Annotated in this window: 107 protein-coding genes (2 of these 107 running past the window's edge); 52 read left to right on the top strand and 55 right to left on the bottom strand. The window is 67.2% G+C overall.

Annotated features, from left to right (window positions below):
* The 4 genes from GV161_RS01975 to GV161_RS01960 all read right to left on the bottom strand — a co-directional run.
* A protein-coding gene (locus GV161_RS01975; RefSeq protein WP_152012092.1) for an NADPH-dependent oxidoreductase crosses the window boundary here: on the bottom strand, window positions 1-322 show its beginning. It extends 557 nt beyond the left edge of the window; only the first 322 of its 879 coding nucleotides appear in the window; its start codon is at window positions 320-322; its stop codon lies beyond the left edge, outside the window.
* 50 nt (window positions 323-372) lie between these two features.
* On the bottom strand, window positions 373-1,242 hold the full coding sequence (locus GV161_RS01970; protein ID WP_152012093.1) for an ABC transporter permease subunit: 870 nt from the start codon (window positions 1,240-1,242) through the stop codon (window positions 373-375).
* Complete coding sequence (locus tag GV161_RS01965; RefSeq protein ID WP_244623871.1) at window positions 1,239-2,027, bottom strand: ABC transporter ATP-binding protein; 789 nt, start codon at window positions 2,025-2,027, stop codon at window positions 1,239-1,241. The genes GV161_RS01970 and GV161_RS01965 overlap by 4 nt, the downstream gene beginning before the upstream one ends.
* 105 nt (window positions 2,028-2,132) lie before the next feature.
* Window positions 2,133-3,161: an ABC transporter substrate-binding protein gene (locus GV161_RS01960; RefSeq protein ID WP_152012095.1), complete on the bottom strand. Its 1,029-nt coding sequence runs from the start codon at window positions 3,159-3,161 to the stop codon at window positions 2,133-2,135.
* 644 nt (window positions 3,162-3,805) lie between these two features.
* Between GV161_RS01960 and GV161_RS01955 the strand changes: the two genes are divergently transcribed.
* The 4 genes from GV161_RS01955 (at window position 3,806) to GV161_RS01940 (ending at window position 8,534) form a co-directional block, all read left to right on the top strand.
* Window positions 3,806-4,840, top strand: a complete 1,035-nt coding sequence (locus tag GV161_RS01955; protein ID WP_152012096.1) for an amino acid ABC transporter substrate-binding protein — start codon at window positions 3,806-3,808, stop codon at window positions 4,838-4,840.
* 16 nt (window positions 4,841-4,856) lie between these two features.
* Window positions 4,857-6,062 (top strand): ABC transporter permease subunit, encoded by a 1,206-nt coding sequence (locus GV161_RS01950; RefSeq protein ID WP_152012097.1) that lies wholly within the window; start codon window positions 4,857-4,859, stop codon window positions 6,060-6,062.
* On the top strand, window positions 6,059-7,141 hold the full coding sequence (locus GV161_RS01945; protein WP_152012098.1) for an amino acid ABC transporter permease: 1,083 nt from the start codon (window positions 6,059-6,061) through the stop codon (window positions 7,139-7,141). Before GV161_RS01950 ends, GV161_RS01945 begins: the two co-directional genes overlap by 4 nt.
* Before the next feature lie 115 nt (window positions 7,142-7,256).
* Window positions 7,257-8,534, top strand: a complete 1,278-nt coding sequence (locus GV161_RS01940) for an MFS transporter (RefSeq protein WP_244623873.1) — start codon at window positions 7,257-7,259, stop codon at window positions 8,532-8,534.
* A 10-nt stretch (window positions 8,535-8,544) separates the two neighbouring features.
* Here the strand turns inward: GV161_RS01940 and GV161_RS01935 are convergent, their stop codons facing one another.
* On the bottom strand, window positions 8,545-9,639 hold the full coding sequence (locus tag GV161_RS01935; RefSeq protein ID WP_152012099.1) for a putative sulfate exporter family transporter: 1,095 nt from the start codon (window positions 9,637-9,639) through the stop codon (window positions 8,545-8,547).
* Between the two features lie 174 nt (window positions 9,640-9,813).
* On the opposite strand from GV161_RS01935, the gene GV161_RS01930 reads away from it, so the two are divergent.
* Window positions 9,814-10,701, top strand: coding sequence for a LysR family transcriptional regulator (locus GV161_RS01930; RefSeq protein ID WP_152012100.1), 888 nt, complete (start codon window positions 9,814-9,816; stop codon window positions 10,699-10,701).
* 41 nt (window positions 10,702-10,742) lie between these two features.
* Here the strand turns inward: GV161_RS01930 and GV161_RS01925 are convergent, their stop codons facing one another.
* On the bottom strand, window positions 10,743-11,660 hold the full coding sequence (locus GV161_RS01925; RefSeq protein ID WP_159650099.1) for a LysR family transcriptional regulator: 918 nt from the start codon (window positions 11,658-11,660) through the stop codon (window positions 10,743-10,745).
* 148 nt (window positions 11,661-11,808) lie between these two features.
* Between GV161_RS01925 and GV161_RS01920 the strand changes: the two genes are divergently transcribed.
* The 5 genes from GV161_RS01920 (at window position 11,809) to GV161_RS01900 (ending at window position 16,764) form a co-directional block, all read left to right on the top strand.
* On the top strand, window positions 11,809-13,386 hold the full coding sequence (locus GV161_RS01920) for an ABC transporter substrate-binding protein (protein ID WP_159650098.1): 1,578 nt from the start codon (window positions 11,809-11,811) through the stop codon (window positions 13,384-13,386).
* A 66-nt stretch (window positions 13,387-13,452) separates the two neighbouring features.
* Window positions 13,453-14,406 (top strand): ABC transporter permease, encoded by a 954-nt coding sequence (locus GV161_RS01915; protein WP_152012103.1) that lies wholly within the window; start codon window positions 13,453-13,455, stop codon window positions 14,404-14,406.
* Window positions 14,403-15,257: an ABC transporter permease gene (locus GV161_RS01910; RefSeq protein ID WP_152012104.1), complete on the top strand. Its 855-nt coding sequence runs from the start codon at window positions 14,403-14,405 to the stop codon at window positions 15,255-15,257. Before GV161_RS01915 ends, GV161_RS01910 begins: the two co-directional genes overlap by 4 nt.
* A 64-nt stretch (window positions 15,258-15,321) precedes the next feature.
* Window positions 15,322-15,993, top strand: coding sequence for a GDSL-type esterase/lipase family protein (locus GV161_RS01905; protein ID WP_159650097.1), 672 nt, complete (start codon window positions 15,322-15,324; stop codon window positions 15,991-15,993).
* Between the two features lie 111 nt (window positions 15,994-16,104).
* On the top strand, window positions 16,105-16,764 hold the full coding sequence (locus GV161_RS01900) for an alpha/beta family hydrolase (protein ID WP_193219473.1): 660 nt from the start codon (window positions 16,105-16,107) through the stop codon (window positions 16,762-16,764).
* A 12-nt stretch (window positions 16,765-16,776) separates the two neighbouring features.
* Here the strand turns inward: GV161_RS01900 and GV161_RS01895 are convergent, their stop codons facing one another.
* Entirely contained in the window at window positions 16,777-17,316 is a 540-nt protein-coding gene (locus tag GV161_RS01895) for a hypothetical protein (RefSeq protein ID WP_244623874.1), read from the bottom strand.
* Window positions 17,317-17,333: 17 nt separating this feature from the next.
* Window positions 17,334-18,266, bottom strand: a complete 933-nt coding sequence (locus GV161_RS01890) for a helix-turn-helix domain-containing protein (protein ID WP_152012107.1) — start codon at window positions 18,264-18,266, stop codon at window positions 17,334-17,336.
* A 154-nt stretch (window positions 18,267-18,420) separates the two neighbouring features.
* On the opposite strand from GV161_RS01890, the gene glcF reads away from it, so the two are divergent.
* The 3 genes from glcF to GV161_RS01875 are packed head-to-tail and all read left to right on the top strand — an operon-like array spanning window position 18,421 to window position 22,553.
* Window positions 18,421-19,800 (top strand): glycolate oxidase subunit GlcF, encoded by a 1,380-nt coding sequence (glcF, locus tag GV161_RS01885; RefSeq protein WP_152012108.1) that lies wholly within the window; start codon window positions 18,421-18,423, stop codon window positions 19,798-19,800.
* 38 nt (window positions 19,801-19,838) lie between these two features.
* Complete coding sequence (locus GV161_RS01880) at window positions 19,839-21,347, top strand: FAD-binding oxidoreductase (RefSeq protein WP_152012109.1); 1,509 nt, start codon at window positions 19,839-19,841, stop codon at window positions 21,345-21,347.
* A gap of 27 nt (window positions 21,348-21,374) precedes the next feature.
* Window positions 21,375-22,553: an ABC transporter substrate-binding protein gene (locus GV161_RS01875; protein WP_152012110.1), complete on the top strand. Its 1,179-nt coding sequence runs from the start codon at window positions 21,375-21,377 to the stop codon at window positions 22,551-22,553.
* Window positions 22,554-22,565: 12 nt separating this feature from the next.
* Here the strand turns inward: GV161_RS01875 and GV161_RS01870 are convergent, their stop codons facing one another.
* The 6 genes from GV161_RS01870 to pcaD are packed head-to-tail and all read right to left on the bottom strand — an operon-like array spanning window position 22,566 to window position 26,810.
* Window positions 22,566-23,396: a shikimate dehydrogenase gene (locus tag GV161_RS01870; RefSeq protein WP_152012111.1), complete on the bottom strand. Its 831-nt coding sequence runs from the start codon at window positions 23,394-23,396 to the stop codon at window positions 22,566-22,568.
* A gap of 40 nt (window positions 23,397-23,436) precedes the next feature.
* Window positions 23,437-24,285, bottom strand: coding sequence for a 3-keto-5-aminohexanoate cleavage protein (locus tag GV161_RS01865; RefSeq protein ID WP_152012112.1), 849 nt, complete (start codon window positions 24,283-24,285; stop codon window positions 23,437-23,439).
* A 3-nt stretch (window positions 24,286-24,288) separates the two neighbouring features.
* The gene (gene pcaG, locus GV161_RS01860; RefSeq protein ID WP_152012113.1) at window positions 24,289-24,900 is read right to left on the bottom strand and encodes a protocatechuate 3,4-dioxygenase subunit alpha; all 612 of its coding nucleotides are present in this window, start codon (window positions 24,898-24,900) and stop codon (window positions 24,289-24,291) included.
* Window positions 24,901-24,902: 2 nt separating this feature from the next.
* Window positions 24,903-25,625 (bottom strand): protocatechuate 3,4-dioxygenase subunit beta, encoded by a 723-nt coding sequence (pcaH, locus tag GV161_RS01855; RefSeq protein WP_152012114.1) that lies wholly within the window; start codon window positions 25,623-25,625, stop codon window positions 24,903-24,905.
* A 20-nt stretch (window positions 25,626-25,645) separates the two neighbouring features.
* A complete protein-coding gene (gene pcaC, locus GV161_RS01850) occupies window positions 25,646-26,032 on the bottom strand; it encodes a 4-carboxymuconolactone decarboxylase (RefSeq protein ID WP_152012115.1) in 387 nt (128 codons plus the stop codon).
* Window positions 26,025-26,810 (bottom strand): 3-oxoadipate enol-lactonase, encoded by a 786-nt coding sequence (gene pcaD, locus GV161_RS01845; RefSeq protein WP_152012116.1) that lies wholly within the window; start codon window positions 26,808-26,810, stop codon window positions 26,025-26,027. The genes pcaC and pcaD overlap by 8 nt, the downstream gene beginning before the upstream one ends.
* A 77-nt stretch (window positions 26,811-26,887) precedes the next feature.
* Here pcaD and GV161_RS01840 point away from each other — a divergent pair, with 77 nt between their 5' ends.
* Entirely contained in the window at window positions 26,888-27,796 is a 909-nt protein-coding gene (locus GV161_RS01840; RefSeq protein WP_152012117.1) for a LysR substrate-binding domain-containing protein, read from the top strand.
* On the opposite strand, the gene GV161_RS01835 is transcribed toward GV161_RS01840, so the two are convergent.
* Entirely contained in the window at window positions 27,793-29,670 is a 1,878-nt protein-coding gene (locus GV161_RS01835; protein WP_152012118.1) for a sugar phosphate isomerase/epimerase and 4-hydroxyphenylpyruvate domain-containing protein, read from the bottom strand. The genes GV161_RS01840 and GV161_RS01835 overlap by 4 nt on opposite strands.
* A 651-nt stretch (window positions 29,671-30,321) precedes the next feature.
* Here GV161_RS01835 and GV161_RS01830 point away from each other — a divergent pair.
* Both GV161_RS01830 and GV161_RS01825 read left to right on the top strand, forming a co-directional pair.
* Complete coding sequence (locus tag GV161_RS01830) at window positions 30,322-31,716, top strand: MFS transporter (protein WP_152012119.1); 1,395 nt, start codon at window positions 30,322-30,324, stop codon at window positions 31,714-31,716.
* A gap of 404 nt (window positions 31,717-32,120) precedes the next feature.
* Window positions 32,121-33,500, top strand: coding sequence for an FAD/NAD(P)-binding protein (locus tag GV161_RS01825; protein ID WP_244623875.1), 1,380 nt, complete (start codon window positions 32,121-32,123; stop codon window positions 33,498-33,500).
* Between the two features lie 20 nt (window positions 33,501-33,520).
* Here the strand turns inward: GV161_RS01825 and GV161_RS01820 are convergent, their stop codons facing one another.
* Window positions 33,521-34,912, bottom strand: a complete 1,392-nt coding sequence (locus GV161_RS01820) for an SLC13 family permease (RefSeq protein WP_152012120.1) — start codon at window positions 34,910-34,912, stop codon at window positions 33,521-33,523.
* A 71-nt stretch (window positions 34,913-34,983) separates the two neighbouring features.
* On the opposite strand from GV161_RS01820, the gene GV161_RS01815 reads away from it, so the two are divergent.
* On the top strand, window positions 34,984-35,538 hold the full coding sequence (locus GV161_RS01815) for an XRE family transcriptional regulator (RefSeq protein ID WP_152012121.1): 555 nt from the start codon (window positions 34,984-34,986) through the stop codon (window positions 35,536-35,538).
* 54 nt (window positions 35,539-35,592) lie between these two features.
* Here the strand turns inward: GV161_RS01815 and GV161_RS01810 are convergent, their stop codons facing one another.
* Complete coding sequence (locus tag GV161_RS01810; protein ID WP_152012122.1) at window positions 35,593-36,459, bottom strand: LysR substrate-binding domain-containing protein; 867 nt, start codon at window positions 36,457-36,459, stop codon at window positions 35,593-35,595.
* 105 nt (window positions 36,460-36,564) lie between these two features.
* Here GV161_RS01810 and GV161_RS01805 point away from each other — a divergent pair, with 105 nt between their 5' ends.
* The 7 genes from GV161_RS01805 to GV161_RS01775 all read left to right on the top strand — a co-directional run bounded on the left by GV161_RS01805 (window position 36,565) and on the right by GV161_RS01775 (window position 46,089).
* The gene (locus GV161_RS01805) at window positions 36,565-37,710 is read left to right on the top strand and encodes a 2-aminoethylphosphonate--pyruvate transaminase (protein WP_152012123.1); all 1,146 of its coding nucleotides are present in this window, start codon (window positions 36,565-36,567) and stop codon (window positions 37,708-37,710) included.
* A 10-nt stretch (window positions 37,711-37,720) separates the two neighbouring features.
* Complete coding sequence (gene phnA, locus GV161_RS01800; RefSeq protein ID WP_152012124.1) at window positions 37,721-38,974, top strand: phosphonoacetate hydrolase; 1,254 nt, start codon at window positions 37,721-37,723, stop codon at window positions 38,972-38,974.
* 2 nt (window positions 38,975-38,976) lie between these two features.
* Window positions 38,977-40,428 (top strand): phosphonoacetaldehyde dehydrogenase, encoded by a 1,452-nt coding sequence (phnY, locus tag GV161_RS01795; RefSeq protein ID WP_152012125.1) that lies wholly within the window; start codon window positions 38,977-38,979, stop codon window positions 40,426-40,428.
* A 105-nt stretch (window positions 40,429-40,533) separates the two neighbouring features.
* On the top strand, window positions 40,534-41,553 hold the full coding sequence (locus GV161_RS01790; RefSeq protein ID WP_244623876.1) for a putative 2-aminoethylphosphonate ABC transporter substrate-binding protein: 1,020 nt from the start codon (window positions 40,534-40,536) through the stop codon (window positions 41,551-41,553).
* Between the two features lie 48 nt (window positions 41,554-41,601).
* Window positions 41,602-42,693, top strand: coding sequence for a putative 2-aminoethylphosphonate ABC transporter ATP-binding protein (locus GV161_RS01785; RefSeq protein WP_152012126.1), 1,092 nt, complete (start codon window positions 41,602-41,604; stop codon window positions 42,691-42,693).
* On the top strand, window positions 42,690-44,405 hold the full coding sequence (locus GV161_RS01780; RefSeq protein WP_201302970.1) for a putative 2-aminoethylphosphonate ABC transporter permease subunit: 1,716 nt from the start codon (window positions 42,690-42,692) through the stop codon (window positions 44,403-44,405). The genes GV161_RS01785 and GV161_RS01780 overlap by 4 nt, the downstream gene beginning before the upstream one ends.
* A 19-nt stretch (window positions 44,406-44,424) precedes the next feature.
* Window positions 44,425-46,089 (top strand): Na/Pi cotransporter family protein, encoded by a 1,665-nt coding sequence (locus GV161_RS01775; protein WP_152012127.1) that lies wholly within the window; start codon window positions 44,425-44,427, stop codon window positions 46,087-46,089.
* A gap of 10 nt (window positions 46,090-46,099) precedes the next feature.
* Here the strand turns inward: GV161_RS01775 and GV161_RS01770 are convergent, their stop codons facing one another.
* Window positions 46,100-46,993 (bottom strand): LysR substrate-binding domain-containing protein, encoded by an 894-nt coding sequence (locus GV161_RS01770; protein WP_152012473.1) that lies wholly within the window; start codon window positions 46,991-46,993, stop codon window positions 46,100-46,102.
* Between the two features lie 144 nt (window positions 46,994-47,137).
* Here GV161_RS01770 and GV161_RS01765 point away from each other — a divergent pair, with 144 nt between their 5' ends.
* On the top strand, window positions 47,138-48,499 hold the full coding sequence (locus tag GV161_RS01765) for an aspartate aminotransferase family protein (protein WP_152012128.1): 1,362 nt from the start codon (window positions 47,138-47,140) through the stop codon (window positions 48,497-48,499).
* A 10-nt stretch (window positions 48,500-48,509) separates the two neighbouring features.
* On the top strand, window positions 48,510-49,520 hold the full coding sequence (locus GV161_RS01760) for an NAD(P)-dependent oxidoreductase (protein WP_152012129.1): 1,011 nt from the start codon (window positions 48,510-48,512) through the stop codon (window positions 49,518-49,520).
* Between the two features lie 8 nt (window positions 49,521-49,528).
* On the opposite strand, the gene GV161_RS01755 is transcribed toward GV161_RS01760, so the two are convergent.
* The 6 genes from GV161_RS01755 to GV161_RS01730 all read right to left on the bottom strand — a co-directional run bounded on the left by GV161_RS01755 (window position 49,529) and on the right by GV161_RS01730 (window position 57,658).
* Window positions 49,529-50,446, bottom strand: a complete 918-nt coding sequence (locus GV161_RS01755) for a tetrahydrofolate dehydrogenase/cyclohydrolase catalytic domain-containing protein (RefSeq protein WP_152012130.1) — start codon at window positions 50,444-50,446, stop codon at window positions 49,529-49,531.
* 42 nt (window positions 50,447-50,488) lie between these two features.
* A complete protein-coding gene (gene purU, locus GV161_RS01750) occupies window positions 50,489-51,394 on the bottom strand; it encodes a formyltetrahydrofolate deformylase (RefSeq protein WP_152012131.1) in 906 nt (301 codons plus the stop codon).
* 3 nt (window positions 51,395-51,397) lie between these two features.
* The gene (locus GV161_RS01745; protein WP_152012132.1) at window positions 51,398-53,827 is read right to left on the bottom strand and encodes an FAD-dependent oxidoreductase; all 2,430 of its coding nucleotides are present in this window, start codon (window positions 53,825-53,827) and stop codon (window positions 51,398-51,400) included.
* 74 nt (window positions 53,828-53,901) lie between these two features.
* Entirely contained in the window at window positions 53,902-54,672 is a 771-nt protein-coding gene (locus tag GV161_RS01740) for a DeoR/GlpR family DNA-binding transcription regulator (protein WP_280179015.1), read from the bottom strand.
* Between the two features lie 216 nt (window positions 54,673-54,888).
* Window positions 54,889-56,820 carry an FAD-binding monooxygenase gene (locus tag GV161_RS01735; RefSeq protein WP_152012134.1) on the bottom strand — a complete coding sequence of 644 codons (1,932 nt, stop codon included), beginning with the start codon at window positions 56,818-56,820 and terminating at the stop codon, window positions 54,889-54,891.
* A 55-nt stretch (window positions 56,821-56,875) separates the two neighbouring features.
* Window positions 56,876-57,658: a class II aldolase/adducin family protein gene (locus GV161_RS01730; RefSeq protein WP_152012135.1), complete on the bottom strand. Its 783-nt coding sequence runs from the start codon at window positions 57,656-57,658 to the stop codon at window positions 56,876-56,878.
* 500 nt (window positions 57,659-58,158) lie between these two features.
* Between GV161_RS01730 and GV161_RS01725 the strand changes: the two genes are divergently transcribed.
* The 12 genes from GV161_RS01725 (at window position 58,159) to GV161_RS01670 (ending at window position 69,196) form a co-directional block, all read left to right on the top strand.
* Window positions 58,159-58,725: a biotin transporter BioY gene (locus tag GV161_RS01725; RefSeq protein WP_244623877.1), complete on the top strand. Its 567-nt coding sequence runs from the start codon at window positions 58,159-58,161 to the stop codon at window positions 58,723-58,725.
* A gap of 62 nt (window positions 58,726-58,787) precedes the next feature.
* The gene (gene bioB, locus GV161_RS01720; protein WP_244623908.1) at window positions 58,788-59,792 is read left to right on the top strand and encodes a biotin synthase BioB; all 1,005 of its coding nucleotides are present in this window, start codon (window positions 58,788-58,790) and stop codon (window positions 59,790-59,792) included.
* Window positions 59,789-60,424: a dethiobiotin synthase gene (gene bioD, locus GV161_RS01715; protein ID WP_152012137.1), complete on the top strand. Its 636-nt coding sequence runs from the start codon at window positions 59,789-59,791 to the stop codon at window positions 60,422-60,424. The genes bioB and bioD overlap by 4 nt, the downstream gene beginning before the upstream one ends.
* A 250-nt stretch (window positions 60,425-60,674) precedes the next feature.
* A complete protein-coding gene (locus GV161_RS01710) occupies window positions 60,675-61,157 on the top strand; it encodes a MarR family transcriptional regulator (protein WP_152012138.1) in 483 nt (160 codons plus the stop codon).
* 276 nt (window positions 61,158-61,433) lie between these two features.
* Entirely contained in the window at window positions 61,434-62,393 is a 960-nt protein-coding gene (locus GV161_RS01705; RefSeq protein ID WP_152012139.1) for a tripartite tricarboxylate transporter substrate binding protein, read from the top strand.
* Window positions 62,394-62,546: 153 nt separating this feature from the next.
* Window positions 62,547-63,470: a helix-turn-helix domain-containing protein gene (locus GV161_RS01700; protein ID WP_152012140.1), complete on the top strand. Its 924-nt coding sequence runs from the start codon at window positions 62,547-62,549 to the stop codon at window positions 63,468-63,470.
* Between the two features lie 292 nt (window positions 63,471-63,762).
* The gene (locus tag GV161_RS01695; RefSeq protein WP_244623878.1) at window positions 63,763-65,010 is read left to right on the top strand and encodes an MFS transporter; all 1,248 of its coding nucleotides are present in this window, start codon (window positions 63,763-63,765) and stop codon (window positions 65,008-65,010) included.
* 16 nt (window positions 65,011-65,026) lie between these two features.
* On the top strand, window positions 65,027-65,908 hold the full coding sequence (locus GV161_RS01690; protein ID WP_244623879.1) for a dihydroorotate dehydrogenase electron transfer subunit: 882 nt from the start codon (window positions 65,027-65,029) through the stop codon (window positions 65,906-65,908).
* Window positions 65,905-66,867: a dihydroorotate dehydrogenase gene (locus tag GV161_RS01685; RefSeq protein ID WP_152012141.1), complete on the top strand. Its 963-nt coding sequence runs from the start codon at window positions 65,905-65,907 to the stop codon at window positions 66,865-66,867. Before GV161_RS01690 ends, GV161_RS01685 begins: the two co-directional genes overlap by 4 nt.
* Window positions 66,864-68,159, top strand: coding sequence for a Zn-dependent hydrolase (locus GV161_RS01680; protein WP_244623880.1), 1,296 nt, complete (start codon window positions 66,864-66,866; stop codon window positions 68,157-68,159). The genes GV161_RS01685 and GV161_RS01680 overlap by 4 nt, the downstream gene beginning before the upstream one ends.
* The gene (locus GV161_RS01675) at window positions 68,156-68,836 is read left to right on the top strand and encodes an orotate phosphoribosyltransferase (RefSeq protein WP_152012142.1); all 681 of its coding nucleotides are present in this window, start codon (window positions 68,156-68,158) and stop codon (window positions 68,834-68,836) included. The genes GV161_RS01680 and GV161_RS01675 overlap by 4 nt, the downstream gene beginning before the upstream one ends.
* A gap of 54 nt (window positions 68,837-68,890) precedes the next feature.
* Window positions 68,891-69,196: a hypothetical protein gene (locus GV161_RS01670; protein WP_152012143.1), complete on the top strand. Its 306-nt coding sequence runs from the start codon at window positions 68,891-68,893 to the stop codon at window positions 69,194-69,196.
* A 19-nt stretch (window positions 69,197-69,215) separates the two neighbouring features.
* On the opposite strand, the gene GV161_RS01665 is transcribed toward GV161_RS01670, so the two are convergent.
* The 13 genes from GV161_RS01665 to cyoA form a co-directional block, all read right to left on the bottom strand.
* A complete protein-coding gene (locus GV161_RS01665; protein ID WP_152012144.1) occupies window positions 69,216-70,208 on the bottom strand; it encodes an oligopeptide/dipeptide ABC transporter ATP-binding protein in 993 nt (330 codons plus the stop codon).
* Window positions 70,205-71,251, bottom strand: coding sequence for an ABC transporter ATP-binding protein (locus GV161_RS01660; protein ID WP_152012145.1), 1,047 nt, complete (start codon window positions 71,249-71,251; stop codon window positions 70,205-70,207). The genes GV161_RS01665 and GV161_RS01660 overlap by 4 nt, the downstream gene beginning before the upstream one ends.
* Window positions 71,252-71,253: 2 nt before the next feature.
* Window positions 71,254-72,114 (bottom strand): ABC transporter permease, encoded by an 861-nt coding sequence (locus GV161_RS01655; protein ID WP_152012146.1) that lies wholly within the window; start codon window positions 72,112-72,114, stop codon window positions 71,254-71,256.
* Window positions 72,114-73,055 (bottom strand): ABC transporter permease, encoded by a 942-nt coding sequence (locus GV161_RS01650; protein ID WP_193219474.1) that lies wholly within the window; start codon window positions 73,053-73,055, stop codon window positions 72,114-72,116. Before GV161_RS01650 ends, GV161_RS01655 begins: the two co-directional genes overlap by 1 nt.
* A gap of 227 nt (window positions 73,056-73,282) precedes the next feature.
* Complete coding sequence (locus GV161_RS01645; protein ID WP_152012147.1) at window positions 73,283-74,812, bottom strand: ABC transporter substrate-binding protein; 1,530 nt, start codon at window positions 74,810-74,812, stop codon at window positions 73,283-73,285.
* 56 nt (window positions 74,813-74,868) lie between these two features.
* Entirely contained in the window at window positions 74,869-75,627 is a 759-nt protein-coding gene (locus GV161_RS01640; RefSeq protein WP_152012148.1) for a creatininase family protein, read from the bottom strand.
* Window positions 75,628-75,644: 17 nt separating this feature from the next.
* Complete coding sequence (locus GV161_RS01635; protein ID WP_152012149.1) at window positions 75,645-76,793, bottom strand: enolase C-terminal domain-like protein; 1,149 nt, start codon at window positions 76,791-76,793, stop codon at window positions 75,645-75,647.
* A 297-nt stretch (window positions 76,794-77,090) separates the two neighbouring features.
* The gene (locus GV161_RS01630) at window positions 77,091-77,975 is read right to left on the bottom strand and encodes a MurR/RpiR family transcriptional regulator (protein WP_152012150.1); all 885 of its coding nucleotides are present in this window, start codon (window positions 77,973-77,975) and stop codon (window positions 77,091-77,093) included.
* A gap of 128 nt (window positions 77,976-78,103) precedes the next feature.
* A complete protein-coding gene (locus tag GV161_RS01625; RefSeq protein WP_152012151.1) occupies window positions 78,104-78,847 on the bottom strand; it encodes an SURF1 family protein in 744 nt (247 codons plus the stop codon).
* 11 nt (window positions 78,848-78,858) lie between these two features.
* Window positions 78,859-79,254, bottom strand: coding sequence for a cytochrome o ubiquinol oxidase subunit IV (cyoD, locus tag GV161_RS01620; RefSeq protein ID WP_152012152.1), 396 nt, complete (start codon window positions 79,252-79,254; stop codon window positions 78,859-78,861).
* Window positions 79,251-79,880, bottom strand: a complete 630-nt coding sequence (cyoC, locus tag GV161_RS01615; protein WP_152012153.1) for a cytochrome o ubiquinol oxidase subunit III — start codon at window positions 79,878-79,880, stop codon at window positions 79,251-79,253. The genes cyoD and cyoC overlap by 4 nt, the downstream gene beginning before the upstream one ends.
* A 10-nt stretch (window positions 79,881-79,890) precedes the next feature.
* A complete protein-coding gene (cyoB, locus tag GV161_RS01610; protein WP_152012154.1) occupies window positions 79,891-81,891 on the bottom strand; it encodes a cytochrome o ubiquinol oxidase subunit I in 2,001 nt (666 codons plus the stop codon).
* Between the two features lie 30 nt (window positions 81,892-81,921).
* Window positions 81,922-83,004, bottom strand: coding sequence for a ubiquinol oxidase subunit II (cyoA, locus tag GV161_RS01605; RefSeq protein ID WP_152012155.1), 1,083 nt, complete (start codon window positions 83,002-83,004; stop codon window positions 81,922-81,924).
* A gap of 184 nt (window positions 83,005-83,188) precedes the next feature.
* On the opposite strand from cyoA, the gene GV161_RS01600 reads away from it, so the two are divergent.
* Window positions 83,189-84,514: an MFS transporter gene (locus GV161_RS01600; RefSeq protein ID WP_152012156.1), complete on the top strand. Its 1,326-nt coding sequence runs from the start codon at window positions 83,189-83,191 to the stop codon at window positions 84,512-84,514.
* A gap of 48 nt (window positions 84,515-84,562) precedes the next feature.
* On the opposite strand, the gene gcvA is transcribed toward GV161_RS01600, so the two are convergent.
* Window positions 84,563-85,480: a transcriptional regulator GcvA gene (gcvA, locus tag GV161_RS01595; protein WP_152012157.1), complete on the bottom strand. Its 918-nt coding sequence runs from the start codon at window positions 85,478-85,480 to the stop codon at window positions 84,563-84,565.
* Between the two features lie 121 nt (window positions 85,481-85,601).
* Between gcvA and GV161_RS01590 the strand changes: the two genes are divergently transcribed.
* Window positions 85,602-86,516 carry an EamA family transporter gene (locus tag GV161_RS01590; RefSeq protein ID WP_244623881.1) on the top strand — a complete coding sequence of 305 codons (915 nt, stop codon included), beginning with the start codon at window positions 85,602-85,604 and terminating at the stop codon, window positions 86,514-86,516.
* Here the strand turns inward: GV161_RS01590 and GV161_RS01585 are convergent.
* From GV161_RS01585 to GV161_RS01550, 8 genes are all read right to left on the bottom strand, one after another.
* Entirely contained in the window at window positions 86,513-87,190 is a 678-nt protein-coding gene (locus GV161_RS01585) for a protocatechuate 3,4-dioxygenase subunit beta (protein WP_201302968.1), read from the bottom strand. The genes GV161_RS01590 and GV161_RS01585 overlap by 4 nt on opposite strands.
* Before the next feature lie 14 nt (window positions 87,191-87,204).
* Window positions 87,205-87,834: a protocatechuate 3,4-dioxygenase subunit alpha gene (gene pcaG, locus GV161_RS01580; protein ID WP_152012158.1), complete on the bottom strand. Its 630-nt coding sequence runs from the start codon at window positions 87,832-87,834 to the stop codon at window positions 87,205-87,207.
* Window positions 87,835-87,943: 109 nt separating this feature from the next.
* Window positions 87,944-89,053: an FAD-binding oxidoreductase gene (locus GV161_RS01575; RefSeq protein ID WP_152012159.1), complete on the bottom strand. Its 1,110-nt coding sequence runs from the start codon at window positions 89,051-89,053 to the stop codon at window positions 87,944-87,946.
* The gene (locus GV161_RS01570) at window positions 89,050-90,468 is read right to left on the bottom strand and encodes an FAD-dependent oxidoreductase (protein WP_152012160.1); all 1,419 of its coding nucleotides are present in this window, start codon (window positions 90,466-90,468) and stop codon (window positions 89,050-89,052) included. The genes GV161_RS01575 and GV161_RS01570 overlap by 4 nt, the downstream gene beginning before the upstream one ends.
* The gene (locus GV161_RS01565) at window positions 90,465-90,743 is read right to left on the bottom strand and encodes a (2Fe-2S)-binding protein (RefSeq protein ID WP_152012161.1); all 279 of its coding nucleotides are present in this window, start codon (window positions 90,741-90,743) and stop codon (window positions 90,465-90,467) included. The genes GV161_RS01570 and GV161_RS01565 overlap by 4 nt, the downstream gene beginning before the upstream one ends.
* Before the next feature lies 1 nt (window position 90,744).
* Complete coding sequence (locus GV161_RS01560; RefSeq protein WP_244623882.1) at window positions 90,745-91,656, bottom strand: dihydrodipicolinate synthase family protein; 912 nt, start codon at window positions 91,654-91,656, stop codon at window positions 90,745-90,747.
* Window positions 91,653-92,579, bottom strand: a complete 927-nt coding sequence (locus GV161_RS01555) for an SMP-30/gluconolactonase/LRE family protein (RefSeq protein ID WP_152012162.1) — start codon at window positions 92,577-92,579, stop codon at window positions 91,653-91,655. Before GV161_RS01555 ends, GV161_RS01560 begins: the two co-directional genes overlap by 4 nt.
* The gene (locus tag GV161_RS01550; protein WP_244623883.1) at window positions 92,576-93,769 is read right to left on the bottom strand and encodes a CoA transferase; all 1,194 of its coding nucleotides are present in this window, start codon (window positions 93,767-93,769) and stop codon (window positions 92,576-92,578) included. The genes GV161_RS01555 and GV161_RS01550 overlap by 4 nt, the downstream gene beginning before the upstream one ends.
* Before the next feature lie 96 nt (window positions 93,770-93,865).
* Here GV161_RS01550 and GV161_RS01545 point away from each other — a divergent pair, with 96 nt between their 5' ends.
* Both GV161_RS01545 and GV161_RS01540 read left to right on the top strand, forming a co-directional pair.
* Window positions 93,866-95,239 carry an aspartate aminotransferase family protein gene (locus GV161_RS01545; RefSeq protein ID WP_152012164.1) on the top strand — a complete coding sequence of 458 codons (1,374 nt, stop codon included), beginning with the start codon at window positions 93,866-93,868 and terminating at the stop codon, window positions 95,237-95,239.
* A gap of 12 nt (window positions 95,240-95,251) precedes the next feature.
* Window positions 95,252-96,124, top strand: coding sequence for a 3-keto-5-aminohexanoate cleavage protein (locus tag GV161_RS01540; protein ID WP_152012165.1), 873 nt, complete (start codon window positions 95,252-95,254; stop codon window positions 96,122-96,124).
* Here the strand turns inward: GV161_RS01540 and GV161_RS01535 are convergent.
* The 5 genes from GV161_RS01535 to GV161_RS01515 all read right to left on the bottom strand — a co-directional run bounded on the left by GV161_RS01535 (window position 96,121) and on the right by GV161_RS01515 (window position 101,442).
* Window positions 96,121-96,915, bottom strand: coding sequence for an IclR family transcriptional regulator (locus GV161_RS01535; protein ID WP_152012166.1), 795 nt, complete (start codon window positions 96,913-96,915; stop codon window positions 96,121-96,123). The two genes, GV161_RS01540 and GV161_RS01535, sit on opposite strands and share 4 nt — an antisense overlap.
* A gap of 249 nt (window positions 96,916-97,164) precedes the next feature.
* Window positions 97,165-98,577, bottom strand: coding sequence for an FAD-linked oxidase C-terminal domain-containing protein (locus GV161_RS01530; RefSeq protein ID WP_152012167.1), 1,413 nt, complete (start codon window positions 98,575-98,577; stop codon window positions 97,165-97,167).
* 120 nt (window positions 98,578-98,697) lie between these two features.
* Window positions 98,698-99,576, bottom strand: a complete 879-nt coding sequence (gene rfbA / locus GV161_RS01525; RefSeq protein WP_152012168.1) for a glucose-1-phosphate thymidylyltransferase RfbA — start codon at window positions 99,574-99,576, stop codon at window positions 98,698-98,700.
* Window positions 99,577-99,587: 11 nt separating this feature from the next.
* On the bottom strand, window positions 99,588-100,481 hold the full coding sequence (rfbD, locus tag GV161_RS01520; protein WP_152012169.1) for a dTDP-4-dehydrorhamnose reductase: 894 nt from the start codon (window positions 100,479-100,481) through the stop codon (window positions 99,588-99,590).
* Between the two features lie 55 nt (window positions 100,482-100,536).
* Window positions 100,537-101,442, bottom strand: a complete 906-nt coding sequence (locus GV161_RS01515; protein ID WP_152012170.1) for a LysR family transcriptional regulator — start codon at window positions 101,440-101,442, stop codon at window positions 100,537-100,539.
* Window positions 101,443-101,536: 94 nt separating this feature from the next.
* Between GV161_RS01515 and argH the strand changes: the two genes are divergently transcribed.
* The 10 genes from argH (at window position 101,537) to GV161_RS01465 (ending at window position 110,118) form a co-directional block, all read left to right on the top strand.
* Window positions 101,537-102,952, top strand: a complete 1,416-nt coding sequence (gene argH / locus GV161_RS01510) for an argininosuccinate lyase (protein WP_152012171.1) — start codon at window positions 101,537-101,539, stop codon at window positions 102,950-102,952.
* Window positions 102,949-103,842, top strand: coding sequence for an amino acid ABC transporter permease (locus tag GV161_RS01505; RefSeq protein ID WP_152012172.1), 894 nt, complete (start codon window positions 102,949-102,951; stop codon window positions 103,840-103,842). Before argH ends, GV161_RS01505 begins: the two co-directional genes overlap by 4 nt.
* 5 nt (window positions 103,843-103,847) lie before the next feature.
* Complete coding sequence (locus tag GV161_RS01500; RefSeq protein WP_152012482.1) at window positions 103,848-104,612, top strand: amino acid ABC transporter ATP-binding protein; 765 nt, start codon at window positions 103,848-103,850, stop codon at window positions 104,610-104,612.
* Window positions 104,613-104,656: 44 nt separating this feature from the next.
* Complete coding sequence (locus GV161_RS01495) at window positions 104,657-105,487, top strand: ABC transporter substrate-binding protein (RefSeq protein WP_126115913.1); 831 nt, start codon at window positions 104,657-104,659, stop codon at window positions 105,485-105,487.
* Between the two features lie 169 nt (window positions 105,488-105,656).
* Window positions 105,657-105,881: an AbrB/MazE/SpoVT family DNA-binding domain-containing protein gene (locus tag GV161_RS01490; RefSeq protein WP_152012483.1), complete on the top strand. Its 225-nt coding sequence runs from the start codon at window positions 105,657-105,659 to the stop codon at window positions 105,879-105,881.
* The gene (locus tag GV161_RS01485; protein WP_152012173.1) at window positions 105,878-106,273 is read left to right on the top strand and encodes a type II toxin-antitoxin system death-on-curing family toxin; all 396 of its coding nucleotides are present in this window, start codon (window positions 105,878-105,880) and stop codon (window positions 106,271-106,273) included. The genes GV161_RS01490 and GV161_RS01485 overlap by 4 nt, the downstream gene beginning before the upstream one ends.
* Window positions 106,270-107,166, top strand: coding sequence for a 3-keto-5-aminohexanoate cleavage protein (locus GV161_RS01480; protein ID WP_152012174.1), 897 nt, complete (start codon window positions 106,270-106,272; stop codon window positions 107,164-107,166). Before GV161_RS01485 ends, GV161_RS01480 begins: the two co-directional genes overlap by 4 nt.
* A gap of 74 nt (window positions 107,167-107,240) precedes the next feature.
* A complete protein-coding gene (locus GV161_RS01475; RefSeq protein ID WP_152012175.1) occupies window positions 107,241-108,605 on the top strand; it encodes an AarF/UbiB family protein in 1,365 nt (454 codons plus the stop codon).
* Window positions 108,606-108,843: 238 nt separating this feature from the next.
* The gene (locus GV161_RS01470) at window positions 108,844-109,128 is read left to right on the top strand and encodes an aa3-type cytochrome c oxidase subunit IV (RefSeq protein ID WP_152012176.1); all 285 of its coding nucleotides are present in this window, start codon (window positions 108,844-108,846) and stop codon (window positions 109,126-109,128) included.
* A 135-nt stretch (window positions 109,129-109,263) separates the two neighbouring features.
* Window positions 109,264-110,118 carry an alpha/beta fold hydrolase gene (locus GV161_RS01465; RefSeq protein ID WP_152012177.1) on the top strand — a complete coding sequence of 285 codons (855 nt, stop codon included), beginning with the start codon at window positions 109,264-109,266 and terminating at the stop codon, window positions 110,116-110,118.
* Window positions 110,119-110,129: 11 nt separating this feature from the next.
* On the opposite strand, the gene GV161_RS01460 is transcribed toward GV161_RS01465, so the two are convergent.
* From GV161_RS01460 to purE, 4 genes are all read right to left on the bottom strand, one after another.
* Window positions 110,130-110,975, bottom strand: a complete 846-nt coding sequence (locus GV161_RS01460) for a tetratricopeptide repeat protein (RefSeq protein WP_244623884.1) — start codon at window positions 110,973-110,975, stop codon at window positions 110,130-110,132.
* A 193-nt stretch (window positions 110,976-111,168) separates the two neighbouring features.
* On the bottom strand, window positions 111,169-111,426 hold the full coding sequence (gene rpsU / locus GV161_RS01455) for a 30S ribosomal protein S21 (protein ID WP_091838783.1): 258 nt from the start codon (window positions 111,424-111,426) through the stop codon (window positions 111,169-111,171).
* A gap of 169 nt (window positions 111,427-111,595) precedes the next feature.
* Window positions 111,596-112,702, bottom strand: coding sequence for a 5-(carboxyamino)imidazole ribonucleotide synthase (locus GV161_RS01450; protein ID WP_152012179.1), 1,107 nt, complete (start codon window positions 112,700-112,702; stop codon window positions 111,596-111,598).
* Window positions 112,699-112,903, bottom strand: partial view of a 5-(carboxyamino)imidazole ribonucleotide mutase gene (purE, locus tag GV161_RS01445; protein WP_152012180.1) — the 3' end only. Its footprint extends 305 nt past the window's final position; 205 of the gene's 510 nt are visible here — the last part of the coding sequence; the start codon falls outside the window, past its right edge — the gene reads right to left on this strand; its stop codon occupies window positions 112,699-112,701. Before purE ends, GV161_RS01450 begins: the two co-directional genes overlap by 4 nt.

Genomic DNA, 112,903 nt, shown 5'->3' with positions numbered 1-112,903 from the left:
TGCCGGTGACCTCGGCGAGCCGCGCCTTGCGGGCGGGATCGGAAACGGCGACCACGCTCCAGGCCTGCAGATTGGAGGAGCTGGCGGCGGACTGCCCTGCTGCGACCAGCGTCTCGATCGTGCCGTCCGGCAGCGGATCGGGCTTGTAGGAGCGCACTGAGCGATGCGCCAGGATCTGGCCGATGACCTCGTTCCAATGCGCAGGCTCTGGCTGACCCTCGGCGCGATAGCGCGCCCGCAACAAGGCCTTCGAATCGTCTCCGGCGGAGGCCTCGGAGATTGCGGAGCGAGGAGTGTCGGCGAAGTGCAGGGCAGCGGTCATGGATGGAGATCCGTGCAGGAAGGCGTGGGTCAAAGCGAGCGACAGCGGCATCAGCGGGCCATGCCCCAGCGCCGGATCGTCGCCTTCTCGATTGCGGCGAAGACGAGATTCTCGACGACAAGGCCGATCAGGATCACCAGCAGCAGGCCGGCGAAGACCTTGTCGGTGTAGAGCTCGTTGCGGTTCTGGAAGATGTACCAGCCGAGGCCGCCGCGGCCCGAGGAGGCGCCGAAGACCAGCTCGGCGGCGATCAGAGTGCGCCAGGCGAAGGCCCAGCCGATCTTGAGGCCGGACAGGATCGCGGGCAGCGCCGCCGGCACCAGGATGCCGAAGACGTAGCGCAGGCCATTGAGCCCGTAATTGCGGCCGGCCATGCGCAGCGTGTCCGGCACGCCCTGGAAGCCGGCGAAGGTATTGAGCGCAACCGGCCAGAGCACCGAATGGATCAGCACGAAGATCAGGCTGCCCGAGCCCAGGCCGAACCAGAGCAATGCCAAGGGCAGCAAGGCGATCGCCGGCAGCGGGTTGAACATCGCGGTCAGGGTCGAGAGCAGGTCGCGGCCAACTTGAGTCGAGATGGCGAGTGTCGTCAGCAGGAAGGCGAGCGTCAGCCCGGCAGCATAGCCCTGCGCCAGCACGATCAGCGAGAGCCGGGCGCGCTCGATCAATTCGCCGCTCGCCAGCCCTTCGACCAGCGCCTGCACCGTGGCGAGGAAAGTCGGGAGCAGGAGCTCGTTGTCCTGCCAGCGCGCCAGCGCCTCCCAGAGCAGGGCGAGCACGACGAGGATCAGGCCCTTGCGCAGCCAGCCCTGCCCGGCGAGGCGCTCGAGCAATGGGCGTGGGCGTTCGACTATGGTTGCGATGAAGGGCGGCAGCGGTTGGTCATATTCCGGCCGGATCGGCGGCTGGGCGAGGCTCATGGCTTCGCCTCTTCTGCACCGGCGTGTTCATGCTCGAAGAGCCGCTCATGCAGGCGCCGGACGGCGGCCTGGAATGGTGCGCCGCCGATGCTCGCGAGATCGAATTCGTGGCTGTTGAACTCGGCCCGCAGCCGGCCGGGATGCGGTGACAGCACCGCGACGCGGTTGCCGACGATCAGCGCCTCCTCGATCGAATGGGTGACGAAGAGCAGGGTGAAGCGGACCTCGTCCCAGAGCGCCAGCAACTCCTCCTGCATCCGGCGCCTGGTCAGCGCGTCGAGCGCGGCGAAGGGCTCATCCATCAGGAGGATGCTGGGCTGCATGGCGAGTGCGCGGGCGATGGCGACGCGCTGCTTCATGCCGCCGGAGAGCTGGTGCGGATAGCTGTCGGCGAATTTGGCGAGCCCGACCTTCTCGACATAGTGCCGCGCACGCTCCAGCGCCTCGCGGCGCGGAAGCGTGCGCGAGGCCGTCAGCGGGAAGGCGACGTTCTGGAGCACGGTCTTCCAGGGCGGGAGCTGGTCGAACTCCTGGAAGACGACGATGCGGTCGGGCCCCGGCCCGCTGACCGGCCGGCCTCCGAGCCTGATCTCGCCCTCGACCGGGGCGATGAAGCCGGCGACCGCCTTGAGCAGGGTCGACTTGCCGCAGCCGGACGGGCCGAGCAGCACGAAGCGGTCGGCCTCGTAGACGTCGAAGCCGACCCGGTGGGTGGCGCGCACGATCGTCTCGGCCGTGCGGTATTCGAGGCTGACGCCGTCGACCTGGAGGAGCGGAGCTAGCAAGACAGGCGAAGCCTGTCCTTCGCCGGCTGGAGCAGCCGCGCGAGCGGGCAGGGGCAGCGGACCGCCCTGCGGTCGTCTCTCGGCGACGAGCGTCATGGCCGGGGCTCAGCTGCCCGCAGCGATGCGCGGATCGGTGAAGAAATAGTCCGACAGCGCCTTGGGCTCGTTCTTGATCGCGCCGACGCGATGCAGGAACTGGCCGAGGCCGAGCGTGTTCTGCGGCTCGACCTTGAAGGTCACCTCGGGATTCCTGATGACCTGGAGCAGCAGCTTGCGGTCGCCCTTGCCGCCATTGGCCTTGAGATAGATGTCGGCCGCCTGCTCGGGATTGTTGGTGATGAACTTCGCGGCTTCGTCTAGCGCGTCGAGGAAGGCGCGATAGGTCTTCGGCGCCTCCTTGTAGAACTTCTCGGTGCCGTAGAGCACGGTCGAGGAGGCCGGCCCGCCCTGGACGTCATAGGATTTGAGCACGATGTGGGCGTTCGGGTTCTCGGCCAGTTCCTGTTCCTGGAAGGGCGGATTGCCGAAATGGCCGGTGATCTCGGTGCCGCCCTTGATGATCGCGGCGGCGGCCTCGGGATGGGGCAGGGCGACGCTGATCTTGTCGAGCTTCGCAAATTCCTTGTCGCCCCAGAGCTTGGCCGAGGCCCATTGCAGGATGCGCGACTGCACGGAGACGCCGACCGCGGGCAGGGCGATCCTGTCCTTGTCGGTGAAGTCGGCGATCGTCTTCACATTCGGATTGTTGCTGACGAGGTAGTAGGGGAAGTTGCCGAGCGAGGCGACGCCCCTGACGTTCTGCTTGCCCTCGGTGCGGTCCCACAGCGTGAAGAGCGGGCCGACACCGGCGCTGGCGATCTCGATCGAGTTCGAGAGCAGCGCGTCGTTCACCGCGGCTCCGCCGGAGAGCTGGGTGAACTCGACCTTGATGTCGACGCCGGTCGCCTTGCCGTGCTTCTCGATCAGCTTCTGTTCGGCGGCGACATCGAGGAGCAGGTAGACGACGCCGAACTGCTTGGCGATGCGCAATTGGCCCTCGGCGGCGGAGGCCGCACCGGAGAGGCTGAAGAACAGTGCCGTGCCGACCATCAAGGTCGCCGCCTGCCGGCGCGACAGCTTCTTCCAAATCGCCATGTCGAACTCCTGAAAACACTGCGCTGACCTGTGCTCAAGACCGCGCTGATCCATGGCTGAGCTTGCGATCCGATGGGCCAAGCGTCAACGAGAATGTTCTTTTTGAAGAACAATCTGAGACAGGTTGTTTATTGCCGCTAGGGCCCTGGATAAAGCAAATTCGTCTTAATCAGGTTAAATTGGCACCATCTTGCCGAATTGAGGCGCGGCTCCCGGCCGCGATTTGTAAGGTGTCGTTCTTTCTGAGAAACGCTTCTTCGGATTACGGCGATTCCTGCCGCGGTTTGGTCGGTCGGTGATACGACGGAGGCAGAACAAGCTGAGGCGCCGCAAAAGGCTCGGATAGGAAGTCAATTAAATTAATGGATTAAATAATTTGATCGACGCGGAGATTCATTCTCCCGGATTGAGGGCCATCGCGCTCGCTGTTCTCTCTGCCGAAAGCCATGGAGTCGTCTTGCAGAATGTCACGAAAATTGCTCCGGAGTGAGGTGGGTTTGCGGAAATTTTTCTCATTGTCGCCGTTTCTTAAAAAGAACATTCCATTTGACATAAGGAACGATCTTTTGAATAATCCATTGATATTGTGAGTTATTTTGCTGGCTCCGCGTCCGTTCGCGAGCGCTCACATCGAGAGGACCATCATGCTCGTGATATCCAACAGGCTCGGACGTGGGCTGGGCTATTCCGTCATCCTCGCCGGGCTGCTGGCGGGCACCTCCGCCTGGGCCGGGCCGACGCTCGACGCCATCAAGCAGCGCGGTTCGATCAAAGTCGGCGTCGGCACCTCGCCGGGCTTCTTCTCTCCGGACAGCAATGGCAAATGGCAGGGCTTCTTCGTCGATTTCGGCCGGGCACTGGCGGTGACCGTGTTCGGCGACGCCGATAAGGTCAGCTTCACTTCGTCCTCGCCGCAGCAGCGACTGCCGGCGCTGCAGGCGGGCGAGTTCGATATCCTGCTCTCGGGCGTCACCCAGACCGCGACACGCTCCTTCAAGCTCGGTTTCCACTTCGGACCGATCGTCTTCTATGACGGCCAGGGCCTGCTGGTGAAGAAGGCGCTCGGCGTCAGCAAGGCGGCCGAGCTCGACGGCGCGACGATCGGCATCCAGAGCGGCACGACCGGCGAGCTCAACATCGCCGACTTCTTCCGCAAGACGAAGAAGAGCTTCAAGCCGGTGGTGATCGAGGAGACCAAGGAGTTCGTCAACGCGCTCGAATCCGGCCGCGTCGATGCACTCACCCAGGATGCCTCGGATCTCGCCTTGCGTCGCATCCAGCTCGGCAAGCCGGACGATTACGTGCTCCTGCCCGAGCGCCTGTCGAAGGAGCCTTTGGCTCCGGCCGTCCGCTCGGGCGACGATCGCTGGCTCGAGATCGTCAACTGGACCGTCTACGCCACGATCCAGGCCGAAGAATACGGCATCACCCAGGCCAATATCGACGAGTTCCTGAAGAGCGAGGATCCCGGCGTCAAGCGCTTCCTCGGCATCGACAAGTCGCTCGGCGAAGCGCTCGAGCTCGATCCGAAGTTCGCCTACAACATCGTCAAGGCGGTCGGGAACTACGGGGAGATCTTCGAGCGCAATATCGGCAAGAAGAGCAAGGTCGGCTTCGAGCGCGGCTACAATCAGCCGTGGTCGCAGGGCGGCCTGCTGTATTCGCCGCCGTTCCGTTGAGCGTCGTCGCCCAGGGATGAACTCTCCCGCATCCTTGCAGGCGGCCGTGCCGGGCCCGAAAGGGCCCGGCCTTTTGCGTGCGCTCGCCGAATGGTGGGGTGAAAAGCCGCTGACGCAGCTGGCGATCTTCGCGATCGTCGGTCTTGGCTTCGCGCTGCTCGGCAGCAATCTCGTGCACAATATGGCGCGGGTCGGCCTGACGCCCGGCTTCGGTTTCCTCGGCCATGCCGCCAATTTCGAGATCGGCGAGGGGCTGCTCGCCTATTCGGCCGGCGACAGCTATCTGCGCGCCATCGCGGTCGGGCTGCTCAACACCGTGCGCGTCTCGCTGGCCGGCTGCATCCTCGCCACCATCCTCGGCGTCGCGCTCGGCATTGCCCGGCTCTCGTCGAACCCGCTGCTGTCGCGCCTGGTGCAGGCCTATGTCGAGATCGTCCGCAACACGCCGTTGCTGCTGCAGATTTTCTTCTGGAACGCGCTGTTCCACGCCTTGCCGGGGCCGCGGCAGGCCTTGTCGCCGCTGCCGGGCGTGCTGCTCAGCAATCGCGGCTTCTTCTTTCCCTTCATCGCCGACGATGGCGTGACCCCGGTGATCCTGACCAGCAGCTTCCTGCTCGCCGTGTTGGTCGGTGTCGCGCTGAAATGGCGGACCCGCCGGACCGGCCGCTCGAACCTCAAGCGGAGCGCGGCGCTCGTGCTCGCTGCGGCCCTGCCGCCGGTGGCCATCGCCGCATTCTTCGGTGCCATGCCTGCCATCGATCTGCCGAGGCTGTCCGGTTTCAACATCCGGGGCGGCATCTCGCTCTCGCCCGAGTTCATGGCTTTGCTGATCGCGCTCGTCGTCAACACCTCGGCCAGCATCGCCGAGACCGTGCGTGCCGGCATCTTGTCCGTCTCGGGAGGGCAGTGGGAGGCGGGCCGGGCGCTCGGCCTGTCCTATGGCCGGATCATGCGGCTGATCGTGTTGCCGCAGGCCTTGCGCCTGATCATCCCGGTGATGACGTCGAGCTATCTCAGCCTGACCAAGAATTCGAGCCTGGCGGTTGCCATCGGCTTTCCCGATCTGGTCAACATCCTCAACACCACCGCCAACACCACCGGCCAGGCGCTCGAAGCCATCCTCGTGATGATGCTCGTGTACCTTGCGCTGAGTCTGGCCGTCTCCATCGCGATGAACGCCTATAACCGGCGCTGGGCGTTGCGGGAGCGATCCGCGGCATGAGCGCCATGGCTGAGGACGGTGCGCTTGCCCCGCGGAGCGAGCGCTGGCGCAAGCTGCGCCAGGGCCTCGTCGGCTCGCGCACCAATATCGCGATCACGCTCGGGGTCGCCCTTCTCGTCCTATGGCTCGCACCGCCCTTCCTGCGCTGGGCCGTCGTCGACGCGGTCTGGCAGGGCGATGGCGCCGCCTGCGCGGCGGCGGGGACAGGCGCATGCTGGGCCTTCATCGGCGAGAAGCTGCGCTTCATCACCTTCGGGTTCTATCCGCCGCATCTGCATTGGCGTGCCGGCCTGGCGCTGCTCGTCATGCTGGCGCTGCTCGGCGTTACGGCCTGGCCGGCAAACTGGGGACGCCGCCTGCTCCTTCTTTGGGGCGGTGCGCTGATCGGCGTGCCGTTGCTTCTGCTTGGCTGGCCCGTCGGTGAGTTCGTGCCGACGGAGCGTTGGGGCGGGCTGCCGGTCACCTTCCTGCTGGCGATCGGAGCCTTCGCGGGCGCCTTTCCCCTGGCGATCCTGCTGGCATTGGGCCGTCGCTCGAAGATGGGCGGCGTGCGATTGCTCTGCGTGATCTTCATCGAGGTGCTGCGCGGCGTGCCCTTCATCGCCGTGCTCTATGCCGCGACGCTGCTGTTCCCGCTGATGCTTCCGGCCGGCTCGGCGATCGACAAGTTCCTGCGGGCCGAGGTGGCGCTGACGCTGTTCGTCGCCGCCTATCTCGCCGAGGTCGTCCGCGGCGGTTTGCAGGCTGTTCCGGTGGGCCAATACGAGGCGGCGAAAGCGCTGGGCCTGTCCTATTTGTGGACCATCCGCCTCGTCGTGCTGCCGCAGGCGCTGCGCGCGGTGATCCCGCCGCTCGTCAATCTGGCGATCGGCATCTTTCAGGACACCACGCTGGTGATCATCATCGGCATGTTCGACTTCCTGAACACCGCGCGTGTCTCGGCGACGGATCCGAACTGGCTCGGCTTCTACCGGGAAGCCTATGTCTTCGCCGCCATGGTCTACTTCCTCGTCTGCTTCTGTGCCTCCCGCTACAGCCTTTGGCTGGAGGCGAGGCTGGCCGCGGGGCAGCGCAAATGACGGGCCGCCATGCCCCAATCCATCTGCCGGCGCTTCCGCCGTAGGTTCATATGGTGGCATCGGAGAAGCGGCCCGCCATGAAACTCGTCCGGAACACCAGACAAGCGAGGACATCGTGACGTCCATCGCGGACAGCCGCGGACAGCCTCAGGGAAGCGCTGCCCGCAACGCATTCCTGTTCGGCACGCCGCTGCTCGTCCTGGCGCTGGGGCACATGCTGTCCAACCTGCTGCGAACCTTGCCCGGGGTCGCTGCGGACGTCATCGCTGCCGATCTGGCGGTTTCTCCCGATACGCTGGCCAGCCTGACGGGGGCCTATCACTTCGCCTTCGCCGCCGGCCAGATCCCTGTCGGCGTCGCCCTCGACCGCTACGGCGTCCGTTCGGTGTCGCTGACGCTTTTCGCGATCGTGACCATCGGGGCCGTGCTGGCCGCCTGCATCGGCGGCGCCGCGGGCTTCCTGACCGCCCAGATCATTCTCGGCATCGGCTGCTGCGGCATGCTGCTCTGCCCGATGACCTTGGCCGCCAAGACGCTCACGGCCGAGAAATTCGGCTTGTGGTCCGGCCTGATCCAGGGCGTCGGCAATTCGGGGATGCTGCTCTCGGCAAGTCCGATGGCCTGGCTCGTCGAGCACCATGGCTGGCGGACCGGCTTCGGCCTCTCCGCCGCACTGGCGGTGACCGTTGCCTTCCTCGTCTGGCTGACGGTGCCGAAAGCCGCACCTGACGCGACCGAGCGCAAGGCCACGCTGCGCTCCGAGGCGAGGCAGGTCGTCAGGATCGGCCTCTCGCCGGCTGTGCGAGGCGTCGTGATCCTCGCTTTCGCCTCCTTCGCTGCGGGGATCGCGATCAGAGGGCTCTGGGGCGGCGTCTGGTTGATGGAGATCAAGCACATCTCCCGTCTGGAGGCGGGCAACGCCCTGCTTCCCCTGACGCTCGCGCTCGTCGCCGGCCCGATGCTCTATGGTATCGCGGATCGGCGTTTCGGCTACCGCCGGCTCGTCCTGACGCTTACCCATCTCATTGCGGCCGCTGTCTTGCTGGCGGTCGCTGCCGGCGGGCCGGGTGGCCCGCTGTCGACCGGGATGGGGCTGACGCAACTCCCGCCGAGCTTCGATGTCGCTGCGTTCTTCGTGCTCGGCGCAGCTTTGGCGTCGCAGCCGCTCCTGTTCGCGATGGCGCGGGTCGTCGTCGCCCCGGAGAATGTCGGGAAGGCGCTCGCGGCGGTCAATCTCGCGTTCTTCGCCGGTGCCGCCATTCTTCAATCCTGCACGGGGCCGATCGCTGCGGGTTTCGGGATCGGCGCGGTCATGGTCTTCCTGGCCATCGTTCTGGTCGCGACGGCGAGCACGTTCGCAATCCTGACGAGCCCCTCCCGAACCAAACGCTGACGAGACGGCCTCAGGCCACTCCGAGCAGGCGGATCAGGCCAAGCGAGATCGCCCCGAGCGCGAGCAGCGAGAGGACGACGGTGGCGGTGACGCGCGGGCCGGCCTGGGCGACGGAGCGGATGTCAACGCTAAGCCCGAGCGCCGCCATCGAGACGATCGTCAGCACGTTCGCGACGGTGGCCAGCGGGGCCAGCAAGGCCGGTGGAATGATCCCGGCCGAGCGGAATGCCGCCATCACCACGAAGCCGACGATGAACCAGGGCACGAGGCGATGCAGCCCGACCGGGCGCGGCGTGGGACGCTCTGCCGCGATCTGCACGGCCGGCCCGTCTGCCTCCTCGCGCAGCCGGCTTGACAGCAGCGACAACACGAGGATGACGGGCCCGAGCATGAGCACGCGCACCAGCTTGACCAGGGTTCCGATCTGGATCGCGGCGGCGCCTGCGGGCGCCGTGGCGGCGAGGACCTGGGGAACCGCATAGACCGTCAGGCCAGACAGGATGCCGAACTGGTGGACGCTGAGGCCCAGCGCCGGGATCAGCAGTGGCAGGCCGAGCACGACCACGACGCCGAGCACCGCGGTGAAGGCGATCGAGGCGGCGACGTCGTCGCCATCGGCGCCGATGACCGGCGCCGTGGCGGCGATCGCCGAGTTGCCGCAGATCGAATTGCCGCAGGCGACGAGGATCGCCATCCGCTTCGACAGCCCCAGCAGACGGCCGATGCCGTAGCTCAGGCCGATCGCGACGAAGACCACGGCGGCGATGCCGAGAAGGAGCGGGGCGCCGGTGGCGGCGACCGTGGCGGCGCTCAGGGAGGCGCCAAGCAGCACGACGGCGATCTCCAGCAGCGTCTTCGCCGAGAACGCGATGCCTGGGCGCCAGCGGCTGTCGGGCTTCCAGAGGCTCCTGACCAGGGTTCCGAGCAGGATCGCCAGGACGAGCGCTTCGAGCCATGCGCGCTGGAAGAACCAGGCTTCGAGATGCTCGGCGGCGAGCGCCGCGACCGAGACGGCGAGGCACAGCAGCAGGCCCGGGCCGATGCGCTTGGCGCCCGAGGCTGTCCGGTCAACCAAACTCGTCCGATCTGGGCTTTCAAGCGTCATGACAGTACCCGGCCATTCGATGCGTGGGTTCTGAGCTATTTCGGCTAAGCAATCCAACGTGTTGTTTTTCTTGTTTCGATCGATGAACTCGATCATTCTCTGCGTGGGCTCGGCTGGCAGTCGGAAACCGGGCGTTTGCAGCGCCTGCTCGGGGCCGCGGAATGATCGACGCTTATGACACTCGAACAGCTTCGCATCTTCGTCGCGGTCGCCGAGCGCGAGCATGTCACGCGCGCAGCCGCGGAGCTGAACCTGACGCAATCGGCGACGAGCGCGGCGATCGCGGCACTCGAGCATCGCCACGCGGTGAAGCTGTTCGACCGCGTCGGGCGCCGGATCGTACTGACCGATGCCGGGCGCCTGTTCCTGACCGAAGCTCGCGCGATCCTCGCACGTGCCGCGACGGGCGAGCGGGTCCTGTCGGATCTAGCCGGGTTGAAGCGCGGGCGGCTGTCCCTGGCGGCGAGCCAGACGGTCGGCAATTACTGGCTGCCGCGAAAGCTTGCTTTGTTTCGTGCCCGGCACCCGGGTATCGAGACGCCGCTGGTGATCGGCAATACCGAGACGGTCGCGGCTTCCATCCATGACGGGCTTGCCGATATCGGCTTCGTCGAAGGCGAGATCGACGATCCGCTGCTGGCGCAGGAGGTCGTGGCGATGGACGAGCTCGCGATCGTCGTCGCACCCGGCCATCCCTGGGCGGGGAGGGCGCGCGTCGATCCAGCGGAATTCGTCGAAAGCCCCTGGGTCCTGCGTGAGCCCGGTTCAGGGACACGGCAGGCCCTCGAGGCGGTTCTCGCCGGCGCCGGGCGCTCGGTCGCCGACCTCGACGTCCTGCTGGAGCTGCCCGCCAACGAGGCCGTGCGCAGCGCCGTCGATGCGGGCTCCGCCGCCGCCTTGATGTCGAGGCTGGTCGTCGCCAACGCCTTGCGCTCTGGCCTGCTCGCCGAGGTCGCGGCCGACATCCCCGCGCGCCGCTTCGTCATGCTGCGGCACAAGGAACGCTATGTCGGCCGGCCTGCGCAGGCCTTTCGCGCGCTTCTCGCCGACGAGGCCGCGTAGATCGTCCCGGCCCATGGGCCTGGCCAGAGCATCGGATCAGGTCAATTCCGGAGCTCGCCGTCGAACTGCCCGGCCTGGGTCGCATCTGCGACCGCGGACCTGATCACATCGGCCAGGCTCAGAACGGCGGGGCGGCTGCGTTTCACTTTCGAGACCGCGAGGTGGAAGTACAAGGTCAGCTCCGGCTCCGTCACGCGCCGCACGGCGAGCCTTGTGGCGTCGCCGCCGGAGAGAAGACTGCGCGGCACGATCGCCGCCGCTCGCCCTTCCTCGATCATCGGCCGGACTGCCAGGAAGTCGTCGACCTCGGCATAGATCTTCAAGGGGATATCGTGCTCGCGGGCGCAGGCCTCGACGATGCGCCCGAGCGCGTTCTGCCGGCTATGGACGAAGAGGGGGCCGGCGGCGGCCTCCGCGAAGGTGATGGTCGGCGGCACCGGCCCGTCGGCCCGCGCGACATGGAACAGGGGCGCGCGGGTCAATGTCTCGACGAGCGCGCCGGTGGCCGGGCGTTCAGAATTGAAGATGCCGATGTCGATCTCGTCGCGCGCCACCCATTCGGCGATGTGGAGGCTCGATCCGCCGCGGGCGTGCAGTTCAACCTCGGGAAAGCGCTGGGTGAAGGCCGAGATGATCGGCGTCGCCAGCGGGATGCTGATCGTGCCGGTCCAGGCCAGGCGGATCGAGCCGGCATAGCCGGGCCGTCGGCCGACCAAGGCCTGTTTCGCCGCGTCGAGCCCAGCGATGTGCGGGGCGATCGCGGCCTGGAACGCCGCACCGTCGCGCGTCAGCGAGACGCCCCGCCCGTCGCGGTGGAAGAGGCGGGTCGCGAGCTCCTCTTCCAGTTGTCGGAGATCCCGGCTGAGGGCGGGTTGCGCCACGCCCAGATGCAGGGCGGCCTTCATCAGACTGCCGGTCTCGGCGATCACCAGGACGTTCTTGAGCTGCCGCAGCTTCACTCCGGTTATGCCTTTCGGATATAACAAATTGCTATATCTGAAACACAACTCCGGCCCTATGTGCAAGCGGCAAGCTTCGCTAGCTTCGGCCCTCAATGACGCGCCCGGCGAGCACCGGGCGGCACTCGAAAATGCCGGGAGGGGGTCGATGTTGAGAACCGTGATGGCGGCCGGGCTGGCCGGAGCGTTTTGCCTTGCGGCCGTCGCGCCGGCACAGGCCGAAACCGTCCTGAAGATCAAGAACACCGCCGACATCAAGCAGCTCGATGCGCTCTTCACCTCGGCCTACCCGGTCCGGGACATGGCCTATCTGATCTACGACACGCTCTTCTCGCTCGACGGCAACTACCGCGCCCAGCCGCAGATGGTCGAGAGCCACACGCTCTCCGACGACGGCAAGACCTATGTTTTCAAGCTGCGCCAGGGCCTGAGCTTCCATGACGGCAAGCCCGTCACAGCTGCGGACTGCGTCGCCTCGATCGAGCGCTGGATGAAGAAGGACAGCCTCGGGGCCGAGGTCGAGAAGCGTCTCGATGCGATCAAGGCGATCGATGCGACCTCGTTCGAGGTCCGGCTGAAGGAGCCCTTCGCCCGCCTGATCGACGGCTTCGCCCGCATGACCGCCTATCCGCTGTTCGTGATGCCGGAGCGGCTCGCCAGGACGCCGGCGACGACCGAGCTCAAGGAGTTCGTCGGCTCTGGCCCGTTCAGGCTCTTGCCGGACGAATGGGTTCCAGGCGTCAAATTCGTCGTCGCCAAGCATGCGGGCTACAAGCCGCGCAGCGAGGCGCCGAGCGGTCTAGCCGGCGGAAAGACCGCCGGGGTCGATCGCATCGAGCGCATCCAGTTCAGCGACGATCTTAGCGCGGTCAACGCGCTGCTCGCCGGCGAGATCGACTATGTCGCCGAGGTGCCGGCCGAGATGCTGCCGGTGCTGGAGAAGGACAAGTCGATCCAGGTCGCCAAGGCGCCGGTCCTCGGCAAGAACTTCCAGGTGGTGATCAACCACACCCAGCCGCCGATGGACAACGTCAAGGTCAGGCAGGCCCTGCAATACGCGATCAGCCAGTCGGATTCGATGCAGGCGGTCTTCGGCGGCCGCAAGGACCTCTACCAGCTCTGCCCGGCGCTGTTCATGTGCGGCAGTCCCTACGAGACCGATGTCGGCAGCGAGCGCTTCATGAAGCAGGACTTCGAGAAGGCGAAGGCCCTGCTGAAGGAGGCCGGCTATGACGGCACGCCGATCGTCTATCTCCATCCGATGGATGCCAAGGTCCAGCGCGACGTCGGCACGGTGATGGTGAACTCGATGCGCAAGGCCGGCTTCACCGTCGAGGACGTGCAGATGGACACCGCGACGATGTTCACACGGCGGACCAACAAGAACCAGCCGAAGCAGGGCGGCTGGAACGTCTTCATCACCGGCTTCGCCGGCGACGCGCTGATGGACCCCTTGACCAACCCTTATGTCACCGGCGCCTGCGAGAAGGCCTTCGTCGGCTGGCCCTGCGACAAGCCCCTGCAGGAGCTCTGGCAGAAATTCCTGCTGGCCTCCGACGATGCCGCGCGCAAGGCGATCGCGGTGGAGATGCAGGCCCGCTCGAACGAGATCGTGACGTATATCCCGCTCGGGCAGTTCAACGACCTCTCGGCCTGGCGCAAGAGCGTGTCCGGTTTCGTCCCGGGGCCTACCTTGACCTATTGGAACGTGCGCAAGTCCGACTGATCCTGCCGCACCTCCTGCTCGACGGGCCGGGACGACGCATCCGGCCCGTGCCTTCAAGGTCTGCTCATGGCGCGCTTTCTGTTCTCGCGGCTTCTGGCGACGCTGCCTGTCATGCTGACGGTCCTGGTCGTCGTCTTCATGCTTCTGCATATCGGGCCGGGCGATCCGGCGGCGGCCATGGCGGGCGACAACGCCAGCGCCGAGCAGATCGCGCAGATCCGCCAGCGGCTGCATCTCGATCAGCCGCTCGTGGTGCAGTTCCTGATCTATCTGCGCCAGCTCGCTCAGTTCGATCTCGGCGTTTCCGTCTATTCGGGCCGGCCGGTCGCGACGATGATCCTGCAGCGGGCCGAGCCGACCCTGATGCTGGCGCTGACCACGACGCTGCTGTCGGTCCTCGTCGCGGTGCCGGCCGGTGTGTTCGCCGCCCGGCGCCTCGGCCTGGTCACCGATTATGTCGTGATGGCGCTCTCGGTCGCCGGCTTCTCGATCCCGGTCTTCGTGATCGGCTATGCGCTGATGCAGGTCTTCGCGATCGAGCTCGGCTGGTTGCCGGTACAGGGCTATCGGCCGCTGGCGAGCGGCCTCTGGAACAGCCTGCGCAGCCTGACGCTGCCGACGGTCGCGCTCACCTTGCTCTTTGCCGCGCTGGCCGCCCGGATCACACGGGCGACACTGCTCAACGTCCTGTCCGAGGACTATATCCGGACCGCGCGGGCCAAGGGCCTGCCCGAGCGCAAGGTCGTCACGACGCATGCGCTGAAGAACATCGGCGTGCCCGTGGTGACCGTCGTCGGCACCTCCTTCGCGGCTCTGCTCGGCGGCGTGGTCGTCACCGAATCCGTCTTCAACCTGCCGGGGGTCGGGCGATTGACCGTCGATGCCATCCTGTCGCGCGACTATCCGGTCGTGCAGGGCGTGATGCTGGTCTTCGCCTTCGTCCTGGTCTTGGTGAACCTGCTCGTCGATCTCAGCTATGCGCTGTTCGATCCCCGCATCCGGCAGGACATGCGCTCATGAGCGCGCAGCCGCAGACGGCCCGCGCCAGCCGCTCCTTCAGGGCGTCGACGGTGGTGATCGGCCTGAGCTTCGCCATTGTCGTGCTGGTTGCGTCCTGCGCGCTGCTGGCGCCCCCAATCCTCGGCTACAGCAACGACCTCAACATGGGTGAGGCGCTGCAGCCGCCGGGCGCGAACCACTGGTTCGGGACGGACAATCTCGGCCGCGACATCTTCGTGCGGACGCTCTCGGGCGCCCGGACCTCGCTCATCGTCGGACTCGGGGTCTCCGTGCTGACGCTGCTGGCGGGTGGCCTGATCGGGCTCGTGGCCGGCTATGTCCGGTTGGCCGACACGGTGTTGATGCGCATCATGGACGGGCTGATGGCCATTCCCGGCGTGCTCTTGGCGATCGCGCTCGCCTCGCTGCTCGGCGGCGGGCTGGCGACCGTGATGATCGCGATCAGCGTGCCGGAGATCCCGCGCACGGCGCGGCTGATGCGCGGCGTGGTGCTGAGCCTGCGCGAGATGCCCTATGTCGACGCGGCAATCGCGATCGGATCGAGCACGCCGCGCGTGCTGCTCAGGCATATCCTGCCGAACGCGACGGAGGCGCTGATTGTTCAGGCGACCTTCGTCTGCGCCTCCGCGATCCTCGCCGAAGCCATCCTCAGCTTCATCGGCGTCGGCATCTCTCCGGACCTGCCGAGCTGGGGCAACGTCATGGCCGGCGGGCGCCAGTTCTTCCGCGTCGCCCCCTGGATCATCGCCTTTCCCGGTCTGTTCCTATCGCTGCTGGTGATCGCCATCAACGTACTCGGCGATGCCCTGCGCGAGCGCATCGATCCCCGTCTTTCCGGGCGGAGGGCGTGATGACGATCTGCCGTGGTGCTCGCCCGTATTCCCGCTGCCGTTCCCTGCTCATGAGGCCCGTTCCGTGAACCGGCATCCCTCGATCGCTCCCGTTGCTCCGTCGCTCCTGGCGGGGGAATGGACCACCACGCGCTATGACGACGATGTACTCGCGGTACGTAGCCAGATCATGCGCCGGCGCTTCGCCGGCAAGCCGGTCGTCTTCTTCGGCTCGTCCTCCTTCCGCTACTGGGATCGGATGGCCGAGGATTTCGGCTCGCTGGAGGTCGCCAATCTCGGCTTCGGCGGCGGCACGGCCGAGAGCGGGCTACGCTATTGCGACGATCTGCTCGATCTCGTCGAGCCCGGGCGGATCGTGCTCTATTTCGGCGAGAACGACATCGCCAATGACGGGCTCGACGCCGGCTCGGCCTTCGAAGCGCTGGAGCGGCTGACCCAGCGGCTCCGGGAGAAGTTCGGCCCCGTCCCGATCCACCGCCTCTCGATCAAGCATAGCCCCGGACGCTGGCTCCATGCCGGCGAGTTCGAGGTCTTCAACGCGATGCTCAGGGACAGCCATGCGGGTGATCAGGCCGGCGGGTATGTCGATGTCGGCAGCTGCCTGGTCGGGCGGAACGGCCGGCCGATGGGTCGCTACTACGAAGCCGATGGCGTTCACCTGAATTCGGCGGGCTATACGCTTTGGGCCGGCGTGCTTGCCGGCGCCATCGGGCTTTCTGCGACGAAGGGCGGTTGATCTCCGGCCGGAGACGTCCGCAACGCCGATGGTGCGGTGGGCCTGCCGTGTTGCGCCGTCCGCGAAGCCGTGAGAACGGTCGCGAGGCCCTGCCTGCGGAAGCTCGCGCTTGTGACGGATGGAGAGACGGATTTGCAGTTCCTCTTCGACGGCCCTGAACACGCCGGGCACACCGTTCTCCTGGCCCACGGCGCTGGAGCCCCGATGGACTCCGCCTCAATGACTGCTGCGGCGGAGAGCCTGGCCGGAGAGGGATTTCGCGTCGCCCGCTTCGAGTTCGCCTATATGGCAAGCCGCCGCAGCGAGGCCGGCCGCAAGCCGCCGCCTCGGGCCGAGACGCTCAATCCGGAGTACCGGGCCGCGATCGAGGCGCTCGGCCCGTCGCGATCGCTGATCATCGGCGGCAAGTCGATGGGCGGGCGTGTCGCCAGCATGGTCGCCGACGACTTGCTCGCGGTCGGGCGGATCGGCGGCCTGCTCTGTCTCGGCTACCCATTTCATCCGCCGGCAAAACCGCAGCAGTTGCGGACCCAGCATCTCGTCGATCTCAAGACGCCGACGCTCATCGTCCAGGGCACGCGCGACGAGTTCGGCACGCGCGAGGAGGTCGCCGGCTATACCCTGTCGCCTGCGATCGAGATGCTCTGGCTCGAAGATGGCGATCACGACCTGCGACCGCGCAAGGCATCGGGCTTTTCGCCAAACGGGCATCTGGCGACGATGGCCAAGACCGCCGCGGCTTGGGCGGACGCCAGGCTGGGCGAGAGGTGAGGGCGAGAGGGTTCAGCGCGCCCGGCAGTCGCCGCTTCGGAACGACTTGACCAGCCTGGATATCACCGGGTCGAACGCCTTCTGCCGCTTCCGGTCGTATTCGAGGCGAAAATAGGCTACCGCCTTGTCGCAGCCCGGGATGGCGCGCGCATAGACGATGCGGTTGCCCTTGGCTCCGGACCAGACGGCTCCGCTCTTGTTCTGTGTCTGATAGCTGATGCTCCAGCCATCCCGCTGGTCGAATGCCTGGCGCTCTCTAGCCTCGGCGGCAAGGCTGCCCGCGGTCGGATAGCTGCCCCAGACCCGCAATTCAGCGGCGCCGTCCGGAGACGCCGAGACACCGCCATCGCCATTGTCGGCTTCCTCGACCTTGGAGAAGCCCGGCGGAATGTCGATCCAGTACTGGAAGCGGGCATTGCCATAGCGCTGCCAGTCGGAGGCGGCTGCCGGGAGGGCGAGTGCGGTCAGCAGCGCGAGCAGGCCGGCCTTGAGGAGCCCGGCCGGCGGGATTCCTGCGGGCCGTCGAGGGCCCGACGCTCCATTCGATGTCATGAGCCGCGACCTTCCGCTCAGTTGCGCCTCGTGCCGCGCAGATCGGACGGCGTCATGCCGAAGCGGTTGCGGAAGGCCCGGTTGAAGACGGAGAGATCGTTGAAGCCGGCGGAATAGGCAATGGAAGCGATGCCTTCGCCGGCGCGGCGCGGATCGAGCAGAGCGCGGCGGCTCTCCTCCAGCCGCGTCGCCAGCAGCCAGCGCCCGAAGCTCTCGCCTGTTCCGGCAAAGCGCGCATGCAGCGTGCGCAGCGAGATGTTGAAATGCGCCGCGACGGCGCCCGGCGACAGTGTCTCGTCGCCGAGCCGTCCGCGGCAGAAGGCGAGGATCGCCTCATGCAAGCGGTCGGGCCCGGGGCCGGCGGCGTCGCTCGACAGCCCGATCAGATTGCAGAGATTGTCGGCGAGCAGGCTCGCCGACATCTCGTCCATGATCTCGCCATGGCGGGCGAGCTCGAGGAGGTGGCGCCGCGCCAGCGAGACGAAGCGCGAGGAGAGCGCGATGCGGTGCGGCCGGCCGCGCACGAGCCAGGGCGCCTTGAGCAGCAGAGTCCGGCGCGGAAGCACGGCGACGACGCGCCGGACATCCTCCGAGAAGGAGAGGCGGAACGGCCGCGCGCCATCGACGAGCCCGATCTCGCCTGGCTTGAGCAGGAGCCGTTCGTCGCCCTGCGAGAGCTGGCATTCGCCGCGCTCCTGCAGGCTGACGAGGACGCTGTCGTCGCCTTGCGCGACATGGCGGGAGGTGCGCACGACATCGTGCCGGGTCGAGCGGAAGCTCGCGATCCTGACATCGCCGAAGCTGCGCCCGGTGATCGAGCCGTGGAAGGCCTCCTGCGGATCGGGCGCCTCGGTCGTGACGTTGAGCACGGCGCGGCAGACGGTCTCGCGCCAGTAGTCGAACCCGGAATCGGGTTCGAGACCTTCCGTGCCCCAAACGATGGTCCCCATGACCTTCTCCGCCCGGCAGCCGACAGAGGCCGCCGGGGTGCGTCCAGCTTTTCATAAGAACGGTTTGCACTCAAAGCCGGAATTTTCTGCACGCAGCGCCGAGACCATGCCCGGCCTCCCTTCCTAGCTTTCGGCTCGAAGGGGCAGACAAGCGATGCAGACGGATTTCACGGCCGAGCAATTGCGCGATCCCGCGATCCGGGAAGCCGCCGACATCCTCGGCACCTGCGTGCATTACGGCTTCTGCACCAATACCTGCCCAACCTATGTACTGAGCCGGGATGAGAACGAATCCCCGCGCGGGCGCATCGACCTGATCCGCGCCATGCTGGAGAGCGGCGGCCCGCCGAAGCCGCAGACCGTCGCGCATCTCGACAGCTGCCTCTCCTGCCTGTCCTGCATGACCACCTGCGCGGCCAAGGTCGACTATGCGCATCTGATCGATCGCGCCCGAATCCATGTCGAGCGTCATCATCGTCGCCCGCCGGCCGAGCGCGCCTTGCGGGCGCTGCTCGCCTTCGTGCTGCCGCGGCCGCGCTTGTTTCAGGTCGCGCTGAAGCTCGGCCGGCTCGGTCGGCCCCTGCAAAGGCTGCTGCCGGCGCGGCTGCGGCCGCTTCTGGCGATGATCCCGGAGCGGGCGCAAGGGCAGATACTGGCGCCGCATGTGTTCAGGGCGGAGGGCGAGAAGAGGGCGCGTGTGGCGTTGCTCGCCGGCTGCGCCCAGCAGGCGCTCGATGCCAACATCAACGCGGCGACGATCCGGCTGCTGACGCGGCATGGCTGCGAGGTCGTCGTTGCCGCGGGAGCCGGCTGCTGTGGCTCGCTGACGCTGCATATGGGGCGCGAGGACGAGGCGATGGCGGCGGCTGCCGCCAATGTCCGCGCCTGGATGCGCGAGCGCCGCGGCGAGGGGCTCGACTCCGTGATCGTCAACGCCTCCGGCTGCGGCACCACGGTCAAGGATTACGGCCATCTCCTGGCCCGGGCGGAGCTTGCCGGCGAGGCCAAGGAGATCGCCGGCATCGCCCGCGACGTCACCGAATTCATCGCCGGCATCGGGCTCCGGCCGGTCGCGCCAGGGCGGCCGCGGCTGCGCGTCACCTATCACGACGCCTGCTCGATGCAGCACGGCCAGCGTGTCACCCGGCAGCCGCGCGACCTGCTGCGCGCCGCCGGCTTCGAGGTGGTGGACGTGCCGGAGAAGCATTTCTGCTGCGGCTCGGCCGGGACCTACAACCTGCTCCAGCCTGCGACGGCCGAGACCCTGGGCCGGCGCAAGGCGGACCATATCGACAGCACGGCGCCAGACGTCGTGGCGGCCGGCAATATCGGCTGCCTGACGCAGCTGCGGCGCTATGTCGGCGCGCCGATGGCCCACACCGTCGAGCTGCTGGACTGGGCGACGGGCGGCCCGCTGCCGCCGGCCCTCGCGGGCGTGACGCTGACGAGCCGACCCCCGCCGCAGCCGGAGGAGGCGCCGGCGACGGCGGCATCTGGCGCCCCGGCGCCGAACGACGACGCCGGCTTCTGGTGACCGGCCCAAGCACACGACAACAGAGGGGAGACGCCGGCATGGCGGAGGCATTCTTCAACGAGGTCGCTGCGGCGGTCGGGGCCGAGTGGATCAACCGCAGCGAGGAGACGCTGCGCCGCTATGGCGAGAACACCATGCCGGGCGGCGACCGGCGCCCGCTCGGCGTGGTCTATCCCGGCAGCACAGCCGAGGTGCAGGCGATCGTGAAGGCGGCGAACCGCCATGGCGTCGCGCTCTATCCGGTCAGCACCGGCAACAATATCGGGCTCGGCAGCCGCTCGGCGGTGCATTCCGGGCAGGTCGTGCTCGATCTCGGGCGCCGGATGAACCGCATCCTCGAGATCGACGAGACGCTGGCCTTCGCCGTGGTCGAGCCCGGCGTCAGCTACCAGGCGATGTATGACGAACTGGTCCGGCGTGGCGACAAGTTCATGGTCGACGTCACCTCCGGACCGCCGCAGGGCGGCATGCTCGGCAATGCGCTCGACAAGGGCGCCGGCTACGGCCCCTATTTCGACCATTTCGGCTTCTCCTGCGGCATGGAGATCGTGCTCGGGAATGGCGAGGTGCTGCGCACCGGTGATGGCGCGCTCGCCGGCTCCGAGCTGCCGAACTGGCATGTCAGCAAATACAGCTTCGGCCCGATCCTCGATGGGCTGTTCGCCCAGTCGAATTTCGGCATCGTCACGCGCATGGGCATCTGGTTGCTGCCGCGCCCGCCGGCGGTGCGCAGCTTCCACTTCACCTATCCCGATGATGACGACCTCGCCGAGATCGTCGACATCTGCCGGGCGCTCAAGCTCTCAAACTTCGTGCCGACGCTGCTGCGCGTCGCCAACGACGTCTATCTCTGCGGCTCCGAGCACCCCAGTCCCGAATACACCCCCGGCAGCCGTGTCTCGATCTCCGATGCCGGCCGGCGGGCGCTGCGCGAGAAGGACAGGCTCGGCGCCTGGACGGTGTCGGGCGCCTTCTATGGTCTGAGCATGGCGGCGATCGAACCGCAGATCGAGCGCGTGCGCGCCGCCTTCGGCAAGTCCGGCAAGGCGACCTACATCCCGCATGAGGAGGCGCTCGGCTTCCACGCGCTGCAGGTCGCGATCAACGCCTGCTCGGGCGTTCCCGGCGTCGGCGAGCTCGGCCTGCTGAAATGGCGGCCTGGCGGCGGCAATCTCTGGTTCCTGCCGGGCACGCCGATGGTCGGCAGCATCGCCAACGAGTGCCAGCGCATCTCGCGCCGGATCTATGCCGAGCACGGCATGGACTACATGATCATGAACGTCTGCAGCGCCCGCTTCGCCCGCGGCCTGCACGTCATCACCTTCGACCGCGAAAACCCCGACGAGAACGCCCGCGCCAACGCCTGCTACGAGGCGCTCGCCCGGGCCTATGCCGAACGCGGCATCTTCGTCGGCCGCGCCCCGCTCGACTACCACGCGCTGCATATGGGCCAGGCCATGCCGGCCTTCCGCGACAGCTGCACGGCGATCAAGGCCGCGCTCGACCCGGCCGGCGTGATCGCGCCCGGGCGCTACGGCATCGGCTGAGAACGAACCAATAAAGGGGACAACGACATGTCTGACACGTTCAAGATTGCCGCGAGCGCGCTGGCGCTGCTCTCAGCCCTTGCGACGACGGCGTCGGCCGAGCCAGCCCAATCGATCAGGATCGGCCTTGTCACCACCCTGACCGGGCCGCCGGCGGTGCTCGGCCAGCACACCCGCGACGGCTTCCAACTCGCGATCAAGCAGCTCGGTGGCAAGATCGCGGGCATCCCGGCCGAGGTGCTCGTCGTCGACGACGAGCTGAAGCCCGAGGTCGGCATCCAGCGCGTGCAGCAGCTGATCGAGCGCGACAAGGTCGACGCCATCGTCGGCATCGTCTTCTCCAACATCCTGATGGCGACGGCCCGGCGCATGGTCGACGGCCAGACCGTCTTCATCGGCACCAATGCCGGCCCGTCCCCGATCGCTGGCGCAAGATGCAGCCCCTATCTGTTCTCGGCCGCCTACCAGAACGACCAGAACGCCGAGGCGATGGGGCGCCACGCCACGCAGAAGGGCTATCGCAAGATCGTGGTCGTCGCGCCCAACTACCAGGCTGGCAAGGACGTCGTCGCCGGCTTCAAGCGGGAATACAAGGGCGAGATCGTCGACGAGATCTTCGTGCCGCTGACGCAGCCGGACTTCTCAGGCGATCTCGCCAAGATCGTCGCCGCGAAGGCGGACGCGGCCTTCGTCTTCATGCCGGGCGGCCTCGGCGTCACCTTCGTCAAGCAATGGCGACAGGCCGGCGTCACGCTGCCGATGCTGTCGGCTCACACCATCGACGAGACCAACCTGCCGGCGCTGCAGGACGCGGCGGTCGGGACCTCCGGCGTCACCAACTGGTCGCCCGCGCTCGACGTGCCGGCGAGCCGCGCCTTCGTCGAGGCCTTCAAGGCGGAGTACAAGTATACGCCCGCCAACTATGCCGCGCACGCCTATGACGCGGCGATCTGGCTGAACGCCGCCGCGACCTCCCTGAAGGGCGAGATCGCCGACCGCACGAAGCTGATCGAGGCCTTGCGCAAGACCAGGTTCGACTCCGTGCGCGGGCGCTTCGCGATCGGGCCGAACCAGTTCCCGATCCAGGACTATTATCTCGTCGCGGTGAAGAAACGCGATGACGGCAGCTACGCTACCGAGATCGAGAGCAAGATCGCCGAAGGGCTGCCGGACGCCTATGGCAAGGACTGCAAGATGCCGTTCTGAGCGGACGGCTGCTCAGCCGAGCCGCGCCACGGCGCGCAGGTCTTCCGCGGTGGTCGTGGGCAGGCCGAAGAACTCGAGATAGGCCGGGATCTGCTCGAACAGCATGTCGGTGCCGACCTGGACCTGGCAGCCGCGCTGCTGCGCCGCCGCCAGGAAGGGCGTGATGGTCTGCGCCATCACCACTTCGCCGACGAAGGCGGAGGAGGGCAGGCGCGCGATGTCGAGCGGCAGAGGATCGCCGGGCTTCATCCCCAGCGGAGTCGCGTTGACGACGATGTCGAAGCCGGCCGGATCGTTCGAGCCGGTCGAAACCTTGAGCGCGGCGTAATAGCGCGCCAGCCGTCCGCCCAGCGCCTCTGCCGCCCCGCCATTCATATCGAACAGGCCGAGCTCGGCGACGCCGGCCTTGGCGAGCGAAGCGGCGATCGCCGAGCCGACGCCGCCGGCACCGATCACCAGGGCTCGTGTGCCGGCAACCTGACGGCCCTTGCGCAGGACGCCACGCACGAAGCCCTCGCCGTCGAACATCTCGCCGGTCAGCCGGCCGTCGGCCTCGCGGCGCACGGCGTTGCAGGCCCCGGCGATCGCGGCCGTCGGCATGAGATCGTCGACCAGGCCGGTCGTCACGACCTTGTGCGGCATGGTTATGAGCGCGCCATGGGCGTTGGAAAGGCGGAAGAACAGCCTGAGGAAATCGGGATAGTCCTCGCTGCGGCTGCCCATCGGCACGACCACAGCATCGATGCCGTCGCGCTCGAAATAGGGGTTGTAGATCAGCGGCGCCTTGAAGCTCTCGGTCGGGAAGCCGAGATGGCCGATGAGCCTGGTCTTTCCGCTGATCATTGCGTCTTCCGTCCTGTTCCGGGCTGGGAGCAGCGTGGCCTCAGCCGGCGTTGCCCGTCCTCATCGGAATGCCGAGGATCTCGCGCGCCTGCTGCCAGGTCGCGACCGGCCGCCCGTATTTCCGGGCGAGCGCCGCCGCCCGCTCGACCAGCGCGGCATTCGAGGGCGCGAGCCGTTCGCGGTCGAGGCGGACATTGTCTTCCAGGCCGGTGCGGGCGTGGCCACCGGCGGCGATCGCCCATTCGTTCAGCACGATCTGGTTCGAGCCGATGCCGGCGGCGCACCAGGGCGCGTTCTCGCCGAACAGGCGCTTCACGGTGCGGATGTAATAGTTGAACACATCGCGATCGACCGGCATCGCGTTCTTCACGCCCATGACGAACTGGACATAGGGACGATCGACGATCTGGCCGCGCTGCCACATCTCATGCGCCTTGAGGATGTGCGAGAGATCGAAGGCCTCGATCTCCGGCTTGACGCCATGGGTCACCATCTCGGCGGCGAGCCAGTCGACCAGGTCAGGTGCGTTCTCGTAGACGCGGGTCGGGAAGTTGTTCGAGCCGACGGCGAGGGAGGCCATGTCCGGCCGCAGCGACAGCATGGCGCCGCGGGCCTGGCCCGCGCCCGAGCGGCCGCCGGTCGAGAGCTGGACGATCATGCCGGGGCAGTGCTTCTCGAGGCCTTCCTTGAGGCGGCCATAGCGCTCGGGGTCCGAGCTCGGCTTGCCCTCGTCATCGCGCACATGGCAGTGCGCGATGCTGGCGCCGGCCTCGAAGGCCTCCTGCGTGCTCTCGACCTGCTCGGCGATGGTGATCGGCACCGCCGGGTTGTTGGCCTTGGTCGGCAGCGAGCCGGTGATGGCGACGCAGATGATGCAGGGCTGTGTCATGGCTCAGACGTCCAGGAACACGGTTTCGCCTTCGCCCTGGAGGCGAATGTCGAAACGGTAGACGCCGGGCGCGGTGCGCTGGGCGATCAAGGTCCGGCGGCGGTTCTCCTGCTCGACGAGGCCCAGCACCGGGTCGGCGCTATTGTCCTCGTCGTCGAAATACATCCGCGTGTTGAGGCCGATATTGATGCCGCGCGAGACGAGCCAGAGGCTGATATGCGGTGCCATCATGCGCTTGTTGCGCCCCGGCACGGGGCCTGGCTTGATCGTCTCGAAGCTCCAGAGGCCGCTGTCGAAATCGGTGATGATCCGGCCCCAGCCGCGGAAACCCGGCGCGACCTCGCTATGCCGCGGGTCCTCGGGATGAGGGTAGATGCCGTTGGCGTCGGCCTGCCAGGCTTCCAGCAGGATGTCCTTCACCGGCGCGCCGGTGCCGTCATAGACGAGGCCCTCGATGCGGATGCGCTCGCCGGGCACGTCCGGGCCGGCGATCGTCCCGCCGAGCTCATGGCGATAGATGTCGAAGCCCGCCGCGCCCGGCGCCAGGCCGATATGGACGTAAGGGCCGGCGGTCTGGGAGGCGGATTCCTTCAGATAGGGCAGAGCCTGGACCATGATCAGTTGCCCTCCAGGCGGTTCTCGAACAGCGTCGAGCGGCGGCCGCGCAGCACGATGTCGAATTTGTAGGCGAGGCAGTCGAGCGGCACGGCGGCGTTCAGGTCGAGCGGCGCGATGAGCTGGTCGATGGCGCGCTGGTCGGGAATCGTCGCGACGATCGGGCATTTCGCGATCAGCGGGTCGCCCTCGAAATACATCTGGGTGATCAGGCGCTGGCTGAAGGCCGTGCCGAAGACCGAAACATGGATATGGGCCGGGCGCCAGTTGTTGACCCAGTTGCGCCAGGGATAGGCGCCGGGCTTGATCGTGCGGAAGAAGTAGTAGCCGTTCTCGTCGGTCAGCGTGCGGCCGCAGCCGCCGAAATTCGGGTCGATCGGCGCGAGATAGGTGTCCTTCTTGTGGCGGTAGCGCCCGCCAGCATTGGCCTGCCAGATCTCGACCAGCGTGTTCGGCACGCCGCGGCCGTTCTCATCGAGGACGCGGCCATGGACGATGATGCGCTCGCCAACCGGATCGCCTGATTTGGCGTAGTTCTTGATCAGGTCGTTGTCGATCGGGTCGATATCGCTGTGGCCGAAGGTCGGGCCGGTGATCTCCGACATCGAGCCCTGGAGCGAGAGCATCGCCAGGCGCGGGCTGCGCCCGACCGAGGTCTTGTAGTCGGGCGTCAGCGCCGGCGGCTGCCAGGTCCGGTCGCGCTGGTAGAACTCCGCTGGTTTCATGGCGTTTCCTCTGCCTTCTCTTATGCCTGCTCGTCCTGAGCCATGGCTGCGAAGATGTCCTTCGCGATCTTGATGGCGTGGTTGGCGCGCGGGACGCCGGCATAGATCGCGACGTGGAGGAGAGCTTCCATCACGTCGTCCTTGCTCGCCCCGGTGTTGCGCGTGGCGCGCAGATGCAGGGCAAGCTCCTCGTAATTGCCGAGCCCGGCCAGGAGCGCGATCGTCATCATCGATCGCTCGCGCGTCGGCAGCGTGTCACGGGCCCAGACATGGCCCCAGGCGGCATCGGTGATCAGTGCCTGGAACGGGGCGTCGAACTCGGATTTGTTGGCCTCGGCGCGGTCGACATGGGCCTCGCCCAGCACGCGGCGGCGGATCGACATGCCCTTCTCGGCAAGCTCAGTCATGGGCGTGGGCCCTCAGGAACGGGGACAGGATCGCGGCATAGGCCGCGGGCTTCTCGACACAGGGCAGATGGCCCGCGCCGGGGATGACGTGGAAGACGGAGCCGGAAATCAGCGCGGCCGTCGCCTCGACCAGCTCGGCCGGGGAAGCACCGTCGGCATCGCCGGCGATCGCCAAGGTGGGCAGGCGCAGGGCCGCGGTCGCGGCGGTCTGGTCGGCGTGGGAGAGCGCCCTGCAGGCGGCGATATAGCCGTCTGCCGGCGTCCGGGTCAGCATGGCACGCCAGAGCGAAAGTTCCGGCGTGGCGCGGAAGGCGGGAGCGAACCAGCGCTCCATGACGGCGTCGGCGATATGCTCCAGCCCATGACCGGTAATGGCGTCGATGCGGGCCTGCCAGCTCTCGACCGTGCCGAGCTTGGCCGCGGTGTTCGAGAGGACGAGCGCCCGCACGAGCTCGGGACGCCGGCTCGCCACGGTCTGGCCGATCAGGCCGCCGATCGAGAGGCCGACGAAGACGACCGGCTTGCCGGCGAGGGCCTCGATCAGCGCGATAGCGTCGTCGGCGTGGTCGGCGATGTCGGTGCCGCCGCCCAAGGTCGAGAGGCCATGACCCTGCTTGTCATAGCGGATATAGCGCAGATCCCGGGGCAGAAGCGGCAGGATCGCATCCCAGAGCCGCAGGTCCGTGCCGAGCGAGTTGGCGAAGATGACCGCTGGAGCGTCCGCCGGACCATCCGTGCGATAGTGGAGGACGCCATAAGGGCGGGTAAGGGCTTGCACGATCTCTCCTCCTGGCCATAACCTATCAAGGTGAAACCGGCCCGAATAATGCAAAGATCGCTAGGATACATAATCAAATGATTATGCACCCTGCCGTCAAGCTGCGTCATATCCGGGCCTTCCTGGATATCGCGGTCGAAGGTAGCCTCTCGGCGGTCGCGCGTCGCCAGGGCATCACGCAGCCGGCCCTGAGCCGCACCCTGGCGGAGCTGGAGACCCTGCTGGCGACGCCGCTGTTCCGCCGCGAGAAGCGGCGCCTCGTGCTGACCGAGCAGGGCGCGCTCTTTCGCCGTCATGCCAGCATAGGCCTGCAGGCCTTCGAAGCCGGCGCGGCGGCGCTGCATCCGGGCGCACCGGGCAGCACGATCAGGGTCGGCGTGCTGCCGACGGCGGCGACACGCCTGTTCCCGCGCGTGGCGCTGCGCTTCCGCGAGATCGCGCCCGAGACCGTGCTGGCGATCGAGACCGGACCGCATTCCTATCTGGTCGGGCTGCTGCGCGAAGGGGCGATCGACCTCATGCTCGGGCGCATGCCTGTGGCCAGCGAGATGGCCGGCCTGGTCTTCGCCCATCTCTACGAGGAAGAGATCACGCTGGTCGCCCGCGGCGACCATCCGCTGCGCGAGGAGCCGGTGGCGCAATTGCTGTCGCGCGTGCCGGTGCTGCTGCCGCCCGCCACCGCGATCATCCGCCGCGCGGTCGACGATTACCTGCTGACGTTCAACCTGGCCGGGTTGCAGCCCGCCTTCGAGACGGTCGCGCTGCCGGTGGGGCGCGCGATCCTGCTCGGCTCGGATGCGGTCTGGTTCATCTCGCGTGGCGTCGTCGCCGACGACCTGGATCGCGGCGACCTCTGTGAGATCTCGACCGGTGCCCGCTTCCTGTCGGGCGCGGTCGGCCTGACCAAGCGCCAGGGCGGGCCGGCGGTTGCCGGCCTCGACCTGCTGGAGCGGCTGACCAAGGAGAGCGCCGACCGGCAAGGTTAGCGTTTGGGCATTCCCGCCGGGCGGGCCGCGCGCTTCTGCGCGGCGATGCGGAAGGGGGCGTTCGGGGCGCCATAGCCCTGATAATTGCCCTGCCGCTGCACGATCTCGAAGAAGAAGCCGTCGGGCCGCGGCGCCGAATAGAACTGGAAGAACTGCCCGCCCGCATCCTCGTCGTAGAGGATGTTGGCAAGACGCATCCGCTCGATCAGCGCCGGCGGCAGGCCGAAGCGGGCCTCGACGTCGTGATAGTAGTTCGCGCCGATCTGCAGGACCGGGAAATTGCGTGCGGCCATCGCCGCCGCTGTGGCGAAGATGTCGTCGCTGGCGAAGGCGATGTGCTGGACGGAGGAGCCGAAGCTGTCCTCGATGAAGCGCCCGGCCAGGGTCCCGCGCGCGCTGGCCCCGTTCAGGGTGACGCGCAGGCCGCCGGACTGCACCGCCTGCGAGCGGACCAGCCCGTCGGGATCGACGACGTCGACGACCGGCGACTTATGGGCGTCGAAGATGCTGGTGTAGAACAGCGACCAGCTCAGCATCTCGTCATAGGGCATGGTCTGGCCGATATGGTCGATCCGCGTCAGGCCGGCACCCGCGGCTGCCGGGCTCGTTCTGAAGTCGATGTCCCAGATGCGGCCGAGATCGGACGTCGCATCCAGGAAGCGCAGGACGCTGCCGCCGACGCCGCGAATGGCGGGGATGCTGAGCTCGCCCTCGCCGGCGGCCTGCGCATGCGGCTGGGCGAGCAGGGCGCTGGCGCGTTCGAAGGCGGCGCGCGCATCGGGCAGCATCAGTGCGATCTCCGACACCGCCGTGCCGTGGACGAGATAGGAGCTGTTGGCGAAACCGCTGGCGTCGGTGTTGACCAGCACGTTGACGCCGCCCTGCCGCCACAGGCCCACCGGCTTCGAGACGTGGTTGCCGGTCTTTTCGAAACCGCAGGAGCGCAGCAACGCCTCGATGCCCGGCGCTTCCGCCGCACTGGTGGCGAATTCGAGGAACTCGACCCCCGCAACCGGGGCCGGCGGGGGAAAGGCGGGCAGGTCCGCGGGCAGCGCCGGCTCGACGCGGCGCACCCGGTCCATCACGGCGATCAGGCTGCGATGGCCGTCCTGCGCCACCAGGCGCGGCAGGCCCGAGCGGAACTGGTCGTTGAAGATCTCCAGGCTCAGCGGCCCGGCATAGCCTGTCGCGGTCACGGCGCGCATGAAGCCGGTGACGTCGAGATCGCCTTCGCCCGGCATGTTGCGGAAGTGGCGCGACCAGTAGAGCAGGTCCATGTCGATCGCGGGCGCGTCGGCGAGCTGCACGAAGAAGATCCGGTCGCCGGGGATGGCGCGGATCGAATCCGGATCGATGCGCCGGCCGAGCGTATGGAAGCTGTCGAGGATCAGGCCGACATTCGGATGGTCGGCGCGCCGCACCACCTCCCAGGCGTCGCGATGGTCGTTGACGAAGCGGCCCCAGCACAGCGCCTCGAAGCCGACACGCACGCCATGCCGTTTCGCCAGATCGCCGAGATCGTGAAAATCCTGGGCCATGCGGTCGATGCCGCCGAGGGCGGCCGGATGCGTGCTCGAGCAGACCAGCACGAGATCGGTGCCGAGCTGGTTCATCAGCTCGAATTTGCGGGCGGCGCGGGCGAAGGCCCGGCTGCGATAGGGCTCGGGCAGGCTCTCGAAATCGCGGAAGGGCTGGAACAGGGTGATCTCAAGTCCGGCGTCGCGCACCATCTGGCCGACCTCGCCGGGCGTGAAATCCGAGGCGAGAAAGTCCTGCTCGAAGATCTCGATGCCGTCGAAGCCGGCGCCCGCGATGGCTTCGAGCTTCTGCGAAAGATTGCCGGACAGCGAGACCGTTGCGATCGACGTCTTCATTCTCTGCCCTTTCGCGACGGCGCGCGCCTGCATGCTCCGAAACTCGCCTGGCCAGAGGCCGGCGAGGATTCGCCGGACAACGATACCCGGCTGGCGGCGGAAGTGTAGCCCGAAGGTCATCTGAAACGTTTCAGGCACTGCCCAGGCGAGTTGTGCCTCGACGGTGCGGGAGGTTCGGCACGTTGATCGTTTGTCGAGGGCTCGGCGCAGCGGAAACGGCACGCCGGGTGGGCTGCTCGCCCCGAGCACTTCCTCAACGATACATAATCTCCAGATTATGAATTTCAGCGTAGTTTGCATTATTCATCGCGATTTCGTCTTGGTAGGTTATGAGCAGGAGGAGAGATTGCATAAGACTCATCCCTGCGACGGACTGCTCGGCGCTCGCGCGGACGGCCTCGCATCGGCGTAGATGAGCCCCGATTTTGCGGCGCGGCAAGACTTGCGCGCCGCCACCGCCTGCTTCTCCTCCGAATTTGCCCTGCGCACGAGATCGGCCGCGGGCACGGCCGAATTTCGATCGCGTTACCGGGTTTGCGTGTCTGACGGGAGCGGCGTCCGGATCGCCGCAGATTGTGCCTGCCTCGCATAAGCGCCGCACGAAAAGCTGCGGCGCAAGAAACAGAAACAAGTAATCATCGGGAGTGGAACATGACGGCAGCTTTGCATGCTGATATCCAGCACAGGCAACAATCGAAGAAGGCGGCAGCCAGCGGCTGGATCGGCTCGGCGCTGGAGTATTATGACTTCTTCATCTACGCGACCGCAGCGTCGCTGATCTTCCCGCAGATCTTCTTTCCGTCGAGCAATCCGACCGTGGCGATCGTCGCCTCGCTGGCGACCTATGGCGTCGGCTATGTCGCCCGCCCGATCGGCGCCTTCGTGCTCGGGCACTGGGGCGACACGCACGGACGCAAGAATGTGCTGATCCTGTGCATGTTCCTGATGGGCTTCTCGACCATCGCGGTCGGCCTGCTCCCGACCTATGAGCAGGTCGGCATCCTGGCGCCGATCCTGCTCGTCCTCATGCGCCTGATCCAGGGCTTCGCCGTTGCCGGCGAGATCTCGGGCGCGAGCTCGATGATCCTCGAGCACGCGCCCTTCGGTCGCCGCGGCTATTATGCCAGCTACACGCTGCAGGGGGTGCAGGCGGGGCAGATCCTGGCCGCGGCCGTCTTCCTGCCGCTGGCCCATTTCATGCCGGAGGCGGCGTTCAACAGCTGGGGCTGGCGCATTCCCTTCCTGCTGAGCTTCATCGTCATCATCGCGGGCTGGATTATCCGTCGCGAGGTCGACGAGACCCCGGCGTTCAAGGAGGAAGACAGCCAGAACGCGACGCCGCGCTCGCCCGTCATCGAGGCGATCCAGAGCAACTGGCCGGACATGATCCGGGTCATCCTGATGGCGCTGATGAACGTCATCCCGGTCGTCGCCACCATCTTCGGCGCCGCCTATGCGGTCCAGGCCGCCTATGGCATCGGCTTCCACAAGGACGTCTATCTCTGGATCCCGGTGATGGGGAACATCGTCGCCTGCCTGGTGATCCCCTATGTCGGAAACCTGTCCGACAAGATCGGCCGTCGTCCGCCCATCATCATCGGCGCCCTCGGCTCCGGTCTGCTCGCCTTCGGCTATCTCTATGCGATCTCGATCCACAGCGTGCCGCTGGCGATCGTGATGTCGCTGCTGATGTGGGGCGTGGTCTACCAGGGCTACAACGCGATCTTCCCGAGCTTCTTTCCGGAGCTGTTCCCGACCCGGACCCGCGTCTCCTCGATGGCGATCTCGCAGAACATAGGCACCGCCATCACCGCTCTGCTGCCGGCCCTGTTCGCCACCGTCGCCCCTCCCGGCTCGCAGAACGTCCCACTGATCGTCGGCTCGATCGCCTTCGCCATCTGCGTCATCGCGGCAGCGGCCTGCTGGTCGGCCCGCGAGACCTACCGCGTCCAGATGAACGACCTCGGCAATCCCGAGGCGGCTCCGGTCGACCAGGCGAGCTATGAGCGCCTGCGGGACGAGAGCATCGCGGCCTCGCGGGGCTAGATCGGGATCGGCTCGCGCCGACCTGGTTTGACCGGCAGGGCGGCTCGAGATCACGCTGCATTCGGGCGGAAGCGTCCGGATGCAGCGTGATCGATTCCGAGGGACGAGGCGCCAGGCCTCAACATTGGCCCTGGCCGATGCACGTCTGTTTTCATCATCCAGAGCACATGGTGCGAGGCGCCTTTGCGGCGCCACCCAGAACCATACGGCGGCGGCACTGGGCTTGCCCATTCGAGCGGCCGTGGGGTAGCCATGTCGTCGGCGCCATGGCGCCTGATCGCACGGCGGAAGCCGTTCTTCAGAAAAATCAGACGCCGTACCAATGAGATAGATCTCTGCCACGGCGTCCTGTCGATCGCGCATCGAAGCAGCCATGGAGACGGAATGCAGCGGAGAGCTCGCCTGTGAATGCCGCGCCGGGAAAGCGCATCATCATTGTCGGCGGCGGCGCCAGCGGCGTGCTGATGGCCTGCCATCTGCTGCGCGATCCGCGCGACAATTGCGTGGTGACGTTGATCGAGCGCCGCGAGCGGGTCGGGCCCGGCCTGGCCTTCTCGACCGATCGTCCCGAGCACCTGCTGAACGTCCGGGCCGCGAATATGAGCGCCTTTCCGGATGATCCGCTGCATTTCTGGCGCTGGCTGAGCGAGGCGGCCGCGAGCCGGTTCGAACCCTGCCCGGACCCCTACTGCTTCGCGCCGCGCCATCTGTATGGCGAGTACATGTCGCAGCTGGTCGCCCTGGAGCGTCCCGGGGCGGAGGGGCAGGACCGGCTGACCATTGTCCGAGGCGAATGCCGCGCCATCGAGGAGAGGGCAGGCCGGGTCGTCGCGACGCTCGACGACGGCACGACGCATCTCGGCCAGGTGGCGATCCTCGCGACCGGCAACGAGGCCTATGACTGGCAGCAGTCCGACCGCCATGTCAGCCCATGGACGGCCGAAGCGGCCGCGGCGGCAGAAGCGGGCGAGCCGATCCTCATTCTCGGAACCGGTCTGTCGATGGTCGACTATGTCCTGACGCTGCTGCAGAAAGGCTTTGCCGGGCCGATCCACGCGCTGTCGCGGCGCGGGCTGCTGCCGCGGGTCCACCGCGATGCCCCGCCTGTTCGCTTCGACAAGGAGGATATCCCCTTCGGTGCCAGCGGCGCTGCGCTCCTGCACTGGTTCCGCGCCAGGATCGCCGATCACCAGCGCCAGGACGGCGATTGGCGCGGCGTCGTCGATGGAGTGAGGCCCTTCAGCCAGGAGATCTGGTGGAAGCTGTCGAGCCGGTCGAAAGCGCGCCTGCTCGAGCATGTGCGGGCACATTGGGATGTTCATCGGCATCGCATGGCGCCACAGGCCGACAGAAGGCTGCAGGAGGCGGTCGCCAACGGGCAGCTACGCATTCTCCAGGGCAGGATGCTGTCCTGCGAGGCGGGCGAGCACGGCTTGAGCGTATCCTATCGTCCGCGCGGCCAGCCTACCCCTGAGCTGTTGTCGGTCGGCAGCATCATTGACTGTCGCGGGATCACCGCCGATCCTAGCCTGTCGACCAACCCCGCCTTGCAGTCTCTGCTCCGGCAGGGGGCGGCGCGGGTCGACGCATTGCGCATCGGCATCGATGTCTCGGCTGATTATGCAGTGCTCGATGCCTCGGGAGTGGCCTCGCGCCGAATTTTCGCAATCGGGCCGCTGACGCGGGCGGCGTTCTGGGAGACCGTCGCCATTCCCGATATTCGCGAGCAGTGCACGAGGCTCGCGCGCCAGATCGGATTGCTGTCGGTGGCCGCCCTGCCGTGAGCAGCCGGGCAAGCTGACTTTCAGATGAGGTTCAATACCGCCAGCGCCGTGACGACGGCGAATGCGACGCCGAGCATCGCCAGCTGGACCCAGCGCCGATGCTCGGCCGCGCCAGCCGGCGAGAGCTGCACGGCCATCTCGATCTTGCCTGGCGAGGCCATGAGCAGGAAGGCTGCCGCGACATTGTGGATCGCCATGAACCAGAGCACGTCGACGCCGAGCGAGCGGGCGATCTCGGCCTGGGTGGTGGCGAACATCGCGTTCGCGCCGGCGTTGGAGCCGGTGACGAAGCCGCCCATCGCGCCGACGAACGGGGCCGCTGCCAGATAGGCCGTGCCGGCTCCCGCCAGGGTCCGGGCCAGATGCGCCGCCATGCCCGAGACCGCCATCAGGATGCCGAGCAGGATGAACAGGCCAGTCACCGGCGCGACCTCGCGCCATGACGCCCAGGTCTTGCGCAGCGAATGGGGTTCCGGCCGTCCGCGCGCGAACCAGGCTGCGGCAATGAACAGCCAGAGCGCGGGCGAGCCGAGATAGCGCCAGTTCTCGGACAGGCCGCTCGCGCGCACGGCCCAGCCGGCGACCAGCACACCGCCGAGCAGGACGGCATAGCTCCACAGCGCCCTGCGTCCGATCGCTTCCAGCGGCACGCTGCCGCCGCGCCGATGTCCGAGGAGGACATGCAGGACGATCATGACGAGCGCACCGAGCGCGCCTGCCGGTGCCGTTCCGAACAGGAGGTTGGCCGCTGCAACCGCGAGCGTCAGCGCGACGCCTGACAGCGTGCCCTGCAGGACCGCCTTGCCCCGCTCATCGGGGGCGGCGGCGAGCCAGGCTGCGATGATGCCGGTCACGATGAACGGGATGATGCTGATCGCCGCGGAGGCGACGCCGAGATCGCGGAAGGAGAGGCCGGACATCGTCGCGGCGATCAGCGTTCCCGGTCCCATCGAGCCCCATGGCACCGCGCAAAGGCCGAGCAGGCCGATCACCGCCACTTTGCGCGCCGGCAGGCCGAAATGCGCCAGCAAGGGTATGCCGATGGTCACGCCGATGCCGAAGCCGGTCAGCGATTCCGCGAAGGGCGTGACGCCGTGCACGACCAGCAGGATGGCGCCGACGCCCTGGCCGGCGCGCCCGCGGATCCAGCTCGCCAGTGCAGCCTGCCCGCCGGCCTGCCGCAGCACCTCCGACAGCAGCAACCCGCCCGCGACGATCAGCAGGACTTCCATCAGGATGGGAGCCCAGCGCATGGTTGCGGGCATGATGCTGTCGGGCGAAAGCGGGAAGGCCAGCAGGATGGCGAGCGCGGCCGTTCCTACGCCGAGAAGGGCGGCGTGGAGGGAACGTGCCCCGAAAGCGAGGGCAAGGACTGTGGACAGGACTGGCAGCGCGCTGAGGAAGGCGGGCATGGTGTATACTCGTTTTGCAGATACGAAATCATATTTGCTAATATGCAAAACGACAAGAGCCGAGGTGTGATTTGGACGCTCAGGTGCAGGAACAGGATGTCCGGTTCGGCAATGCCGTGCGTACGCGCCGCACGCAGCTCGGCGTGACGCTCGACCAGCTCGCGGAGACGAGCGGTGTTTCGGCGGCTGCCCTGTCGCGGGTTGAGCGCGGGCTGCTCAGCCCGACATTGCGAAACGCGATCGCCATCGCCCGGGGGCTCGGCCTGGAGCTGGCGGAGCTGGTGGAGCGCGACAATGCCAAGATCACCCGCGCAGGCGAGAATCTGCGCTTCTTCGACGATGTGACGGGGATCGAGCGGTTGACGCTGGCGCGCCCGACGCCGGATCTGGAGCTCTTGTCCTACAGCGTCCCGCCGAGAGCGACATCGAACCGCTTCGCGCCGCATAAGCCGGGAACCCGCGAGATCTTCCACATTCTCACCGGCCGCCTCGAAGTCCATGCCGGGCAGGAGGTCATGACGCTGGAAGCCGGCGACACCGCGACTTTCCTCGTCGATACCGAGCATTGGTTCAGCAATGTCGGCGAGCAGCCGGTACGCATCATCCTTACGATCCTCGGCCCCTGATGCCACGACCCGGTGCAGCAGAAGCGCCTGCGCTTTCCCCGAGCGGCGTGTGCTTCAGAGGTCCTGGACCGTTTCGAAGAAGCTGCGCACCAGCGGCAGGCGCTGGCGTTCCGCCCGGCAGACGACGTATTCGCCGACGTCGAATTCGGCGCCGGTGATGACGATGCGTTTCAACCCGGCTTCCAGTCTGAACTCGGAGGCAAAGACCACGCCGATGCCGAAACCGAAGGCGACAGCCTCGCGGACGGCCTCGCGCGACTGCACCTCCAGCAGGTTCGCCGGCTTGATCCCGGCGACGGACAACCGGTTCTCGAAGACCTCGCGAGTGATCGAGCCGCGCTCGCGCAGGACGATATCCTGGCCGGCGAAGGCCTCGATCGGCAAATGCTCGTGCCTTGCCAGCTCGTGCTGGTCCGAGACGAAGGCGATGAGATCGTCGGAGCGCAGCTTGATGCTGTAGATGCGCGGGTCGGAGTTGGCGCGCGCCGTGATCGCCACGTCGGCGGCGAAGTCCATGATCTGATCGACGACCTCCGAGGAATTGCCGATCGTCAGCGAGAAGGTCAGTCCCGGATAGCGCTCGCGCATGCGGGCGAGGGTGGCCATGACATGGGTGGCGCTGTCGGCCGCGATGCGCAGATGGCCGCGCTGCAAAGTGCGGCTGCCGGCGAGCAGGGACTGCGCTTCGTCCTCGGCTGCGAACAGCCTGGCGGTGATGACGAACAGGCTCTGCCCGAGCGGCGTCAGCTTCACCTGCCTGCCGGCACGATCGAACAGCCTGACACCATAGGCGTCCTCCAGTCCGCGGACCTGGGCAGACAGGGTCGGCTGACTGACATTGCGCGTCCTGGCGGCGCCGGTGAAGCTCTGGGCCTCGGCCACGGCGTGGAAGGCGGAGAGTCCGGAATAGCTGATGGCCATGCCATAGATCCTATCTATGGATGATATGGAAACGATGTATTGGACCTATGTCAATCGCGATCCTAGCGTCGAGATCACCCGCCGCAACGACATCGCGAGACCATCATGGCCCAGGCCCGCCGCCCTGCCTCCTCCGAAACCGGTGATCCACTTCTGCTGACGCCCGGCCCGCTGACGACGAGCAAGGCCATCAAGGAAGCGATGGTGCACGACTGGGGTTCGCGCGACGCCACCTTCGTCGGGATCAACAAGGCGGTTCTCGAGGAGCTGCCCAAGGTCATCCATGGTGGCGAGGACTTCGTCACGGTGCCGATGCAGGGCTCCGGCACCTTCGCCGTCGAAGCCATGCTGACCACCTTCGTGCCGCGCGACGGCAAGATCCTGGTCCTGATCAACGGCGCCTATGGCCAGCGCGCCAAGCGCATCCTGGAGATCGCGGGTCGCGCCGTCGTCGTCCACGAGACCGCCGAGGATACGCCGCCCGATCTTACCGAGGTCGACCGCATGCTGGTGGCGGACGCCGGCATCACTCACGTCTTCACCGTCCATTGCGAAACCACCAGCGGCATCCGCAACCCGGTCGAGGCGATCGCGGCACTGGTCAAGCGCCATGGCCGCCGGTTGCTGGTCGACTCGATGAGCGCTTTCGGCGCCCTGGCGCTCGACAGCCGCGAGGTCCATTTCGACGCGGTCGCGGCGTCCTCGAACAAGTGCATCCAGGGCGTTCCGGGCCTCGGCTTCGTCATCGCCCGCAAGAGCGCGCTGGCCGAAACCAAGGGCAACGCCACCACGCTGGTGCTCGACCTCTACGACCAGAACGCCGGCTTCGAGCGCACCGGCCAGTACCGCTTCACCCCGCCGATCCACGTCATCGTCGCCTTCCATGCGGCGCTGCAGGAATTCTGGGCCGAGGGCGGCGTCGCCGGGCGCGGCGAGCGCTATGCCGACAATGCCCGCATCCTGATCGAGGGCATGCAGGAGCTCGGCTTCCGGACGTTGCTGCCGGCGGCCCGGCAGGCGCCGATCATCGTCACCTTCCACATGCCGCAGGACAAGAACTTCGTGTTCCAGCGCTTCTACGACGCGCTGAAGGATGCCGGCTACGTCATCTATCCCGGCAAGCTCACGGTCGCCGACAGCTTCCGGATCGGCTGCATCGGCGCGCTGGGCGCGCAGGACATGCGCAATTTCGTCGCCACCGTGTCGTCGGTTCTCGACGAGATGGGCGTCGGCCTGAAGTCGGCCGCCTGAGGAGCACATCATGACTGTCCATACGAAAATCGACGGCGCGGTCATCGCCAACGGCCGCGGCTATGCCCGCCCGGCTCGTCCGACGGTGGTGATCTGCATGGACGGCTCGGAGCCGGCCTATATCGAGGCGGCCAGCGCCAAGGGGCTGACCCCGAACCTCGACCGGATCATGAAGACGGGGGCGAGCACCCACGCCTATTCGGTGATCCCGAGCTTCACCAACCCGAACAACCTCTCGATCATCACCGGGCGCCCGCCGGCGGTCCACGGTATCGCCGGCAACTTCTTCTACGACCGCGAAGCCAAGGAAGAGGTGATGATGAACGACGCGCGTTTCCTGCGCGCTCCGACCATCCTCGCCGAGTTCCAGAAGGCCGGCCTCAAGGTCGCGATGGTCACCGCCAAGGACAAGCTGCGGACCCTGCTCGGCAAGGGGCTCGATTTCGCCAGCGGCTCGGCAATCGCCTTCTCCTCGGAAAAGGCCGACAAGGCGAACAAGGCGGAGAACGGCATCGAGAAGGTGCTGGATTTCGTCGGCATGCCGGTGCCGTCGGTCTATTCGGCTGACCTTTCGGAGTTCGTCTTCGCCGCCGGCGTCAAGCTGCTCGAGAGCTTCAAGCCGGACCTGATGTATCTCTCGACCACCGACTATGTGCAGCACAAGGCGGCGCCCGGCTCGGAGATGGCCGACAGCTTCTATGCGATGTTCGATGCTTACGTCGGCAAGCTCGACGGCCTCCGCTGCACGCTGGTGATCACCGCCGACCACGGCATGAACGACAAGCACCTCGCCAATGGCGAGCCGGATGTCGTCTATCTGCAGAGCCTGATGGACGAGTGGTACGGCCGCGGCACCATGCGGGTGATCCTGCCGATCACCGATCCTTACGTCGTCCATCACGGCGCGCTCGGCTCCTTTGCCACGGTCTATCTGCCCGACGGCGCCAGCCAGGAAGAGGTCGCCGCCCGCATCTCCGGCCTCGACGGCATCGCGCTGGCGGTGACCTCGGCCGAGGCCTGCGAGCGCTTCGAGCTGCCGGCCGACCGGATCGGCGACGTCGTCGTGATCTCGACCCGGCAGAAGGTGATCGGCACCTCGCCCGACAAGCACGACCTCTCCGGCCTGACTGAGCCGCTGCGCTCGCATGGCGGGATCACCGAGCAGCGCGTGCCGATGATCGCCAACCGGCCGATCACCGTCCCGGACGGGCGTATCCTGCGCAATTTCGACGTCTTCGACGTCGCCCTCAATTTGGTGCACTGACGATGAACGCGACCGTGAAGCCGCCGGTGCGGCGCGAGGCGATGCGCATCGCCGGCAAGCTGGTCTCGACCGAGGACATGGTCGAGGTCCGCAATCCCTATGACGACAGCGTCGTCGGGCTCATTCCAGCGGCAAGGCCGGAGCATGTCCGCGAGGCCTTCGCCAAGGCCAAGGCGTTCAAGCCGGTGCTGACCCGCTATGAGCGCCAGCGCATTCTGCAGAAGACGGCCGAACTCCTGTTCGCACGCAAGGAAGACTTCGCCCGGCTGATCACCGCCGAGGCCGGCCTGTGCTGGAAGGACTCGCTCTATGAGGCCAGCCGCGCCTACGACGTCTGGTCCTTCGCAGCCCAGCTCACCATCAAGGACGATGGCGAGATGTTCTCCTGCGACATCTCGCCGAACGGCAAGGCCCGCAAGATCTTCACGACGCGCCAGCCGCTGCTCGGGGTGATCTCGGCGATCACGCCGTTCAACCACCCGCTCAACATGGTCAGCCACAAGCTGGCGCCGGCGATCGCGACCAACAATCGCCTCGTCCTCAAGCCGACCGAGCTGACGCCGCTGACCGCCCTGGCGCTGGCCGACGTGCTCTACGAGGCCGGGTTGCCGCCGGAGATGCTGTCGGTCGTCACCGGCAATCCCTCGACCATGGGCGATGCGATGATCACCGATCCCGATGCGGATCTGGTGACCTTCACCGGCTCGGTCCGAGTCGGCAAGCACATCGCCAACACGGCCGGCTACAAGCGCATTGTGCTCGAGCTCGGCGGCAACGACCCGCTGATCGTCATGGAGGATGCCGATCTCGACAAGGCGGCGGAGCTTGCCGTCACCGGCGCGACCAAGAACTCCGGCCAGCGCTGCACGGCAGTGAAGCGCATCCTGGTGGTCGAGAGCGTCGCCGAGGCCTTCGCCAAGCTCGTCGTCGAGAAGGCGAAGAAGCTGAAATGCGGCGACCCGATGGACCCGGCGACCGATGTCGGCACCGTCATCAACGCACGCTCGGCCGCGCTCTTCCAGGCCCGCGTCGACGATGCCGTGACGAAGGGTGCCGAGGTCCTCTACGGCAAGCGGGCGGAAGGGGCGCTGTTCCACCCGACCGTGGTCGACAAGATCCCCTACACCTGCGAGCTTGTGCATGAGGAGACCTTCGGCCCGGTCATCCCGATCATCAGGGTGCCCGACGACATCGCCAAGGTCATCGCGATCTCGAACTCGACTGCCTATGGCCTGTCTTCCGGCATCTGCACCAACCGCTTCGACTACATCCAGCGCTTCGTCGCCGAGCTGGAGGTCGGTACGGTCAATCTCTGGGAGGTTCCGGGCTACCGGATCGAGATGTCGCCCTTCGGTGGCATCAAGGACTCCGGCCTCGGCTACAAGGAGGGCGTCGTCGAGGCCATGAAGTCCTTCACCAACGTCAAGACATGGTCGATGCCCTGGAGCGCGTGACCAAGAAGACCAACGCAGGCGGAGCGATCCGCCTGCGTTTTTGCATGTCAAAACAAAGAAACGTTGAAAGAGCGTTCTAACCGATCTCAACGAGGGGATGAGAACATGAAGAACTGGCTTGCTTCCTGCGTCATCGGGGCATTTGCGCTGGCGCTTCCCGGCGTCGCCCTGGCGCAGAAGACGAAGGTGACGGTCTACACCGCGCTGGAGAACGACCAACTCGGCCCGTTCAAGGCGTCGATCGAGAAGGCCGTGCCCGAGGCCGACGTGGTCTGGGTCCGCGACTCCACCGGCGTCATCACCGCCCGCTTCCTGGCCGAGAAGGACAATCCGCGGGCCGACATGGTGATGGGCCTGGCCGCATCGAGCCTCTTGATGTTCAAGAAGGCGGGGCTGCTCGAAGCCTACAAGCCCGCCGGCGCCGATGCGCTGAAGCCGGTCTTCCGCGACGGCAACGAGCCCTACACCTGGACCGGCATGGACGCCTATCTCGGCGTCGTCTGCTTCAACACCGCCGAGGCCAAGGGCGTCCCGGTGCCGACTTCATGGAAGGACCTGCTCAACCCGGCGCTCAAGGGCAAGATCGTGATGCCGCATCCGGCCTCGTCCGGCACCGGCTATCTGATGGTCGCGGGCTGGCTGCAGAGCATGGGCGAGGCCGAGGGCTGGAAGTTCATGGACGGCCTGCACGAGAACATCGCCGCCTATCTGCACTCCGGCTCCGCTCCTTGCGTCCAGGCGGCGCGGGGCGAGCGCACCGTGGGCCTGGCGCTCGACATGCGCGGCGCCTCCGAGAAGAGCAAGGGCGCGCCGATCGAGGTCGTGATCCCGAAAGAGGGCGTCGGCTGGGAGATGGAAGCCAGCGCCATCGTCAAGGGCAGCAAGAACCTCAGCGTCGCCAAGAAGGTCGCCGACTGGTCGACCACCAAGGAGGCCAACGAGCTCTACTCGAAGACCTATGCGATCGTGGCGGCGCGGGGCATCGAGAACAAGCCCGCCAACTATCCCGCCAATGCCGAAGCGGGGATGATCAAGAACGACCTGTCCTGGATGGCCGACAATCGCGACCGCGTCCTCGCCGAATGGTCGAAGCGCTACGAGTCGAAGGCGGCGCCCAAGAACTGACGCCATCGCGCCCGAAGCCAGCTGCGCGTTCAGATGAAGGTCGGCAAGATGAGCACGAACACGGCTCCGTTTATCTCGATCCGCAAGCTCGCCAAGAGCTTCGGCGCCTTCCAGGCCCTGCGCAGCATCGATCTCGACATCCACCGCGGCGAGTTCGTCTGCTTCCTCGGCCCGTCGGGTTGCGGCAAGACCACCCTGCTGCGCGCGATCGCCGGCCTCGACCTGCAGGACAGCGGCAGCATCCAGATGGGCGGGCGCGACGTCTCCCGTGCGAGCCCGGCCGAGCGCGATTTCGGCATCGTCTTCCAGTCCTATGCGCTGTTCCCGAACCTGAGCGTCGCCGACAATGTCGGCTATGGCCTGGTCAACCGCCGTCGCCCGTCGGCGGAGATCACCCGGCGCGTCGACGAACTGCTTGCGCTCGTCGGCCTGCCCGAACAGAGCAAGAAGTACCCGATCCAGCTCTCGGGCGGACAGCAGCAGCGCGTCGCCCTGGCCCGCGCACTTGCGACCGCGCCGGAACTGCTGCTGCTCGACGAGCCGCTCTCGGCGCTCGACGCCAAGGTCAGGATCAGGCTGCGCGACGAGATGCGTTCCCTCCAGCAGCGGCTCGGCGTGACCACGATCATGGTCACCCACGACCAGGAGGAAGCGCTCGCCATGGCCGATCGCATCGTCGTGATGAGCGACGGCGCCGTCGAGCAGGTCGGCACCCCCGAGGAGATCTACCGCCGCCCGGGCACGCCCTTCGTCGCCGATTTCGTCGGCCACATGACCTTCCTCGACGCCGTCGTCACCGGGCCGGGCCAGGTGCGCGTCGGCGAGCTCGATCTGCTCGTCGCCAATGCCGCGCCCTTCAGCGTGGGCACGCCTGTGCGGCTCGCCATGCGTCCCGAGGAGGTGCGCACCCGCTCGATCACGGCCGAGACCCCCAACCGCTTCGAGGCGACGATCGGTGACCTGTCATTTCTCGGGTCTTATTGCCGGGCGCATCTGGAGCCGACGAATTCACGTTCGACGCGGATCGCCGCCGATTTCTCGACGAATGCGATGCGCGACCTCGCCATCCTGCCGGGGCAGGTGCGCACGGTCGCCTTTCCGCCCGAGGCGCTGCATGTCTTTGCCGGGGGTGGTCGATGAGCCATGCCGCGACACCGCTGACGATGACAAGCGCCACCGTGAAGATCTCGCCGCCGCGGCTCAGCGAACGCCATGTCGCCGGCGTGCTGATCCTGGCGCTCTGCGCGGTGCTCATCCTGATCATCGCCCTGCCGCTCTGGGCGCTGCTGTCCAAGAGCCTCGAGGATACCCAAGGACGCTTTGTCGGGCTGGCGAACTTCGTCAGCTATGCGACGACGCCGACGCTGCTCTCCTCGTTGACCAACAGCGTGCTCGTCGCCAGCGTCACCACGGGAATCGTGCTGCCGCTCGCCTTTCTCTACGCATACGCCCTGCGCCGCAGCTGCATTCCTGGCCGGGGGCTGTTCTATGCTGCGGCGATGGTGCCGGTTTTCGCGCCCTCGCTGCTGTCGGGCCTGGCGCTGATCTACATCTTCGGCAATCAGGGCCTGCTCAAATCCTGGATGATGGGCGCCTCGCTCTACGGGCCGGTCGGCATCATCGGCGCCGAGGCGCTCTACAGCTTTCCCCATGCCGTGCTGATCCTGGTCACCGCGCTCAGCCTGTCTGATGGCCGGCTGCGCGAGGCGGCCGAGGCGATGGGCACGACGCGCTGGCGCATCTTCCGCACGATCACGCTGCCGGGTGCGCGCTATGGCGTGATCAGCGCTGCCTTCGTGGTCTTCACTCTGGTGATCACCGATTTCGGCATCCCCAAGGTGATCGGCGGGCAGTTCAGCGTGCTTGCGACCGACGCCTATCGCCAGGTCGTCGGCCAGCAGAACTTCCCGATGGGCGCCGTCGTCGGCATCATCCTGCTGGTTCCGGCCGTGCTCGCCTTCTTCGTCGACCGCGCCGTCCAGCGCCGCCAGAGCGCCATGCTCTCGGCTCGCGCGGTGCCTTATTCGCCGCGGCCCGAGCGGCGCCGCGACCTTGCGCTCCTCGCCTTCGTCGGCGTGACGGCGCTCGCCATCGTCGGCCCCTACGGCATCGCGATCTGGGGCTCCTTCGTCAAATACTGGCCCTATAACCTGTCGCTGACGCTGAACAATTACGATTTCGCCGCGGTCGATCCGGAGGGCTGGACGACCTATGGCAATTCGCTGCTGCTGGCCTCGCTGACGGCGGTGATCGGCACAACGCTGATCTTCATCGGCGCCTATCTGATCGAGAAGCTGAAGCTGTTCCCGCGCTTACGCGCCTTCGCGCAGTTCCTGGCGATGCTGCCGATGGCGGTGCCGGGGCTGGTGCTCGGTCTGGGCTACGTCTTCTTCTTCAACGCCGGCTGGAACCCGCTCGGCGTCCTCTACGGGACGCTGACCATCCTGGTGATCAACACGATCGCCCATTTCTACACCGTCGGGCACATCACCGCCCTGACCAGCCTGAAGCAGATCGACGGCGAGTTCGAATCGGTCTCCGCCTCGCTCAAGGTGCCGTTCTGGTCGACCTTTCGCCGCGTCACCGCGCCGATCTGCTTGCCGGCGATCCTCGACATCGCCGTCTATGTCTTCGTCAACGCGCTGACCACGGTCTCGGCCGTGATCTTCCTCTATGGCGCCGACACCAAGCTCGCCTCGATCGCCATCGTCCACATGGACGAGGCTGGCGCCATCGCCTCGGCCGCCGGCATGGCGAGCGTGATCATGCTGACCGCCATCGCCGTGAAGCTCGCCCATGTCGGGCTCGACCGGCTGGTGTTCGGCCGCCTGCAGCGCTGGCGGCAACGCTAGCTCCTCCGGACACGTTGCCATGACCGGACAGACGCCGACCCAGATCCTGCTCGCGCTGGCCGGCGAGGTCGCGCTCTTGCTCTGGAGCGTGCAGATGGTGACGGCGGGCATCTCGGCCGCCTTCGGCAGCCGGCTGCGCGCTGTGCTGGCGACTGGCCTCGACAGCCGCTGGCGTGCCTTCGGGGCCGGGGTGCTGGTGACGGCCGGCCTGCAGTCCAGCACCGCGACGGCGATGATGATCGCCTCCTTCTCGGGAGCGGGGCTGATCGCCTTGGCACCGGCGCTGGCGATGATGCTCGGCGCCAATGTCGGCACGACGCTGATCGTCCAGTTCGTCAGCTTCGACACCAGCACCCTCGTGCCGCTGCTGATCCTGGCGGGCTATGCCGGCATGCGGCGCTTCGGGCGGCTGCCGGCGCGGGAGACGGCGAAGGCGCTCTTCGGCATCGGTCTGATGCTTTTGTCGCTGCGGCTGATGCAGGGCACGATGGGGCCGGTCGAGCACTCGCAGGTGCTGCGTACCGTGCTCGGCTCGCTCTCGGACGACCCGCTGATCGCCCTGCTGCTGGCGGCTACCCTAAGCTTCGCCGCCCATTCCTCGCTGGCGGCAATCTTGATCGTGATGAGCCTTGCCGCGACCGGCGTGATCGGCACACCGACCATGCTGGCGATGGTGCTGGGCTGCAATCTCGGCACGGCGATGAACCCGCTCGTCCAGGCGCTGAAGGGCAATGCCGCGGCGCGCCGGGTGCCTCTGGGCAATATCGCCAACCGGGCGCTGGGCTGCCTGCTCGGGCTGGCGCTATTGCCCTTGCTGACAAAGCTCGTCGGGCAGATCGGCCTTGCACCGGCGCAGGCGGCGGCCTTGTTCCATCTCGCCTTCAACCTCGCGATGGCGGCGCTCTTCCTCGTGCCGCTGCCGGCGATCGCGCGGCTGCTGATGCGCGTCATGCCCGAGCCCGCTCCGGAGGCCGACCCGTCGCGTTCGCGCTATCTCGACAAGTCCGCTCTGGCGACGCCGACCATCGCCCTCTCGAATGCGACGCGCGAAGTGCTGCGCATGGTCGATGTCGTCGACGACATGCTCAAGACCTCGCTCTCGGCCTTCGAAGGCGACGATCTTAGCCGCGTCGCTGCGGTGAGCCGGACCGACGACGTGCTCGACAGCCTGTTCAACCACATCCAGCTCTATGTCGGCGCGATCGCCCGTGCGGCCCTGTCGGAGGCCGATGAGCGCCGGCTCTCGGCGGTGCTGGTGCTGGCGATCAACCTCGAGCATATCGGCGACATCGTCGAGAAGAACCTGATGCAGATGGCCGGCAAGCGCATCCGCGACCAGCGCCGGCTGCCGCCTGAGGCGCTGGAGCGCATCGCCGACATGCACCAGCGGCTGCGCGATCACCTGCGCCTGGCGATCACCGTCTTCATTTCCGAGGACGAGCCGACGGCGCGCCGGATCATCCGCGAGAAGGAGACCTTCCGCGAGCTGGAACGCGAGGCGATCGAGTCCCACCTTGCCGAGATGCGCACCGGTCATCGCGAAGCCGTCGTCGTCAGCGCTCTCCAGCTCGACATCACCCGCGACCTCAAGCGGATCGATGCCCATATCGCCGCGACCGTGCATGGGCTGCTGGAGCAGAAGGGCGCCCTGATCGGCAGCCGGCTCCTGCGCGCGGCGGAGTGAGGCGATCGCGCTAGGCGATTGCGGGCTGACCGGATCGGCTGTGCAGCGCCTGTGCGGTCGCAAAGAAGGCCTGGATCGCCTTGCTGTTGCGTCGGTCATGCAGGCAGATCAGCGTCTCCCGCATCAGGAGCGGTGGGCCGTCGAGCGCGATGCGGGTAAGGCGCGGATCGTCCTCGCCGAACTCCGCCGCCGAGACGAAGCCGATCCCGCCGCCCGCCGCCACGATCGCCCCGACGGCCTCGCGCCCCTCCGCTTCCACTGCGTAACTGAGCGTGATGCCGCTCTCCGCCGCCCGCTGTTCCAGCATCTGGCGGGTGCGCGAGCCCGGCTCACGCATGATCAGCGGCCAGTCGCTCAATTCAGCCAGCGAGAGGTTCGCCCGAGTGGCAGCCGGGTGGCTGCGGGCGGCGAAGGCGATGATCGGCGAGACGTTGAGCGGCAGGACCTCGAACGGGCGCTCGTCGCCGAGTTCGCCGAGCACGCCGATATCGGCCTCGTAGCCCGTCAGCATCTCGACGATGCTGCCGGTATTGCCGCGGGCGACGCTGACCTGGATGCCGGGATGGCGCTCGCGGAAGGCGGTGAGCACATCGAGCACGTGCTGCACGGAATCGGCGACGATCCGCAATGCGCCCGTGCGCAATGAGCGCTCCTCCTGCAGCAGCTCCAGCGCCTCGCCCTCGGCGCCGAACAGGCGATGGGTAACGGCCAGCAGCCGATGGCCTGCCGGGGTCAGGACGATCTGGCGATGGCGTCGGTTGAACAGAGCGACGTCGTATTCCTCCTCCAGCCGCCGGACCTGGTCGGAGATGGCCGGCTGGGTGAGGTGCAGCGCCTGCGCCGCCTTCGAGAAGCCGCCGGACAGCGCGACCTGGTGGAAGGCACGGAGCTGGACATAGCGCATGGCGAGGAAGACCCGTTCAGAGCGAGCGGGCATGATATCGCTAGAATTTATATGAAGATATGAATTAACGATTTTTCAGATCGTTCGGTTGCCGGCATTCTGCCTCCCGTCGCGCCGTGCTGGGGCGTGAAACGGGAACAGCTCATGCGCGCCGAAGCTTCCGCGATCGTCCACACAGAGGGCGAGTCCAATACCTCTGCGGCCCGCAGCGGCTGGAACGCCGGCATCGGCGACGAGGCGACGCGCGAGCTGCTGGCGCGCGACTCCGCTGCCTTCCTGCATCAGAGCTTGTCGAGCCCCTGCCTCACCGCCATCGCCAGGGCGGAGGGCATCTGGATCGAGGACACGATGGGGCGGCGCTACATGGATTTCCATGGCAACAGCGTCCATCATATCGGCTACGGCCATCCGCGCCTGAAGGAGGCGATCAAGGCGCAGCTCGACGATCTCTGCTTTTCGCCGCGCCGCTTCACCTGCGAGCCCGCGGTCGAGCTCGCCGAGACGCTCGGGCGGCTGGCGCCGGGCGATCTCGGCAAGGTGCTCTTCACCACCGGCGGCTCGGATGCGATCGAGGTGGCGCTACGGCTCGCGCGCGCCGCGACCGGCCGGTTCAAGACCCTGTCGTTCTGGGACGCCTTCCACGGCGCCGGCTTCGGCGCCTCCAGCGTCGGCGGCGAGGCGACCTTCCGCTCCGGCATCGCCGGCCCGCTGCTGCCCGGCGCCGAGCATGTCGCGCCCTGGGGCAACCGCAACTGCGCCTATGGCCACGACAACCTGGAGGATTCGGCTCGGGCCTGCGCGAAGATGATCTCCTATGTGCTGGCGAAAGAAGGGGACATCGCCGCCGTCGTGGCCGAGCCAATGCGGGCGACGCCCTATCCGCCGGCGCCGGGCTTCTGGAAGAGCGTGCGCGAGTCCTGCGACCGGCACGGCACCTTGCTGATCTTCGACGAGATCCCGACTGGTCTGGGCAAGACCGGGCGCTTCTTCGCCCATGAACATGACGAGGTGCAGCCAGACATGGTCGTGCTCGGCAAGGCGCTGGGCGGTGGTATCCTGCCGATCGCCGCCGTCATCGCCCGCCGCGATCTCGACGTGGCCGGCGGCTACGCCATCGGCCACTACACCCATGAGAAGAACCCGGTCACCACCCGCGCGGCGCTGACGACGATCAACATCATCCGCGAGGAGGGGCTGACCGAGCGGGCCGCCGAGCTCGGCGCCCATGCGATGGAGCGGCTGCGGAGTTTCAGCGAGCGCTGCCCCTCGATCGGCGATGTCCGCGGGCGCGGCCTGCTGTTCGGGGTCGAGCTGGTTAAAGATCGCGCCGATTTCACGCCGAACAATGCTCTCGCCGAGCGCGTTTATTATCGCTGCCTCGAAGGCGGGTTGAGCTTCAAGATCAGCCAGGGCAATGTCCTCACCCTGTCGCCGCCGATGGTGATCACGCGGGCCGAGCTCGACCGGGCGCTCGACATCGTCGAGCAGGCGATCCTGGCGGGTTGAGGGGGCGGTGATGAAGGCTGTCCGCACAGACCGGGAACTGGAATGCCCTGAGATCGACGCTGGCCTGCGCGCCCGCGGCGTCGAGCTCGTCACCTTGCCCGACGGGATTTCAGAGGAGGCGCTGGCGCGGGAGGTCGCAGACGCCGACCTCCTGCTGATGTGCTACACGCCGATCACGGCGCGGGTGATTGCGGCAGCCAAGCGGCTCAAGGGCATCGTCAAATACGGCGTCGGCATCGACGCGATCGACATCCCGGCGGCGATGGCTCGCGGCATTCCGGTCGTCAACGTGCCCGAATATGCCGAGGAAACCGTCGCGGAAGGCGCTTTTGCCCTGATGATCGCGCTCGCCAGGCGGATGCCGGAGATCGGCCGCGCCATGCAGAGCGAGGGCTGGATCTGGCCGGCGCAGCGCTGGCTCGGCCGGGACATTGCCGGCGCGACGCTCGGGCTCGTCGGCGCCGGCAAGATCGGGCGCAGCATGGCGCGGATGGCGGGGCAGGGCTTCCGGGCCCGCGTGCTCGGCTACGATCCGCATGTCGATGCCGAGGTGATGGATGCGGCGGGGATCGAGAAGGCCTGCGACCTCCACGCGATGCTGCGGCAATGCGACTTCGTTTCCCTGCACTGCGTTCTGAACGCCGCGACCCGCCATGTCATCGGCCAGGCGGAGCTTGCCTGCCTCAAGCCCGGCGCCATCCTCGTCAATGTCTCGCGCGGCGCGCTGGTCGACGAGGCGGCGCTGGTCGAGGCGGTACTGGCCGAGCGGCTCGGCGGCGTCGGCCTCGATGTCTACAGCCAGGAACCGCTCACCCGGCAAGGACATCTGCTCAGCCCGCTCTTCGGGCGCGACGACGTCATCCTGTTCCCGCATCTGACCTTCTTCACCGCCGAGGCGATGCAGCGACTCTCCGACGACACGCTGGCGCGCTGCTTCGAGGTCCTGGAGGGGAAACTGGTGCAGATCCGCTCGCATGATCCGCGGCTGCGGGCACAGGCGCGCAATGTAGCCTTCGCCTGAGCTTCCCCTCAGCCAACCTCGACTGAGAGATCCGCTGCGAGGTCGCTCTGACGCAAGGAGTGCATACTCGCGCTTGCAGCGATCCGTTCCGCCGCGGAGACCGTGTTGACGAGCAGCATCGTCACGGTCATCGGCCCGACGCCGCCCGGGACGGGCGTGATATAGGACGCCTTGGCTCTTACGGCGTCGAAGTCGACATCGCCCTGCAGCTTGCCCTGCGGGTCGCGGTTGATCCCGACATCGATCACGACCGCTCCGGTACGGACCATCTGCGCCCCGATGAATTTGGGCACGCCGGCCGCAACCACCAGGATGTCGGCCAGGATGGTGTATTGAGCGAGATCGCGCGTCTTGGCATGGCACACCGAGACGGTTGCATCGCGCGCCATCATCATCAGCGCCATCGGCTTGCCCACGATGTTGCTGGCCCCGACGATCGTGACATTGCGCCCCTCGACCGGAATCGCGGCGTGATCGAGCATGCGCATGACGCCATAGGGCGTGCAGGGCGAGAAGATCGTCTTGCCGACGACCAGACCGCCCACATTGTAAAGATGGAAGCCGTCGACATCCTTGTGGATCGAGATCGTCCGCAAGACGGCCTGGATGTCGTGATGAGGCGGCAGCGGCAATTGCACGAGGATGCCGTGGACATCGGGAGACCGGTTCAGGCGCTCGATCTCGCAAATGAGTTCCTGCGCCGAAATGCCGGCGTCGAACCTGATGAGAGTGGATTTGATGCCGACCTCGGCACAGGCGCGGACCTTGTTCTCGACATACACGCGCGAGGCGGCGTTCTCGCCGACAAGGATCACGACGAGATGCGGAACGATCCCGGTTCTCGTGGTGAGCCCGGCGATCCGCAGAGCGGTTTCGGCGCGAATATCGCGCGCGATCTCGCGGCCGTCGAGGATGCGGGCGCTCACGTGAATCTCCGGCTGCGAGTGGTGCTGCGAGGGGGGAGGGGTTTAGCGGAAGATGACCGTGCGCCGGCCGGCCAGCATCACCCGCCGTTCGATGTGGAGGCGCAGGGCCCGGGCCAGGACGACGGCTTCGATATCCCTTCCGGCGCTTACGAGGTCGTCCGGCGCGAGCGAGTGCTCGGCTCGCGCGACGTCCTGGTCGATGATCGGGCCTTCGTCGAGATCGGGGGTGACGTAATGCGCGGTCGCGCCGATCAGCTTCACGCCGCGATCATAGGCCTGATGATACGGCTTGGCGCCCTTGAAGCTTGGCAGGAACGAGTGATGGATGTTGATCGCCCGCCCGTCGAGCGCGCGACAAAGATCGTTCGACAGCACCTGCATGTAGCGGGCGAGCACGACCAGTGAGGAACTGGTCCCCGCGACGATTTCGAGCAGCCGTGCTTCCTGCTCGGCCTTGTTGACAGGCGTGACCGGCAGATAGTGGAAAGGGATATCGTAGCTGCGCGCCAATGCCTCGAAATCACGATGGTTGGAGACGATGGCGGGGATTTCGATGTTGAGATTGCCCGTGGCCTGCCGGAACAGCAGGTCGTTCAGGCAATGGCCGAAGCGGGAAACCATCAGGAGCACTCGCGCGGGGGCGGCGGCTTCGACCGCGTCCCACTCCATGCGAAAGGTGCCGGCGACACCGTCGAACTCGCGTTTGAACGCGGCCTTGTCGAAGCCCTCGCCCGTCGCGAAGGCGACGCGCATAAAAAAGCGGGCGTCGCGCGGATCGCTGAACTGTGCGCTCTCCAGAATGTTGCAGCCATGACGGTAGAGTACGCCGCTGACGGCGTGGACGATGCCCGGGCGATCCTCGCAGGACAGCGTCAGGATACGGTCAGGCTTCTGCACCTTGAAGTCCTGTACCGGGGTCGGGACATGCGCGGAATGAACGTCGACCATGGTCTATGTCCTCTGGCCTGACTTGCGGTCGAGCGGGGCAGCAAGGCTGGCGGTCACGGGTGTCGCCGTGCCCGCGAGATCGATCGTCCAGCTGCGTGCGTCGAGCCAGGCCTGGTCGATCGGCTCGTGGCTTTCGGCCCAGCCGAGTGCGACGATTCCGTCCATGGTCGCACCGAACGCCGCCGAGGTGATCTCGCCGACCGGCTTGCCGTCGGCCAGGATGGCTTCGCCACCCCAGGCCATCTGCCCGTCCGGGCGGGGGCCGACCAGGGCGATGAGACGCTTGCTCCGCGGCGCCGCGCGGGCTGCCACCAGTGCCTCGCGGCCAAGAAAATCGCCCTTGTTCAGCTTCACCGCGAAGCCGAGCCCAGTCTCATAGGGGTTGACGTCGGGCGTCAGCTCGCGTCCCCAGGCGCGGAAGCCCTTCTCGATGCGCAGCGAGTCGACGGCGTAGTAGCCGACATCGACGAGGCCGAGATCGGCGCCGGCTTCGTGCAGCGTATCGTAGATGGCGGCTGCGAACTCGACTGGCACATAGAGCTCGAATCCATCGCCCAGATAGGAGCGGCGGCAGGCCCAGGTGGTGGCATAGCCGATCGTGATCTGGCGGATCGCGTTAGCCGGAAAGTCGGCGGGATCGAACGAGGTCGGCGAGACGCTAGCCAGGATCTCCGGCACCTTCGGGCCGCAGATCGAGAGCACGGCATAAGCCGAGGTCACATCCGTCAGCGTCACGCCGACAGGAAGCTGGCGCCGGATCCAGTGGGCGTCGCGGGTCGCCTGGGCGGTGCCGGTGAGGAGCAGATAGGTGTCGGGCGCGATGCGGGCGGCGGTGAGATCGCTCTCGAAGGTGCCGCGGCCGTTGAGCAAGGCGGTGTAGACGGAGGTGCCAACCGGCACGGCGACGTCGTTGGCCGCAAGGCGCTGCAGCGCGGCCTCGGCCTGCGGTCCCTGCAGCAGAAACTTGGCGAAGCTGCTCATGTCGACGAGGCCGGCCGCCTCGCGGCAGGCGCGATGCTCGGCGGCGACCGTCTCGAACCAGTTCTGCGGCCCGAAGGAGTAGCCGATCGTGCGCTCGTGCTCGCTGCGGGCGAAGTAGTTGGCGCGCTCCCAGCCCATCTTCGAGCCGAAGACGGCGCCCTTGGCGACGAGGCGGTCATAGAGCGGCGAGCGTCGGAATGGCCTGGCGGTGTCGAGCTCGCGGTTGGGCCAGGGCATGGCGTAGTGCAGGCCGAGCGTCTCCTTGATGCGATCCTTCAGCCAGGCCGGGTTGTTGTTGAAGTCGGCGAAGCGGCGGATGTCGACCGGCCAGAGGTCGCTGGTCGCCTCGCCCGCGACGATCCATTCGGCCAGTGCGCGGCCGGCGCCGCCGGCCGAGGCGATGCCCATCGAGTTGAAGCCTGCGCCGACATAGACGCCGGCGACCTCCGGGGCTTCGCCGAGCAGGAAGTTGTTGTCGGGCGTGAAGCTCTCGGGGCCGTTGAGGAAGGTCTTGATCTCCGCCGTCTCCAGAGCCGGGACGCGCTGCAGCGCGTTCTCCATCAGGATCGCGAACTGGTCCCAGTCGTCGGGCAGGAGCTGGAATTCGAACGGGTAGGGGATGCCCTCCATGCCCCAGGGCTTGGCGTCCGGCTCGAAGCCGCCCATGACGAGGCCGCCGACCTCCTCCTTGTAGTAGGTGTAGCCGTCGGGATCGCGCATCACTGGCAGGTCGGGCGTCACGCCCGCGATCTTGCCGGTGACGATGTACATGTGCTCAGCCGAATGCAGCGGCACCGAGACGCCGCACATCCGCCCGACCTCGCGCGACCACTGCCCGGCGCAGATCGCCAGCACCTCGCATTCGACGCGCCCCTGGTCGGTGAGCACGGCCTTGACCCGGCCCTTCTCCGTTTCCACGCCGGTGACACGGACGCCCTCGCGCACGATCGCGCCGCCGTTCCTGGCGCCGCGCGCCAGCGCCTGGGTGATGTCCGACGGATTAGCCTTGCCGTCGCCAGGCAGCCAGACGCCGCCGAGGAGATCGTCGGTGCGCATCACCGGCCATTTGTCGCCGGCCTCCTTCGGGCTGAGCTCCTCGATCTCGACACCCTGGGCGCGGGCGGCCGAGATCGTCCGGCGCAGCTGTGTCATGCGCTCGGGCGTGCGGGCGACCGAGACCGAGCCGCAGCGCTTCCAGCCGGTGGCGAGCCCGCTCTCGGCCTCCAGCGAGGCGTAGAGCTCGGTCGAATAACGGATCAGGCGCGTCATGCTGGACTGGCTGCGCAACTGGCCGACGAGGCCGGCCGCATGCCAGGTGGTGCCGCAGGACAGGCGACCCTGCTCCAGCAGCAGCACGTCGCGCCAGCCGAGCTTGGTCAGGTGATAGGCGAGCGAGCAGCCGATGATACCGCCGCCGATGATGACGACACGAGACTTGGTGGGAATGGACATGAGCGCCTCCGCGATGGACCGCAGTCTAGCGCGCTCGAATCATAAAACAACAAAAAACCACAAAAACGGTCAAATTAAGCGATGCGTATACTGACCCCTCGTTCCGCCAGCTTCGCGGCGATCGGCGCGGGCAGAGCCTGGTCGACGAGGAGGCCGGCGAACGGCGCGTCGTCGCCGATGCGGCTTGGCAGGACGAGCCCGAACTTGCTGGCGTCTGCCATCAGGAAGCCCTGCTCGGCCGCGCCGAGCAGGGCGCCGCGGATCGCCGCTCCGGCGCGAGTATAATCGGTCAGGCGCCCGTCCGGACCAACGCCGCCGACGCTGACGAAGGCGATGTCGGCGGAGAGGCGGGCGATTGCCCGCAAGGTCTCGGCGCCGCCGGTCGCATCCTCGTTACGGTCGAATTCACCGCCGATCAGGAAGACGCGGGCGCCCGCCAGCCGGCTGACCAGCCGGGCATTCTCGAGCGAGGTGGTGTGCACGATCAATCGCTTGCGGTCCGACCGCGCGATTGCGCGGGCGAGGGCCTCGGTCGTGGTGCCGGAGTCGAGCAGGACGGTCATGCCGTCGCCGAGCAGCGAGACTGCAAGATCGGCGATCTTCTCCTTGCCTGCGCGGTTCATCGCTCGGCGGCTGGCGAAGGATGCCTCCGAGCGCTCATGCCGGACCGCGCCGCCATGGACGACCGAGAGCAGGCCGCCCGCGGAGAGGGCCTTGAGATCGCGCCGGACCGTCTCGCGCGAGACGTCGAGCGACTGGGCCAGTTCCTCGACGGTCACCGAGCCCTGCTGGTCGAGAGTGGCCAAGATGGCCTGATGCCGCCGCGCAGCGATGTCGCGTGTCATGAAAAGCGAGACCGGAAGTCCTGGCCGGGCGGGAGAGCCGACGTCACCGGACATATGGAGTTGGCCCGCGCTTGGCAATCGAGGCGGCGAGGGAACGCCAGTCTCGCCTCGGCGAGGCCGCCCGACGAGCCGCGTCAGCGGGAAAAGACGCGACGGCCAGCCATGGCGCAAATGATCTCGGTCACAGCGGGAGTGAGTGGACCGCGTCGACCGCACTTAGCCGGTGGCGGATTGCGGCAGCATGAAAGCGGCGAAGAACGCGGCCAGGGCGGCGTGATCGTCGAGCGGCAGCAGGTTCGCGACGTATTGGTCGGGCCGTACGATCACGAGGCAGCCGCGCTCGCGGTCGATGCCGCGCAGGTCGAAGATGTCCTGGCCGCTTTTAATGTCGGGGCAGAACACCTTTTCGTAATCGATGAGACCGAGGCGGCCTTTGCGCGGCAGGAGCAGGGTGGGCAGCGCCTCCACGGCGACCTCGCGATGCGGCCGCTGCAGGATCGCACGCAGGTCGATGACCGAGTCAATGTCGTCGCCCGCCTTGGTGTAGCGGCGCAGGGGCGAGGCCGGCGAGGTCGTGAGAGCATCGCAAAGCGTGCGCAGGTGTGATGTCGGCGAGGACGGATCAGCCTGGTCGGCAAAGGCGTAGAGGCGCCAGCGGCCATCGGCCCGCGCGACATGGCCGAGCTCGACCGGCTTGGCGTCGCCGAGCCGGATCACCGGCGCGGACTGGAAGCGCGCGCCGATCGGCAATCCTGTCGCGAGATCGGCATGAGTGGGCTCGCCGGTTAGCGGGGAGGGCGCGTAGCGGGTCGCGGTGCCCGCCGTGTAGCGCCCGTGCCTCACGAAATAGGCCTCGACCTCCTTGGGATCGACGCCGTCGCCGGTCTCCGAGGTCTTCAGGGACGCGCTCAGCATCTTCGCCCATTCCCGGTCGAAATCGATCAGTTCCTTGGCGATCGCCTGGCGCTCAGCCGAGTAGCTGTGCAGCAGCTCCGGTGGGCAGTGCCCGCGCAGGACCGCGGCCAGCTTCCAGCCGAGATTGAAGGCGTCCTGCATCGAGACGTTCATGCCTTGGCCGGCCTTCGGGCTGTGGGTGTGGCAGGCATCGCCGGCGATGAAGACGGAGGGCAGGCGCCGTTCCACCTCGTCGGCCGGCACGTCGTCGAACTTGTCGCAGAGGCGCTGGCCGATCTCGTAGACCGACCACCAGGCGACCTCCTTCACCTCGAAGGTATAAGGACGCAGGATGCGCCGCGCTGCCGCGATCAGATGCTCGACGCCGATATTGCGGCTCGCGACCCGCTCGTTCTCGGCAAGCTTGTCGAGCTCGACATAGATGCGGATCAGATAGCCGCCCTCGCGCGGGATGATGATGATCGTGCCTTCGCCGGCGGACTGGATAAGTGCTTTCAGCCGCACATCGGGGAAATCGGTGACGGCGAGGACGTCCATGACGCCCCAGGCCTGGTTGGCGGAATCGCCCTCCAGCGCCCGCCCGATCGACTTGCGCACGGCGCTGCGGGCGCCGTCGCAGCCGACGACATAGCGGGCCCTGACCGTCTCGATCTCGCCTTCATGCGCGGGATCGAGCCGCTCCAGCCGCACCGTCACCGGGTGCGACGCGGCGCTGTCGATCTCTAGGTCGATGAGGCGCCGGGAATAATCCGGCTCCAGCCGGCTGGGCGAGCGGCGCATCACGTCGAGGAAAAAGTCGTGGATCCGGGCCTGATTGAGGATCACATGCGGGAATTCGGAGAGCCCGTCCTCGACGTCCTGGATTCGGCCGCTGCGGGTGATAGCTCCCGGCCGGGCTGCGTCGGGCTTCCAGAACACCGTTTCGTTGACCCAGTAGCTCTCCTTCAGCACCTGCTCGGAGAAGCCGAAGGCATCGAACATCTCGATGGTGCGGCAGGCGATGCCGTCGGCTTGTCCCAGTTCCAGCGGCCCGGGCTTCTGCTCGACGATCCGCGTGGTGATCCCGGGAAACGCCGCGAGCTGCGCCGCCAACGTCAGCCCGGCCGGACCGCAGCCGACGATCAGGACGTCGACCTCCTGCGGCAGGGAGTCCCGGGCAGAGGAAACAAGATTGGTGGCCGGCTCGGAGACGGCAGGATCGCCGGTCCGGAAGCCGTTGAGATGGAACTGCATGGCGGCGACCTTCGGTGAGGCAGGACGATTGAGAGGATCGAAAGCGGCCGGCGTCTCAGCGCCGGCGGGCGCGGGCCTGTTCGAGCCACATCTCCCAGGGGCGGTGGACCTGCGCCTCGATGCTGGCGACGCAGGCCCGGCTTTCGCCCTCGGTGAGATAGGTGACCTCGCCGAGCTGCATCGCCTGGAGCTGATAGCGCGCATTGAGCTCGGCATAGACGGCGCGATAGACCGCCTGCTTGATCGAGCCGCCGACCACGGTCGAGCCATGGCCGCGCATCAGGACGATGTCATGCCCGTCGAAATGCTCGGCCAGCGCCCGGCCGAGATGGTTGTTGCTGATCAGCAGGTCGGTGGCGTCGCCGCCGGCCTCGCGGATCTCGAAGACCGGCGCGCCCTGGCCGACGAAGCCGGCCATGTGGAACATCGCCCTCAGCCGCGTGCCTTTGACCACGCTGAGCGGCACGATCGAATGCGAGTGGCTGTGAATGACGGCGATCACATCCGGGCGCTTGCGGAAGATCTCGGCGTGGATGAAGCGCTCGAGATAGACCTTGCGGCCATTGGCGTTCACCGCCTCGCCATCGAGCGTGAACTCGACGATGTCCTCGGCGGCGACCCGGCTCGGCGCCATGTTACGCGCCAGCAGGAAGCGGTCCGGTCGCTTGTCGTGGCGCACGCTGATATGGCCGAACGCGTCGACGACGCCCTGGTCGAACAGGATGTGGTTGGCCGAAACGAGATCCGCGACGATTTCCGGCGAGGGCGCGGCCGAGGCGGTGGCCGTGTCGGCCAGGTCGACGGCGATGGGGTGGGTGCCATGGTCAGACGTGCACATAGGTCGGTCTCTCCGAAGTCGCCTCGTCGAATGTCCACAGGCCAGGCCTTGCCGATGGGCGGCCAAGCAGCCTGACCAGCCAGACGATCAAAGGGGCAGGCGGGCTGCAAGCTGTTCAGCCTGCGTAGGCGACACCGGTGTCCAGCATCAGGAACCGTCGCGCCAACCTCCCATCCGGCGATCGCCATCAGATCGTCCGTATACTGATTAACAGGATACTTGCTGAATTTCGGATGTCAACTGGAGTGTCGCGCCCGCCGGTCGGCGCGGGTCAGCAGGGGGGCTGTGCATCCAACCTGGGCGCTTCTGGCTTCATTCTTCCAAAATTATCTATAATTATTCAGGTCATGCTAGCAGACGAAAATTGCTGGATTTATTCATCTACGCCCGCGTCCTCAGCATCCGAACCGGACGTGATTATCGATCGCACTATTGCGATAGATCTGAATTCTGTGAGAATTAATAGATCGAATCAAAAATTATCTATAAACGAGGATACCGTGAACTCATCCACTCCCTTTGCCGAAACCTCGGTCCGCTCACTCGCCAGGAGCGCGGGCGTCATCATTCTCGGCGTTGCCCTGATCACGCTTTGCGCCAAGGTTCGCGTGCCGTCCTGGCCGGTGCCGATGACCCTGCATACGCTGGCGGTGATGGCTCTTGCCGTCGCCACGGGGCCGCGTCTCGCCACCGCGACCTTCTTTGCCTATCTCGCCGTCGGTGCGACAGGTCTGCCGGTCTTCTCGGGATCGCCGGAGCGCGGCATCGGCCTGGCCTATATGGTAGGTCCGACAGGTGGTTACCTCCTCGGTTATCTCGCGGGGAGCTGGGTCGCCGGATCTCTCGCCATCGGCCGCGGCACGATCGGGCGGGTGCTCGCGATGCTGGCCGGCCTCGGCATCACCTACGCGCTGGGACTTCCGTGGCTCGCATTCTTCGTGCCCCTGAACCAGATCATTCCGCTCGGCTTCACACCGTTCATCCTCGGCGACCTGATCAACATCGCCATGGTGGCCGTCGGTGCGCTGTTCGTTCCGCCCCGGCTGATCGGGAGGGTCGGTCGATGAAGGCCGAGGCCCATCGCGTCGATGCGCCCGGCGAGCAGGGAAGGGTGCCGCAGACGGACGACATGCAGGGACGGGCGAGGGCGATCTATGCCCTGCCTTTCCCCGAATTGCTGTTCAGGGCGCAGAGCGTGCACCGGCAGCATTTCGACCCGAACGAGGTCGAGGCCGCCGCATTGTTGTCCGTCAAGACGGGAGGCTGCCCGGAGGATTGCGGCTACTGTTCCCAGAGCGCCCGCTACCAGACCGGCGTCAAGGCGACCAAGTTGATGGAGCTCGCCGATATCCTTGCCGAAGCGCGCCGCGCCAAGGCCGGGGGCGCCACGCGTTTCTGCATGGGAGCGGCCTGGCGCAGCCCGAAGGATCGCGACATGGCGGCCATCTGCGCCATGATCAGAGGCGTGAAGGCCCTCGGAATGGAAACCTGCGTCACGCTCGGCATGCTCAGCGAGCCGCAGGTCGGGCGCCTCGCCGAGGCCGGCCTCGACTTCTATAGCCACAACATCGATACCTCCCGGGCCTTCTATCCGCAGATCATCACCACGCGGACGATCGACGACCGGCTGGAAACCCTGTCGCGCGTTCGCGCCGGGGGAATAAAGCTCTGCTGCGGCGGTATCGTCGGCATGGGCGAAGCCGTCGAAGACCGCATCGCGATGCTTGCGACACTCGCTGCGCTGGAGCGCCCTCCGGAGAGCGTGCCTCTCAACATGTGGATGCCGATCGCGGGCACCCCGGTGATGGACAAGGCACGGCCGGTCGATGCCATCGCCTTCGTTCGCCTGGTTGCGGTGGCGCGCATCCTGATGCCTCGGAGTGTCCTGCGCCTGTCGGCCGGCCGTCAGGCCATGAGCGACGAGATGCAGGCGCTGTGCTTCATGGCCGGAGCGAGTTCGATCTTTTCGGGCGACGTTCTGCTGACGACGAACAACCCCGGTCGCGACAAGGACGCGGCGCTCCTCGAAAAGCTCGGGATGCGAACCAAGCATTCAGCGGAGCCCGGCGAAATGGAGGTCCCGGCTCACGCGAGCGGAGCCGCTGCCAGTGCTCCCTTGGCTGGTGCGCCGTGAATCAGGTGATCGTTATTGCCGGAACGGACACCGGCATCGGCAAGACGGTATTTGCAGCAGCTCTCTCGAACCATCTTGGCGCCTGTTACTGGAAGCCGATCCAGTCAGGCCTCGATGGCGAGACAGACAGCGAGGCGGTGGTTCGGCTGGGCGGTGTGCCGGCTGATCACCTCGTTCCGGAGGCCTACCGGCTGCGCACTCCGGCATCCCCGCACCATGCCGCGATGATTGACGGTGTCGCCATCGATGTGGAGCGACTGTCGGTGCCGCGGCTCACGGCCCCTCTGATCATCGAAGGGGCCGGGGGGCTGATGGTTCCGCTCACCGATCGCCGGACCTTTCTCGATCTCTTCGCGCACTGGCGTCGGCCGGTCGTCCTCTGCGCGCGAACACAGCTCGGCACGATCAACCACACCTTGCTTTCGCTCGACGCCTTGCGCCGGCGCTCCGTTCCGGTGCTCGGGGTCGCGTTCATCGGGCATGCGCAACCCGAGACGGAACGCATCATCGGCAAGATGGGCGAGGTCCGGATTCTAGGCCGACTTCCCTGGCTGGAATCGCTCGACGCTGCGAGCCTGAAAGCCGCCTTCCAAACGGCTTTTGCCGGGGCAGGCTTCGAAAGGCGCGGTTGAGGCTCTCCGTCGCCCGAGCCAGGCGTTACCCGGCCGGACTGCCTTGGGCCGGGCAGGCGCGGCGCGGAGGAACATCAGTCGCCCCGGCCGTTGCCGTTTGACAGCTCACAGAATGAAAGTATACAATCGATAATTGAAATAAACCTAGTGATGGTACTGTATTCCATCCTGCCGCCAATGAAGAGTTGGCGGCGAATTTCTTCAGGCGGCGGGATCTTCTGTTGTCCCGCCAAAGCAAAGCAAAGCGACGATGTCGATGGACGATATCTATCATATGCCCGGCCATCTTATTCGGCGCGCGCAGCAGATCGCCGTCTCGCTTTTTCTCGAGGAATGCGCGCCGGTCGATCTCACCCCCGTCCAGTTCGCGGCGCTGGTCACGGTGCGCGACAATCCCGGCATCGATGCGACCCGCCTGTCGGCCCTCGTCGCCTTCGACCGCTCGACGCTCGGCAACGTGCTGGAGCGCATGGAAGCCAAGGAGCTGATCCAGCGCTCCGGCAGCAAGGACGACAAGCGCGTCAAGGTGCTGCACCTCTCGCCCAAGGGCGAGCGCATCCTGAAGGAAGCCGAGCCGTTGGCGCAGCGGGCCCAGGAGCGTATCCTCGCCCCGCTCGCGCCAGGGGATCGCGAGATCTTCATGCGCATGCTCGGGCAGCTCGTCGAGCTCAACAACGAAGCCTCCCGCGTGCCGTTGCGACTGGACGCAGTTCGCTCCTCCGACGCCGCCTGAGGGCGCGGCTTCTTCCGCAATCGCGATTGGGGCCAAAGCGGCCGCGCGAACTCCGCTTCGCCGGGTTCGGGCGGCTCGCCGTTTGACAGCGCCAAGATACGATGTATACTGATAATAAGTATGCGTCCTTATCTTGTAGAGCGAGCTGCAAAAGCACCTGACGGCACCGCCTTGCCGCGCCGGGCTCCGCTGCAAGTCGAGATCGAGGACAGCAGACGGCCTTTCGAACTGAAGCCGAGAACCGCGGCTAACGCGGCCCAATCCGGAGGAAACCAGGTGATCATCACACGACGTGCCGCCTTGACCGGGCTCGCTGGCGCCGCGCTCGCGCCCCGTGCCGCCTTCGCCCAACGCAAGATCGTCAGGCTCGTCGTGCCCGCCGCGGCGGGTGGGGCGATCGACGTCATCGGCCGGCTCTATGCCCAGCGCGTTGCGCCGGCGCTCGATGAATCCTGGGTGGTCGAGAACAAGGCCGGCGCCAGCAACACGCTGGGCGCGGCCGAGGTCGCGCGCTCGGCGCCGGACGGGGCGACCTATCTGACCAATGCCGACATCCACATCATGGCCAGGCATGTGATGCGCAGCGTGTCCTATGACCCGCTGGCCGATTTCACGCCGATCTCCCGCTTCGCGACCTCGCCGATGGTGCTGATCGGCTCGATGAAGACGCCCGCGACCATGCAGGGGCTGATTGCCGACATGAAGGCGAAGCCCGGTGAGTACACCTTCGCCAATTCGGCGCTGGGCAGCATGGGCCATCTCGCCACCGAGAGCTTCAAACGCCGCACCGGCACGAGCGCCGAACTGGTCAATTATCGCGGCACGGCCCCGGCGATCACCGATGTCGTCGCCGCGCAGGTGCCGCTGATGGTCGCTCCGCTCGGCTCGGCCCTTTCCTTCGTCACCGACGGCAAGGTGCGCGCCTTCGCGATCATGGGCGCGCAGCGCAGCGGGCTCCTGCCGAGCGTGCCGACTGCGGGCGAGCAGGGGCTGTCTGATCTCAACTTCACGCTCTGGTACGGCCTCTGGGGCCCGAAGGGCCTGCCGGCCGAGACGGTGCAGCGCGTCAACGCGGCGGTGCAGGCGGCTTCCAAGGATCGCGAGATCGTCGAGAAGCTGACGGCGCTCGGCGCGGAGGCCGTGACTGAGGACCCGGCGAGCTTCGCCAAGTTCATCGAGGCCGAGATCCAGCGCGCCAACCGCGTGGTCGAAGAGGCCGGCATCAAGCCGGGCTGATCGGCAGGGCTGGGCAGGTTCGGCGCGTCCACGCTCGACTGGGGCGTGATACTGGGCGTTGAAAACAACCGATCACGCTTCGCATTGCATCCCGGATCGACTAGGCTGTCTAAAATCTGAGATTCAGATGATATGGCAGGTGAGGTCGGCTCGATGGCAATCCGGTTCGAGGAAATCGGTGAGCGGCTGAAGGCCTACCGCCTGGGGCGCCGGCTCCAGGCCGAGGATGTCGCCGAACGTCTCGGGATCTCGCGGGCGGCAGTCTACCGGATCGAGGCCGGGGGCGTCGTCAAGATCGAGACCCTGGAGCGGCTGGCGACGCTGCTGGAGACGACCGTCGCCTCGCTGCTCGGGGCAGGGGTCGAGTACTACTCCAGTCCGGTCAGCTATTTCGAGCGCATGCGGCAGATCGAGGAGCAGGCCGACCAGGTCATCGCGCATTTCCCGCCCCTGTCTTATCTCCTGACCTCGGACGGCTACTCCGCCCATTTGCGACAGACCCTGGTGGAGGCGCTGCCGCCCCATGTCGCGCGCGAGCAGGCCGTGGCCGAGATCGATGCGATCATCGCGATCCTCGACGAGCGCAAGAATGCCCGCAAGCGCCGCCGGCTGAGCGTCGTCAATTTCGTCAATGTCCTCGAGATCGAGCGCTGGCTCAAGCTCGGCGTGGTCGGACGCTTCAACCTGCCGGCCGCCGAGCAGGCCCGGCGACGCCTGGCGGCGCGCATGGAGGTCGAGCATCTGATCGGGCTGATCGAGAGCGAGCCGATGGGCGTGCAGATCGGCCTGATCGAGGAAGCGGTGCCGAACATCACCTTCCAGCTCTTCCGGACTGCGGAGAAGACGCTGCTTGGACTGAGCCCGTTCCGCCTGGGCGGTGAATTGCCGAATCTCCGGTCCGGCATCGCCATGCTGACCGCGGATGAGGAGCCGGTACGCCTCTACGAGGACATCGCCGATGGGCTCTGGCGCCGCGCCCTCAAGGGCAGCGAAGCCGGGGCAGTGCTGCGGGCGGCGCTCGATCGCTCGGGGATCGCACAGTCGCCGCCGAAGGAGGCGTCCTCGGAGCTGGTCTGACGCCGGCTTAGAGTATTGTCGCAAAATTGAGATTGTTCTTGCAATTGAGATTTCCGCGTGACATAGGGTGATGACACGATGGCGCCGGCTTTCCGGTGCCGTGGCGGATTTCTCGCGGTCGAACCTGATGTCTCGGCCGTCAAGCGGCGCAGCCAAGCGCCCTGGGAAAGCGGGCGAGCGCCCAAACTCCAATAGTCTTGAGACCGGCCGGCAGCCGCGTGCGGAAGCGCGCGCTGGTGCTTTGGCGTTTTGGTGTGCATCGCAAAGAAAAGCAGAAACGGGGGACTTCGCCGTGAGTGACAACCAGGCCGCCATGGGCGGCTCCATCGCCCTATCGTCTCCGACCGAAGTCGACGGCAAGGCCCGCAAGGCCCTGTGGGGCGCCGCCATCGGCTATGCCATGGACGGCTTCGACCTCCTGATCCTCGGCTTCATGCTGCGGACGATCTCCGCCGACCTTCAACTCACCCAGGGGCAGGCTGCCTCTCTCGTCACCGCCACACTGATCGGCGCGGTGCTCGGCGGCATCGGCTTCGGCATGCTGTCGGACCGGATCGGCCGCGTCCGCGTCCTGACCTGGACGATCGTCCTCTTCGCCGTCTTCACCGGCATGTGCGCGCTGGCACAGGGCTATTGGGACCTCCTGATCTACCGCACCATTGCCGGCCTTGGCCTTGGCGGCGAATTCGGCATCGGCATGGCCCTGGTCGCCGAAGCCTGGCCGGCCTCGAAGCGGGCGCGTGCCTCGTCCTATGTCGGCCTCGGCTGGCAGGTCGGCGTGCTCGCAGCGGCGATCGCAACCCCGATCCTGCTGCCGACCATCGGCTGGCGCGGCATGTTCGCCATCGGCATCCTGCCGGCGGTCGCCGCCTATTTCATCCGGCATTCACTGCATGAGCCGGAGGTCTTCGTCGCCCGCAGCAAGGACCGGCCGAAGGAATCGGCGCTGCGCCTGCTGGTCAAGGATTGGGACACGACGAAGCTGAGCCTCGGTATGGTCGTGCTCTGCTCGGTCCAGAATTTCGGCTATTACGGCGTGATGATCTGGTTGCCGAACTATCTGGCGACCCGCTTCGGCTTTGCCCTGACGCAGTCGGCCGTCTGGACCTCGGTGACCATCGCCGGCATGGCGGTCGGCATCTATGCCTTCGGCCATATCGCCGACCGGATCGGGCGCCGCCCGGCCTTCTTCGGCTACATGCTCGGCGCTGCCGTGATGGTCGTCGTCTATTCGCGGCTGACCGACCCGATCCAGCTCCTGGTCGCGGGCGCGGTGATGGGCTTCTTCGTCAACGGTATGCTCGGCGGCTATGGCGCGCTGATCAGCGAGCTGTTCCCGACGGCGGCTCGGGCGACGGCACAGAATGTGCTGTTCAATATCGGGCGCGGCGTCGGCGGCTTCGGTCCGCTCGTGGTCGGGACGATCGCAGCGGCCTACAGCTTCGAGATGGCGATCGCCTTGCTGGCGACGCTCTATGTGCTCGACATCCTCGCCATGTGGTTCCTGATTCCGGAGCGGCGTGGCGCCGAACTCGCCTGAGCGCGGGGACTTCGTGATGTCGATCCAACGCGATCAGCATGAGGCGGCCGCACGATCCGGTGCGGCCATGGGCGGCAGCGTCTGCTCTGCTGCGCCGTGGAAGGCGAGCATCGTCGCCGAGCTCGCCGAGGTCGTCCGCAACGAGGCTGTGAACGCCGAATACCGGCACCTCGTGGTCAATTGCAGCGAGGAGGCCGCGGCCGCGCAGCCGGGACAGTTCTTCCAGCTGCTCTGCCCGCAGCCGGCGGGCGAGCAGCCCTTCCTGCGCCGGCCGATGAGCCTCTACGGCGCCGATCCCGACACGCGCCAGGTCGAGTTCCTCTACAAGGTGACCGGCGCCGGCACGCGCGGTCTCGACATGCTGAAGCCGGGCGACCGGCTCGACATCATGGGGCCTCTCGGCGTCGGCTTCACGCTCGACCCGGAATGGCGCCACATCGTCGCTGTCGGGCGCGGCGCGGGGCTGGCGACGCTCGCCCCGCTCGCCAGGGCCGCGAAGGCCAATGGCACGCAGGTGACGGCGGTCTTCAGCGCGAGGCGCCCGGAGCTGCTCGTCTCGGTCGAGCTCTTCCATCGTCATGGTGCCGACGTCATCGCCGTCACCGACGCCGAGCAGACCAGCGGGCCCGCCAATGTCGAGCGCATCCTGCGCCGCCAGATTGCCGAAGGCCGCTGCGATGCCTTCTTCACCTGCGGCTCGAGCCGGCTGATGCGGGTGCAGCAGCGCCTGGCGCGTGAGTTCGGACTGCCCGGCCAGGTCGCGATGGAGCAGCAGATGGCCTGCGGAATCGGGCTTTGCTACTGCTGCGTCCGCGACTTCAACGTCAATGGCGAGATCGTCAACCGGCGCGTCTGCTGGGACGGCCCGGTCTTCGACCTGATGGAGGCGCTGCCATGAGCGCGGCCGGGACTATCGACCTCTCCGTCAGGATCGGCGGGCTCACCCTGCGCAATCCGGTCATGCCGGCGTCGGGCACCTTCGCCGAAGGGCTCGAGAAGGTGATGGACTTCGACCGGCTTGGCGCCTTCGTCACCAAGACGATCACGCGCGAACTGCGCGCCGGCAATCCGCTGCCGCGGGTGGTCGAGCGGCCGGGCGGGCTGATCAACGCCATCGGCATCCCCTCGAAGGGCGTGCCCTATTTCATCGAGACGACCATGCCGCATTACGCGGCCTATGACACGCCGCTGGTCGTCTCGATCTCGGCGCCAACGGCGGAAGGCTTCGCCAGCCTCGCGGCCGAGCTCTCGATCCCCGGCATCGCCGCGATCGAGGCCAACATCTCCTGTCCGAACATCGAGGAGGACGGCAAGGCCTTCGCGATGCGGGCGGAATCGACCGAGAAGGTGACGCGCGAACTGCGCAGGGCGACAACGCTGCCGCTCTGGGTCAAGCTCACGCCCAATACCGGCGACGTGCCCGAGGTTGCGCGCGCCGCCGAGGCCGCGGGCGCTGACGCGGTCGTGGTCGCCAATACCATCCTGTCGATGGCGATCGACCTGAAGAGCTTCAAGCCCTGCCTCGGCAACATCATGGGCGGTTTGTCGGGGCCGGCGATCAAGCCGATCGTGCTGCGCCAGGTCTTCCAATGCGCCAAGGCGGTGAAGATCCCGGTGATCGGCTGCGGCGGCATCTCCACCGCCGAGGACGCGGCCGAATACATGCTGGCCGGGGCTAGCGCGGTTCAGGTCGGCACCGCGACCTTCCTGCAGCCGGCCGCGATGACGACGATCATCGACGGGCTCGCGGCCTTCTGCCTGCGCCGCGAGATCCCGCGCGTCGCCGATCTGATTGGCGGCGTCGTGATCGAGGAGGCTGACGAGCCCGATCTCGCTTGGCTGGATCCGGTTTCGTGAGCGCGCAGGCTGCCGAGATGCGCAACGCCTTCAGCGGCGACGCGGGCGACCGCGCCCTCGCCGAGGCGCTGTTTGACGCCCTGCGCGAGGCGACGGGCGATGGCGTCGGTATCACCCGCGAAGCCTATAGCGAGCGCGAGTCGCTGGCGCTCGACATCGTCGAGGCGAAGGCGCGCGAATTCGGCTTTGTGGCCGAGCGTGACGCGGGTGCGAATCTCGTTGTCACGCTGCCGGGCCGCGAGCCGGAGCTGCCCTTCCTCGCCTGCGGCTCGCATCTCGATTCCGTGCCGCAAGGCGGCAATTTTGACGGCGCCGCCGGCGTCATCGCTGGGCTCGCGATCATCGCCCGCTTCAAGGAGGAGGGCTTCGTCCCGCGCCGGACCATCAAGGTCTACGGCCTGCGCGGTGAGGAAAGCTCCCGCTTCGGGCGGGCCTATATGGGCTCCAGCGCCCTGTTTGGGAAACTGTCGGGCGCCGATCTTGCCGTGCGCGACCATGCCAGCGGGCGGACTCTGGCGGAGTGCATGGCCTCCGTCGGCGTCGACATGGTCCGTGTCGAGAGGGGCGAGCCGCTGCTCGACCCCGCCACCGTCGCGGCCTGGATCGAACTGCATATCGAGCAGGGGCCGGTGCTGGTCGCTCGGGATCTGCCGATCGGTATCGTCACCGGCATCAGAGGCAATATCCGGCACCGCGAGGTCGAATGCCTCGGCGAAGCCGGCCATTCCGGCGCGGTGCCGCGCTGGCTCAGGCGCGATGCGGTCTTCGCCACCGCCGAATTGATAACCCATCTCGACCGGCACTGGCGTACCTTGCTGGAGCGCGGCCGCGATGTCGTCGTGACCGCGGGCGTGCTTGGCACCGATCCGCAGGAGCACGCCATTGCGCGCATTCCCGGCACGGTGCGCTTCTCCTTCGAGGTGCGCAGCCAGAACCGCGAGACACTGGAGGCCTTCTACGACCTCTTCCTCTCGGAATGCGGCCTGATCGGCGAGGAGCGAGGGGTCGAGTTCCGCGTCGACCGCCGGCTCGAATCCGCCCCTGCCGTGATGGACGCAGGCTGGATCGCGCGGCTCAGGACCGCCGCCCGCGATCTTGGCCTGCCCGACGAGGACATTCCAAGCGGGGCGGGCCATGATGCGGCTGTTTTCGCCAATGCCGGCATCCCCAGCGCGATGATCTTCGTGCGCAACGAGCATGGATCGCATAATCCGCATGAGGCGATGGCGATTGATGATTTCCTCGCCGGGATCGCGGTGATGCGGGACGCCATCAGGGAGGCGGTGCGATGAGCGCGAACGAGATCGGCCGCGAGGTCGCTGAGCTCCTGTTCAGGGCCGGCGCCATCCATGTCAGCCGCGAGCAGCCCTTCATCCTGGCTGCAGGCTGGGCGAGCCCGGTCTATGTCGATGTCCGCCTGCTGCTCGGCGATCCCGATCTGCGCCAGGCGGTCAGCGATCTTGCCGCCCGCTATGCGGCCACGACCTTTCCGCCCGGTAGTTTCGATGCGATCGCCGGCGCCGAGACGGCCGGCATTCCCTTCGCGGCCTGGCTTGCCGACCGGCTGGCGCTGAAGCTGCGCTATGTCCGCAAGCGCCCGCTCGGCATCGGCCGCAACGCCCAGGTCGAGGGCGGGTCGGTCGAGGGGCTGCGCGTTCTGCTGATGGACGACCTGACCACCGATGGCGGCAGCAAGCTCAACTTCGCCCGCGGCCTGCGCGCTGCGGGGGCCGAGGTCGAGCACGTCCTGACGATCTTCTATCACGACGCCTTCCCCGGCGCCGGTGAGCGGCTGCGGGAAGCAGGCCTCACACTGCATGCCCTGGCGAACTGGGCCGACGTGCTGCGCGCGGAAGTCGGTCGTGCACTTGCGCCGGAGGATCGCTCCGAGATCGAGCGCTTCCTCGCCGATCCCGTCGCCTGGTCGACCCGCCATGGCGGCCGCGCCCGGCTCGCGCCGCGCAACTGAGCCGCAATCCATTCCACCCCACCACGAACAAGGTCGCGATCTCGCGGGGATGACATGAACGAGCTTCTGAACTGGCTGCAGCAGCAGAAGGGCAGCCTTCGCACCTATGTCGAATTCCAGGACCGGGCGCTGGCCCTGCGCGCCGAGGCACCGGAGCAGGCGGCGCTGCTGCGCCTGCTCGCCGATCGCGCCGGCCGCTTCGTCGAGGCCTATGACCGCCAGCCGCTCTCCGCCGGGATCGCGGCGCAGGCCTTGGACCGGCTCACCGATTTCCTCGGCAGGGCCGTTGGCGGAAGCGCTGCCGACCCGGCACGCCAGCTCGCATTGCTCAACGAGATCGGGGCCAGCGAGCTCGCCTGATCGCCGGGGGCGGCCTCGCTCACGCCGCCGCGCCGGCGAGTTCCTTCTGGCGGATGCAGGCGACGCTGTGGCCGGAGCCGACCTCTTCGATCGGAGGAATCGCGCTGGCGCAGGCGTCGATGACATGCGGGCAGCGCGTGCGGAAAACGCAGCCCGAGGGCGGGTTCAATGGGCTCGGAATATCGCCCTTGAGAATCACGCGCTCGCGCCTGACGCTCGGATCGGGCACCGGCGCCGCCGAGAGCAGCACCTTGGTGTAGGGGTGGCGCGGGTTGGCGTAGACCTCCTGCGCCGGCCCCTTTTCCATGATCCGGCCGAGATAGAGCACGACGATGTCGTCGCAGAGATACTCGACCACCGACAGGTCATGGCTGATGAAGACCATGGTCAGGCCGAGCTCGCGCTGCAATTCCTGGATCAGGTTGAGCACCTGCGCCTGGACGGAGACGTCGAGCGCCGAGACCGGCTCGTCGGCGATGATCAGCTCCGGCTCGACTGCGAGCGCCCGGGCGATGCCGATGCGCTGGCGCTGGCCACCCGAGAACTCATGTGGATAGCGCCTGGCATGGTCGGGGTTGAGCCCGACCATGCCGAGCAGTTCGGCGATGCGCGCCTCGCGGGCCTTGCCCTTGGCCAGGCCATGCGTGTCGATGGCTTCGCCGATGATGTCGCCGACGCGCATGCGCGGGTTGAGGCTGGAATACGGGTCCTGGAAAATGATCTGCAGGCGGCGGCGATAGCCGCGCAGGGCCTTCTCCGGCAGGCCGAACAGGTCGGTGCCGTCGAAGAACGCCTCGCCGCCGGAGGGCTCGACCAGACGCAGGATACAGCGCCCGACCGTGGTCTTGCCCGAGCCGGATTCGCCGACGATGCCGACGATGCTGCCGCGGCGGACCTCGAAGGAGACGTCCGAGACGGCCCGGACATCGCCGCCACGGGTCGAGAAGACCTTCTGGAGATTGCGGACGGAGAGCAGCGGCGCTTCCGCCGGGACATTGCTTGCGGCGGTCATAGCGCGTCATGCCTCCAGCAGCGGGTGAGATGGGCGGCCGCAACGTCGATCAGCGGCGGCGCGTCCTTAGCGCAGCGCTCCTCGACCAGCGGGCAGCGCGGTGCGTATGAGCAGCCGGGCGGCAAGGCGAGCGGGCTCGGGACATTGCCGGGGATGGCGTTGAGCAGGGCCCGGCCTTGACCGGGGATGCGGTCGCGCCGGGCATCAGGGATGCAGGCGAGCAGGCCGCGGGTATAGGGATGGCGCTGCCTAGCGAACAGGTCGCCGACCGGCCCCTGCTCGACGACTCTGCCTGCATACATCACCGCCACCTCATGGGCGATCTCGGCGACGACGCCGAGATTATGGGTGATGAACAGGATGCTCATGCCGATCTCGGCCTGGAGCCGACGCAAGAGGTCGAGGATCTGCGCCTGGATGGTGACGTCGAGCGCGGTGGTCGGCTCGTCGGCGATCAACAGCGAGGGATTGCAGGACAGAGCGAGCGCGATCATCACGCGCTGGCGCATGCCGCCGGACATCTCGTGCGGATATTGCGCGAGGCGCCGCTCGGCCGCGGGTATCTCGACCAGCTCAAGCATCTGCTTGGCCCGCGCCCGTGCCTGGCTGCGCGACATTTTCTCGTGCAGCAGGATCATCTCCATGATCTGGTCGCCGACGGTGAAGAGCGGGTTGAGGCTCGTCATCGGCTCCTGGAAGATCATCGCGATCTCGCTGCCGCGGATGGCGCGCATGCGCTTCTCCGGCAGCTGTGCGAGATCGACGCTCTCGCCGCTGCGCAAGCGATAGAGGATGCGCCCGCCAACGATGCGGCCGGGATCGGCGAGCAGCCGCATAATGGTGAGGCTGGTCACCGACTTGCCGGAGCCGGATTCGCCGACCACCGCCAGCGTCTGGCCGCGGCGCAGCGAGAAGCTGACGCCGTCGACCGACTTGATCGCACTCGAGCCGATCAGGAAGTGGGTCTGCAGGTCCTCGACCTTGAGCAGGATATCGTCGTCGGCGCGGGCTGCGGCGACGGCGGCGGTTTCCATGGTCGCCATCGTCACAGATCCTTTCGCAGGCGCGGATCGAGCAGGTCGCGCAGGCCGTCGCCGACGAGCTGCAGCGAGAGCACGGTCAGCACAATCGCGGCGCCGGGGAAGAGCATCATCCAGTCGGCCTGGCCGATGTACTGGCGCCCGCCGGCGATCATCGTGCCCCAGGTCGGGATCTCCGGGCTGACGCCGACGCCGAGGAAGGACAGGCTCGCTTCCGCCAGCATCGCATAGGCGAAGATGAAGGTGGCCTGGACCAGGATCGGCGAGACCAGGTTGCGCAGGACATGGCGCGTCATGATCCGCCAGGTCGGCACGCCGAGCGCCCGCGCCGCCTCGACATAGGGCAGTTCGCGGATGATCAGCGTCGAGGCGCGCACGATGCGGGCAAGGCGCGGCGCGTAGACGATGCCGAGCGCGACGATGACGGTCGCGAGCGAGGGGCCGAGCGCTGCCACCAGCGAGATCGCCAGCAGGATGTCGGGGAAGGCCATCATCGCGTCGATGATGCGGGCGATGACGCCGTCGAACCGGCGGAAGAAGCCGGCCATCAGGCCGAGTGTGATGCCGAGCACCGCGGCGAGCACCGTCGCCGCCGCGCCGACCAGCAGCGAGAGCTGGCCGGCATAGATGGTGCGGCTGAAGATGTCGCGGCCGAACTCGTCGGTGCCGAAGAACCAGCGCTCGCTCGGCGGCTTCAGGCGGTTGATCACCGAGAGCCGGCTCGGCGAGTAGGGCGCGATCAGCGGGGCGAGGATCGCCAGCAGCGCGATGATGGTGAGGACGATGAGGCCGATCAGCAGCGTCTTGCGCTGCAGGATCAGGCTGGTGAGCCGCGGGCGGGCGGCGGGAGCGGAAGAGGCGGCCATCAGTAGCGCACCCTTGGGTCGATCGCGAGATAGAGCATGTCGATCAGGAAGTTGATCAGCACGTAGAGGGCGGCGATGACGAGGAGCGCGCCCTGGATAACCGGGTAGTCACGGCGCAGCACCGCGGAGACGACGAGGTTGCCGATGCCGGGCAGGCTGAACACGGTCTCCGTCACCACGGCGCCCGAGATCAGCAGTGCCGCGGTGAGGCCGATCACGGTCAGTACCGGGATCAGCGCGTTCTTGAAGGCGTGCTTCATCACGACGCCCCATTCGCCCATGCCCTTGGAGCGGGCGGTGCGGACATAGTCGTCATTGAGCACGTCGAGCATCGAGGCGCGGGTGAAGCGGGTGATCAGCGCCGAGGAGACGATGCCCAGCGCCAGCGCCGGCAGGACGAGATGGCGCAGCCGCTCGAGGAAGGAGGCGTCCGGGCCGCCATAGCCGGAGGCCGGCATCCAGCCATAGCGCACGGCGAAGACCTGGATCAGGATCAGCCCGAGCCAGAAGCTCGGGATGCTCGCGGCGAACATGGCGAAGGTGGTCGCGACCTGGTCGAACAGCGTGCCGCGCTTGTAGGCAGAGAGGATGCCGACCGGCAGCGCGATCGCGCTGGCGATCAGGATCGAGAATAGGGTCAGGAAGAAGGTCGGCTCGGCCCGCTCGGCGAGCGCGCTGAGCACGGGCATGTTGAGGAAGATCGACTGGCCGAGATCACCGCGCAGGAGCTGGCCCAAGAAGAGCACGTATTGCGTCGGCAAGGACTGATCGAGCCCGAGCCGGCTGCGCAAGCCAGCGATGTCAGCGGCAGTCGCGTCGGGGCCGAGCATGACCGCTGCCGGGTCGCCGGGGGCGACGCGGACGATGACGAAGACGATCGTCACGACGGTGAACATCACCGCCAGCATGCCGAGGATGCGCTGCATCACATATCGCGTCATCGCCTGCCGACCCTCCCTGTCGTGTTTTTCTGAGGCGTTCGCCGCCTGCCCGGTGCAGACGACGAACGCCGATGAGCGTTCTTCAATTCCGGTCATCCCGGACGGAGCGAAGCGGAGATCCGGGAACCATTCCTGAAGCGTTCCGGAATGGGTCCCGGGTCTCCCTGCGGTCGCCCGGGACGACCCGCACTTGGTTGGGAGTAGCGAGAAACTACTCCCGATGCTCCTCAAGGCTTGAGCGAGGCGTTCCAGAAATACGGCCAGGGCGAGGCCGTATACCCGGCGAGGCGCGGCGCCTTGGCGCTGAGCGCGGCGAAGTCACCGACTTTGTAGAAGGGTGCCTCGTCGAAGATCAGCTTCTGCAGGTCGGCGAAGATCGCGACGCGCTTCTTCTCGTCCGACTCGGCGTTGAGGGCCGAGAGCAGCTTGTTCTTGGCCTCGCTCGCCCACCAGCCGGGATAGCTGTCCGGCAGCGGTGCGATCAGGGCCGGCTCGGCCAGGAACGGGCTGTGAGTGATGAAGATGTCCCACAGGGCCGGCTCGGCACGGCGCTGCACCAGGGTCGCCCAGTCGACGACCTGGAGGTCGACCTTCAGGCCGGCAGCCTTGAGGTATTCGGCGGCGACCTGCGCCATCTTGTAGTGGAACTCGTATTGGCGGCTGGTCAGGATGCGGATCGGCGCGCCGTCATATTTGGCGGTCTTGGCCAGGGCCTTGGCCTTGTCGGCGTCGCCCTGGTTGTAGGCCTTGATGCCGGCGTCGCTGCGCCAGGCATAGCCCTCCGGATACATGGCGCCGTCCAGCTTGTAGAATTCGGGCTTGCCGAAGGCCGCGGCCAGCATGTCCTCGGCGTTGAGCGCCGTCTGGACAGCCTTGCGCATGTCCTTTGACGTCATCATGCCCTGCTTGTTGTTCATGATGAACATCGGCCAGCCGAAGCCCTGCATCAGCACCGGCTCGGTCTTGGCCTGGCCCTTCAGCCGGTCAAACGCCTCGACAGGGATCAGGTCGGCGAAGTCGAACTGGCCGGCGAGGGCACCCTCGACGCGGGTATTGGCGTCCGGCACCGGCACGAAGCGGATCTCGTCGAGATACTGCTTGCGCGCGCCGCCGAAGCCGTCGGGCTCGCCCTGGCGCTGCTTGTAGCCGTCGAAGCGGGTCAGCTGGATATACTGGTCGGGCTTGCGCTCCTTGAGCTGGTAGGGCCCGGTGCCGATCACCTCCTTGATCGGGTTCTCCATCTTGTCGGCCGGCATGATCACCGCGGCCGAGTTGTTGAAGGCTAGCAGCGCGGTCAGCGGCGCGAACGGGGCCTTCAGCGTGATCTTGACCGTCTTCTCGTCGCTGGCCTCGATTCCCGCGATGTTGTCGGCGACGAGCTTGCCGCGCGAGGCCAATTCGGTCCAGCGCTTCAGCGAGGCGACGACGTCCTGTGCGGTCATCGCCTTGCCGTTGTGGAAGGTGACACCCTGGCGCAGCGGGATGGTGTAGACCTTGCCGCCGTCGCTGATCTGTGGAAGCGTCTCGGCCAGAAGCGGGGTCAGCGCCCAATTCTTGTCGAAGGTGTAGAGCGTCTCGTAGAAGTGCTGGGTGATCATGCCCAGCAGGTCGCCGGCGGCGACCATCGGGTCGAGTGTGTTGGGCTCGCCGATCGTGGCGACGTTGATCGCGCCACCCTTCTGCTGGGCGAGAGCCGGCGCTCCAGCGACAGCAACGGCGAGCGCCGCTGCGCCAATTCGGGCCAATTTCTGCAACATCTCAAGTCCTCCCAGTTTTCTTGGCTGTTGGTCTTCGGAAAATTGCGCGTGGTTTGTCAGCGTCGGCTGATCGTCTCCACGACATGGGCCAGTTGCTCGACCACGGCGGCGGTGATGGCCTGCCCCTTCTCACGTGTGGCCAGCGAGGGATCGCCGACGACCCCGGTGCCGCCGGACATCTCGTGCATCGAGCGGAAGAGGGCGCCGCGGGCCGGCAGGATCATGTCGGCATTGGCCCAGTCATGGGTCGCGACATAGCTCATGCCGGAGACCAGGGCGGTGCGGACGCTATCGGGCGCGCCGAGCAGCATCAGCGAGGTCTCGAACTCGCAGGCATGGTTGACGCCGGCGAAGGCGCTTTTGCGGATGGCGCCGAGCTCCTTGGCTGCCAGCCGCCACCAGGTCAGGAAGGCGACGCGACAGTCGCGGTGCTTCGTCCCGAAGGTCTCGAGCAGCACCTGGCCGATCGCCTGGTTGCCGCCATGGCTGTTGAACAGGACGATGTTGCGGAAGCCGTGGCGGACCACGCTCTCCAGGATATCGCCGACATAGGCCAGGAAGGTCTCGTGGCGGACGCTGAGCGTGCCGGCGAAATCCATATGGTGCTCGGAGCAGCAGACCTTCACCTGCGGCAGGATCAGCACCCGATCGCCGAGGCGCTGCTCCAGCACCTGCAGGAAATGGTCGCCGATGACAGCGTCGGTCTCCAGCGGCAGATGCGGGCCGTGCTGCTCGATCGCGGCGACGTTCAGCACGACCGGGATGTCGCGATCGAGCGCGGCGACCTCGTTGGTCGTCAGGGTTTCCCAACGCATGGCTCTGAGCTCGCTGTTCAGGAGATCGTGCGGCCGCCGACGCGGAAGCGGGCGATGGCGGCTTCGTCGAGGGTGATGCCGAGGCCCGGCCCTTCGTCGGGGATGCGCACATGCGGCGGCTCGAAGGCGAGCGGCCTTGCGAGCAGGTCGTGGCTGCGGATCATCCGGCCGAAGATGTCGCTCGGCCAGACGCAGCTCTTCGCCGCCGCGGCCTGATGCACATACATCGCTTCGAGGATGCCGAGATCGACCTCCGAGCCGTGCCAGCAATAGACGCCGGCGGTCGAGGCGATGTGATCGAGCGTCTGGAACTTGGCGAGGCCGCAATTGAAGTTGAAGCCGTCGACCGCGCCATGGGCGATGGCGTTGATCGCGTCATGCGCGCGCTGGCCCTGATAGACGTAAGGTAGGGAGACGTGCAGCACGATCGGGATCGAGGAGAAGCGGCGGAGTTCCGCGAAGTCCTGCAGCATCCAGCGCGGCAGCGGGTCCTCAAGCAGCAGGACGTTGCCGACCTTCTCCAGCTCCCGGATGATCGGGCGGGCATTGCCGGAATTCTCCCAACGCTGGTTGGGATCGAAGATCACCTTCATCCCGGGGGCGCATTCCTTGATGCGCGCGCACCAGCCGGCGACGTCGTCCTCGAGGTCGCATTTGAACTTGATGACCTTGTAGCCCTGCTCGAAATAGCGCTTCACCCAGGGGCCGACCTCACCTTGCGTGCGATGGCTCGACCAGGCGCTGACATTGACCCGGTCGCGGACGGCGCCGCCGAGCAAACGGTGCATCGGCACGCCGAGCGTCTTGGCATAGGCGTCCCAGATCACGCATTCGAAGCCGTCATATTCGCGGCAGAGCGGCAGCGGGAGGTCCTGCAGCGGCAGTTCGAACACCGACTGGCCGAGAAGGTTGGCGCAGATCGCTTCGATGCGCGGCCATTCATGGTCGCGGTAGAACTCGCCGATGCCGACGACGCCGTTCTTCAGCGTCATCCGGACGATGAGCTTGGGCAATTCGTCGAACTGCACGCTCCAGCTCGCCTTGCCGCCGACGGGCAACATGTGCAGGGGCTTGGCCAGGCTGTCCGAGTTGATCACGCCGGGATGGGCGGGAACCACGACCTCGTCAAACTGGAAGGAAACGATCGTCCCGTCGGCAGATTGCATGGCTCGGCTCGTGTTCTGGTCATTGGCGCATGGCGCGGCGCAGGCTATGTAGCTAAATTACATTTATTGTCAATCGAGAAGGTGAAGGTGCGCGCAAACAGCGCATGGATTGCTTGTGAAGCGGAGCTTCATGCGAGCGCGCATGGCGATGCCAAGGGCGTGCCTTGGATAAGATGATTCAATTCATCTCATTGATATTATTCATTATTATTGACGGTTCGCGCTCATGCCGATCACGTATGGCAGCGATGTTCCATTCATTGGAACTGTAAATGTAGTAAAACTACCAAACTGACATCAATCGCCGATCGGCTGGCCTTCGGTGCTGCCGTGCAGGGCGATCAGGGTGGCACGGGCGCGCCAGAGCTTCTTCGAGACGATCTTCATGCGGCGCGCGCCGAGCAGTGTCGCCATGCAGTCGAGCAGGAAGAGCTGCCCGTAGCGGCCGCGATTGGGCATGTAGAAGAACTTCTCCTCGTCGAAGGCCTCCAGCGGCACCAGCACGCTGGCGAGCTCGGCGAGCGGGCTCGGCGGATGGGTGACGGCGACGACCCCGGCGCCCTGGCTGCGGGCGATCTCAGCGCTGTCGAGCAACGAGCGCGGCTTGCCGGTGACCGAGAAGATCAGGAGGACATCATCCGGACCGCAGGTCGCGGCCATGACGCGCTGCTGATAGGGGTCGGCCGTCGAGGACGCCGCGACATCGAGGCGAAAGAGCCGGTTCTCCGCCTCGGCGGCGACATTGGCCGAGCTGCCGCCGACGCCGAAGCAGAACACCCGGCGCGCCTTGTCGAGCAGGTCGACGGCCTCCTCGATCGCTTTGGGGTCGTGCTGGGCGAAGGCCATCGCCAGTGCCTGCACGGTCGCATTATAGACGTGCTCGGCGACCTCGTTGCCCGTGTCGGCCGGCTGCTGGCGCTCGGCGGCGAGATACATCCGGCCGATCGCGTATTCCTGGGCCAGGCGGATCTTGAAGTCGGTGAAGCCGTCGCAGCCCATGCGGCGGGCGAAGCGCACCACAGTAGGCTCGCTGACCTGCGCCTGGGTGGAGAGGTCCTTGGTGCTGATCCGGGTCGCGCCGTCGATATCGGCCAGGATGATCTCGGCGACGCTGCGCTCGGCCCGGTTCATCTCGGGCGCCTCATGCCGCATGCGATCGATCAGGCTGGTCACGTGGCGCATCGTCCTGTTCCCGGCGCCCAACGCTGCGGCGCCATGCACGTCTTGATCTGCGTGTCTTGGCATGTGCGAGCGGATTCGGCCAAGCGAGGACCTTTCCCCCTTATCGTACGCGCTTGTCCTGCCGCTTGTCAGTCCGCCTGGCTCTCGTCCGATCCGGTCCTGACCAGATAGGCCACGGCTCCGGCGCTCATCAAAGCGAGGCAGAACCAGATCAGCGCATAGACGAGATGGGCGTTGCGGAAGGCGATCTGGGTCATGCCGCCCTGCGGCAACGGGCCGGGCTCGGCGGTGGCGTCGGCATCGACGAAATAAGGGGCGACCGGGCCGAGCTGCCGCGCCAGCGCGATCGCCGTCACATCGCGCGAATACCAGCGGCCGGCCCCGGGATCGTTGGCGCGCAGGAAACCGCCGTCCGGCTCGCTCGGCCTGAGCAGCCCGACCAGCTTCGTCTCGCTGCCGGCCGTCTTGCGGCGTTCCTCGGGGGCACGCCTGTCCTCCGGCACGAAGCCGCGATTGACGAGGACGGTGAAGCCGGCATCGGCCCGGAACGGAGCCAGCACCCAGAAGCCGGGGCCGCGCTCGGTCACCGCCATGGTCAGCGTCTCCGGAGCGTCGAGATAGCGGCCCTGCAGGGTGACGCGGCGATATTCGTCCGCCCGGGCGGTGATCGCGGGCCAGTCCGCCGGGCCGGGCGCGGCGACGGGCGCAGCCCGCAGGCGTTCCTCGGTGCGGGCGATCAGGTCGAGCTTCCAGCTCAGCCGCTGGAGCTGCCAGATGCCGAGCCCGGCGAAGACCAGGCTAGCGAGGCAGAGACCCGCGATGAAGATGACCCGGGCGACGCCGCTACGTCGTCCAGCCGCGCCGGCCGACATCGGCCTCAGCCTCACATCCTGTGCATGTCGGGCATCATGTTGGCGTTGAGGTGGAACATCACCCAGAGCGAGCCGGCCAGCGCGATCGCGACGACGATGATCGTGAAGATCAGCGCCAGCATGGTCCAGCCGCCCTCCGAGCGGCCGTTCATGTGCAGGAAATAGACCATGTGCACGACGATCTGCGCGGCGGCGAAGAGCATGATCACGATCGCCGTCAGGGTCGAATTGCCGAGCACGTCGTTCATGACGAGCCAGAACGGGATCGTGGTCAGGACGACCGAGAGCAGGAAGCCGGTGACGTAGCCGCGCAGGCTGCCATGCGCCGCACCATGGGAGTCGTGCCCGTCATGATGGGCGTCGTGGTGGCCGCCCTGGGCCTCGGCGGGGGTCTGGCTAGCGCTCATTTCAGCACGCCCATCAGGTAGACGAAGGTGAAGACGCCGATCCAGACGACGTCGAGGAAGTGCCAGAACATCGAGAGGCACAGGAGCCGGCGCCGGTTCGCCTCGATAAGCCCGTGCTTCGAGACCTGCGTCATCAGCACGGCCAGCCAGATCAGGCCGAAGGTGACGTGCAGCCCGTGCGTGCCGACCAGGGTGAAGAAGGAGGAGAGGAAGGCACTGCGCATCGGCGTCGCGCCCTCATGGATCAGGTGCGCGAACTCGTAGAGCTCGATGCCGAGGAAGGCGAGGCCGAACAGCGCGGTGACTACGAGCCAGCCCTGCACCGCCGCCTGCCGGCCCTTGTCCATCGCCAGCATGGCAAAGCCATAGGTGATCGAGGAGAACAGCAGCATGGCGGTGTTGACCGCCACCAGCTTCAGGTCGAACAGGTCGGCGCCGGATGGCCCTGCGGCATAATTGCGCCCGAGCACGCCATAGGTCGCAAAGAGGACTGCGAAGACCAGGCAGTCGCTCATCAGGTAGAGCCAGAAACCCAGCATGGTCGAGCCGCCGGGGTGAGCGTGCTCCTCCTCGGTGACGTAGAACGCCGGGGCGGTGCCTGCGGCCTGCGCTGTCGCCTTAGCCATCATCCGCCCCTCAGGCCCGGCCGAGCAGTTGCGTGCGCGCATCTTCCGCCTGCACCACCTCGTCGGCGGGGATGTGGAAGTCGCGGTCGTAGTTGAAGGTGTGGGTGATCACGGTTGCGAGCACGGCGACGAAGGAGAGCGCCGCCAGCCACCAGATGTACCAGATCAGGGCGAAGCCGCAGATCGTTGCCAGCCCGGCGATGATGATACCGGCGCCGGTGTTCCTGGGCATGTGGATCGGCCGGAAACCGGCGAGCGGGCGGGTGTAGCCGCGCTTCTTCATGTCGGCCCAGGCGTCGAGGTCGTGCACGATCGGCGTGAAGGCGAAGTTGTAGGCCGGCGGCGGCGAGGAGGTCGACCATTCCAGCGTGCGTCCGTCCCAGGGATCGCCGGTGGTATCGCGCAGCTGCTCGCGGCGCAGGATGCTGACGCCGATCTGGATCAGGAAGCAGAGGATGCCGAGCGCGATCAGCACCGCGCCGAGCGCCGCGATCACGAACCAGATCTGCAGCGAGGGGTCCTCGAAGCGGCTGAGACGGCGCGTCACACCCATCAGGCCGAGGATGTAGAGCGGCATGAAGGCGACGTAGAAGCCGATGACCCAGAACCAGAAGGAAAGGACGCCCCAGAACCGGTCGAGCTTGAAGCCGAAAGCCTTGGGGAACCAGTAGGCGATGCCGGCGAAGACGCCGAAGACCACGCCGCCGATGATGACGTTGTGGAAATGGGCGATCAGGAACAGGCTGTTGTGCAGCACGAAATCGGCCGGCGGCACTGCCAGCATGACGCCGGTCATGCCGCCGATGACGAAGGTGATCATGAAGGCGAGCAGCCACATCATCGGCAATTCGAAGCGGATGCGGCCACGATACATCGTGAACAGCCAGTTGAAGATCTTCGCGCCCGTCGGGATCGAGATGATCATCGTCGTGATGCCGAAGAAGGAGTTCACGCTGGCGCCCGAGCCCATCGTGAAGAAATGGTGCAGCCAGACCAGATAGGACAGGATGGTGATCACCACCGTCGCATAGACCATCGAGGCGTAGCCGAAGAGGCGCTTGCCGCAGAAGGCCGAGGCGACTTCGGAATAGACGCCGAAGATCGGCAGGATCAGGATGTAGACCTCAGGGTGGCCCCAGATCCAGATCAGGTTCACGTACATCATCGGGTTGCCGCCGAGATCGTTCGTGAAGAAGTTGGTGCCGACATAGCGGTCGAGCGTCAGCAGGGCGAGCGTCGCCGCCAGGATCGGGAAGGTCGCGACGATCAGCACGTTGGTGCAGAGCGACGTCCAGGTGAAGACCGGCATCTTCATCATGTCCATGCCGGGCGCGCGCATCTTGACGATGGTCGCGATCAGGTTGACGCCGGACAAGGTCGTGCCGATGCCTGCGATCTGCAGGCCCCAGAGATAGTAGTCCATGCCTACCCCGGGCGAGTAGGCGGCCCCCGAGAGCGGCGGATAGGCGAGCCAGCCGACCTTGGCGAACTCGCCGATGAACAGCGAGGCCATGATCAGCACGGCGCCGCCGACGGTCATCCAGAAGCTGAAATTGTTGAGGAAGGGGAAGGCGACGTCGCGCGCGCCGATCTGCAGCGGCACGACATAGTTCATCAGGCCGGTGACGAACGGCATCGCCACGAAGAAGATCATGATCACGCCATGGGCGGTGAAGATCTGGTCGTAATGATGCGGCGGCAGATAGCCCTCGTTGCCGGCGAAGGCGATTGCCTGCTGGCCGCGCATCATCAGCGCGTCGGCGAAGCCGCGCAGCAGCATGACGACGCCGAGGATCATGTACATGATCCCGATCTTCTTGTGGTCCACGCTGGTGAACCACTCGTGCCAGAGATAGCCCCAGAGCTTGTAGCGGGTGATCAGCGCCAGCACGACGAGCCCGCCGAGCAGGACGGCGGCGAAGGTCCCGATCAGGATCGGCTCGTGATAGGGGATCGCCTCTAGGGTGAAGCGTCCGAAGATGAGCTTCCACCAGTCGGGATAGGAGGTCATGCTTCCCTCGGCTCGCCGGCGCGGATCAGGTTAGTTGACGGCGCGGGCCGACAGGCCCGCGGCGCCGTAGACATCGGTCGGCGTGCAGATCGCCATGACGAACGGCCGCGGCGGCAGCGGCAGACCGCCGCGGCGCACGCTCTTGTCGTATTCGAGGGCTGCGACGGTATGGATACCTTCCTTGCCGCCGCCGCCCTTGGCGTCCATCGCCATCATGTCGCGCGTGCACATCTTGGCGCGGTCGACGCACATGTTGAGGACGGCCGTGAAGAGATCGGACGGGACGTCGCGGAAATAGCGAACCGCCTCGCGCTCGCTCGGCCGCTCCAGCACGAGATATTCGTCGCGCCCGAGCGTGCTGCCGCCCCGGATCGCGCCCTGCACCCACTCGCCGAAGGCCGCATCGTCGACGCCGCGGAAGCGGAAGCGCATGTCGGAGAAGCCGGCGCCGCTGTAATTGGCGGAGAAGCCCTCGAACTCGCCGGGGTGATTGATCACCGCGTTGAGCTTGGTCTGCATGCCCGGCATGGCGTAGATCTGGCCGGCCAGTGCCGGAATGAACAGCGAGTTCATCACCGCGGACGAGGTTATGCGGAACTCGATCGGCTGGTCGACCGGCGCGACCACCTCGTTGAGAGAGGCAATGCCCTGCGCCGGATAGATGAAGAGCCATTTCCAGTCGAGCGCCACGACCTGGATCACCAGCGGCTGCTTCCTGATCGCGCTGCTGCCCGCCCGCGCCTCGACGATCGGCTTGCCGGCGGCGATGCGATTGAGTGGCCGGTAGGGATCGAGCAGATGCGTGCCCATCCAGGTCATCGCGCCGATGACGATGATGATCAGCAGCGGCACGGACCAGATCACCACCTCGAGCGGCAGCGAATGGTTCCAATCCGGATCATAGGCGGCCCTGGCGGAGGCGCGGTAGCGCCAGGCGAAGAAGATCGTCAGCGCCATCACCGGGACGATGACGAGCAGCATCAGCGCGGTGGAGGCCAGCAGCAGGTTTCGTTGCTGCAGCGCAACATCGCCTGACGGCGCCAGCAACACCCATTGGCAGCCGCCGAGCAGCGCGAAAAGCGGCAGAACCGCTATGATTCGAAAGATCCGCAAGAGAGTCGAGGCCTCCCCGTTCCGGGAACTGACGTTCTCTAGGTCCATTCTTTCGCGCCGCACATAAGACAATCTGTCCCATTGCGGCAGTTTGACGTGTTGCTTCTATCCACCGTATCCATTTGTCAGAGGTGCGGGCAAGTCCGGTCTCTCCGGGCGGCCGCCAGCTTAGGAATTCGCGGTCATGAGCGCTGACGCGACGATCCAGCCATCGGCCCTTCCGGCGGAAGATCACGGGAAGGACCACGTCAGCCCGGCCGATATCGCGCTCGGCGTCATCATCGGGCGAACCTCGGAATATTTCGACTTCTTCGTCTTCGGCCTCGGCTGCGTGCTGGTCTTCCCCGAGCTCGTCTTCCCGTTCGTCGACCGACTCACCGGCACGCTCTACGCGTTCGGCATCTTCGCGCTCGCCTTCGTGACGCGCCCGCTCGGCTCGGTGCTGTTCTTCGCGATCGACCGCAATTACGGCCGGACGACCAAGCTCACCGCGGCTCTCTTCCTGCTCGGCGGCTCGACCGCCGCCATCGCCTTCCTGCCGGGCTACCAGACGATCGGCATCTGGTCCTGCGTCATTCTGGCCGCCTTCCGCCTGCTGCAGGGCATTGCGCTCGGCGGCGCCTGGGACGGCCTGTCCTCGTTGCTGGCGCTGAATGCCCCCGCCAATCGGCGTGGCTGGTACACCATGCTGCCGCAGCTCGGCGCCCCCTTCGGCTTCATCCTCGCCGCCGGGCTCTTCGCCTATTTCGAGGGCGCGCTCTCGAAGGAGGATTTCCTCGGCTGGGGCTGGCGCTATCCCTTCTTCGTCGCCCTGACGATCAACGTCGTCGCGTTGTTCGCCCGCTTGCGCATGGTCGCGACCCATGAATTCGCGGAGCTGATGACAACGCGCGAGCTCGTGCCGGTGCGGGTCTCCGAGCTCGTCCGCGTCCATGGCAGCACGCTCATCCTCGGCGCCTTCGTGCCGCTGGCGAGCTTCGCGCTCTTCCATCTCGTCACCATCTTCCCGGTCAGCTGGATCAATCTCTTCACCAGTCGTTCGGTCTCGGAGTTCCTGCTGGTCCAGGCTGCGGGCGGCGTCGTCGGCGCCGGAGCGATCGTCACCTCCGGCCTGATCGCCGACCAGATCGGGCGGCGCAACACGCTGCTGCTCTCCGGCGCGATGATCGGGCTGTTCAGCCTGTCGAGCATCATCGCGCCGCTGCTCTTCGGCGACAGCCAGGCCGGGCAGACGATCTATGTGATCATCGGCTTCGGGCTGCTCGGCCTCTCCTATGGCCAGACGGCCGGCGCGGTCGCCTCGAGCTTCGGCCAGCAATACCGCTATACCGGGGCAGCCCTGACCTCCGACCTTGCCTGGCTGCTCGGCGCGGGCTTCGCGCCGCTGGTCGCGCTCACGGTGTCGAGCACCTTCGGCCTCGCCTGGGTCGGCGTCTACCTACTCTCCGGCGCGCTCTGCACGCTGGCGGCGCTGACGATCGATCGGCGGATGGAAGCGCGCTACGAGTGAGCGGCGTTCCCGAGTGGCCGCCATCCTCGCGCCGGCCAGGATGCCGGCCTATCGGCCGATGCTGCTCAGGAAAAGCCTGATCTCGTCGGCGAGCCAGTCGCGCACTGCGCGGACCTTGGGATGGTCCTGGTTGCCCGGACGGTAGACCAGATCGTAGCCGCGCTCGGCTTTGAGCGTCAGCTCGGGAAAGGGCGCGACGAGGCGTCCGGCCGCGAGGTCCTCCGCCACGAGCATGCTGCGCCCGAGCGCCACGCCTTCGCCGCGTAGCGCCGCTTCGATCGCGAGGCTGCCATGGCTATAGGCCGGGCCGCGGCTGCGGAGCTGTGCCAGGCCGGCTAGCGCGAACCACTGCTCCCAGTTCGCCAGCATGCGATCCTCATGCAGCAAGGTGCAGCGCGCCAGCTCTGCTGGCGCCGCCCGGGCGCCGATCTTGCTCGCGTAAGCCGGGCTGCAGACGGGCGTGACGGTCTCGTCGAGGATGCGTTCTGCGACCGCGTTCGGATACTGCCCGGCGCCGTAGCGCACGGCGGCGTCGATGCGCCCGTCGGAAAGATCGACATTGATGTCGGTCACATCGAGATGGACATCGTAGTCCGGGAGACGGACCATCAGCCGATGCAGGCGCGGCGCCAGCCATTTGCTGGCGAGGGACACGCTCGTGCTCAGCGTCAGGCGCGTCGCGACGTTCAGGCTGCGCAGGCGTTCGGCCTCCCGCGTCAGCTCCGCGAGGCTGCGGGCGACGACCGCGAGAAACGTGGCCCCCGCCTCGGTCAGCACGATCCGCCGTGTCAGGCGCTCGAACAGAGCGAGGCCGAGATGCGCTTCCAGCGTCTTCACATGGCGGCTTACCGCGCCATGGGTGAGGTTCAGCTCCTGCGCCGCCAGCGTCATGCTCAACAGCCGCCCGGCCGCTTCGAAAGCGCGGAGCGTCTGCAGTGGCGGAAGGCGGTTGAACGGCGAGATCATGCGTGAGTGTTGCTCACTCATGGCGTGACGACAAATGGTTTGTCGGGCGATGGTGGAAGACCTACAGCCTGCGCTCACGCAACGCCTTCGTCGCGCGCCTCCAACGCATGAAGACCGCCCGATGAGCCAAACCGCACTGGCTACCCGCTACAGCCCCTCCGTCGGCAGTTTCGCAGCGATGCTGCTGCTCGCGCTGATGTGGGGCGTCTCGATCCCGATCACCAAGCTCGGCCTGCTCACGCTGCCGCCGCTGACCCTGACCGCGCTGCGCTTCGGCATCGCCCTGCCGCTGATGTTCCTGCTCGTCATCGGCAAGCAGCGCCTGCCGCGCCGGGCGCTGCCGCGCGTCGCCGCCCTCGGCGTCCTCGGCATCGGCATCGGGCAGGTGGCGCAGACCTTCGGCGTCGTCGGCACCTCGGCCTCGGTCGCAACCATCATCTCCGCGACCATCCCGATCTTCGTCGTCGTCTTTGCCGCAGCGCGCTTGCGGCAATCGGTGTCCGGCCTGCAGGCGCTGGGGCTGCTCGCGGCCTTCGCCGGGATCGCGCTGGTCGCCTCCGGGCGCGGCGACGCGGCTGTCGCGACATCGCAGACCACGCTCACCGGCGCGGCGCTGGTGCTGCTCTCGGCGCTGACGATCGCCTTCTACTATGTCTGGAGCGTCGAGTTGACCGAGCAGTACGGCACCGCCACCGTTGCCGCCTGGAGCACCGTCTTCGGCTTCCTCGCGCTCCTGCCCTGGGCGGCCTGGGAGATGTGGCATGTCCCGTTCCAGGTGACGACCACGGGCCTCGCGACGGCGGTCTATCTCGGCATCGTGGTGACGGTGGCGGGCCTGTTCCTCTGGCTGCATCTGCTGCGCACGGTGCCGGCACGCATCGCCGCCGGCATTCAGTATCTTCAGCCGGTCGTCGGTGTCGCCACGGCGGCTGTGATGTTCGGTGACGAGCTGGGGTTGTTCTTCGTGCTCGGCGTGCTGCTGGTGCTCGGCGGCCTTGCTCTCACGGTCACCGAGCGGCGCAAGGCGGCAGCCTAGTTCTCGAAATAGGCGGTGTTGCGCCCGCCGATCACGATGTCCCAGCGATAGAGCGCCTCGCCGTCCGGACCTTGCCCGACGAGGTTGCCGAAGTGGCGGGCTTGCGCCTCGCCGAGCAGGATGAACATCGGATCGCGGGTGAGATGCGGGTCGCCCGCAAAATACATCTGGGCGATCAGCCTGGCCGAGCCGCCGCGGATCGAGACATGGACATGGGCCGGGCGCCAGCGGTCGATGTCGGGCCGTGCCAGATAAGAGCCCGGCATGATGGTGCGGAAGCGGTAGCGTCCGGCCTCGTCGGTCATCGTCCGGCCGAAGCCGAGGAAGTTCGGATCGAGCCGCTCGCGCACCGGGTCCTTCACATGGGCGTAGCGGCCCCATTTATTGGCGTTCCAGACCTCGACCAGCGTGTTGCGGACCGGGCGGCCGAACTCGTCGAGGACATGACCTGAGATCTCGATGACCTCGCCCTCGGCTTGCGGCCGGCCGGGCGCGATCCGGGTCAGGTCGTTCTCGCCGAGCTTGAGGCCGGGCAGGTCGCTGACCCAGGGCACAAAGCTGCGCCGCGCAGCCTCCGGGATCAGGTGCAAGCGCTCGCTCGGCACGCGCCGTTCCGCCGCGCCATCGGTGGGGCCCGGCAGCATCAGGCGGCCGCGGTCGATGATCAGGGACATCGCTTCGCCTCCGCTCAGCTCGAAAGATCGTCGAAGAAGGGTGTCTCGCCCGGGCCACGCATCACGATCGCGATCTCGTAGACCGCCGGGCCTTCGGCTGACGCCTCCGCCCGCCTGGCGATCAAGCGCTCGCGCAGCTCGCCCGGAAGGCTCGACAGCAGCGGGTCCTGCGCGTTGGCCTCTGGCTCGTCGTCGAAGAAGATCTGCGTGACCAGCCGGGTGATCCCGTCGGAGAACATCGTCATAGTGATATGCGGGGCGCGCGCCGCCATGCCCGCCTCGGCGGGGAGCGCGCCGGGTTTGATCGTCCTGAAGGCGAAGGGCTCGGTCGTGGTGATCAGCCGGCCGAAGCCGTCGAAGAACGGGTCGAGTAGCGGGTGGCTGCCATTGTCCGGCGTGCGCAGGATGCCGGCGGCGTTGGCCTGCCAGAACTCGACCAGCGCGTCGTCGACGATGGCGCCGTCGCTGTCGAGCAGGCGGCCGCGCAGGATGATCTGCTGCCCCTGCGGCCCGACGCTCAGCCCGTAATGCAGGCGCGTCAGGTCGCTGCGGTCGCCGTCGATGAAGGAATAGGGGTAGTAGGGACCGACCGTGTCCTCGGCGAGCGGCGCGAGCCGGTTGGTGGTGACGGGCGCCTCGCTCATCGTGCGACCCCGATCGACGATTCCTGCGGCATGCCGTCCCTCCCTTGGTCAGATTTGTTTATATACAAAACTCTGTTTGATCAACGTAGCGCGGCGCCGTGAAACGGGGTCACGCCACCGCCGCCGCGGCTGCCGTTGCGAAGCGGCCGGGATCGAAGAGCGGCAGCTCCGGCTCACGGCCGAGAATGAGATCGCCCATCAGCGCGCCGATATAGGGGCCGATGGTGTAGCCGCCGCGCACGCAGCCGAGCAGGAAGGCGTCGTCGATGCCGGGCGCAGCGCCGGCGAGCGGATAGAAATCCGGCACATTGGCCTCGAAGCCGGTCCAGGAGCGCACCACGCGGAAGCGGTCGAGGCCGGGCACGGCGAACATGGCGAGCCGCAGGTTCGGCAATAGCGTCGCCGGATCGACCGAGCCGCGGCCTTCATCCGGCGAGCCCGTGCCCTGCCAGCCGCCGCCGATCAGGACGCTGCCATTGGGCTTTTGCTTCAAGGTGAGCAGGCCGGTGGCGTGGCCGACCACCGTGCCGACCAGCGCCGGACCGCGCTCGGTGACCGAGACGGTGTTGACGCGGGCGCGGACCGGCAGGTCGAGCCCGAGCATCGCGCCGGCACCCTTGAGCCAGGCGCCGCAGGCGAGCAGCAGCCGGGTCGCGCGGATAGGACCTGTCGGCGTCGCGAGCTGGAAGGCGCCGACGCTGCGGTCGATCGCCGTGACCGGTGTACGCTCGCGGATGTCGACGCCGGCCGCTTCGAGCAAGGCGCGGTAATAAGCGCCGGACAGGCTGGCATTGGCGTAGCCGTCCTCGCCGCACCAGCTTGCGGCAACGACCTTGCGCGACAGATTGGGCTCGAGCTCGGCGACGCGCGCCGGCGTGATCAGCTCGATCGGCGCGCCGGCCTCGCGCTTCAGGGCCATGCGCTCATGCAGGAGCTCGGCCTCGCGCTGGTTGAAGGCGAGGGTGATGCCGCCGGTCTTGTGGAAGCCGACGCGCTCGCCGGCCTTCTCCCAAAGCGCATGGCCCTTGATGGCATAGGGCATCAGCTTGACGCGCTTGATCTGCAGCGAGAGCGTGCCGGCATTGACGCCAGAGGCACCGCTGCCGAGCGTCTGCTGCTCGATGACGATGGTGCGCATGCCGCCTTCCGCGGCGCGGCAGGCGACGGCGCTGCCCAGAATGCCGCCACCGATGACGGCGAGGTCGTAGAGCGCGCTCATAGCGGGGCCGGAGCGGGGATGGGCAAGTCGTCATAGTCGAACGCGCCAGTGATCGCGGCGAGCGGCACCGAGCGCAAAGGCGGGCGGGCGCTCGGTTGGCCGATCGTCGCGCGGTCCCAGCCGGTCGCGGCGCCGATCAGCATCGCCGCCGCCTCGCCGCAGACGCGGCCGCCGCAGGGACCCATGCCGCAGCGCGTCATCGCCTTGAGATCGGCGAGCGTCCTGGCTCCTGTCGCGATCGCGGCGTCGAGCGTCGCGCGAGCGAGGCCCTCGCAGCGGCAGACGGTCGTCCCGGCGGCGATCATCTCGGCGGCACCGGGCGGCGGCATGGCGAGTGCTGACATCGCGGCGCCGAAGCGTGCCGATCGGTGCCAGGCGGCTTCGATCTTCCCAGCCTCGCTGGCGAGATCGCTACCAAGTCCGAGCCGGCTGATAACGCCGAGCGCTGCGAGTTCCCCCGAGAGCGGGGCGGCATCGGCCCCGCGCACGCCGGCGCCATCGCCGGCGACGAACAGGCCGGGTACGGAGGTCTGCAGCGACGCGTCCACCGCCGGGACCCAGCCGCCCAGCTCCGGCTCATAGCGATGCTCGGCGCCGAGTAGCCGGGTGACCTCGGTCGCGGGCAGCAGGCCGTAGCCGAGGCAGACGGCGTCTGCGCGAACCGTCCGCTCCGCATTGCCGACCGGCCGCCAGTCGCGATCGACCGGGCCGATGGTGACGGCTTCGATGCCGTCGGTGCCGTGGACCCTGCGGATCGCAGAACCGGAATGGATCGGCACCCGCGCCTTCAGCAGCGCTAGCAGCCAGCCCGCGCCTTTCGCCATCAGATCGGGCCGCGCCAGCATGGCGCCGGCCCGGACGAGCCAGCCAGAGCGAGGCGCAGCATCGACCACCGCGGCGACCTCGCCGCCCGCCGCGACGATCTTGCTGGCGACGAGCAGAAGGAGCGGGCCGGAACCGGCGACGACGACACGGCGCCCCGGTAGCACGCCATGAGCCTTGAGCAGGATGGTCGCGCCCGCCAGCCCGATCACCCCGGGCAAGGTCCAGCCGGTGACCGGGATATGTCGCTCGACCGCGCCGGCTGCGACGATGAGATTGGGCGCTTCGAGCGTCAGCGGGCCGTCGGGGCCGATCGCGATGACGGAGAAGCCTGGAGTCAGCGACCAGGCGCGATGGTTGGCGTAGAGAACGGCGCCGCTGGCCGCGAGCTTCGCCCGTAATTGGTCGCCCTTCGTCCGGTCGGCATCGGGCAGCGTCGCAGTCAGCGCGGGGGAGGGGGCGCGATAGACCTGGCCGCCGGCAGCCTGAGCCTCGTCGATCACGGCGACGCGGAGGCCGAGGCTGCGGGCCTTGATCGCGGCTGCCGCCCCGGCGGGACCTGCGCCGAGCACGATGAGATCGTAGTCGCTCACCGCACGCTCTCCACGACCAGGCCCTCATGCACCGGCGTGCGGCAGGCTTCCGTCACCTTGCCGTCGATCGAGACAACGCATTCCTGGCAGACGCCCATGAAGCAGAAGGCGCCGCGCGGCCCGCCATCGTCGCGGCTGATGCGCAAGGTACGCCGCCCCTGCGCATAGAGCGCAGCGGCGAGCGTCTCGCCTTCGGGCGCCGTCAACGTCTCGCCGTCGAAGCGGAAGCTGACCGTCCGCGCCCAGGTGGAGCCGATGCGCAGGTTGCTTGCCATCTCAGCGGCCGGGCAGCAGGCCGAGTTCACCCAGCGTGGCGCGGAGCTTGTCGAGCTGGGCTCCGCCGAGCGGCAGCAGCGGGTCGCGCGGCACACCGGCGGGTAGGCCCTGCAGGTTCAGCGCGGCCTTGAAGGAGGACGGCCAGGTGCCGAGCGACATCAGCGTCTCGTAGACGATGGTCAGCTTGTGATGGGCGTCGACATAGTCGGCATCAGGGGCCTTGCGGCCGATCTCCATCAGCTTTCCGGCGGTCTTGCCGAGGAGTTCGGGGCCGGTGGCGATGAAGCCGGATGCTCCGAGCGCGCTACCGACCAGGATGTAATAGGCCGGGCCGACCATCACCGCGATGCGGTCGCCCATGCGGCGGATCAGCCGGGTGAGATGGCCGATGTCGCGGTTGGACTCTTTGATGCCGACGACCGGGGCGACGTCGGTGATCGCCTCGACATCGTCGATCGAGAGCTCGATCACGGCCCGGCGCGGCGAGTTGTAGAGCACGATCGGCATGTCGACCGCCTTGCCAAGCAGTTCGAAGCGCCGCAGCAATTCCTCGCGCGTCGCCTTCAGTACATAGGTCTGCGGCATGACCAAGATGCCGCTGGCGCCGGCCTCCTTCGCCGCCTGCGCATACTGGATCGTCTGCCTTGAGCCCGGGGCAGTGCAGCCCATCATCACCGGGACGCGCCCGGCGCTGCGCTCGACGGCTAGGCGGGTCAGGCGGGCGCGCTCGTCGCGATCGAGCGCCCAGCTCTCGCCATTGTCGCCGGCGACGCAGATGCCCTGCGCGCCGATGCCGATCAGATGCTCGACGATGTCAGAGAAGGCGTCCATCATGATCTCGCCGCGCGCGTCGAAGGGCGTGACGATGGCCGGCACGAAGCCCTTGAGCGTGTCCTTCGTCAGCATGGTCATGAGCGATGTCCTGAAGCGGAGCCTGCGAGAAGCGTGGCCATGGGAATGCGGAAGACGCTGCCGGTCTGCGCCTCGATGATGAACAGCATCGATTGGTCCGGCGAGAAGGCGCAGGAGGTCGTCCAGAGTCCGCCGGGCGTATGCACCACCGCCACGGGGTCGCCGAGGGCGTCGACGAGATAGAGCCGCCCGGCCTGCGCCTGGGCGATGGCGAGCCGGCCGGAGGCATCAACCGCGAGCCCGTCCGGGCCGAGGCCGCCGGAGAGCTGGAGGAAGGTGCCGACCATCGGCCAGGCCGGATCAGGCGCCTCGGCCATGAAGCGCCAGACGGCATTGGCGCGCGTCGCGGCGAGATAGACCAGCTTGCCGTCCGGCGAGAGCGCGATGCCGTTCGGATAGGGCACGTTCGCCAGGATCAGCTCGGGCTTCGTTTCGCCCTGGCGCAGCCGGTAGACCCGCCCGGTCGGGTCGGACAGGCTGGTGCGGCCGGAATCGGTGAGCCAGGCATCGCCGTTCGGCGCGATGGTGAGGTCGCTGAGACCGCGGAACGGTTCGGTGTTCACCCGAGCGCAGAGCGTCGTGACTGTCTTCTTTGCGGGATCGAAGGATAGCAGGCCGCGACGGTAGTCGACGATCAACCAGGTTCCGTCGCCGCGCGGACGTAAGCCATGCGGCTCGCCATCATACTGGAAGGCGAGCTGCCAGCTGCCATCCGGCGCGATCCTGAACAGGCGGCCATAGGGCACGTCGGCCAGCCAGAGATGCCCGTCGGCGTCGAAGCAGGGGCCTTCCAGGAAGGAATGCAGGCGCTGGCCCGGCCGCGTGATGCGGACCCAGTCGGTCGGCTCGCCAGTCCAGTGCAGCGCGTCGGGCAGACGCGTGAGCAGCTCGGCCTCGTGCCGGGGGAAGGCGGCGGCGATCATGCGATCACGCCCTGCGCTCTCAGGGCTTCGACCTCGGCCGGAGAGCGCCCGATCTCGGCGAGAATCTCGGCGCTGTGCTCGCCGAGCCGCGGCGGGGGGCAGTCGATCGCCGGACCCTGTGTGGCGAACGAGAAGGGGGCGAGCGGCACCGAGACGGAGGCTGCGCCCGGCAGCGTGGCATCGAGCCTATGGAAGAAGCCGCGCTCGCGCAGATGTGGCAGGCGGGCGGCCTCATCCAGCGTGCGCACGCGCTCCGCCGGGATGCCGATGGAGTGCAGATAGTCCTCCCATTCCGCCGCGGTGCGGGTCAGCATGATCGGCACCAGAGCCTCACGCATCGCCTGCGCAGCGCCCCAGAGCGCCGGCCAGCCGTCTAGGGCGGCGAAGTCGGGGCGGTCGAGCGCTTCCCAGAGCCGCTTGTTCTGCCTGACATTGAAGGCGCCGAGCATCAGCAGGCCGTCGGCTGTCTCATAGGTGCCGAGCCCGGCTTCCTTCGGGCGCGGCTGCACGGGGCCTTCATAAAGCGCGGCGGCGGCCTCCGGCGCCATCAAGGTCAGGGCGGTGTCGAACATGGCGCAGTCGATGACCTGGCCCTTGCCGCTGGCCTGGCGCTGGAACAGCGCGGCCGAGATCGCGAAGGCCGCGGCATAGCCGGTGGCGTAGTCGATGAAGGAGGCACCGGATTTCACCGGTTCGCCCGAGCGCCCGGTGGTGCGCGCCATCACGCCCGAGGCCGCCTGGATGACGTTGTCATAGGCATTGACCGCCTCGCGTTGATGGCCGCGGGCGAAGCCGGTGATAGAGCAATGGATCAGCCGGGGATTGCGGGCGCAAAGCGCCTGCGCCCCGAGGCCGAGAGCCTCCAGCGCGCCGGCGCGATAATTCTCGATCAGCACATCGGCCCCGTCGACGAGATCGAGCAGGATCGCCCGGCCTTCCTCCGTGGCGAGGTCGAGCGCTAGCGAGCGCTTGTTCGAGCCCTGCACGAGATAGTTGATGCCGAGGCCGGCGGCGTTGAGGGCATCATCCGGCCCGCGGCCGCGCGCCGTGTCCGGCATCTGCGGCGGCTCGATCTTGACGACATCGGCGCCGAGCAGAGCAAGCTGATAGGCGCAGAACGGACCAGCGAGCACATGGGTGAGGTCGAGCACCCGGATGCCGTGAAAGGGACGCTGCCGTGGTGGGCTCAAAGATCGCGGGCTCAAGGCTCGGCCACTCCGTTCTTGTTTCTCATACGAAAATGTGTTTTGCATATCAACAGAATTCTTGTGGTTGCGGAGCGCGCCATGTCACAACCCAGCCCCCGGGCGAACGCGTCGGCGGTCCTCCATCGCAATCTCCGCAGCACGCCGCAGCTCGCACTGGCGGGAGACGGCGTCCACCTCGTCGATGCCGAGGGCAGGCGCTATCTCGACGCCAGCGGCGGCGCGGCGGTGTCCTGCCTCGGTCATGGCCATCCGCGTGTCACCGCGGCGATCATCGCCCAGCTCGGCAAGCTTGAATACGCCCACACCTCCTTCTTCACGAACGAGCCGAGCGAGAAGCTGGCGCAGATGCTGGTCGAGCGCGCGCCGGCCGGTTTCGGCAAGGGCCGCGTCGCTTTCCTCGGTAGCGGCTCTGAGGCGATGGAGGCGGCGCTGAAGCTGGCGCGGCAGTATTTCGTCGAAATCGGCCAGCCGCAGCGCAGCCGCTTCATCTCGCGGCGCATGAGTTATCACGGCAACACGCTGGGGGCGCTCGCGGTCGGCGGTCATGCCGGCCGGCGGGCTTTGTACCAGCCGATCCTGATCGAGACCTCGCAGATTGCGCCCTGCTACGCCTATCGCGACCAACGCGCGGGCGAGACGGAAGAAGCATACGGCCTGCGCGTCGCCGACGAGCTCGATGCCGAGATCCGGCGCCTCGGCCCCGACAGTGTCGCGGCCTTCATCGCCGAGCCGATCGTCGGGGCGACGCTCGGCAGCGTCACCGCCGTTCCTGGCTATTTCGCCCGCATCCGCGAGATCTGCGACCGCCATGGCGTGCTCTTCATCGCCGACGAGGTGATGTGCGGCATGGGCCGCGCCGGGGCGATGTTCGTCAGCGCGCAGGAGGGCGTCAGGCCCGACATCATCACCATCGCCAAGGGGCTGGGAGCCGGCTACCAGCCGATCGCCGCGACCATGGCGAGCGAGCGCGTCGCCGAGGCGATCGAGGCCGGTTCGGGCCTGCTCGCCAATGGCCACACCTATATGAGCCACGCCGTCGCCTGCGCCGCCTCGATCGCGGTGATCGAGACGATCGAGGAGGACGGGCTGCTCGACAATGTCCAGCGCATGGGCGCGCTGCTGTGGCGCCGGCTGGGCGAGGCCTTCGGCCAGCATCCGCATGTCGGCGACATCCGGGGGCGGGGCCTGCTGCAGTCGCTCGAACTCGTCGCCGATCGCGACAGCAAGCAGCCCTTCGCGGCGAAGGAGGGGCTCGCCGCCAATATCAAGCGGGCGGCGCAGGGCCTTGGCCTGATCTGCTACCCATCGAGCGGCACGGCCGACGGCGTCAATGGCGACCATGTCCTGCTGGCGCCGCCCTTCACCATCGACGCCGGCCATGTCGACGAGATCGTCGAGAAGCTCGGGGCCGCGCTGGCCGCGACCCTGCCCGCCGCCCGCAGCGCCGCCTGAGGAGCGATTGCCTTGTCGCGCAAGACCATCCTGACCTGCGCCGTCACCGGCAACCTGACGACGCGCGAGCAGCATCCTGGCCTGCCGGTGACGCCGGCCGAGATCGCGGCCGCCGCTATCGAGGCCGGCAAGGCCGGTGCGGCGGTGGTGCATCTGCATGCCCGCGACCCTGCCACGACCAAGGGCACGATGGACCTTCGCCTTTTCGCGGAGATCGTCGACCGCATCCGGCAGTCCGGCTCGGATGTCATCCTCAACCTCTCGACCGGCGAGGGCGGGCGCTTCGTGCCGGGGATCGACGATCCCAAGATCGCGGCGCCAGGCACGACGCTGACCACGCCGGAGCGCCGCGTCGCGCATGTCGAGGCGCTGAAGCCCGAGATCTGCACGCTCGACCTCAACACGATGTTCTCCGGCAGCGCGGTGGTGATCAACACGCCGCGCAACGTCACCGAGATGGCCAGGCGCATCTATGCCGCCGGCGTGCTGCCCGAGCTGGAGCTGTTCGATGGCGGCGACCTCCAGCTCGCCAGGGCGTTGCAGGCGGACGGGGTGCTGCGCAATCCGCTGCTGATCCAGGTCGTGCTCGGCGTGCGCTATGGCGCGATCCCGAATCCGCAGACGCTGGTCTATTTCGCCTCGCAATTGCCGCCGGACTGCATCTGGGCGGCGTTCGGTATCGGCCGGCACGAGTTCCCGCTGCTGGCGCAGGCCTTCCTGCTCGGCGGCCATGTCCGCGTCGGGCTCGAGGACAATGTCTATATCCGCAAGGGCGTTCTGGCGCGCGACAATGCCGAGCTGGTCGAGAAGGCCGGCACGATCATCGAGAACTTGGGCGGCGCGCTGGCGACGCCGGCCGAGGCGCGGGCGATCCTCGGCCTCTAGCCCAGCCGTTCGGATATCCGCTTGGCCGCGGCCCTGACCGCGGCGAGGTAGCGGCCGTCGATCTGGTCGAGGTCGAAGGCGGAGTCCGGCCCGGAGATGTCGATCGCCGCGACGACCGTGCCGCGCCGGTCGATGATCGGGGCCGAGATCGAGCTGCCCGCCGCCTCCATCACGCCGCGGCTGACGACATGGCCACGCGCGGCCGCCGCCTCCACTGTGGCGATCAGCTCCGGCGTCGTGGTCGGGGTCTGGCTCGTCAGCGGCACGAAGCGCTCCTTACGGAAAAGCTCTTCCAGCTCAGCCTGCGGCAGGCCGGCGAGCAGCAGCCAGCCCATCGGCGAGGCATAGGCCGGCACACGCGAGCCTACATTCATGTTGCTGAGGAAGCCCGAGCGCGTCTGCACGCAGCTGAGATAGAGCACGTCACGCTCGTCGCGGATCGCCAGATGCGCCGAGACCAGCGTCTCGTCGCGCAGCGCCTCCAGCTCGGGACGGGCGATCTCGATGATGTCCTTCGAGGCCAGGAAGGCGAAGCCGATATTGAGGACGCGCGGCCCGAGCGCGAACTGCTTCGACTGCTCCTCCTCGAGGAAGCCCATATGGCGGAGCGTATAGATCAGCCGGAAGACCGAGGAGCGCGTCAGGCCGAGCTCCGAGGCGATCTCGGTGATGCTCAGGGGCCGGCGTGCCGCCGCGACGATCTCGAGGACACGCAGACCGCGATGCAGACCGGGCACGAAATAGACCGCGTGGTTCTTGTGCTGCGTTTCCGCATCCGCCGCGTCGTCCATGCGCTGCCTATCCGCCTCAGGGGTCACCGTTCCATTTGCATGTAAAACAGTTGTGCGCCGCGGTCACGTCTGGGTGCGGAGCGGTCAGTACCGGGCTCAAGCCCTCCCCCCGCTTGCGGTGGGGAGGGTTGGGTGGGGGGCAGTGCCGCTCGGCACCGGACTGGACGAAAGGATTCGCCCTGCTTTGCGGCCCCCCATCCCTAGCCCTTCCCCACCCCAAGCGGGGGGAAGGGAATAGAGCTTCGCCTCTCAGGCCGGCAGCACTTTCCCCGGGTTCATGATGTTGTCGGGGTCGAGGCTCGCCTTCAGCGTGCGCATCACCTCGACGGCGGCGTCGCCGTGCTCCTTGCGCAGGAATTTCGCCTTGCCGTAGCCGACGCCGTGCTCGCCGGTGCAGGTGCCGCCGAGATCGATGGCTCGGTTGACCAGGAGGCCGTTCAGCCGCTCGGCCTCGCGGATCTCCTCGGGCGAATCCATCCTGATCAGGAAGCCCATGTGGAAATTGCCGTCACCGACATGGCCGAGCGCCGTCACCGGGAAGGGGGCGTCCTTGGCGTGCTCCTTGATCTCGGTGATGCAGGCGGCGAGCTGGGAGATCGGCACGCAGGTGTCCGTGCCCCAGCTGCTGGCACCGGGGCGCAGGGCGAGCAGTGCGTAATGCATGTTGTGCCGGGCCTGCCAGAGCTTGTTGCGCTCCTCGGCGCTGGTGGCGAAGCGCCAGCCTTCACCGCCATGGCCCTCGGCGAGCATCTGTACGGTCTCAGCCTGCGAGACCACCGCCGCCTCGGTGCCGTGGAATTCGAGGAAGAGCGCGACGGTCTCGGGATAGCTCAGATTGTTGTGGCGGTTGATGGCGCGCATGCAGGTCTCGTCGAGCAATTCGACGCGGGCGACCTGGATGCCGCACTGGATGGTCTCGATGGCGCAATTGACCGCGCTGGCGATGTCCGGGAAGGAGCAGACCGCGACCGAGCTCGCCTCGGGGATGCCGTAGAGCCGTAAGGTGATCTCGGTGATGACGCCGAGCGTGCCTTCCGAGCCGACGAAGAGGCGGGTGAGATCGTAGCCGGCCGAGGATTTGCGGGCCCGGCCGCCGGTCTTCAGGATGGTGCCGTCGGCGAGCACGACGGTGAGCGCCAGGACATTGTCTTTCATCGTGCCGTAGCGCACTGCATTGGTGCCCGAGGCGCGTGTGGCGGTCATGCCGCCGAGGGTGGCATCGGCGCCGGGGTCGACCGGGAAGAACAGGCCGGTGTCGCGCAGGTGCTCGTTGAGCTGCTTGCGGGTGACGCCGGCCTCGACCGTGCAGTCGAGATCCTCGGCATTGACGGCGGTGATCGCGTTCATGCGCGAGAGGTCGATGCAGACGCCGCCATGCAGCGCGACGACATGGCCTTCGAGCGAGGTGCCGGCGCCGAACGGAATGACCGGCACCTTCGCCTGATGGCAAAGCTTCACGATCTGGCTGACCTCCTCGGTGGTCAGCGGATAGCAGACCACGTCGGGCGCCTTGGTCGGGTGATAGGATTCGCCATGGCCGTGATGCTCGCGCTCGCTGTCCGAGGTCGAGCAGCGCGGGCCGAGGAGGTCGCGCAGCGAGGCGGTCAGGCTGTCGAGGGCGGGATGCCGAGAGGTGCCGGACGTGGTGGCGGGGGCGTTCATCGGGTCTTCGATCCTCGTGCACGTCTTCGGCGCGGCTAGGCTGCAATCTCGGCCGGCCGATCGACTTCGACCATCGCCGATGCAGCATGAGTGCTCTGCATCGTCAGGGGAAGCGCGGCGTCAGGCCTGCTGATCGCGCTCGGCGATGCCGAGGAGATACTGGCCATAGCCGCTCTTCGACAGCGCCTGGCCGAGCGAGTGCAATTGCTCGCGGTCGATCCAGCCGTTCTCGAAGGCGATCTCCTCGGGGCAGGCGATGCGGAAGCCCTGGCGGCGCTCGAGCGTGCGCACGAACTCCGAGGCCTCGACGAGGGAATCCGGCGTGCCGGTGTCGAGCCAGGCATAGCCGCGGCCGAGCCGCTCGACGCTGAGCGCACCGCGTTCGAGATAGGCGAGGTTGACGTCGGTGATCTCGAGCTCGCCGCGAGCCGAGGGCTTCAGCTTGCGGGCGATCTCGACCACCTGCTCGTCATAGAAATAGAGGCCGGTCACCGCCCAATGCGAGCGCGGCACCTTGGGCTTTTCCTCGATCGAGAGCGCCTTGCCGGAACCGTCGAAGGAGACGACGCCATAGCGCTCGGGATCGCTGACGCGATAGGCGAAGACGGTGGCGCCGCTCTGGCGAGCGGCGGCGCGGTGCAGCACGCCGGTCAGGCCGTCGCCGTAATAGAGATTGTCGCCGAGGATCAAAGCGGAGGGGCCGCCGGCGACGAAATCGGCGCCGATATGATAGGCTTGGGCCAGGCCTTCCGGCTTCGCCTGGATCGCATAGGAGAGCTTGAGGCCCCAGCGCTCGCCGCTGCCGAACAGCGCCTCGAAGCGCGGCGCGTCCTCGGGCGTCGAGATGATCAGGATCTCGCGGATGCCGGCGAGCATCAGCGTCGAGAGCGGATAGTAGATCATCGGCTTGTCGTAGACAGGCAGGAGCTGCTTCGACGTCACCATGGTCATCGGGTGAAGCCGCGTGCCGCTGCCGCCGGCGAGGATGATCCCCTTCATGGATGGCTCCTTCAGCTTCGCGATGGCGCGAGCAATGTGGCGACGCAGGTTTGCACGGAACCCTGCCAGGGCGGCAGGCGCAGGCCGTGGCGAGCGGCGAGCAGGCTGCAATCGAGCCTGGAATTGCTCGGCCGCCGGGCGGGGGTGGGGTAGTCGATCGTGGCGATGCGCCTGACTCTGGCGCTAGGCCCGCCCAGCGCCGCCGAGGCGGCGAAAACGGTCTCGGCGAGATCAGCCCAGCTTGCCTCGCCCATGCCGGCGGCATGGAAGACGCCGCGGAGCGAGGCCGCGCCGGGTCGGGCGACCAGAGCCTTCGCCGCAGCGATGATCGCGTCGGCGAGATCGAGTGCGCTGGTCGGCGAACCCAGCTGGTCGGAGACCACGCCGACCTCGCCCCGGCTCTCCGCGAGCCGGAGCATGGTCTTCACGAAATTCGCGCCATAGGGGCTGTAGACCCATGCCGTGCGCAGGATTGTCCAGTCGGCGCCAGAAGCCATGACGGCTTCCTCGCCGGCGAGCTTCGAGCGGCCATAGGCTGAGAGCGGAGCGGTGGCGTCGCTTTCGCGCCAGGGCTGCGGCGCCATGCCGTCGAAGACATAGTCGGTGGAGATCTGGATCAGCGGCACGCCAAGCGCCGCAGCGGCTGCAGCCACAGCGCCGGCACCAGCGCCATTGATGCGCAGAGCGAGTTCCGGTTCGGTCTCGGCCTTGTCGACGGCAGTGTAGGCGGCGGCGTTGACGACGCAGTCGGGGCTTGCCGCGGCGAGCGCCTGCCGAACGCCTTCCGGCTGCGCCAGATCGAGCTCGGGCCGGCCGACCGGGATGACGGTCACGCCTGCCGTCTCGGCGCGGGCGAGGAGGGATTGGACGACCTGCCCGGTTCGTCCGGTCACGGCTATGCGCATCGGGCCTTCGCCATCGGAAGCATGGCGGCCGGTCTAGAGCATGCGTCCGATGGGCTCAACCCGCGGCCTCGAAGCGGCGGGCCTCCTCGCAGAGCCAGGCGATCAGCGTGTCGAGGGCCGGGCTGCGCTCGCTCTGCGAATTGACGGTCAGCCAGCAGCCGGTCGCGCTGTCGAAATCGAGGCCGAGCGGATTGACCAGCGCGCCGGAGGCCAGTTCCTCGGCGACATAGCAGCGTGGGGCGAGCGCGACGCCGAGCCCGGCGACGGCGGCGCGGATGATCACGGAGTAATAGCCGTAACGCACGGTATGGGCCGGCACCGCGCCGCGCAGGCCATGCGCCTCGGTGAACTCGGCCCAGAAGGCCGGCATCTGGAAATGCTGCAGCAGCGTCATCTTCTGGATGTCGGCGGCACGGGCAAAGCCGCCCAGGCGCTCGAGCGCTGCGGGTGCTGCAACCAGCGCGACCCGGCGGCCGAAGAGATAATGCGACTCGCGATCCTGCCAGGGGCCGAAGCCGTGAACGATCTCGAGGTCGGCCTCCTCGATCTCCTTCTCGCTGACGAAATTGGTGAACTGGACGTCGATCTCGGGATGGGCCTGAGCGAATTCCGGGAAGCGCTCCATCAGCCAGCGCTCGCCGGCGATGGCGATCATGTGCAGCCGGATCGGCCGGCCGATCGCGGCACGCTCGGCGAGGCGGCGGGCGCCGCGCTCCATCTGCTCGATCGCAGCCTCGGCATAAGGACGATAGATCGTGCCGGCCTCGGTGGGCTTGAGTCCGACGGGGCTGCGTTCGAACAACTCGGTGCCGAGATGGTCTTCCAACGCCTGGATCTGCTTGGAGACGGCGCTCTGGGTCAGGTGAACTTCGCCGGCAGCCTTCGCCGTCGAGCCGAGGCGGGCGACAGCGAGAAAGACCCGGAGCGCCGTGGTCGACGGCGGGAGGTTGCGACCGGCCAAATAGATATTCCTTCAGCGACTACCCTTGAGGAGATCGTTTCGTTTGCCGGTTGCGCGGTCAAGAGGGCAGTGTTTCAGGCAAGGGGAGAGCATCATGAACCATAATACGCGTCTCTGGGGCGGCCGTTTCCGCAAGTCGCCCGATCCGCGCATGATGAAGCTGTCGAGCGCGGCCGGCGCCCATGCGCGCCTCGCGCCGCAGGACATCGCCGGCGGCAAGGCCCATGCGGCTGAGCTCGAACGGGCCGGGCTGCTCAGCCAGGACGAGTTCAAGACCATCGTCGCGGCGCTCGAAGCGATTGCTGCCGATCTCGCGGCAGGGACGCTGGCGCCGGATGAGAGCGACGAGGATGTCCATACCTTCATCGAGCGGGTGCTGATCGCGCGGATCGGCGCGACCGGTGCCAAGCTCAGGGCCGGACGCTCGCGCAACGACCAGGCCGCCAACAACCTCAAGCTCTATCTGCGCGCCGAGGCGCGCTCGATCGGCGCAATGCTGGCCGAACTGCTCGATGCGATCGCCGGCCAGGCCGAGCGGCATGCGGCCTCGGTTTGCCCGGGCTTCACCCATCTGCAGAGCGCCCAGCCCGTCACCTTCGGCCATTGGCTGATGGCCCATGGCCAGGCGCTGTCGCGTGATGCCAGCCGCTTGCAGGATTGGGAAAAGCGTTCCTCGCTCTCGCCGCTGGGAGCCGCTGCGCTGGCAGGCTCGGCGATCGCGCTGACGCCAGAGCTCAGCGCCAGGGCGCTCGGCTATGACGGCCCCTGCGAGAATTCGGTCGACGCGGTCGGCGCGCGCGACCATGTCGCGGAATTCCTGTTCGTTTCGGCGATGCTGGCGACGAACCTGTCGCGGCTGGCGGAGGAAGTGACGCTCTGGACCTCGCGCCAGTTCGGCTGGGTCGTCCTCGACGATGCCTTCGCGACCGGATCCTCGATCATGCCGCAGAAGAAGAACCCGGACATCGCAGAGATCTCGCGCGGCCGGGCGGCGCGCCTCACCGGCGATCTTGTCGCCATGCTGGGAGCGCTGAAGGGCCTGCCGCTCGCCTATAACCGCGACCTCGCCGAGGACAAGCGCGCCGCCTTCGACGGGGTCGACGTGCTCGGCGAAGTGCTGCCGGCCTTCGCCGGGCTGGTCGCGACGATGGAGGCCAAGCCTGAGGTGATGCGGGCGCAGGCCGGTGCCGGCTTTGCGCTCGCGACCGAAGTCGCCGATCATCTCGCCCGCAAGGGCGTGCCCTTCGCCGAGGCGCATGAGATCAGCGGGGCGCTGGTGCGCTATTGCGAGGAGATGGGCCGGGAGCTCGAAGGGCTGGAGCCGGTGGAACTGCGTGCGATTGATCCGCGTCTCGACGAGAGCGTGCTCAAGGTGCTGACGCTGGATGCGGCGGTCGCGGCGCGCAGCGGCCATGGCGGCACGGCGCCGGCGAGGGTCGTCGAGCAGATCGGCCGCTTCCGCGGCTGGCTCGCCGGCTTCGCCCAGTGGACGAGGGAGCGCGCGGCATGAGCAGTGCAGCCCGGACCATGCCCGATCGCGGCCTTGCCGAGATCGCCGGCCTGACCATCGTTCCCAAGCGGTTCTACGGGCGCTGGGTCGCCGCCGCGGCGATCCTGTTCGTGCTCGCCTGGATCGTGAAGGCATTTGCCCAGGGGCAGATCGCCTGGCCGGTGGTGGCGCAGTTCTTCACCGCGCCGGCGATCCTTGCCGGTCTCGTCAACACGCTGATCATGACCGTCTGCGCCATGGGGCTCGGCATCGTGCTCGGCGTGGTCTTCGCGATCATGTACATGTCGCCGAACCCGGTGCTGCGCGGCGTCGCGCTGTTCTACATCTGGTTCTTCCGCGGCACGCCGCTGCTGCTGCAATTGCTGCTCTGGTTCAACCTGGCGCTGGTCTTTCCGACGATCGGCATCCCCGGCGTGGTCGAGTGGCGCACCATCGACATTATCGGCCCGTTCATGGCGACGCTGCTCGGCCTCGGCATGAACCAGGGCGCCTATACCGCCGAGGTCGTTCGCTCCGGTATCCTCTCGGTCGATCTCGGCCAGACCGAGGCCGCCAAGGCGATCGGCATGACCCGGCTGACGACATTGCGCCGGATCGTGCTGCCGCAGGCGATGCGGGTGATCATCCCGCCGGTGGGCAACGAGGTGATCAGCATGGTCAAGCTGACCTCGGTTGCCAGCGTGATCCAGTTCTCCGAGATCCTGCGCAATGCGCAGAATGTCTATTATGCCAATGCCCGCGTCATCGAATTGCTGATCGTCGCGGCCGGCTGGTACCTGCTCGTCGTCACCCTCCTGCAGATCGGCCAGTTCTTCCTCGAACGCGCCTTCTCGAAGGGCAGGGGCGAGCGCCGCGCCAAGCCGCAGGTCGCCGAGGAGGCCGCCGCGTGAACGCCTTGTCCCCGATCGTCGTCGCCGCCAGCGTCACCAAGCAGTTCGGCCCGCTGAAGGCGCTGAACAAGGTCTCGCTCTCGGTCTTGCCGGGCGCTGTGCAATGCATCATCGGCCCGTCCGGCTCGGGCAAGTCGACGCTGCTGCGCTGCATCAACCAGCTCGAGAAGATCGACGCCGGCGCCATCACCGTTGCCGGCGAGCTGATCGGCTATCGCCGTGTCGGCAACGAATTGCACGAGCTCAGCGATGTCGAGATCGCGCGCCAGCGGCTGAAGACCGGCATGGTCTTCCAGCGCTTCAACCTGTTCAACCACATGACGGTGCTGCAGAACATCATCGAGGGCCCGCTCACGGTGCTGAAGCGGCCGCGGCGCGAGATCATCGCCGAGGGCATGGCCCTCCTCGAACGTGTCGGCCTCGCCGAGAAGCGCGATTCCTATCCGATCGAACTCTCCGGCGGCCAGCAGCAGCGCATCGCCATCGCCCGCGCACTGGCGATGAAGCCGCAGGTCATGCTGTTCGACGAGCCGACTTCCGCCCTCGATCCCGAACTGGTCGGCGAGGTGCTCAATGTGATGCGCGATCTCGCCGCGACCGGCATGACCATGATCGTCGTCACCCATGAGCTCGGCTTCGCTCGCGAGGTCGCGAGCGACGTCGTCTTCATGGACAAAGGCGAGATCGTCGAGCAGGGCCCGCCGCCGCAGGTGCTGGTTTCGCCTCAGCAGCCCCGCACCCGCGACTTCATCGCCGCCGTCCTCAAGTGAATCCAAGCCTATCGAATTCAAGCAAAGACAAGAGGGAGACCACCATGCTTCGCCTTTCGCTCGCCGCTGCGCTGCTCGCCGGCACCGCGCTCGCCGCCCAGGCCCAGGCCCTGCCGGACCGGATCAAGACCGCCGGCAAGATCGTCATCGCGACGCAGCCGAACTACGCGCCGATCGTCTACAAGGACCCGGCGACCAATCAGATGGCTGGCTTCGACTACGAGCTTGGCGAAGCGATCGCCAAGGAGCTCGGCGTCAAGGCCGAATGGCAGGACACCGCCTTCGCCCAGATGCTGCCCTCGCTGACCACCGGCCGCGTCGACATGGTGATGGCCGGGATGAGCGACCTGCCGGCGCGGCGCGAGACGGTCGATTTCGTCGACTACATGGTCTCGGGCGCGCAGTTCTACACCGTCACCGCCTTCGCCTCGACGATCAAGTCGGTCGAGGATCTCTGCGGCAAGAGCGTCGGCGCCAGCCGTTCGACCAACTGGCCGAAGCAGATCGGCGAGTGGAGCGATGCCAACTGCGTCGCCAAGGGCAAGCCGGCGATCACCGTGGTCGGCACTGAAGGCTCGGTCGACGCCCGTACCCAGCTCAAGACGCAGCGCCTGCAGGGCGGCGTCCAGGGCAGCGAGACGATGACGCATTTCCAGAAGTTGGAGCCGAACACCTATATCCCGCTCGGCGAGCCCTTCACCCGCTCGCTGACCGGCATCCCGTTCCCGAAGACGGCCGAGGGCGGCCAGCTGCGCGACGCGGTCAAGGGTGCGCTGGAGCGGCTGCAGGCGAACGGCACCTATGACGCGCTGGTCGCCAAGTACGTTCAGCCGAGCAACGTGCTGAAGCCGATCTCGGTCAACAAGGGCGAGTGAGGCGATTGTAGCGCTCTTGGGCGGCCTCCCTTCGCCGCAGGCCGCCCAAGACCACTGCCATCTCGTGCGGCGCTGACGGCCGGGCGTTTGTCTGTTATACATTTCGTACAACAGATGAGCCCCGGAGCCTGCCATGAACAAGCCCGAGAAGCCCGCTGCCGAGCAGGCCATGGTCCTGCAGGTCCGCAAAATCGGCAATTCGGTCGGCATCATCCTGCCCAAGGAGCTGTTGGCGCGGCTGAAGCTGGCTGAAGGCGACAAGCTGACCGTGGTCGAGCAGCCGGAACTCGGCCTCAAGCTGGCGCGCTATGACGACACTCATGCGCGCGGGCTCGAAATCGCCCGACGTTCGTTCAAGACCTATGCGAACACCTATCGCGCTCTGGCGAAATGACCGAACCGGTCTGGGTCAGCGTCGAGCTGGTGATTGATATCCATGCCGAGCAGCTCGCGCTGTTCGGCGGGCCGGCTGGCATTCGCGATCAAGGGCTCCTGGAATCGGCGCTGGCGCGCGCGCCGAACAAATATGCGTATGGCGAGCGCGATCTAGCCGCTCTCGCGGCGACTTATGCCTTTGGCGTGGCGCGCAACCATCCTTTCGTCGACGGCAACAAGCGGGCCGCTTTCGCCTCCATGATCGTTTTCCTCGGGCTCAACGGCATCGACTTCCTCGTGCCCGAACCGGAAGCGACTGCCGCCATCCTCGCGCTCGCAGCCGGCGAGGTCGAGGAGGAGGGGCTGACGCGCTGGATCCGCGACAACTGGCCGAAGGATGCCCCGGCATGAAGACCCCGATCTGGATCGAAGCCGCGATCAACGGGCCCTGGGGTCAGGAGCGCCAGCCCGGCATTCCGATCGCGATACCCGATATCGTCGCCGACGGGATCGCCGTGGTCGAGGCCGGCGCCGCGATCGTCCATCTGCATGTCTATGATGTCGAGACCGGCCGCCAGCGCGACGACTGGGAGCTCTATGCCCAGGCGATCGAAGGGATCAGGGCCAAGGTCGACGCGATCGTCTACCCGACGATTCCCATCCTCGGCTCGGGTTATGCCGGCGACATGATCGGCTCGGGCCGTTACACGCATCTGGAGGAACTGGCCAAGCGGGGCCTCGTCGAATGGGGCGTGCTCGATCCCGGCTCCTGCAACTGGACGACCTTCGCCGGCATTCCGGGCGGCGAGGCCGGCTTCATCTACCAGAATCCCGGCGAGCATATCCGCGAGGGGATGGCGGTGGTGCAGGCGCACAGGATCCACCCGAGCTACGCGATCTACGAGCCCGGCTTCACCCGGCTCGGCGCGGCGCTGGCGCAGGCCTATCCCGGCATGCCGACGCCGATCTACCAGCTGATGTTTTCCGACGCCTTTGCCTGGGGCTTTCCGCCGAAGCCTTATGCGCTGGAAGCTCATCTTGCTCTGCTGGCGGAGTGTGCGCCGCAGGCCCCGGTGATGATCGCCGGGCTCGGCGTCGATCTCAGCGAGATCGTCGCCCCGGCGGTCGCGCGCGGCGTTCATGTCCGTGCCGGACTGGAGGACGCGCCATTCGGCGAGACGCGCAGCAATGCCGAGCTGATCGTCGACATGGTCCGCAAGGTAGAGGCGGCCGGCGGCCGGCCGGCAAGCGTGGCGGATGTCAGGGCGAGCCTTGCGGCGATCGCGCAGGCCGGGCGGTCCTGAGACAGCGTGCCGGCTGGCTTTCCCCGCCGGAGCGCCTACATCGGGTAGCAGCCCGTTGCAGCTCGTGAGCCTCAATGTCCGAACGTGATAGCGAAGCCAACCGATTCTCCGCCCGCGCGGCGCGCTATGCCCGCGTCGGCGCCAATGTCGGCGGCGTGGCGGCGCGGATCGCCGGCACCAAGCTGTTTGGGCTGGAGGGCCGCAACGCCACCAATGCCGAAGCACTGGCCAAGGCGCTGGGTGGGCTGAAGGGCCCGCTGATGAAGGTGGCGCAGCTCGTCGCCACCATCCCCGACGTGGTGCCGCCGGAATACGCCGCCGAATTGCAGAAGCTGCAATCGGAGGCGCCTCCGATGGGGGCGGCCTTCGTCAAGCGCCGGATGCAGGCCGAGCTCGGCGCGAACTGGCGCGAGCGCTTCGGCGAGTTCGACCTCAAGCCGGCTGCGGCGGCCTCGCTCGGGCAGGTGCATCGGGCGACAACCCTCGACGGCGTCCGGGTCGCCTGCAAGCTGCAATACCCCGACATGGAATCGGCTGTCGAAGCCGACATCTCGCAGCTCGAAATCCTGTTCGGACTGCACCGGCGCATGGGCGCGGTGATCGACACCAGCGAGATCGCCAAGGAGATCAGCGCCCGCGTCCGCGAGGAGCTCGACTATCGCCGCGAGGCCAAGCATGTCGCGCTCTACCAGAATATGCTGGCGGCGACGCCGGAGGTGCGCGTGCCGGATGTCGTGCCGGAGCTGTCGACGCGCCGGCTCCTGACCATGGGCTGGCTCGATGGCGACAAGATCCTGAACCACAAGCAGGCGAGCCAGCAGGTCCGCGACCGGATCTCGACCGCGATGTTCCGGGCCTGGTGGCGGCCGTTCAGCCATCACGGCGTGATCCATGGCGACCCGCATCTCGGCAACTACACGGTCTTCCAGGATGGCGGCGAGCCCGCGGGCATCAACCTGCTCGACTATGGCTGCATCCGCATCTTCCCGCCGAGCTTCGTCGGCGGCGTCGTCGATCTCTATCGCGGCCTGCTCGAAGGCGAGGAGGCCCGCGTCGTCCATGCCTATGAGGTCTGGGGCTTCAAGGGCCTGACCAAGGAGCTGATCGACACCCTCAACATCTGGGCGAAGTTCATCTACGGCCCGCTGCTGGAGGATCGCACACGCCGCATCGCCGAGGGCGTCAAACCGTCGGAGTATGGCCGCAAGCAGGCCTTCCAGGTCCATTCGGCGCTGAAGGCGCGGGGGCCGGTGACGGTGCCGCGCGAGTTCGTCTTCATGGACCGCGCCGCGATCGGCCTTGGCGGCGTCTTCCTGCATCTCGATGCCGAGCTCAACTTCCACCGGCTGTTCGAGCAGGAGATCGAGGCCTTCAGCGTCGCCAGAGTGGCGAGCGAGCAGGGCGCTGCGCTGGCTGCGGCCGGTCTTCAGAACTCCTGACGATCAGAATCGCCGGGGCAACTGCGATCCGGCGCCTGTCTATCCGGGGCTGCTGCCATAAGTCGCGCTGCCCGGTTCATGGCTTGAACCGCCGCAACCGGCGTCAGCCGTGCATTTTTCCGGGCATTGTGTCGTTGTGGCTCAGGAAATGGCCGTCGCCACTCCGGCCCTCCGTTGCCGACCCTTTTCAGGTGCGCTACAGGGCGTCAGGACAGGGTTTGAAATCGGGATTTCCTTCATGGCCGACCACGGACACGCCGCCGACATTCCGCAGATGGACTATCCGGAGCATGAGCGCACCTATACGGGCTTCGTGCACTTCGCCGAGGTCGGCACGCTCGCCTGCCTCGCCATCGTCGGGGCGCTCGCGGTCGGCGGCACCAAGCATGCCTGGGGCACGGCCATCATCGGCACGCTGCTGACCCTGGTCGGCACCGGCATCGGCATCGCCGCCCCGTCGATCGGCTGGCGCGCGACGCTCGTTCCCTTCGTCCTCATGCTGCTGGCGCTGCTGCTCTACTGAGCGGCGATGGCCTCGCACTGACGGAATCGTCAAGGCACTGGTGCAGTTGAGCCGGCGCATCCGTCATCGGAACGTCGTAAAGGGCCGGCTCGATGCCGGCCCTTTCGTTTGGGCGGCGGCCGAAGGTAGCGGGCGATGCGCAGGATCCTGAAGCTTCTCGCCATCGGCGCGTTCTGCGCCTATGGCGCCGTGCTGGCGCTGCTCTACGTCAAACAGCGCGAGCTGCTGTATCCGCGCAATCCGGCCCGGGTGGAGATCGCCAGCGCCAATCTGCCGGGCGTCGAGGAGACGGTGCTGACGGCAGCCGATGGCGAGACGCTGATCGCCTGGGTGGTGCCGCCGCGCGAGGGCAAGCCGGTCCTGCTGTTCTTTCACGGCAATGCCGGCAATTTCGGCCGGGCGATCCGGCAGACGCGTTTCCGCGCCCTGACGCAGGACGGCACAGGCCTGTTCGCGGTCAATTATCGCGGCTATGGCGGCTCGACAGGCTCACCCAGCGAAGACGGTTTGGCGCAGGATGCACGCGCCGCCTATGCCGCGGCCGTGGCGCGCTTCGGTGCGGAGCGATTGGTCGGCTACGGCGAGTCGCTCGGCACCGGCGTGGTGGTGAAGCTGGCGGCGGAGGCTCCGCTCAGGGCGGTGATCCTGGAGGCGCCCTATCTTTCGACCGCTGCGGTTGCGCAGCAGCTCTATCCTTACATCCCGATCGGGCTGTTCATGCACGATCAGTTCCATTCCGACCGGGTCATCGACAAGGTCAAGGCGCCCCTGCTCGTTCTGCACGGCGAGCGTGACGGTGTCATCCCGTTCAGCCAGGGCGAAGCGCTGTTTGCGCTCGCCAATCCGCCGAAGCGCCTCATCCGCTTCCCGGAAGGCAATCACGAGAACCTGCCGGCGCATGGCTCGGTGCCGGAGATCAGGCGCTTCCTCGCCGATCTCGGCACCAGCCGGCTGGCCGGCAGCCAGGCGGTGACCGCAGCGGCGCAGTAGGTTGGACTGTCTCAGAGGCGGAACATGCCGCCGCCGCCGAGGCGGGCGGAGCCGGCGCGAGCGATCTGGTTGTTGCCGTCGAGCCCGAGGGCACGCTGATAGGCCTCACTCGCCTCGGTCTTCTTGCCTTGCTTCTCGAAGGCGAAGCCGCGGCCGGCCCAGGCGGCGGCATTGCGGTTGTCGACATTGAGCGCGGCGGTGAAGTCCTCCAGCGCGGAATCGTATTTGCCGAGCGCGTTCAGGCTTTCGCCCCGGGCGATATAGGGCGGGGCGGTATAGGGATTGCGGTCGATCACCGAGTCGAAATCGGTGACAGCCTGCTGATGCTGGCCTTCCTTCTGGTAGACCAGTCCGCGGGCGTGGAAGGCCTCGGCCGCTTCCGGATTGAGGCGGATGGCGGTGTTGAGGTCGGCGAGCGCCTGCTGGCTGTTGCCCTGCAGGCGCAGCAGGTTGGCGCGCGCAACGAAGGCCGGAGCGTAGTTCGGATTGGCGGTGGTGGCGCGGTTGAAATCCTGCAGCGCGGCGTCGTTGCGCCCGCTCTGGCGCAGCGCCAGGCCGCGATTGGTGTAGGCCGGCGCGAAATTGGCGTCGATCTGCACCGCCCTGGTGAAATCGGAGATGGCGTCGGAATAGCGGCCGATCCGGGCATAGGCGGCGCCGCGTGTGTTGTAGGCCTGCGGATCGTTCGGGTTGCGGTTGATCACCTCGCTGAGCGAGCCGATGTTGACGCTCGCAGCCTCGGTGTTCTCGGTCTGGAGTTCGGCGACGCCAGCGCCGGAGCTCATGCTCACCGTGTCGCAGCCTGCGAGCGCGAGCGCCAGGCCCGTCGCGATCAGCCAGTTCCTGCCTGTGAGCATGCTCTTATCCATCGCCTCGAACTCTCGCCTGCCATGCGGCGCCACCGCCCCGGTGCGCCGCCATCCTCCAAAACGCCCAAGCCCTGACAAAGTTTGGTTAACGACCCTACAAAAACAGCAGCGCCTGGAGAAGCTCCAGGCGCGCGCAGATATCAGAACAGTAGCGGGCGGTGGTCGTCGGACCCTTGCGTGGTCAGATCGCCGGCCGAGCGGGGCGCTCAGGGCGCTTCGGCTTGACCGGGGCCGGCAGCAGGCCTTCGCGCTGCAGCTTCTTGCGGATCAGCTTGCGGGCGCGGCGGACGGCCTCGGCCTTCTCGCGCGCCTTCTTCTCGGACGGCTTCTCGTAATGGCCGCGGAGCTTCATCTCACGGAAGATGCCCTCGCGCTGCATCTTCTTCTTCAGCGCCCGCAGCGCCTGGTCGACATTGTTGTCGCGAACAAGAACCTGCACGTCTTCAGTCCGTCGTTGTCGGTGGTCCGGAATCGGGGCGGCGACCTCCCGTCCGGGAGATCGCCGCGAGGGTCGTGCGGATACCAGAATTCCCTGGGCCTGTCCACGCTGCAACGCCGCAAAACGCGTGAAAACACGCGGGTTTCGGGGGCTGGCAGCGCGCCAGTGTTCAGTCGGTGTGGGGGAGGACGCGGGTGACGTGGCCCATCTTGCGGCCCGGCCGCGCCTCGCGCTTGCCGTAGAGATGCAGATGCGTGCCGGGCTCGGCCAGGATGGCGCGCCAGTCGTTCGCCTGGTCGCCGATCAGGTTCTGCATGGTGACGCGCCCGCGTCGCGCCGTCGCGCCCAGCGGGAAGCCGCAGACGGCGCGGACATGCTGGTGGAACTGCGAGGTCTCGGCACCCTCGCTGGTCCAGTGTCCGGAATTGTGGACGCGCGGAGCGATCTCGTTGACGACGACCTGCTCGCCGCCCTTGCCCTCGACCAGGAAGAACTCGACGGCGAACACGCCGACATAGCCGAGCGCCTCGCCGATACGACGGGCCGCTTCGATCGCGGCGTCCGCCGCTGCTGTGCCGATATCGGCGGGCACCTGGGTCAGCGCCAGGATGTGGTCGCGGTGCTCGTTCTCGCAGACGTCGAAGGCGGCGAAGGAGCCGTCGGCGGCGCGGGCGGCGACGACCGAGACTTCGCGGGAAAACGTCACGAAGCCTTCGAGGATCGCCGGGAAATGGCCGATCTCGTCCCAGGCCTGCGCGAGATCGGTGCCATCGGCGATCTTGACCTGGCCCTTGCCGTCATAGCCGAAGCGTCGCGTCTTCAGCACGGCCGGGCGGCCGAGTTTGGCGACGGCCTTTTCGAGATCAGCGAGCGAGTCGACCGGTTCGAACGGCGCTACGGCAAGGCGGAGATCGGCGACGAAGCGCTTCTCGGTGAGACGGTCCTGGGTCACAGCGAGCGCCCTCGCGCCCGGATGCAGCGGCGTGCGGGCGGCGAGGAAGGCGGCGGTCGCGGCCGGAACGTTTTCGAACTCGTAGGTTACGACGTCGACGGCGTCGGCGAAGCTGGCGAGCGCAGCCTCGTCCTCATAGGCGCCGATGGTGTGGCGGGCGGCGACCTCATAGGCCGGGCTGTCAGGCTCAGGCGCGAAGATGTGGGCGCGCACGCCGAGATCGGCCGCGGCCAGCGCCAGCATGCGGGCGAGCTGGCCGCCGCCGAGGATGCCGAGGACGGCGCCGGGGCCGAGGCCGAGGCCGCGCGGATCGGGCTGGCTCATTGCGCGTCCTTTGCCTCATCCTTCGGGCGCTCAGCGACGGCGGCGCTGAGTTTGGCGCGCCAGGCGTCGAGCCGCTCGGCGATTGCTTCGTCGGAAAGGGCGAGCACGGCGGCGGCGAGCAAAGCGGCGTTGATCGCGCCGGCCTTGCCGATGGCGAGCGTGCCGACCGGGATGCCGCCGGGCATCTGCACGATCGAGAGC

It is taken from the genome of Bosea sp. 29B (assembly GCF_902506165.1).
Taxonomy (GTDB): Bacteria; Pseudomonadota; Alphaproteobacteria; order Rhizobiales; family Beijerinckiaceae; genus Allobosea.
This window is presented reverse-complemented; position numbering and strand designations above follow the sequence as displayed.

Coding starts and splice junctions, on each gene's coding strand:
- GV161_RS01485 (WP_152012173.1), top strand. CDS start 105,878: ATGACCGAACCGGTCTGGGTCAGCGTCGAGCTGGTGATTGATATCCAT.
- GV161_RS01760 (WP_152012129.1), top strand. CDS start 48,510: ATGAAGGCTGTCCGCACAGACCGGGAACTGGAATGCCCTGAGATCGAC.
- GV161_RS01955 (WP_152012096.1), top strand. CDS start 3,806: ATGCTCGTGATATCCAACAGGCTCGGACGTGGGCTGGGCTATTCCGTC.
- GV161_RS01600 (WP_152012156.1), top strand. CDS start 83,189: ATGAGCGCTGACGCGACGATCCAGCCATCGGCCCTTCCGGCGGAAGAT.
- GV161_RS01830 (WP_152012119.1), top strand. CDS start 30,322: ATGACGGCAGCTTTGCATGCTGATATCCAGCACAGGCAACAATCGAAG.
- GV161_RS01650 (WP_193219474.1), bottom strand. CDS start 73,055: ATGACGCGATATGTGATGCAGCGCATCCTCGGCATGCTGGCGGTGATG.
- GV161_RS01460 (WP_244623884.1), bottom strand. CDS start 110,975: ATGCTCACAGGCAGGAACTGGCTGATCGCGACGGGCCTGGCGCTCGCG.
- GV161_RS01935 (WP_152012099.1), bottom strand. CDS start 9,639: ATGACGCTTGAAAGCCCAGATCGGACGAGTTTGGTTGACCGGACAGCC.
- GV161_RS01785 (WP_152012126.1), top strand. CDS start 41,602: ATGAGCACGAACACGGCTCCGTTTATCTCGATCCGCAAGCTCGCCAAG.
- GV161_RS01960 (WP_152012095.1), bottom strand. CDS start 3,161: ATGGCGATTTGGAAGAAGCTGTCGCGCCGGCAGGCGGCGACCTTGATG.
- GV161_RS01685 (WP_152012141.1), top strand. CDS start 65,905: ATGAGCGCGGCCGGGACTATCGACCTCTCCGTCAGGATCGGCGGGCTC.
- GV161_RS01740 (WP_280179015.1), bottom strand. CDS start 54,672: ATGACACGCGACATCGCTGCGCGGCGGCATCAGGCCATCTTGGCCACT.
- GV161_RS01835 (WP_152012118.1), bottom strand. CDS start 29,670: ATGAAGACGTCGATCGCAACGGTCTCGCTGTCCGGCAATCTTTCGCAG.
- GV161_RS01470 (WP_152012176.1), top strand. CDS start 108,844: ATGGCCGACCACGGACACGCCGCCGACATTCCGCAGATGGACTATCCG.
- GV161_RS01670 (WP_152012143.1), top strand. CDS start 68,891: ATGAACGAGCTTCTGAACTGGCTGCAGCAGCAGAAGGGCAGCCTTCGC.
- GV161_RS01870 (WP_152012111.1), bottom strand. CDS start 23,396: ATGATCAGCGGAAAGACCAGGCTCATCGGCCATCTCGGCTTCCCGACC.
- GV161_RS01495 (WP_126115913.1), top strand. CDS start 104,657: ATGCTTCGCCTTTCGCTCGCCGCTGCGCTGCTCGCCGGCACCGCGCTC.
- GV161_RS01765 (WP_152012128.1), top strand. CDS start 47,138: ATGCGCGCCGAAGCTTCCGCGATCGTCCACACAGAGGGCGAGTCCAAT.
- GV161_RS01770 (WP_152012473.1), bottom strand. CDS start 46,993: ATGCGCTATGTCCAGCTCCGTGCCTTCCACCAGGTCGCGCTGTCCGGC.
- argH (WP_152012171.1), top strand. CDS start 101,537: ATGAACCATAATACGCGTCTCTGGGGCGGCCGTTTCCGCAAGTCGCCC.
- GV161_RS01630 (WP_152012150.1), bottom strand. CDS start 77,975: ATGCGCCACGTGACCAGCCTGATCGATCGCATGCGGCATGAGGCGCCC.
- GV161_RS01545 (WP_152012164.1), top strand. CDS start 93,866: ATGTCACAACCCAGCCCCCGGGCGAACGCGTCGGCGGTCCTCCATCGC.
- GV161_RS01635 (WP_152012149.1), bottom strand. CDS start 76,793: ATGCAATCTGCCGACGGGACGATCGTTTCCTTCCAGTTTGACGAGGTC.
- GV161_RS01660 (WP_152012145.1), bottom strand. CDS start 71,251: ATGGCGACCATGGAAACCGCCGCCGTCGCCGCAGCCCGCGCCGACGAC.
- GV161_RS01505 (WP_152012172.1), top strand. CDS start 102,949: ATGAGCAGTGCAGCCCGGACCATGCCCGATCGCGGCCTTGCCGAGATC.
- GV161_RS01810 (WP_152012122.1), bottom strand. CDS start 36,459: ATGGCCATCAGCTATTCCGGACTCTCCGCCTTCCACGCCGTGGCCGAG.
- GV161_RS01890 (WP_152012107.1), bottom strand. CDS start 18,266: ATGGGGACCATCGTTTGGGGCACGGAAGGTCTCGAACCCGATTCCGGG.
- GV161_RS01930 (WP_152012100.1), top strand. CDS start 9,814: ATGACACTCGAACAGCTTCGCATCTTCGTCGCGGTCGCCGAGCGCGAG.
- GV161_RS01880 (WP_152012109.1), top strand. CDS start 19,839: ATGGCGGAGGCATTCTTCAACGAGGTCGCTGCGGCGGTCGGGGCCGAG.
- GV161_RS01700 (WP_152012140.1), top strand. CDS start 62,547: ATGGCAATCCGGTTCGAGGAAATCGGTGAGCGGCTGAAGGCCTACCGC.
- GV161_RS01945 (WP_152012098.1), top strand. CDS start 6,059: ATGAGCGCCATGGCTGAGGACGGTGCGCTTGCCCCGCGGAGCGAGCGC.
- GV161_RS01475 (WP_152012175.1), top strand. CDS start 107,241: ATGTCCGAACGTGATAGCGAAGCCAACCGATTCTCCGCCCGCGCGGCG.
- GV161_RS01745 (WP_152012132.1), bottom strand. CDS start 53,827: ATGTCCATTCCCACCAAGTCTCGTGTCGTCATCATCGGCGGCGGTATC.
- GV161_RS01665 (WP_152012144.1), bottom strand. CDS start 70,208: ATGACCGCCGCAAGCAATGTCCCGGCGGAAGCGCCGCTGCTCTCCGTC.
- pcaG (WP_152012113.1), bottom strand. CDS start 24,900: ATGGTCCAGGCTCTGCCCTATCTGAAGGAATCCGCCTCCCAGACCGCC.
- GV161_RS01775 (WP_152012127.1), top strand. CDS start 44,425: ATGACCGGACAGACGCCGACCCAGATCCTGCTCGCGCTGGCCGGCGAG.
- GV161_RS01950 (WP_152012097.1), top strand. CDS start 4,857: ATGAACTCTCCCGCATCCTTGCAGGCGGCCGTGCCGGGCCCGAAAGGG.
- GV161_RS01735 (WP_152012134.1), bottom strand. CDS start 56,820: ATGCAGTTCCATCTCAACGGCTTCCGGACCGGCGATCCTGCCGTCTCC.
- GV161_RS01480 (WP_152012174.1), top strand. CDS start 106,270: ATGAAGACCCCGATCTGGATCGAAGCCGCGATCAACGGGCCCTGGGGT.
- GV161_RS01450 (WP_152012179.1), bottom strand. CDS start 112,702: ATGAGCCAGCCCGATCCGCGCGGCCTCGGCCTCGGCCCCGGCGCCGTC.
- GV161_RS01465 (WP_152012177.1), top strand. CDS start 109,264: ATGCGCAGGATCCTGAAGCTTCTCGCCATCGGCGCGTTCTGCGCCTAT.
- glcF (WP_152012108.1), top strand. CDS start 18,421: ATGCAGACGGATTTCACGGCCGAGCAATTGCGCGATCCCGCGATCCGG.
- cyoB (WP_152012154.1), bottom strand. CDS start 81,891: ATGACCTCCTATCCCGACTGGTGGAAGCTCATCTTCGGACGCTTCACC.
- rfbD (WP_152012169.1), bottom strand. CDS start 100,481: ATGCGCATAGCCGTGACCGGACGAACCGGGCAGGTCGTCCAATCCCTC.
- GV161_RS01575 (WP_152012159.1), bottom strand. CDS start 89,053: ATGAGCGCGCTCTACGACCTCGCCGTCATCGGTGGCGGCATTCTGGGC.
- GV161_RS01710 (WP_152012138.1), top strand. CDS start 60,675: ATGTCGATGGACGATATCTATCATATGCCCGGCCATCTTATTCGGCGC.
- phnY (WP_152012125.1), top strand. CDS start 38,977: ATGAACGCGACCGTGAAGCCGCCGGTGCGGCGCGAGGCGATGCGCATC.
- GV161_RS01565 (WP_152012161.1), bottom strand. CDS start 90,743: ATGGCAAGCAACCTGCGCATCGGCTCCACCTGGGCGCGGACGGTCAGC.
- pcaG (WP_152012158.1), bottom strand. CDS start 87,834: ATGAGCGAGGCGCCCGTCACCACCAACCGGCTCGCGCCGCTCGCCGAG.
- GV161_RS01675 (WP_152012142.1), top strand. CDS start 68,156: ATGAGCGCGAACGAGATCGGCCGCGAGGTCGCTGAGCTCCTGTTCAGG.
- GV161_RS01645 (WP_152012147.1), bottom strand. CDS start 74,812: ATGTTGCAGAAATTGGCCCGAATTGGCGCAGCGGCGCTCGCCGTTGCT.
- GV161_RS01805 (WP_152012123.1), top strand. CDS start 36,565: ATGGCCCAGGCCCGCCGCCCTGCCTCCTCCGAAACCGGTGATCCACTT.
- GV161_RS01910 (WP_152012104.1), top strand. CDS start 14,403: ATGAGCGCGCAGCCGCAGACGGCCCGCGCCAGCCGCTCCTTCAGGGCG.
- GV161_RS01625 (WP_152012151.1), bottom strand. CDS start 78,847: ATGTCGGCCGGCGCGGCTGGACGACGTAGCGGCGTCGCCCGGGTCATC.
- GV161_RS01895 (WP_244623874.1), bottom strand. CDS start 17,316: ATGACATCGAATGGAGCGTCGGGCCCTCGACGGCCCGCAGGAATCCCG.
- GV161_RS01970 (WP_152012093.1), bottom strand. CDS start 1,242: ATGAGCCTCGCCCAGCCGCCGATCCGGCCGGAATATGACCAACCGCTG.
- GV161_RS01555 (WP_152012162.1), bottom strand. CDS start 92,579: ATGATCGCCGCCGCCTTCCCCCGGCACGAGGCCGAGCTGCTCACGCGT.
- GV161_RS01865 (WP_152012112.1), bottom strand. CDS start 24,285: ATGACACAGCCCTGCATCATCTGCGTCGCCATCACCGGCTCGCTGCCG.
- GV161_RS01585 (WP_201302968.1), bottom strand. CDS start 87,190: ATGTCCCTGATCATCGACCGCGGCCGCCTGATGCTGCCGGGCCCCACC.
- phnA (WP_152012124.1), top strand. CDS start 37,721: ATGACTGTCCATACGAAAATCGACGGCGCGGTCATCGCCAACGGCCGC.
- GV161_RS01780 (WP_201302970.1), top strand. CDS start 42,690: ATGAGCCATGCCGCGACACCGCTGACGATGACAAGCGCCACCGTGAAG.
- GV161_RS01640 (WP_152012148.1), bottom strand. CDS start 75,627: ATGCGTTGGGAAACCCTGACGACCAACGAGGTCGCCGCGCTCGATCGC.
- GV161_RS01915 (WP_152012103.1), top strand. CDS start 13,453: ATGGCGCGCTTTCTGTTCTCGCGGCTTCTGGCGACGCTGCCTGTCATG.
- GV161_RS01820 (WP_152012120.1), bottom strand. CDS start 34,912: ATGCCCGCCTTCCTCAGCGCGCTGCCAGTCCTGTCCACAGTCCTTGCC.
- GV161_RS01840 (WP_152012117.1), top strand. CDS start 26,888: ATGATTATGCACCCTGCCGTCAAGCTGCGTCATATCCGGGCCTTCCTG.
- rfbA (WP_152012168.1), bottom strand. CDS start 99,576: ATGAAGGGGATCATCCTCGCCGGCGGCAGCGGCACGCGGCTTCACCCG.
- GV161_RS01530 (WP_152012167.1), bottom strand. CDS start 98,577: ATGAACGCCCCCGCCACCACGTCCGGCACCTCTCGGCATCCCGCCCTC.
- GV161_RS01875 (WP_152012110.1), top strand. CDS start 21,375: ATGTCTGACACGTTCAAGATTGCCGCGAGCGCGCTGGCGCTGCTCTCA.
- GV161_RS01920 (WP_159650098.1), top strand. CDS start 11,809: ATGTTGAGAACCGTGATGGCGGCCGGGCTGGCCGGAGCGTTTTGCCTT.
- GV161_RS01655 (WP_152012146.1), bottom strand. CDS start 72,114: ATGGCCGCCTCTTCCGCTCCCGCCGCCCGCCCGCGGCTCACCAGCCTG.
- GV161_RS01590 (WP_244623881.1), top strand. CDS start 85,602: ATGAGCCAAACCGCACTGGCTACCCGCTACAGCCCCTCCGTCGGCAGT.
- GV161_RS01535 (WP_152012166.1), bottom strand. CDS start 96,915: ATGGACGACGCGGCGGATGCGGAAACGCAGCACAAGAACCACGCGGTC.
- purU (WP_152012131.1), bottom strand. CDS start 51,394: ATGGTCGACGTTCATTCCGCGCATGTCCCGACCCCGGTACAGGACTTC.
- cyoD (WP_152012152.1), bottom strand. CDS start 79,254: ATGAGCGCTAGCCAGACCCCCGCCGAGGCCCAGGGCGGCCACCACGAC.
- GV161_RS01490 (WP_152012483.1), top strand. CDS start 105,657: ATGGTCCTGCAGGTCCGCAAAATCGGCAATTCGGTCGGCATCATCCTG.
- GV161_RS01730 (WP_152012135.1), bottom strand. CDS start 57,658: ATGTGCACGTCTGACCATGGCACCCACCCCATCGCCGTCGACCTGGCC.
- GV161_RS01690 (WP_244623879.1), top strand. CDS start 65,027: ATGTCGATCCAACGCGATCAGCATGAGGCGGCCGCACGATCCGGTGCG.
- GV161_RS01560 (WP_244623882.1), bottom strand. CDS start 91,656: ATGACCATGCTGACGAAGGACACGCTCAAGGGCTTCGTGCCGGCCATC.
- cyoC (WP_152012153.1), bottom strand. CDS start 79,880: ATGGCTAAGGCGACAGCGCAGGCCGCAGGCACCGCCCCGGCGTTCTAC.
- bioB (WP_244623908.1), top strand. CDS start 58,788: ATGCAGGGACGGGCGAGGGCGATCTATGCCCTGCCTTTCCCCGAATTG.
- pcaC (WP_152012115.1), bottom strand. CDS start 26,032: ATGACTGAGCTTGCCGAGAAGGGCATGTCGATCCGCCGCCGCGTGCTG.
- pcaH (WP_152012114.1), bottom strand. CDS start 25,625: ATGAAACCAGCGGAGTTCTACCAGCGCGACCGGACCTGGCAGCCGCCG.
- gcvA (WP_152012157.1), bottom strand. CDS start 85,480: ATGATCTCGCCGTTCAACCGCCTTCCGCCACTGCAGACGCTCCGCGCT.
- GV161_RS01790 (WP_244623876.1), top strand. CDS start 40,534: ATGAAGAACTGGCTTGCTTCCTGCGTCATCGGGGCATTTGCGCTGGCG.